At 61.7% G+C, this 110,824-nt stretch carries 114 protein-coding genes and 1 other RNA gene (1 of these 115 running past the window's edge); 72 read left to right on the top strand and 43 right to left on the bottom strand.

Features of this window, described 5'->3' with window-relative positions; translation table 11 throughout:
• The 5 genes from tolB to ybgC form a co-directional block, all read right to left on the bottom strand.
• A protein-coding gene (gene tolB, locus HJB84_RS16415; protein ID WP_207581665.1) for a Tol-Pal system beta propeller repeat protein TolB crosses the window boundary here: on the bottom strand, positions 1–380 show its start. The gene continues 928 nt to the left of window position 1, outside the view; 380 of the gene's 1,308 nt are visible here — the first part of the coding sequence; it begins with the start codon at positions 378–380; the stop codon falls past the left edge of the window.
• A 109-nt stretch (positions 381–489) separates the two neighbouring features.
• Positions 490–1,635 (bottom strand): hypothetical protein, encoded by a 1,146-nt coding sequence (locus HJB84_RS16420; RefSeq protein ID WP_221116381.1) that lies wholly within the window; start codon positions 1,633–1,635, stop codon positions 490–492.
• An 8-nt stretch (positions 1,636–1,643) separates the two neighbouring features.
• Positions 1,644–2,099, bottom strand: a complete 456-nt coding sequence (gene tolR / locus HJB84_RS16425; protein ID WP_207581667.1) for a protein TolR — start codon at positions 2,097–2,099, stop codon at positions 1,644–1,646.
• 18 nt (positions 2,100–2,117) lie between these two features.
• Positions 2,118–2,837 (bottom strand): protein TolQ, encoded by a 720-nt coding sequence (gene tolQ / locus HJB84_RS16430; RefSeq protein ID WP_221116382.1) that lies wholly within the window; start codon positions 2,835–2,837, stop codon positions 2,118–2,120.
• A 376-nt stretch (positions 2,838–3,213) separates the two neighbouring features.
• Positions 3,214–3,669 (bottom strand): tol-pal system-associated acyl-CoA thioesterase, encoded by a 456-nt coding sequence (gene ybgC, locus HJB84_RS16435; RefSeq protein WP_012758853.1) that lies wholly within the window; start codon positions 3,667–3,669, stop codon positions 3,214–3,216.
• A 119-nt stretch (positions 3,670–3,788) separates the two neighbouring features.
• Between ybgC and HJB84_RS16440 the strand changes: the two genes are divergently transcribed.
• The 7 genes from HJB84_RS16440 (at position 3,789) to HJB84_RS16470 (ending at position 10,120) form a co-directional block, all read left to right on the top strand.
• On the top strand, positions 3,789–5,009 hold the full coding sequence (locus tag HJB84_RS16440; RefSeq protein ID WP_221116383.1) for an NAD-dependent epimerase/dehydratase family protein: 1,221 nt from the start codon (positions 3,789–3,791) through the stop codon (positions 5,007–5,009).
• An 8-nt stretch (positions 5,010–5,017) separates the two neighbouring features.
• Positions 5,018–5,854: a glycosyltransferase gene (locus HJB84_RS16445; RefSeq protein WP_221116384.1), complete on the top strand. Its 837-nt coding sequence runs from the start codon at positions 5,018–5,020 to the stop codon at positions 5,852–5,854.
• Entirely contained in the window at positions 5,851–6,768 is a 918-nt protein-coding gene (locus HJB84_RS16450; protein WP_221116385.1) for an NAD(P)-dependent oxidoreductase, read from the top strand. The genes HJB84_RS16445 and HJB84_RS16450 overlap by 4 nt, the downstream gene beginning before the upstream one ends.
• Before the next feature lie 46 nt (positions 6,769–6,814).
• Positions 6,815–7,513, top strand: a complete 699-nt coding sequence (locus tag HJB84_RS16455) for a hypothetical protein (RefSeq protein WP_207581671.1) — start codon at positions 6,815–6,817, stop codon at positions 7,511–7,513.
• A 116-nt stretch (positions 7,514–7,629) separates the two neighbouring features.
• On the top strand, positions 7,630–8,217 hold the full coding sequence (locus HJB84_RS16460; protein WP_221116386.1) for a 5-formyltetrahydrofolate cyclo-ligase: 588 nt from the start codon (positions 7,630–7,632) through the stop codon (positions 8,215–8,217).
• Positions 8,218–8,220: 3 nt separating this feature from the next.
• Entirely contained in the window at positions 8,221–9,045 is an 825-nt protein-coding gene (locus tag HJB84_RS16465; RefSeq protein ID WP_164008083.1) for a TIGR00282 family metallophosphoesterase, read from the top strand.
• 229 nt (positions 9,046–9,274) lie between these two features.
• A complete protein-coding gene (locus tag HJB84_RS16470) occupies positions 9,275–10,120 on the top strand; it encodes an MBL fold metallo-hydrolase (protein ID WP_207581673.1) in 846 nt (281 codons plus the stop codon).
• Positions 10,121–10,168: 48 nt separating this feature from the next.
• On the opposite strand, the gene HJB84_RS16475 is transcribed toward HJB84_RS16470, so the two are convergent.
• Complete coding sequence (locus tag HJB84_RS16475) at positions 10,169–10,672, bottom strand: pyridoxamine 5'-phosphate oxidase family protein (protein ID WP_207581674.1); 504 nt, start codon at positions 10,670–10,672, stop codon at positions 10,169–10,171.
• A 139-nt stretch (positions 10,673–10,811) separates the two neighbouring features.
• Between HJB84_RS16475 and HJB84_RS16480 the strand changes: the two genes are divergently transcribed.
• A complete protein-coding gene (locus HJB84_RS16480) occupies positions 10,812–11,558 on the top strand; it encodes a YebC/PmpR family DNA-binding transcriptional regulator (RefSeq protein WP_207581675.1) in 747 nt (248 codons plus the stop codon).
• A gap of 111 nt (positions 11,559–11,669) precedes the next feature.
• Here HJB84_RS16480 and HJB84_RS16485 read toward each other — a convergent pair whose 3' ends face one another.
• Together HJB84_RS16485 and HJB84_RS16490 are read right to left on the bottom strand one after the other, a co-directional pair.
• Positions 11,670–12,671 (bottom strand): LLM class flavin-dependent oxidoreductase, encoded by a 1,002-nt coding sequence (locus HJB84_RS16485; protein WP_221116437.1) that lies wholly within the window; start codon positions 12,669–12,671, stop codon positions 11,670–11,672.
• Positions 12,672–12,797: 126 nt separating this feature from the next.
• Positions 12,798–15,113 (bottom strand): methyl-accepting chemotaxis protein, encoded by a 2,316-nt coding sequence (locus HJB84_RS16490; protein ID WP_221116387.1) that lies wholly within the window; start codon positions 15,111–15,113, stop codon positions 12,798–12,800.
• A 244-nt stretch (positions 15,114–15,357) separates the two neighbouring features.
• Between HJB84_RS16490 and ruvC the strand changes: the two genes are divergently transcribed.
• From ruvC to HJB84_RS16540, 10 genes are all read left to right on the top strand, one after another.
• A complete protein-coding gene (gene ruvC, locus HJB84_RS16495) occupies positions 15,358–15,867 on the top strand; it encodes a crossover junction endodeoxyribonuclease RuvC (protein WP_209881823.1) in 510 nt (169 codons plus the stop codon).
• A 57-nt stretch (positions 15,868–15,924) separates the two neighbouring features.
• The gene (locus HJB84_RS16500; protein WP_221116388.1) at positions 15,925–16,176 is read left to right on the top strand and encodes an AbrB/MazE/SpoVT family DNA-binding domain-containing protein; all 252 of its coding nucleotides are present in this window, start codon (positions 15,925–15,927) and stop codon (positions 16,174–16,176) included.
• The gene (locus tag HJB84_RS16505; protein ID WP_207581679.1) at positions 16,176–16,589 is read left to right on the top strand and encodes a type II toxin-antitoxin system VapC family toxin; all 414 of its coding nucleotides are present in this window, start codon (positions 16,176–16,178) and stop codon (positions 16,587–16,589) included. The genes HJB84_RS16500 and HJB84_RS16505 overlap by 1 nt, the downstream gene beginning before the upstream one ends.
• A 13-nt stretch (positions 16,590–16,602) precedes the next feature.
• The gene (gene ruvA / locus HJB84_RS16510; RefSeq protein WP_221116389.1) at positions 16,603–17,217 is read left to right on the top strand and encodes a Holliday junction branch migration protein RuvA; all 615 of its coding nucleotides are present in this window, start codon (positions 16,603–16,605) and stop codon (positions 17,215–17,217) included.
• Positions 17,218–17,291: 74 nt separating this feature from the next.
• Positions 17,292–17,576, top strand: a complete 285-nt coding sequence (locus tag HJB84_RS16515) for an AbrB/MazE/SpoVT family DNA-binding domain-containing protein (protein ID WP_221116390.1) — start codon at positions 17,292–17,294, stop codon at positions 17,574–17,576.
• Entirely contained in the window at positions 17,573–17,977 is a 405-nt protein-coding gene (locus tag HJB84_RS16520; RefSeq protein ID WP_221116391.1) for a PIN domain-containing protein, read from the top strand. The genes HJB84_RS16515 and HJB84_RS16520 overlap by 4 nt, the downstream gene beginning before the upstream one ends.
• Positions 17,974–19,014, top strand: a complete 1,041-nt coding sequence (gene ruvB / locus HJB84_RS16525; protein ID WP_130678301.1) for a Holliday junction branch migration DNA helicase RuvB — start codon at positions 17,974–17,976, stop codon at positions 19,012–19,014. The genes HJB84_RS16520 and ruvB overlap by 4 nt, the downstream gene beginning before the upstream one ends.
• Positions 19,015–19,917 carry a metallophosphoesterase gene (locus HJB84_RS16530; RefSeq protein WP_221116393.1) on the top strand — a complete coding sequence of 301 codons (903 nt, stop codon included), beginning with the start codon at positions 19,015–19,017 and terminating at the stop codon, positions 19,915–19,917.
• Between the two features lie 6 nt (positions 19,918–19,923).
• Positions 19,924–20,430: an NUDIX hydrolase gene (locus HJB84_RS16535; protein ID WP_221116394.1), complete on the top strand. Its 507-nt coding sequence runs from the start codon at positions 19,924–19,926 to the stop codon at positions 20,428–20,430.
• Between the two features lie 155 nt (positions 20,431–20,585).
• The gene (locus HJB84_RS16540) at positions 20,586–21,149 is read left to right on the top strand and encodes a DinB family protein (protein WP_221116395.1); all 564 of its coding nucleotides are present in this window, start codon (positions 20,586–20,588) and stop codon (positions 21,147–21,149) included.
• Here the strand turns inward: HJB84_RS16540 and HJB84_RS16545 are convergent.
• Positions 21,146–22,528, bottom strand: a complete 1,383-nt coding sequence (locus HJB84_RS16545) for a virulence factor family protein (RefSeq protein ID WP_207581686.1) — start codon at positions 22,526–22,528, stop codon at positions 21,146–21,148. The genes HJB84_RS16540 and HJB84_RS16545 overlap by 4 nt on opposite strands.
• Complete coding sequence (mprF, locus tag HJB84_RS16550; RefSeq protein WP_207581687.1) at positions 22,525–25,128, bottom strand: bifunctional lysylphosphatidylglycerol flippase/synthetase MprF; 2,604 nt, start codon at positions 25,126–25,128, stop codon at positions 22,525–22,527. The genes HJB84_RS16545 and mprF overlap by 4 nt, the downstream gene beginning before the upstream one ends.
• A gap of 237 nt (positions 25,129–25,365) precedes the next feature.
• On the opposite strand from mprF, the gene HJB84_RS16555 reads away from it, so the two are divergent.
• On the top strand, positions 25,366–25,743 hold the full coding sequence (locus HJB84_RS16555) for a DoxX family protein (RefSeq protein ID WP_221116396.1): 378 nt from the start codon (positions 25,366–25,368) through the stop codon (positions 25,741–25,743).
• Positions 25,744–25,748: 5 nt separating this feature from the next.
• On the opposite strand, the gene HJB84_RS16560 is transcribed toward HJB84_RS16555, so the two are convergent.
• From HJB84_RS16560 to HJB84_RS16570, 3 genes are all read right to left on the bottom strand, one after another.
• On the bottom strand, positions 25,749–27,860 hold the full coding sequence (locus HJB84_RS16560; protein WP_207581689.1) for a mechanosensitive ion channel family protein: 2,112 nt from the start codon (positions 27,858–27,860) through the stop codon (positions 25,749–25,751).
• A gap of 196 nt (positions 27,861–28,056) precedes the next feature.
• The gene (gene gnd, locus HJB84_RS16565) at positions 28,057–29,088 is read right to left on the bottom strand and encodes a phosphogluconate dehydrogenase (NAD(+)-dependent, decarboxylating) (RefSeq protein ID WP_207581690.1); all 1,032 of its coding nucleotides are present in this window, start codon (positions 29,086–29,088) and stop codon (positions 28,057–28,059) included.
• Positions 29,089–29,217: 129 nt separating this feature from the next.
• Positions 29,218–29,700: an SRPBCC domain-containing protein gene (locus tag HJB84_RS16570; protein WP_221116397.1), complete on the bottom strand. Its 483-nt coding sequence runs from the start codon at positions 29,698–29,700 to the stop codon at positions 29,218–29,220.
• Between the two features lie 71 nt (positions 29,701–29,771).
• On the opposite strand from HJB84_RS16570, the gene HJB84_RS16575 reads away from it, so the two are divergent.
• From HJB84_RS16575 to HJB84_RS16585, 3 genes are all read left to right on the top strand, one after another.
• Positions 29,772–30,104 carry a helix-turn-helix transcriptional regulator gene (locus tag HJB84_RS16575; protein ID WP_207581692.1) on the top strand — a complete coding sequence of 111 codons (333 nt, stop codon included), beginning with the start codon at positions 29,772–29,774 and terminating at the stop codon, positions 30,102–30,104.
• A gap of 145 nt (positions 30,105–30,249) precedes the next feature.
• Complete coding sequence (locus tag HJB84_RS16580) at positions 30,250–31,233, top strand: NAD(P)-dependent oxidoreductase (protein WP_221116398.1); 984 nt, start codon at positions 30,250–30,252, stop codon at positions 31,231–31,233.
• A gap of 166 nt (positions 31,234–31,399) precedes the next feature.
• Positions 31,400–32,887, top strand: coding sequence for an esterase-like activity of phytase family protein (locus HJB84_RS16585; RefSeq protein WP_207581694.1), 1,488 nt, complete (start codon positions 31,400–31,402; stop codon positions 32,885–32,887).
• 80 nt (positions 32,888–32,967) lie between these two features.
• Here HJB84_RS16585 and ssrS read toward each other — a convergent pair.
• The 3 genes from ssrS to HJB84_RS16600 all read right to left on the bottom strand — a co-directional run bounded on the left by ssrS (position 32,968) and on the right by HJB84_RS16600 (position 33,974).
• Positions 32,968–33,126, bottom strand: a non-coding RNA gene (gene ssrS / locus HJB84_RS16590) — 6S RNA.
• Positions 33,127–33,185: 59 nt separating this feature from the next.
• Entirely contained in the window at positions 33,186–33,572 is a 387-nt protein-coding gene (locus HJB84_RS16595) for a cell division protein ZapA (RefSeq protein WP_221116399.1), read from the bottom strand.
• Between the two features lie 126 nt (positions 33,573–33,698).
• The gene (locus tag HJB84_RS16600; protein WP_037078920.1) at positions 33,699–33,974 is read right to left on the bottom strand and encodes a DUF4164 domain-containing protein; all 276 of its coding nucleotides are present in this window, start codon (positions 33,972–33,974) and stop codon (positions 33,699–33,701) included.
• A 332-nt stretch (positions 33,975–34,306) separates the two neighbouring features.
• Here HJB84_RS16600 and tkt point away from each other — a divergent pair, with 332 nt between their 5' ends.
• The 8 genes from tkt (at position 34,307) to HJB84_RS16640 (ending at position 44,148) form a co-directional block, all read left to right on the top strand.
• A complete protein-coding gene (gene tkt, locus HJB84_RS16605) occupies positions 34,307–36,280 on the top strand; it encodes a transketolase (protein WP_221116400.1) in 1,974 nt (657 codons plus the stop codon).
• A gap of 82 nt (positions 36,281–36,362) precedes the next feature.
• The gene (gene gap / locus HJB84_RS16610; protein ID WP_207581697.1) at positions 36,363–37,373 is read left to right on the top strand and encodes a type I glyceraldehyde-3-phosphate dehydrogenase; all 1,011 of its coding nucleotides are present in this window, start codon (positions 36,363–36,365) and stop codon (positions 37,371–37,373) included.
• Between the two features lie 242 nt (positions 37,374–37,615).
• The gene (locus HJB84_RS16615) at positions 37,616–37,930 is read left to right on the top strand and encodes a hypothetical protein (protein WP_207581698.1); all 315 of its coding nucleotides are present in this window, start codon (positions 37,616–37,618) and stop codon (positions 37,928–37,930) included.
• Positions 37,931–38,106: 176 nt separating this feature from the next.
• On the top strand, positions 38,107–38,286 hold the full coding sequence (locus HJB84_RS16620) for a hypothetical protein (protein WP_221116401.1): 180 nt from the start codon (positions 38,107–38,109) through the stop codon (positions 38,284–38,286).
• 396 nt (positions 38,287–38,682) lie between these two features.
• Positions 38,683–40,557, top strand: coding sequence for a potassium/proton antiporter (locus HJB84_RS16625; protein ID WP_207581700.1), 1,875 nt, complete (start codon positions 38,683–38,685; stop codon positions 40,555–40,557).
• Positions 40,558–40,626: 69 nt separating this feature from the next.
• The gene (locus HJB84_RS16630) at positions 40,627–41,829 is read left to right on the top strand and encodes a phosphoglycerate kinase (protein WP_207581701.1); all 1,203 of its coding nucleotides are present in this window, start codon (positions 40,627–40,629) and stop codon (positions 41,827–41,829) included.
• 224 nt (positions 41,830–42,053) lie between these two features.
• Positions 42,054–43,079: a class I fructose-bisphosphate aldolase gene (locus HJB84_RS16635; RefSeq protein WP_207581702.1), complete on the top strand. Its 1,026-nt coding sequence runs from the start codon at positions 42,054–42,056 to the stop codon at positions 43,077–43,079.
• 145 nt (positions 43,080–43,224) lie between these two features.
• Complete coding sequence (locus HJB84_RS16640) at positions 43,225–44,148, top strand: PhzF family phenazine biosynthesis protein (RefSeq protein WP_207581703.1); 924 nt, start codon at positions 43,225–43,227, stop codon at positions 44,146–44,148.
• A 44-nt stretch (positions 44,149–44,192) separates the two neighbouring features.
• Here HJB84_RS16640 and HJB84_RS16645 read toward each other — a convergent pair whose 3' ends face one another.
• Complete coding sequence (locus HJB84_RS16645; RefSeq protein ID WP_207581704.1) at positions 44,193–44,357, bottom strand: hypothetical protein; 165 nt, start codon at positions 44,355–44,357, stop codon at positions 44,193–44,195.
• 172 nt (positions 44,358–44,529) lie between these two features.
• Between HJB84_RS16645 and HJB84_RS16650 the strand changes: the two genes are divergently transcribed.
• The 3 genes from HJB84_RS16650 to HJB84_RS16660 all read left to right on the top strand — a co-directional run bounded on the left by HJB84_RS16650 (position 44,530) and on the right by HJB84_RS16660 (position 47,070).
• Positions 44,530–45,828 (top strand): MFS transporter, encoded by a 1,299-nt coding sequence (locus HJB84_RS16650; protein WP_207581705.1) that lies wholly within the window; start codon positions 44,530–44,532, stop codon positions 45,826–45,828.
• Between the two features lie 145 nt (positions 45,829–45,973).
• Positions 45,974–46,165 carry a DUF1192 domain-containing protein gene (locus tag HJB84_RS16655; RefSeq protein WP_221116403.1) on the top strand — a complete coding sequence of 64 codons (192 nt, stop codon included), beginning with the start codon at positions 45,974–45,976 and terminating at the stop codon, positions 46,163–46,165.
• Between the two features lie 389 nt (positions 46,166–46,554).
• Positions 46,555–47,070: a DUF1465 family protein gene (locus HJB84_RS16660; protein ID WP_003542804.1), complete on the top strand. Its 516-nt coding sequence runs from the start codon at positions 46,555–46,557 to the stop codon at positions 47,068–47,070.
• Positions 47,071–47,213: 143 nt separating this feature from the next.
• On the opposite strand, the gene rpmE is transcribed toward HJB84_RS16660, so the two are convergent.
• A complete protein-coding gene (gene rpmE / locus HJB84_RS16665) occupies positions 47,214–47,435 on the bottom strand; it encodes a 50S ribosomal protein L31 (protein ID WP_003542805.1) in 222 nt (73 codons plus the stop codon).
• Positions 47,436–47,628: 193 nt separating this feature from the next.
• Here rpmE and HJB84_RS16670 point away from each other — a divergent pair, with 193 nt between their 5' ends.
• The gene (locus HJB84_RS16670) at positions 47,629–49,431 is read left to right on the top strand and encodes an ABC transporter transmembrane domain-containing protein (protein WP_221116404.1); all 1,803 of its coding nucleotides are present in this window, start codon (positions 47,629–47,631) and stop codon (positions 49,429–49,431) included.
• Between the two features lie 37 nt (positions 49,432–49,468).
• Here the strand turns inward: HJB84_RS16670 and HJB84_RS16675 are convergent, their stop codons facing one another.
• Positions 49,469–50,371, bottom strand: coding sequence for a LysR family transcriptional regulator (locus HJB84_RS16675; protein WP_221116405.1), 903 nt, complete (start codon positions 50,369–50,371; stop codon positions 49,469–49,471).
• Between the two features lie 228 nt (positions 50,372–50,599).
• Between HJB84_RS16675 and HJB84_RS16680 the strand changes: the two genes are divergently transcribed.
• The 5 genes from HJB84_RS16680 to HJB84_RS16705 all read left to right on the top strand — a co-directional run bounded on the left by HJB84_RS16680 (position 50,600) and on the right by HJB84_RS16705 (position 54,987).
• The gene (locus tag HJB84_RS16680; RefSeq protein WP_207581709.1) at positions 50,600–51,481 is read left to right on the top strand and encodes an NmrA family NAD(P)-binding protein; all 882 of its coding nucleotides are present in this window, start codon (positions 50,600–50,602) and stop codon (positions 51,479–51,481) included.
• Between the two features lie 304 nt (positions 51,482–51,785).
• The gene (locus HJB84_RS16690) at positions 51,786–52,778 is read left to right on the top strand and encodes a tripartite tricarboxylate transporter substrate binding protein (RefSeq protein ID WP_207581710.1); all 993 of its coding nucleotides are present in this window, start codon (positions 51,786–51,788) and stop codon (positions 52,776–52,778) included.
• A gap of 155 nt (positions 52,779–52,933) precedes the next feature.
• On the top strand, positions 52,934–53,122 hold the full coding sequence (locus HJB84_RS16695; RefSeq protein WP_007631484.1) for a YegP family protein: 189 nt from the start codon (positions 52,934–52,936) through the stop codon (positions 53,120–53,122).
• A 268-nt stretch (positions 53,123–53,390) separates the two neighbouring features.
• Complete coding sequence (locus HJB84_RS16700) at positions 53,391–53,729, top strand: YciI family protein (RefSeq protein WP_207581711.1); 339 nt, start codon at positions 53,391–53,393, stop codon at positions 53,727–53,729.
• Positions 53,730–53,736: 7 nt separating this feature from the next.
• Positions 53,737–54,987 carry an RNA polymerase sigma factor gene (locus HJB84_RS16705; protein ID WP_207581712.1) on the top strand — a complete coding sequence of 417 codons (1,251 nt, stop codon included), beginning with the start codon at positions 53,737–53,739 and terminating at the stop codon, positions 54,985–54,987.
• Here HJB84_RS16705 and HJB84_RS16710 read toward each other — a convergent pair whose 3' ends face one another.
• The 3 genes from HJB84_RS16710 to HJB84_RS16720 form a co-directional block, all read right to left on the bottom strand.
• Entirely contained in the window at positions 54,988–56,019 is a 1,032-nt protein-coding gene (locus HJB84_RS16710; RefSeq protein ID WP_207581713.1) for a peptidoglycan -binding protein, read from the bottom strand.
• A gap of 3 nt (positions 56,020–56,022) precedes the next feature.
• The gene (locus HJB84_RS16715) at positions 56,023–57,120 is read right to left on the bottom strand and encodes a flagellar motor protein MotA (protein ID WP_207581714.1); all 1,098 of its coding nucleotides are present in this window, start codon (positions 57,118–57,120) and stop codon (positions 56,023–56,025) included.
• 112 nt (positions 57,121–57,232) lie between these two features.
• Positions 57,233–58,033, bottom strand: a complete 801-nt coding sequence (locus HJB84_RS16720) for an inositol monophosphatase family protein (RefSeq protein WP_207581715.1) — start codon at positions 58,031–58,033, stop codon at positions 57,233–57,235.
• Between the two features lie 214 nt (positions 58,034–58,247).
• Here HJB84_RS16720 and HJB84_RS16725 point away from each other — a divergent pair, with 214 nt between their 5' ends.
• Positions 58,248–58,826, top strand: a complete 579-nt coding sequence (locus HJB84_RS16725; RefSeq protein ID WP_207581716.1) for a TetR/AcrR family transcriptional regulator — start codon at positions 58,248–58,250, stop codon at positions 58,824–58,826.
• A gap of 74 nt (positions 58,827–58,900) precedes the next feature.
• The gene (locus HJB84_RS16730) at positions 58,901–59,641 is read left to right on the top strand and encodes a 3-oxoacyl-ACP reductase family protein (protein WP_207581717.1); all 741 of its coding nucleotides are present in this window, start codon (positions 58,901–58,903) and stop codon (positions 59,639–59,641) included.
• 72 nt (positions 59,642–59,713) lie between these two features.
• Here the strand turns inward: HJB84_RS16730 and HJB84_RS16735 are convergent, their stop codons facing one another.
• The 9 genes from HJB84_RS16735 to HJB84_RS16775 form a co-directional block, all read right to left on the bottom strand.
• On the bottom strand, positions 59,714–60,811 hold the full coding sequence (locus tag HJB84_RS16735; RefSeq protein ID WP_207581718.1) for a chemotaxis response regulator protein-glutamate methylesterase: 1,098 nt from the start codon (positions 60,809–60,811) through the stop codon (positions 59,714–59,716).
• Positions 60,812–60,818: 7 nt separating this feature from the next.
• Positions 60,819–61,676: a protein-glutamate O-methyltransferase CheR gene (locus HJB84_RS16740; RefSeq protein ID WP_207581719.1), complete on the bottom strand. Its 858-nt coding sequence runs from the start codon at positions 61,674–61,676 to the stop codon at positions 60,819–60,821.
• 30 nt (positions 61,677–61,706) lie between these two features.
• Complete coding sequence (locus HJB84_RS16745; RefSeq protein WP_018072866.1) at positions 61,707–62,189, bottom strand: chemotaxis protein CheW; 483 nt, start codon at positions 62,187–62,189, stop codon at positions 61,707–61,709.
• Positions 62,186–63,994 (bottom strand): methyl-accepting chemotaxis protein, encoded by a 1,809-nt coding sequence (locus tag HJB84_RS16750; protein ID WP_221116406.1) that lies wholly within the window; start codon positions 63,992–63,994, stop codon positions 62,186–62,188. The genes HJB84_RS16745 and HJB84_RS16750 overlap by 4 nt, the downstream gene beginning before the upstream one ends.
• A 211-nt stretch (positions 63,995–64,205) precedes the next feature.
• A complete protein-coding gene (locus tag HJB84_RS16755; protein WP_221116407.1) occupies positions 64,206–65,894 on the bottom strand; it encodes a methyl-accepting chemotaxis protein in 1,689 nt (562 codons plus the stop codon).
• A 31-nt stretch (positions 65,895–65,925) separates the two neighbouring features.
• On the bottom strand, positions 65,926–66,438 hold the full coding sequence (locus tag HJB84_RS16760) for a chemotaxis protein CheW (RefSeq protein WP_207581723.1): 513 nt from the start codon (positions 66,436–66,438) through the stop codon (positions 65,926–65,928).
• Positions 66,435–68,489: a chemotaxis protein CheA gene (locus tag HJB84_RS16765; RefSeq protein WP_221116408.1), complete on the bottom strand. Its 2,055-nt coding sequence runs from the start codon at positions 68,487–68,489 to the stop codon at positions 66,435–66,437. The genes HJB84_RS16760 and HJB84_RS16765 overlap by 4 nt, the downstream gene beginning before the upstream one ends.
• The gene (locus HJB84_RS16770) at positions 68,486–68,854 is read right to left on the bottom strand and encodes a response regulator (protein WP_003552634.1); all 369 of its coding nucleotides are present in this window, start codon (positions 68,852–68,854) and stop codon (positions 68,486–68,488) included. The genes HJB84_RS16765 and HJB84_RS16770 overlap by 4 nt, the downstream gene beginning before the upstream one ends.
• Complete coding sequence (locus tag HJB84_RS16775; RefSeq protein ID WP_221116438.1) at positions 68,851–69,180, bottom strand: STAS domain-containing protein; 330 nt, start codon at positions 69,178–69,180, stop codon at positions 68,851–68,853. Before HJB84_RS16775 ends, HJB84_RS16770 begins: the two co-directional genes overlap by 4 nt.
• A gap of 341 nt (positions 69,181–69,521) precedes the next feature.
• Between HJB84_RS16775 and HJB84_RS16780 the strand changes: the two genes are divergently transcribed.
• Positions 69,522–71,264: a chemotaxis protein gene (locus HJB84_RS16780; RefSeq protein WP_221116409.1), complete on the top strand. Its 1,743-nt coding sequence runs from the start codon at positions 69,522–69,524 to the stop codon at positions 71,262–71,264.
• A 118-nt stretch (positions 71,265–71,382) separates the two neighbouring features.
• Here the strand turns inward: HJB84_RS16780 and HJB84_RS16785 are convergent, their stop codons facing one another.
• Positions 71,383–72,465, bottom strand: coding sequence for a tetratricopeptide repeat protein (locus HJB84_RS16785; RefSeq protein WP_207581727.1), 1,083 nt, complete (start codon positions 72,463–72,465; stop codon positions 71,383–71,385).
• Positions 72,466–72,475: 10 nt separating this feature from the next.
• Positions 72,476–73,129 (bottom strand): thiamine phosphate synthase, encoded by a 654-nt coding sequence (locus HJB84_RS16790; protein WP_207581728.1) that lies wholly within the window; start codon positions 73,127–73,129, stop codon positions 72,476–72,478.
• Between the two features lie 107 nt (positions 73,130–73,236).
• Here HJB84_RS16790 and HJB84_RS16795 point away from each other — a divergent pair, with 107 nt between their 5' ends.
• Both HJB84_RS16795 and HJB84_RS16800 read left to right on the top strand, forming a co-directional pair.
• A complete protein-coding gene (locus tag HJB84_RS16795; protein WP_207581729.1) occupies positions 73,237–74,001 on the top strand; it encodes a sulfite exporter TauE/SafE family protein in 765 nt (254 codons plus the stop codon).
• A 93-nt stretch (positions 74,002–74,094) separates the two neighbouring features.
• Complete coding sequence (locus HJB84_RS16800; protein WP_164008189.1) at positions 74,095–74,355, top strand: helix-turn-helix transcriptional regulator; 261 nt, start codon at positions 74,095–74,097, stop codon at positions 74,353–74,355.
• A gap of 205 nt (positions 74,356–74,560) precedes the next feature.
• Here the strand turns inward: HJB84_RS16800 and HJB84_RS16805 are convergent, their stop codons facing one another.
• On the bottom strand, positions 74,561–74,734 hold the full coding sequence (locus tag HJB84_RS16805; RefSeq protein ID WP_007631579.1) for a YdcH family protein: 174 nt from the start codon (positions 74,732–74,734) through the stop codon (positions 74,561–74,563).
• Positions 74,735–74,962: 228 nt separating this feature from the next.
• On the opposite strand from HJB84_RS16805, the gene HJB84_RS16810 reads away from it, so the two are divergent.
• The 6 genes from HJB84_RS16810 to HJB84_RS16835 all read left to right on the top strand — a co-directional run bounded on the left by HJB84_RS16810 (position 74,963) and on the right by HJB84_RS16835 (position 78,937).
• A complete protein-coding gene (locus HJB84_RS16810; RefSeq protein ID WP_164008191.1) occupies positions 74,963–75,166 on the top strand; it encodes a YdcH family protein in 204 nt (67 codons plus the stop codon).
• A 16-nt stretch (positions 75,167–75,182) separates the two neighbouring features.
• On the top strand, positions 75,183–75,677 hold the full coding sequence (gene purE / locus HJB84_RS16815) for a 5-(carboxyamino)imidazole ribonucleotide mutase (RefSeq protein WP_164008565.1): 495 nt from the start codon (positions 75,183–75,185) through the stop codon (positions 75,675–75,677).
• Positions 75,674–76,750 carry a 5-(carboxyamino)imidazole ribonucleotide synthase gene (locus tag HJB84_RS16820; RefSeq protein ID WP_221116410.1) on the top strand — a complete coding sequence of 359 codons (1,077 nt, stop codon included), beginning with the start codon at positions 75,674–75,676 and terminating at the stop codon, positions 76,748–76,750. The genes purE and HJB84_RS16820 overlap by 4 nt, the downstream gene beginning before the upstream one ends.
• A gap of 164 nt (positions 76,751–76,914) precedes the next feature.
• Complete coding sequence (gene ykgO / locus HJB84_RS16825; protein WP_003566454.1) at positions 76,915–77,040, top strand: type B 50S ribosomal protein L36; 126 nt, start codon at positions 76,915–76,917, stop codon at positions 77,038–77,040.
• Between the two features lie 110 nt (positions 77,041–77,150).
• A complete protein-coding gene (locus tag HJB84_RS16830) occupies positions 77,151–77,765 on the top strand; it encodes a hypothetical protein (protein WP_207581731.1) in 615 nt (204 codons plus the stop codon).
• A gap of 116 nt (positions 77,766–77,881) precedes the next feature.
• On the top strand, positions 77,882–78,937 hold the full coding sequence (locus tag HJB84_RS16835) for an alpha/beta fold hydrolase (protein ID WP_221116411.1): 1,056 nt from the start codon (positions 77,882–77,884) through the stop codon (positions 78,935–78,937).
• Between the two features lie 108 nt (positions 78,938–79,045).
• On the opposite strand, the gene HJB84_RS16840 is transcribed toward HJB84_RS16835, so the two are convergent.
• Positions 79,046–79,762 carry an SDR family oxidoreductase gene (locus tag HJB84_RS16840; protein ID WP_207581733.1) on the bottom strand — a complete coding sequence of 239 codons (717 nt, stop codon included), beginning with the start codon at positions 79,760–79,762 and terminating at the stop codon, positions 79,046–79,048.
• 115 nt (positions 79,763–79,877) lie between these two features.
• On the opposite strand from HJB84_RS16840, the gene HJB84_RS16845 reads away from it, so the two are divergent.
• The 3 genes from HJB84_RS16845 (at position 79,878) to HJB84_RS16855 (ending at position 83,642) form a co-directional block, all read left to right on the top strand.
• On the top strand, positions 79,878–80,732 hold the full coding sequence (locus HJB84_RS16845; RefSeq protein ID WP_207581734.1) for a helix-turn-helix transcriptional regulator: 855 nt from the start codon (positions 79,878–79,880) through the stop codon (positions 80,730–80,732).
• Between the two features lie 73 nt (positions 80,733–80,805).
• Entirely contained in the window at positions 80,806–82,542 is a 1,737-nt protein-coding gene (ggt, locus tag HJB84_RS16850; RefSeq protein WP_221116412.1) for a gamma-glutamyltransferase, read from the top strand.
• A 125-nt stretch (positions 82,543–82,667) separates the two neighbouring features.
• Positions 82,668–83,642 (top strand): threonine/serine dehydratase, encoded by a 975-nt coding sequence (locus tag HJB84_RS16855; RefSeq protein WP_221116413.1) that lies wholly within the window; start codon positions 82,668–82,670, stop codon positions 83,640–83,642.
• A gap of 98 nt (positions 83,643–83,740) precedes the next feature.
• Here the strand turns inward: HJB84_RS16855 and HJB84_RS16860 are convergent, their stop codons facing one another.
• A complete protein-coding gene (locus tag HJB84_RS16860) occupies positions 83,741–84,538 on the bottom strand; it encodes an SDR family oxidoreductase (RefSeq protein ID WP_207581737.1) in 798 nt (265 codons plus the stop codon).
• A gap of 125 nt (positions 84,539–84,663) precedes the next feature.
• Between HJB84_RS16860 and HJB84_RS16865 the strand changes: the two genes are divergently transcribed.
• Entirely contained in the window at positions 84,664–85,608 is a 945-nt protein-coding gene (locus HJB84_RS16865) for a GlxA family transcriptional regulator (protein WP_405048983.1), read from the top strand.
• Positions 85,609–85,612: 4 nt separating this feature from the next.
• Here HJB84_RS16865 and HJB84_RS16870 read toward each other — a convergent pair whose 3' ends face one another.
• A complete protein-coding gene (locus tag HJB84_RS16870; RefSeq protein WP_207581739.1) occupies positions 85,613–86,509 on the bottom strand; it encodes a LysR substrate-binding domain-containing protein in 897 nt (298 codons plus the stop codon).
• 117 nt (positions 86,510–86,626) lie between these two features.
• On the opposite strand from HJB84_RS16870, the gene HJB84_RS16875 reads away from it, so the two are divergent.
• From HJB84_RS16875 to HJB84_RS16885, 3 genes are read left to right on the top strand one after another with little or no spacing between them, the layout of a single operon-like run.
• Entirely contained in the window at positions 86,627–87,046 is a 420-nt protein-coding gene (locus tag HJB84_RS16875; RefSeq protein WP_221116415.1) for a tautomerase family protein, read from the top strand.
• Positions 87,043–87,447, top strand: coding sequence for a cupin domain-containing protein (locus HJB84_RS16880; protein WP_221116416.1), 405 nt, complete (start codon positions 87,043–87,045; stop codon positions 87,445–87,447). Before HJB84_RS16875 ends, HJB84_RS16880 begins: the two co-directional genes overlap by 4 nt.
• The gene (locus HJB84_RS16885; protein WP_221116419.1) at positions 87,444–88,001 is read left to right on the top strand and encodes a DUF4865 family protein; all 558 of its coding nucleotides are present in this window, start codon (positions 87,444–87,446) and stop codon (positions 87,999–88,001) included. Before HJB84_RS16880 ends, HJB84_RS16885 begins: the two co-directional genes overlap by 4 nt.
• A 2-nt stretch (positions 88,002–88,003) precedes the next feature.
• On the opposite strand, the gene HJB84_RS16890 is transcribed toward HJB84_RS16885, so the two are convergent.
• The 3 genes from HJB84_RS16890 to HJB84_RS16900 form a co-directional block, all read right to left on the bottom strand.
• On the bottom strand, positions 88,004–88,639 hold the full coding sequence (locus tag HJB84_RS16890) for a LysE family translocator (protein ID WP_221116420.1): 636 nt from the start codon (positions 88,637–88,639) through the stop codon (positions 88,004–88,006).
• 122 nt (positions 88,640–88,761) lie between these two features.
• Positions 88,762–90,201, bottom strand: a complete 1,440-nt coding sequence (gene pyk / locus HJB84_RS16895; RefSeq protein ID WP_207581744.1) for a pyruvate kinase — start codon at positions 90,199–90,201, stop codon at positions 88,762–88,764.
• The gene (locus HJB84_RS16900) at positions 90,201–90,686 is read right to left on the bottom strand and encodes a DUF1036 domain-containing protein (RefSeq protein ID WP_089152718.1); all 486 of its coding nucleotides are present in this window, start codon (positions 90,684–90,686) and stop codon (positions 90,201–90,203) included. The genes pyk and HJB84_RS16900 overlap by 1 nt, the downstream gene beginning before the upstream one ends.
• Before the next feature lie 201 nt (positions 90,687–90,887).
• Here HJB84_RS16900 and HJB84_RS16905 point away from each other — a divergent pair, with 201 nt between their 5' ends.
• The 3 genes from HJB84_RS16905 (at position 90,888) to HJB84_RS16915 (ending at position 92,380) form a co-directional block, all read left to right on the top strand.
• Positions 90,888–91,676: an N-formylglutamate amidohydrolase gene (locus HJB84_RS16905; RefSeq protein ID WP_207581745.1), complete on the top strand. Its 789-nt coding sequence runs from the start codon at positions 90,888–90,890 to the stop codon at positions 91,674–91,676.
• Between the two features lie 43 nt (positions 91,677–91,719).
• The gene (locus HJB84_RS16910) at positions 91,720–92,025 is read left to right on the top strand and encodes a DUF1244 domain-containing protein (RefSeq protein ID WP_207581746.1); all 306 of its coding nucleotides are present in this window, start codon (positions 91,720–91,722) and stop codon (positions 92,023–92,025) included.
• Between the two features lie 91 nt (positions 92,026–92,116).
• The gene (locus HJB84_RS16915) at positions 92,117–92,380 is read left to right on the top strand and encodes a DUF2312 domain-containing protein (RefSeq protein ID WP_007631616.1); all 264 of its coding nucleotides are present in this window, start codon (positions 92,117–92,119) and stop codon (positions 92,378–92,380) included.
• Positions 92,381–92,695: 315 nt separating this feature from the next.
• On the opposite strand, the gene HJB84_RS16920 is transcribed toward HJB84_RS16915, so the two are convergent.
• Together HJB84_RS16920 and HJB84_RS16925 are read right to left on the bottom strand one after the other, a co-directional pair.
• Positions 92,696–94,531 carry a DUF882 domain-containing protein gene (locus HJB84_RS16920; protein WP_221116421.1) on the bottom strand — a complete coding sequence of 612 codons (1,836 nt, stop codon included), beginning with the start codon at positions 94,529–94,531 and terminating at the stop codon, positions 92,696–92,698.
• Positions 94,532–94,709: 178 nt separating this feature from the next.
• Positions 94,710–96,254 carry a sigma-54 dependent transcriptional regulator gene (locus tag HJB84_RS16925; RefSeq protein ID WP_207581748.1) on the bottom strand — a complete coding sequence of 515 codons (1,545 nt, stop codon included), beginning with the start codon at positions 96,252–96,254 and terminating at the stop codon, positions 94,710–94,712.
• A 207-nt stretch (positions 96,255–96,461) separates the two neighbouring features.
• Here HJB84_RS16925 and HJB84_RS16930 point away from each other — a divergent pair, with 207 nt between their 5' ends.
• From HJB84_RS16930 to HJB84_RS16980, 11 genes are all read left to right on the top strand, one after another.
• Positions 96,462–98,318 (top strand): M3 family oligoendopeptidase, encoded by a 1,857-nt coding sequence (locus HJB84_RS16930; RefSeq protein WP_207581749.1) that lies wholly within the window; start codon positions 96,462–96,464, stop codon positions 98,316–98,318.
• 90 nt (positions 98,319–98,408) lie between these two features.
• Positions 98,409–99,569, top strand: coding sequence for an aminodeoxychorismate synthase component I (locus HJB84_RS16935; RefSeq protein ID WP_207584374.1), 1,161 nt, complete (start codon positions 98,409–98,411; stop codon positions 99,567–99,569).
• On the top strand, positions 99,566–100,195 hold the full coding sequence (locus HJB84_RS16940; protein WP_207581750.1) for an aminotransferase class IV family protein: 630 nt from the start codon (positions 99,566–99,568) through the stop codon (positions 100,193–100,195). The genes HJB84_RS16935 and HJB84_RS16940 overlap by 4 nt, the downstream gene beginning before the upstream one ends.
• A gap of 2 nt (positions 100,196–100,197) precedes the next feature.
• Positions 100,198–100,482, top strand: coding sequence for a YciI family protein (locus tag HJB84_RS16945; protein ID WP_207581751.1), 285 nt, complete (start codon positions 100,198–100,200; stop codon positions 100,480–100,482).
• A gap of 183 nt (positions 100,483–100,665) precedes the next feature.
• Positions 100,666–102,117 carry a homospermidine synthase gene (locus tag HJB84_RS16950; protein ID WP_007631624.1) on the top strand — a complete coding sequence of 484 codons (1,452 nt, stop codon included), beginning with the start codon at positions 100,666–100,668 and terminating at the stop codon, positions 102,115–102,117.
• Positions 102,118–102,289: 172 nt separating this feature from the next.
• Entirely contained in the window at positions 102,290–102,658 is a 369-nt protein-coding gene (gene omp10, locus HJB84_RS16955; protein WP_207581752.1) for an outer membrane lipoprotein Omp10, read from the top strand.
• Between the two features lie 21 nt (positions 102,659–102,679).
• A complete protein-coding gene (locus HJB84_RS16960) occupies positions 102,680–103,000 on the top strand; it encodes a hypothetical protein (RefSeq protein ID WP_207581753.1) in 321 nt (106 codons plus the stop codon).
• 169 nt (positions 103,001–103,169) lie between these two features.
• Positions 103,170–105,104, top strand: coding sequence for a bifunctional UDP-sugar hydrolase/5'-nucleotidase (locus tag HJB84_RS16965; protein ID WP_221116422.1), 1,935 nt, complete (start codon positions 103,170–103,172; stop codon positions 105,102–105,104).
• 127 nt (positions 105,105–105,231) lie between these two features.
• Positions 105,232–106,266 (top strand): ferrochelatase, encoded by a 1,035-nt coding sequence (gene hemH, locus HJB84_RS16970; protein WP_221116423.1) that lies wholly within the window; start codon positions 105,232–105,234, stop codon positions 106,264–106,266.
• A 192-nt stretch (positions 106,267–106,458) separates the two neighbouring features.
• Positions 106,459–107,496, top strand: a complete 1,038-nt coding sequence (locus tag HJB84_RS16975) for an SPFH domain-containing protein (protein WP_207581756.1) — start codon at positions 106,459–106,461, stop codon at positions 107,494–107,496.
• Positions 107,497–107,499: 3 nt separating this feature from the next.
• Positions 107,500–107,955, top strand: coding sequence for an NfeD family protein (locus HJB84_RS16980; protein ID WP_207581757.1), 456 nt, complete (start codon positions 107,500–107,502; stop codon positions 107,953–107,955).
• A gap of 58 nt (positions 107,956–108,013) precedes the next feature.
• On the opposite strand, the gene HJB84_RS16985 is transcribed toward HJB84_RS16980, so the two are convergent.
• Entirely contained in the window at positions 108,014–109,009 is a 996-nt protein-coding gene (locus HJB84_RS16985; protein WP_207581758.1) for an SIS domain-containing protein, read from the bottom strand.
• Between the two features lie 143 nt (positions 109,010–109,152).
• On the opposite strand from HJB84_RS16985, the gene HJB84_RS16990 reads away from it, so the two are divergent.
• Positions 109,153–110,691, top strand: coding sequence for an outer membrane beta-barrel protein (locus tag HJB84_RS16990; protein ID WP_207581759.1), 1,539 nt, complete (start codon positions 109,153–109,155; stop codon positions 110,689–110,691).
• Positions 110,692–110,824: the final 133 nt, after the last annotated feature.

Genomic DNA, 110,824 nt, shown 5'->3' on the forward strand with positions numbered 1-110,824 from the left:
GCGAACGGGTCCCAGAGCCGGAATTCGGCGCGAAGACGGCCATCCGCTTCCTTGGTAACCCGGCCGGTGACCAGCGCCTGTGCATTGATGACCTTCCAGTCCTCGAAGCGCGGCGAAGCGTCGGGATTAGAAATCTTCTCGATGAAGGCGGTTTTGTTGATGGGTGCGAAGAGACCGGACCGCTGCAAGTCGGCGGCGATCACCTGCGATACCTGCGCGCCCATATCGCCCTGGAAGTCGGTCACCGCGATCGGCAACGGCTGAACGTTACCTTTTCGAAGATCGAGGGTAAGCACCGCGTTCGCCGGAGTCGTAAAGGCTGCGACCCCAAACAGGCCTGCAATGACCATCAGAGCGCGGATGAGGGAACACTTGACCATATCAAATAAGCCTTTCAGCACTTCAGGAATTCAGTTTGCTAGTAGGACAGTGCAAGATAACTTCCTTCCAAGCATTGTATTTATCTTTGGAAGCTCGGCTCCTAGGCATCTAGATTCCCAGGCTGCTCGCATCGAAGTTAAGAACGACCTCATTCCAAGCTTCATATTTGTCCATCGGAAGAGTCGAAGAAAACGAGGGAGCCGATTTCATCACGGCACGGTAAGCAGCGCTTTCCAGCGCACGACGCGTCGAATCGCTGCTGCTCCCACCAGACGATTCTATCTCCGGCTCACCAATGATGTTGCCGTCTCTGCCCAGCTTGAAATGCACCGTAACAACCAAGCCGGAAAGGCCTTCCATTCCGGGCGTGACAAGCCAATTGCCCTCGATCAAGCTGCGCATCGCATCTTCTTCGCTCTGGCTGAGTTTCGAGCCGCCGTTGCTCTTCTTCGCGCCCAGCGATGCTTCCTGCGTCGAGCGCTTGGCGCCCCCGGCAGAAGGATCGGTCTTGTTCAGCAAGATCGAAATCTGGTCGGCATTGAAGTCGCTCTTCATCGATGAAGCGGACTTCGCTGTTTCCTGTTTCTTGTCCGCCTTCTTCTTGTCGGTCGGCGTGTCGGCGGTTTTCGGCTGGTCCGGGGTCTTTTCCGGCGGCTTTTCGGCCGGCTTCTGCGGTTCCGGCGGCTTCACCTGCGGCTTGGCGACAGGTGTCGGCACATTGTCCGGCAGCGCCTCGGCATCGGGCTTCGGCGGCTCCTCCGGCTTGGCCTGCTCTTCCGGCGGTTTTTCCTCGGGCTTCGGCGGCGTCATTTCGACGGGCTTCGGCGGCGGAATGGAAGCGACCTCCTTCGGCTGTTCGACCTCCGTTTCCTCCTTGACGATATCCTTGACATCATTCGGCTTTGGATCGGTTTTCGGCATCGGCTTGTCGCTCGAATTCGCCGCGGCAGCCTCGCTATTGCTGGGCTTGGCGTTCGGAACGGGCGGCGTCTTCAGGTCGACATTGTTGTCGCCGGCGTTCTCGGCCGGCTGCGCGATCGGCGGACGTGTCGTCGGCACGGGTGCGGAAGTCTCCTTCTTCGGAGCCTTCTTGTCGCCTTGCTGCATCTGGGTAATGGATTCCACCGGCACCAGATCGACCGGCATCGCCTCGAAATCCTCCACCTTGAAGGATTCCGGCGCGCTGAGCGACACCATCGCCCAGGTAAGCACCAGGCAGTGCAGAACAGCAGATGTGACGACGCTGGTCTTCATCTTGAACGCTATTGGTCCTTCTTCTGCTGCGTCACGAGGCCGATATTCTTGAAGCCTGCGCCCTGAATACGGGCCATGACGTCGGCGATGACGCCGTAAGGCGCTGTCGCGTCGCCGCGCACGAAGATCCGTTCGTTGTAACCAGTGGTGGCGATCGCCTCGAGCTTGGCGGCGATCTCGGCGGCCGGAATCGCCGTTTCCTGCAGGAACACTTCGCCGTCGTTCTTGACGGAGATGGTGATCGGCTGCGTCTCGGAATTCAGCGCCTTGGCCTGCGTCTCCGGCAGGTCGATCGGCACGCCAACGGTCATCATCGGTGCCGCGACCATGAAGATGATCAAAAGCACGAGCATGACGTCGACGAGCGGCGTCACGTTGATCTCGGAGATTACGGCCCTGTTCCGACCGCCGCGACGGCGGCGTCTGCCGCCCCCGCCGTCATTGCCTCCAACAGCCATACCCATGTCAGTATACTCCGTTGGTTACTGAGCGGCAGCGCGCGGCTGTAGCTTCTCGTCGATCTGGCGCGAAAGTATGGCGGAGAATTCATCCGCGAAACCTTCCATGCGGCCCGAGAGCTTGCCGGCATCGGCAGAGAACTTGTTGTAGGCGATAACCGCCGGAATAGCGGCGACGAGACCGATCGCGGTGGCAAGCAGCGCTTCGGCGATACCGGGTGCGACAACCGCAAGGTTGGTCGACTTCGAACCTGCGATCGCCTGGAACGAGGTCATGATGCCGACGACCGTGCCGAAGAGACCGATGAACGGGCCGGCCGAACCGATCGTTGCCAGCGATCCAAGGCGGGCGCCGAGAAATTCGGTCTCACGGGCAAGCGTCACGTCCATCGCCCGGTCGATACGCATCTGCAGGCCGATCGGTGAGCGGGCGCCGCGTTCGAAGGATTTCTTCCATTCCCGCATGGCCGCAACGAAAATCGATGCCAGCCCGGTATTGTTGCGCTCCGACAGCGAGCGATAGAGTTCTTCCAGCGACTGGCCCGACCAGAACACCTGTTCGAATTTGTCGAACTGGCGCCGTGCGCGGCCATAGGCCAGGTATTTGTCGATAACGATCGCCCAGGTCCACACCGAGGCTGCGATAAGCCCGAGCATGACGAGCTTGACGACGATTCCGGCCTGCATGAAAAGCGACCAGAGGCTGACGTCCGTCGTTGCTGCTGCCAATCCTACTTGTTCCATTGATCCAAAATCCCCGAATCCAAACGCCCGGTGCTGGACCGGGCGGCACAAATTGATCTCGCAAGAAGTGTCCGGTGGCCGCCGCCCAAAGCCCTGGTCAAGCTTCCAAGCTCATCTTCCGCCTTCTTGCCGTCAAATTTGGTCAAAGGAAGGCGTGCACCGCACAAACTCCGACTTTCCCAGTAAGACACTATTATGGTTAATAGATCGTTAGTGCCGGACTGTGACAGCAAGCCTGTGTTTGGAAGATTTCATCCCATGGACTACTTGACCGGAGCAAGATCCGGCTGCCGAAAGAGCGCTCATCCTGCGGCGCGGGGAATTCCTTCACATAAAGATCAAGTTTTTACAAGCCCGAATTCCGGGCGATTCGCGGCTATAGCGGCGTGCTGCCTTCCAGGAATTTCACCGCCAGCGTTTCCGGCAGCCGCCGCGGCCGCCCTCTGGCGTTGATGACGGCGATGATCACCTTGGCGGCAATCAGCAGCGTCTCGCCGGATCGGATCTGCTGATTGAGCACCATCTTGGCGCCGCCGGCCTTTTCCGTGTGCGTCAGGATCGTCAGCACATCGTCCATGCGCGCCGGGCTCTTGAAGTCGATCTCCATGCGGTGGACGACGAAGACCAGGCCCTCCTCGTCGGCGCTGACGAGTTCGCGCTGCTCGACGCCGAGGCAACGCAGATAATCGGTGCGGCCACGCTCCAGGAAATGCAGATAGCGGGCGTGATAGACCAGGCCGGAGAAATCCGTATCTTCATAATAGACCCGCTGGACAAGGCGATGCCCGGCCTCGGTCAGCTCTCCCGAAATGGAAAAAGGGCGCTCCGTCATAATTTTCTCCAAACTGAGGTGCCCTCTTTGGCGCAACGCTTCCTGACAGGCAAGCATTGAATGATTGTCATAATTCCTAACTATTCCCGACATTGAGTGACCGATAAGGAGACGATGTGATGAAGATTGCGGTTATGGGCGGAGACGGTTTCATTGGCTGGCCAACGTCGCTGCATCTCTCCGATGCCGGACATGACATTCATATCCTCGACAATCTCTCACGCCGCTGGATCGACACGGAACTTGGCGTTCAGTCGCTGACACCGATGGATTCGATCCAGGAGCGCACCCGCATCTGGCATGTCGAAACCGGACGCCGCATCCACTTCAATCTGATCGATCTCGCCAAGGACTACGAACTGCTGAAGAACTGGCTTTCCGAACACCGTCCGGATGCCGTCATCCATTTTGCCGAGCAGCGGGCCGCACCCTATTCGATGAAGAGCGACCGCCATAAGAACTACACGGTCAACAACAATGTCAGCGCCACGCACAACCTGCTGAACGCGCTGACCGAGCTCAATCTCGATACCCATCTCATCCATCTCGGCACCATGGGCGTCTACGGCTACTCGACGGTCGGCGCTGCCATCCCAGAGGGCTACCTGCCGGTCGGCATCGAAACTCAAGGCGGCGAGACGGTGAGCCAGGAGATCCTCTATCCCTCCAACCCCGGCTCGATCTACCACATGACCAAGTGCCTGGATCAGCTTCTCTTCCAGTTCTATGCGAGGAATGATGGTCTCAGGATCACCGATCTGCACCAGGGCATCGTCTGGGGCACCCATACCGAACAGACGCGCCGCCACGCACAGCTCATCAACCGTTTCGACTACGACGGCGATTACGGCACGGTGCTGAACCGCTTCCTGATCCAGGCGGCGATCGGCTATCCGCTGACGGTACACGGCACCGGCGGCCAGACCCGCGCCTTCATCCACATCCAGGATTCGGTGCGCTGCATCGAGCTGGCGCTTGCGAACCCGCCGGCTCGCGGCGCGCGCGTTGAGATCTTCAACCAGATGACCGAAACCCACCGGGTGCGCGACCTCGCAGAGATGATCGCGGGGATCAGCGGCGCCGAGATCGCCTGGCTGCCCAACCCGCGCAAGGAAGCTGCCGAGAACGAGCTGATCGTCCGGAACGAAAAATTCCGCGATCTCGGCCTCGAACCGATCACGCTGGAAGCGGGCCTGCTCGGCGAGATCGTCGATGTCGCGAAGAAATTCGCCTATCGCGTCGACCGCTCGCGCGTGCCGGCCGTCTCCGCCTGGACCAAGGACATCGCCGCGACGATCAATCACGATCCCGAAGGCAAGCGGCTGAAGTCGGTATCATGAGCGGCGACATGACGAGCGCCAGCGAAAAACCAGCCCATTTCGCCTATATCACCCTCGTCACCAACGCCGACTACGCCATGGGCGCCACCGCCTTGGCGAATTCGCTGCGCCGCACCGACACCACCGCCGACATCGTCGTTCTCCACACCGGCGGCGTCGATGCCACCGCCCTCGTCCCGCTCAAAACCCTCGACTGCCGCCTGATCGAGGTCGAGCATTTGCCGCTGTCAGCTGCCTTCAACGAACGCCATGCCCGTGGCCAGCTCCATTCGGCGGCCCCCTTCACCAAGGGCCGCAAACCGGATTTTCATTCGCCGCTCGACAATTTCTGCAAGCTCAGGCTGTGGCAGCTTGTCGAATATGAGCGCTGCGTCTTCATCGATGCAGACGCCCTCGTACTGAAGAACGTCGACAGGCTCTTCCACTATCCGGAATTCTCCGCCGCCCCGAATGTCTATGAAAACCTCGCCGACTTTCGCCGCATGAATTCCGGCGTCTTCGTCGCCACGCCGTCGCACGACACATTCCGGCACATGCTCGAAAGGCTCGACACGGCAGACGTTTTCTGGCGGCGCACCGATCAGACGTTTCTCGAGACTTTCTTCCCGGATTGGCACGGCCTGCCTGTTTATTTCAACATGCTGCAATATGTATGGTTCACCATGCCCGAGCTTTGGGACTGGAAGAACATTTCGATCCTGCATTACCAATATGAAAAACCGTGGGAAAAGGATCATCCCAAGGCAGCGCGACTACAACCCTTGATCGATTTGTGGCACCGTTTCCACGATGACGGCGATGTGCCCGAGATCACGGCGCTGGATAATCCGGAAGGGGCAGCATGAAGGTACTGGTATCTGGCGGAACGGGTCTCGTCGGCCGGTATGTCGTCGAGGAGCTGCTGGCTGGCGGATATCAGGTGATCGTCGGAGGGCGCTGTGCGCCGCTGCCCCGCCTCTTCTCGCGCCCGGTCGATTTCGCACCGCTTTCGCTCGATCCCGACAAGGATCAGATCGGTGTTTTCGACGATGCCTATTTCTTCGTCCACGCCGCCTTGAGCCATGTTCCGGGCAAATATCGCGGCGGCGAGGGCGACGATCCGAAGAATTTCCACAGGCTGAACCTCGACGGCACCGTCCGGCTTTTCGAAGCCGCCAAACGCGCCGGCACACGCCGCTGCGTCTTCCTGTCCAGCCGCGCCGCCTATGGCGAACATCCCGAGGGAACCGAGCTGGCGGAAACCATGCTGGCCAAGCCCGAAACGCTCTACGGCCAGGTCAAGCTCGATGCCGAACGCGCGCTTGCCCACCTCTCCACGCCGGGTTTTGCCGGCGTGAGCCTGAGGGCGACCGGGATCTACGGCGATCTCTCGCCGAACAAATGGGACGGGCTTACCGCCGATTATCTCGCCGGCCGGGCGGTTGTTTCGCGTGTAGGAACGGAAGTTCACGGCCGCGACCTCGGGCGTGCGGTACGGCTGATGCTGGAGACGGAAAGCACCCGCATCTCCGGCGAGGTCTTCAACGTCTCGGACATATCAGTCGACACGCGCGATATTCTTTCGCCTATCCGGCGCGAGACCGGCTGTCGGCACGTGCTGCCGCCCCCCGCCGACAGGGTGGCGCTCAATCGCATGAGCACGGCGAAAATCCGCGCGCTCGGCTGGTTGCCGGGCGGAGCAACGCTGTTTGAAGAAACGATGCAACGGCTCGCCGCGGCCCTACGGGCGGCCCCAGAACACAGGTCCACGCAAGTCTGACGTTGCAGGATGCGCCGAATTGCAATCGGGCTGTCGGGGATTGTTCATGCAGGTCGCAACTACGTCTGCCTCCATCATCTTGCGCGGCACGCCTTCTGCTGCAGCAATGTCTGCCGCCGGAAACGAGACCGATCAGGGTGTGCTGAAGCTGCAGCGCAGCACCCAGACGCTGCAGCAGATGCGGCAGACCTTGGCGAATTCCGGGGACGAAGCCAAGACAAAGGCACAACGCAAGCTCGACGAGGCAAAGCAACAGCTGGAGATGCTGCGCAGCTCCAATATGCCGCCCGAGGTGGTCGCCCGTCTGGCCGCCGAACTGGCGCGCAAGGTCGGCACCGCCGCTTCAGAATTCGCATCGGCCGCCGCGACCGGCAGCCCTGCAGCAGTCGCTCCGGTGGACGCAACCACGGATGCAACAGCCGCCGCGACGAGCGGGACTGAGGCTGCACTGACGGATGTCTCAGAAAAAACCGCGACCGGATCGCAGGAACCGGTCGACGCCGCCCAGGCCCGCGAGGCCTATGAGAGCACCGCCGAGGACGCGCCAAAATCCTCGGGCATCTCGTCCGATGACCGAGAAACGATGGAAGCGTTCAAGGCGGTCGTGCGCGAACTCAGGCAATTGCTCGAAAAGGCGATGCACGACCTGCGGCAGCAGGACTGGCAGGGCGGGGCCAACGCCGTGCCTGATATGGCAGGCTTATCCACCGGCACCGCGACAATACCGACAAGCATCGTCATCTGACCTCCGGCCGCATCCCGCCGACAGGGCGTGAAACGGGCGCAGCACTGTCGCATCCGGCATTTGCATCGGACATCCAGGCGTCTATGCTCGGTCAATCTCTCATACCGGTAGATCGAATGACCGCTCAACAACTGAAAGCACAGCTGCGCAACGAACGGCTGTCCGCACGCGACGCCATCCCGGGCGAGAAACGCGCCTCCAAGAGTCTCGCAATGGCTGAACATGCAGGCGAAGCGGTTGGTTTTGCGCTGGGCACAATTGTCTCCGGCTTCCTGCCGATCCGTTCGGAAGCTGATCTCAGGCCGCTGATGGCGCGCTTTGCCGTGCGCGGTGCGCGGCTCTGCGTGCCGGCGATCCTCGATCGACAGACCATCGTCTTTCGCGAGTTGGCGGAGGGTGCGCCGCTTGTCGATACCGGTTTCGGCACGGTCGGCCCTGGCGCGGATGCCGCCATTCTTAATCCGGAAATCATGCTCGTGCCGCTTTCGGCCTTCGATGCCCGCGGCCACCGCATCGGTTACGGCGCCGGCCACTACGACCGCGCCATCAGCCGGCTGAGACAAAAAGGCCTGCATCCGAAGCTGATCGGCATTGCATTCGACTGCCAGGAAGTGGCACATGTGCCCGCTGAGCCGCACGACATAAGCCTGGATGCCATCCTGACAGAAAGCGGCCTTCGCTTTTTTGCCTCTTGGATTGGATAGGGAATGCGGCTGCTTTTTTTGGGTGACATGGTCGGCAAGACGGGACGCACGGCAGTCTGGGAGCGCCTTCCCGGCCTGATCTCCGACCTCAAGCTCGATTTCGTCGTCGTCAACGGCGAGAATGCCGCCGGCGGCTTCGGCATCACCGAGGACATCTTTCTGGAGACGATCAATGCCGGCGCCGATGTGGTGACGACGGGCAATCACGTTTGGGACCAGAAGGAAGCCGTGGCCTTTGCCGGGAGGCACGATCAATTTCTGCGGCCGGCCAACTATCCGCAAGGCACGCCCGGCCGCGGCTCCGGCCTGTTCTATGCCAGGAATGGCGCGCGCGTGCTCGTCGCCAACGTCATGGGCCGGGTCTTCATGCATCCGGAACTCGACGACCCGTTCAAATCGGCGGAAGTGATCCTCGCTGCCTGCCCGCTCAAGGAGCAGGCCGATGCGATCATCTTCGATTTTCATGCAGAGGCGACCAGCGAGAAGCAATGCTTCGGCCATTTCGTCGACGGCCGCGCCAGTTTCGTCGTCGGCACCCACACGCATGTGCCGACCGCCGACACACAGATCCTGAACGGCGGAACCGCCTATATGTCGGATGCCGGCATGTGCGGCGACTACGACTCTTCTCTCGGCATGGATAAGGAAGAGCCGCTCAACCGCTTCATCTCCAAGATGCCGAAGGGCCGCATGGAAGCCGCGAACGGCCCGGCGACGATCTGCGGCGTCGGCGTGGAGATTTCCGATAGAACCGGCCTGGCCGAAAAGATCGCGCCGCTTCGGCTCGGGCCGCGGCTGGCCGAGACGGTGCCGGAGTTCTGGCGCTAGAGCAATTCCAGCAAAAGTGAGCAACAGTTTTGCGTCCGGAACTGTGTTAAAACAAATAGATAGAGCATTTCCGTGGTTTGGAGAAAAACGGAAATGCTCTAAGCCCGCCGCCCCCGCGCCGATACGCAGACCCACACGCAATCGTGAGCATCCTAGTCTGGACCGCTGCGACCTCATGCCGCATCCTTCCGCCGCCAATTCAAAGTGATAGAGCGCCGGAGGGGGTGGCATGAAGCCGCAATATCTTGTCCTTGCTATCGCATGCCTTGCGGCCTTCGCCGCGCCAGGTCTTGCCGGGGCACAGGGTGAGCGACCGCCCGTCAGCCACTGCCAGGCGATCGCGCAGAACGTCCCGCAGGCAACCTTCGCAAGCTTTTCCGGCGCCACGCCGCTAACGCCTGCCGTCTCCGAGGGCGAAGACGTCAAATTCACCTTCCTCGGCCATTCCACCTTCGAGATAGACACGCCCGGCGGCATCGTCATCGCGACAGATTATAACGGCTGGTACAAGCCGGGAACGATGCCCGATGTCGTGACCATGAACAAGGCGCACACGAGCCACTTTACCTTGACGCCCGATCCTGAGATCAAGCATGTGCTGCATGGCTGGAGCGACGTTCCGGGCGAGAAGGCCAACATCAATCTCGTCATTGGCGATGCCTATATCCGCAATGTCCCGACGGATATCCGTTTCAGCTATGGCCTTGGCGGCTCGCAGGAAAACGGCAACTCCATCTTCATTTTCGAAATCGCCGGCCTTTGCATCGGCCATCTCGGCCACCTGCACTATGAACTGACGGATGCCCATTACACCGAGATCGGCCGCCTCGACATCGTCATGGTCCCGGTCGATGGTGGCCTGACCATGGGCGCCGACAGCATGAGCCGCGTCATCAAGCGGCTACGCTCGTCGTTGATTCTGCCGATGCACCGGCGCGGCCCGCCGGTCGAAGCCTTCGTGTCAATGTTCGGCAAGGATTTCGACGTCGTCAATGCGCCCGATGACAGTATCACCATCTCCATGCGCACCCTGCCGAAAAGGCCGCTGATCTATGTACTGAAGGGTGTGCAGTAAAAAGGCCCGGCGATTTTCCCCGGGCCTAAAGCGACACTCTTCAAATCATCAAGCGAACTGCAGGTGGCGCTTGATGCCGACATCCGGCATCTTGTCGTCGTCAAGATTGGCCTTGGCGATCTCCCAGCCGAATTTCAGCTTGTTGCCTGTGGAAACCCAGATCTCGGCATCGTCGACATGGAGGGAAAGCATGGTGAGCTTGGGGTCTTTCTTGCCGCCATCATACCAGGCCGCGACAATCGAAGTCCAATATTCCTCGATCTTGGAAGGGTCAGGGCGCACGTCGATCACACCGGCAAGGCAGGCGTGATAGTCGTGATCCTTGCCGATAACACAGAAATGCGCGCGGCTTCCCGGTTTTATGGCGCGCACGATGTCGGCATCGGTCTTGGTATAGAACCAGATCGTGTTGGTGGTGGGATCGGCATGCGGCGCCATCGGCTGCATGTGCATGTCCAGCCCGGAAATCCCGAGCATGCCGGCATGAACATCGTTGACCTGATCCCAGAGCTGACGTGCTGGCTGTTCCTGCGCATCGCTGAGACTTGCCATGACCGTTCCTTTCCGTTGGATGGAGTTCCTGAAACGTCATCCCCCCGCCTTTGTTCCAAACTGCTTTTTCCTTGAACGGGTACCGTTTCGCTCTTATAAGGCGGCCCATTCCGAACAATATGACGTGGACAGGGGTGCCATGGCTGGCCATTCACAGTTTAAAAACATCATGCACCGCAAGGGCCGTCAGGATTCCGTGCGGTCAAAAATGTTCTCCAAGCTTGCGCGCGAAATCACCGTTGCCGCCAAGGCCGGCCTGCCCGACCCGACGATGAACGCCCGCCTTCGCCTGGCGATCCAGAACGCTAAGGCCCAGTCCATGCCGAAGGACAATATCGACCGCGCCATCAAGAAGGCAGCTGGCGCCGACGGCGAAAACTACGATGAAGTCCGTTATGAGGGTTATGGCCCCGGCGGCACGGCGATCATCGTCGAAGCTCTGACCGACAACCGCAACCGCACCGCCTCCAACGTCCGTTCGATCTTCACCAAGGCTGGCGGAGCGCTTGGCGAAACCGGTTCCGTTTCCTTCTCCTTCGACCATGTCGGCGAAATCACCTACAAGCTGTCCGTCGGCGATGCCGACAAGGTGATGGAAGCCGCGATCGAAGCCGGCGCCGACGATGTCGAGACCGACGAAGACGGCCACTACATCACCTGCGGATTCGAAGCTCTCGGAGAGGTGGCAAAAGCGCTGGAAGCGAGCCTGGGCGACGCCGAGACTGTCAAAGCCGTCTGGCGCGCCCAGAACAACGTGCCGGTGGACGAAGAAAAGGCCCAGTCGCTGATGAAGCTCATCGACAGCCTAGAAGACGATGACGACGTGCAGAACGTCTACTCAAACTTCGAGGTCTCGGAAGAAGTGCTGGCGAAACTCTCGGCCTGAATTTCCTCAGAACGATCATCAATGGAAAACCCGGCCGCGATGCCGGGTTTCTGCTGCCGATGGACGGTCAGCGCTCGCGATGTTCCGCCCTCGAGGCGCAGCTTGGCAAGCCTACGCGGCCGCCCGCATGAAATTTCCCAAGCCCGCAAACAGTTCCACCGACGTCAACCGCGCTTCGATGTCGTGGATCGGCATCGAGATGATCACCTCGTCGGCCTGCGTTTCCTTGAGAAACTCCGTCAGTTTCGCCTCCGCCGTCGTCGGCGATCCGACCACGGCGTAACGCAGCGTGTGTTCGACGTTCATCTTCTCCATCGGCGACCAGAAATTTTCCATATCGGCCAACGGGCGCGGGAACGGGCCGCGGACATTGCGGCGCAGGTTGACGAACTGCTGCTCGGCGGAGGTGAAATGGTACCGCGCCTCTTCGTCGGTCGCAGCCACCGCGCCCATCACGCCGACCATCACATAAGGTTTGTCGAGCGTCGACGAGGGCTGGAAGCGGTCCCGGTAGATCGCGATCGCATCAAGCAGCATGTCGGGCGCAAAATGCGAAGCGAAGGCATAGGGAAGTCCTAGCATGGAAGCAAGCTGGGCACTGTAGAGGCTGGAGCCCAGCAGCCAGATCGGGATATGCGATGAATTGCCGGGAACCGCAAGGATCGTCTGGTTTTCGACTGGCGTATCGAGGAGTTGCTGCAGTTCCACCACGTCGTTCGGGAAACTGTTCGCACCGGCCTCGAGATTGCGCCGCAGCGCCTGTGCCGTGCGCATGTCCGTTCCCGGCGCGCGCCCGAGGCCGAGATCGATGCGGCCGGGGAAGAGCGCCTCGAGCGTGCCGAACTGCTCGGCAATGACGAGCGGCGAATGATTGGGCAGCATGATGCCGCCGGAGCCGATACGGATGCGCGTTGTTGCGGCGCCGACATGGCCGATGACGACGGCAGTGGCGGCGCTGGCGATCCCCGGCATGCCGTGATGCTCGGCGAGCCAAAAGCGCTTGTAGCCGAATTGCTCGGCCTTCCCGGCCATCCGCGCCGAGCTCTCGAGAGACTGGCGGATGCTGCTGCCTTCGGCAACGGGGGAAAGGTCGAGTATGGAGAAGGGAACCATGGGAAACCTACCGGGCAGTTGAACGATGCCGTCTATGTAGGTTGCCGCCCCAGCCATTCCAAACCATGCACCCAAACAAAAGGGCCGCGCGAGCGCGACCCAGTGTCAGCTCTCAGAAGCCACGGTTTACCGGTGACGGCGCAGCACATGCACTTCGGCGCTTGGGTGGTGGTTTCCGTGCGGCAGCGTGAAATTACCGAGCTGGCGATCCATTTCCAGGGCTTCCGTTGCCAGCCTGTGGATCGCCGCCGTCGTCTCCTCGACCATCGACGCGTTCTGCTGCGTCATCGCGTCGAGTTCGGCGACGGCACTGTTGATCTCGCGTAACGTATTGGCTTCCTCGCGGGTCGCACCCATGATCTCATTGATTTGTCCGTTGATCGCCTCGACATGGGCGCCGATGCCGGTCAACGCAACGCCAGCCTTTTCCACAAGCGCCACGCCGCTTTCGACTTCATATGTCGATTTCTGCAGCAGGCTGGAGATTTCCTTTGCCGCACTCGATGAGCGCTGTGCCAGCTCGCGCACTTCCATGGCGACGACGGCGAAGCCCTTGCCCGATTCACCGGCACGCGCCGCCTCGACGCCAGCATTGAGCGCCAAGAGGTTGGTCTGGAAAGCGATGTCGTCGATGACCGAGATGATCGTGTTGATCTGACGCGAAGACGTCTGGATTGCCTCCATCGCTGCAATCGTCTCGCGCATGATCTGGCCGGAGCCAGTCGTCTCCTTCTTGGCGTCGCGGGCGATGCGCTCGGCCTGTTCGGCTCGCTCGATCTGCCGGCGGACGGACTGGGTGATGGCGCTGATCGCATTCGCCGTCTCGGTGATCGAGCCGGCCTGACGCTCGGTGCGCCCTGCAAGCTCGTCGGCGCCGGTGCGCATCTCCTCTGAGCCGGCACGCACCGCCATCGAGTTGCCGCCGATAGCCGTCATTGTTTCACTCAGCGTCGCCAGCGCCTCGTTGAAATTGACGCGCAGGCTTTCAAGCTCATTCGGGAAACGGGTATCGATCTGGTAGGCGAGATCGCCAGTCGCCAGATGATGCAGACCCTCATCGATCGCTTCGACGACGTGCTGCAGGCTCTTCGCCTCGGCTTCGCGCTCAGCCAGGTTCTGCTGGCGGTCGTGATCGGCCTTCAGGCGCGTTTCTTCGCTGGCGGCTTCGAGTTCGCGGCTTTCGATCAGCGACTGGCGGAAGCGGGCGAGCGCATTCGCCATCGTGCCGATCTCGTCCTTGCGGTTCTGGCTGCCGATCTCGCTGTCGAGCTTGCCGTCGGCAACATCACGGGTGACGCCGGCAAGCCGCGCAAGCGGCGAAAACAGGAAATTGGTGACGAGGCCGGTCGCGACCGCCATGACGACGAGCACGCCGATGCCGATCATCGTCAGCAGCGTGGCGATCTCGATCGAGCCGGCATTAAGCTCGCTCAAAAGCACGCTCTCGACAACGAGGAAGCGGTCGCCACGATAGTCGATACCGCCGACATAGGCGCGGGCCGCGCCGTCCGCCCGGCTGAAGTCGGCCACCGTCATCGCCGAACTGGCAAGCGCGTTCTTGATGAAGGTGAAAGGAGCCGCATCGAGCGTCGCAAGCTTGCCGCTCGCGTCGAGACCGACGGCGGAGCCATCGCTGGAGACGATCGCTGCCTGCGCCGTGCTGCCCTGGACGATGCCCTTGCCAAGGATACCGGTGACGATGTCGTCGCGCACCTTGAAGAGGATGATGCCCTTGGCCGCACCGAGTTTGATGATCGGTACGGCATAGAAGATCGCCGATTTGCCGCTGGCGGTATCGACGCGAAGACCGGAAAAACCCGTCGGCGCGGCGTCATCGGTCGCCTTGGCGGTATTCTCGATCGCCTTGGCGAAGGCGATACCGGCGCCGGTGGTCTTCCACGCGTCCGACTTGAGGTTCTCGGCGAAATCGTCTTGCTTCTTGTAGGAATAGAGGACCGTGCCGTCGAGGTCGGCAATCAGCAGATCGCTGAAGGCGGTACCCTCGAGATCGCGGGCAACTTCGCCCTGCGTCTTCTCGTGGTTCGAATAATAAAAGCCGCTCGGTCCTTCCGGCTTCATCAGCTTCTCCCGCTGGTCGGCCGGGTTGGGATTGCCCGCAATGAAAACCCTCTTCAATTCGGCGCGGGCATCGCCCGAGGTCTTCTCGATCGTCTTCCAGCCGCTCTTCAGGCTGGTGATCGACATCTGCAACGATTCGATGCGCGCGATGGAATTTGCCTGGTTTTCAAGCTGCGTCAGCTGGTCCTGCAGCATGTCGCCGCGAAAGATCAGTACGCTCTCCTTAGCCTTCAGCGCTTGCTCGTCGGAGATCCGGCTGCTGGCGAAATAGGCAAGCACGTCGATCACGGCGATCGATAGCACGGTCAGCAGAATGAATGTGGCAATGACCTTGAAGGACAGGGACTGAAATCTCTGAGCCATGTACGACGAACCCCTTCTGACACGCCTGCCGGCGTGGGCACGCAGCGCATGCCTGATCGACCGATCTTTAAACAGAACATCGGGGGGCTTATCTCCTTGCGACACGAGACCCCCCTTCGTATTTGACACTAGAATTCAAGCATCTGTTTTAATTCGCGGTAAATGGAGCGGCTTAAATCCGAGAATGTTTTTGTTTTGTTCACATATCGATGGCAGTTATTTCGCAGTCGCTATAGGTTGAACCATGCAAAATACGATTCGCATCGTCGGCATCGATCCCGGGCTTCGCCGCACCGGCTGGGGAATCATCGACACGCTTGGCAATTCCCTGCGGTTTGTGGCCTCCGGAACCGTGACCTCCGATGGAGACATGGACCTCGCCTCTCGCCTCTGCCAGTTGCACGATGGCCTGGCGGAGGTCGTCCATAGCTACACGCCGGATGAAGCTGCCGTCGAACAGACCTTCGTCAACAAGGATGCTGTGGCGACCCTGAAACTTGGCCAGGCCCGCGGCATCGCCATGCTGGTGCCGGCCCGCGCCGGACTGCAGGTCTCCGAATATGCTCCGAATGCCGTGAAGAAGGCGGTCATCGGCGTCGGCCATGGCGAAAAGCGCCAGATCCATATGATGTTGAAAATCCTGATGCCGAAAGTTGAATTCAAGGGCGATGACGCGGCCGACGCCCTGGCGATCGCCATCTGCCATGCCCACAATCGCGGCAGCAACCGGATGCGGCAGGCACTGGCCGGCTAGTTTGTTCTTGACTTGTTCCGATGGTAAGGATAATTCTTACTTTGAAGGAGCAACAAGATGCGCGTCACGTCCAAAGGCCAGGTCACCATCCCTCGCGATCTCAGGGAGCTTGCCGGCATCGAGGCCAACAGCGAGGTCATCTTCTCGATCGAGAACGGCAAGCTGGTTGTCTCGCCGAAAAATGGCAGGCAGGAGATCGAGGATAGAGGTCGGCTCGACCGGTTCCTGCAGACGATCCGTCGTCTCGAAGGAACCGGTGATCAGAAGATCGATGCCGAAGACCTCATGTCGATGACCCGTGATCGCTGATGGCGACGCTTGTCGATACAAACATCCTCGTCGACCTGGCCGTGGTCAGTTCGGACTGGCATGGGTGGTCGCGTCGGAAATTGCTCGACGTCTTCAGAGATGGGCCAGTGCTCATAAATCCGATTATCTATTCCGAATTTTCCGTTCGCTACGACGATATGGATGAAGTTGAGCAACTGCTTCCGCAGGATGAATTCCGCCGCGAGAACCTGCCTTGGCCGGCTGTATTTGCCGCTGCTCAAGCTTTCCGGCTTTACCGTCGTGCCGGCGGAGGACGCGAACGGATATTGCCCGACTTCCTCATCGGCGCCCATGCGACGATCAGGGGTTACAAAATTTTGACCCGCGATCCCGGCGGATACCGGTCTTACTTTCCCTCCGTGGAACTTATCACACCCGAAACGCACCCTTGAAAGACCGCGACCCATGATCGGCAAGCTGAAAGGCACCATAGACGAGATCGGCGAAGACTATGTACTCGTCGATGTGCACGGCGTCTGCTACGTCGCCCATTGCTCCGCCCGCACCCTCTCCAAGCTTGGCTCGGCCGGCGAGGCCTGCATGCTGTTCATCGAGACCTATGTGCGCGAGGATCAATTGAAGCTCTTCGGCTTCATGACGGCGCTGGAGCGGGAATGGTTCAATTTGCTCCAGAGTGTCCAGGGCGTCGGCGCCAAGGTGGCGCTTGCCGTACTCTCGACCCTGACGCCGGGCGAACTCGCCAATGCAATAGCTCTGCAGGACCGCACCGCCGTCTCCCGCGCGCCGGGGGTCGGCCCGAAAGTGGCGATGCGCCTCGTCACCGAACTCAAGAACCGGGCGCCGGCCTTTGCCGGGGAAGGGATCAATATTGCCCTCAAGCAGGAACTCGGCGAAGGTGTCGCGGCCGCACCAGTTACCGATGCGGTTTCCGCACTGACGAACCTCGGCTATTCCCGCGACCAGGCGGCAAATGCCATTGCCGCGGCGATGAAGGTGGCGGGCGACGGCGCCGACAGCGCAAAGTTGATTAGGTTGGGATTGAAAGAATTGGCGCGATAAAGTAGGATAAACTGTCACTTTTCTGCCAGTTTGCAAGCATTCCAACTGCCGCACAAAAATGGGATTTCCGAACGATGTGGGGAGAATTTACGCTTTCGCCCAAAGGTCAGATCACGCTCCCCAAAGACTTGCGGGATGCTCTCGGCCTTCGACCTGGCGATCAACTGGTTTTCTCCGTCATCGACGGAGAAGTCGTGATGACACCGAAATCGATCAACTTCAACGACCTTGCAGGCCTTCTCGGAGCGCCTCCGAATGGTCGTGGCTCGCTGGAGGAGATCGACGTGGCCGTCACCGATGCTGCGGGCAGCGACGTGGTCGATGAAGCCAGACGATCGAAATCGGATATCGCAGCATGATCGCCTATGGCGTAGATACCAACGTCCTGCTGAGACTCATCGTCGACGATGATCCGGAGCAAAGGGCGGCTGCACTGAAATTCGGCGGGGGTATCGGCAGGGATTATCGTGGATTTCTCTCCCTGCTGAACCTTTTGGAACTGGATTGGGCATTGCGCGCGCGGTTCGGCTTCAAGAAAAAGGACGTCGTCGATGCAATCGGCAAATTGACACGCGTCAGAGGTTTGGACATCGAAAACCAAACCCTCGTTATCATGGTGCTAAGAGCCGTGGAAACGCGCAATGCCGATTTTGCCGATGCCTTGATTGGTTATCGCGCCGCGGCTGAGGGATGCCAGGCGACTAAGACATTTGACCGGCACGCATTCAAGACCGTGCCAGGCATGGAGCTTCTTTCATGAGCGAACCCGCCCGCCTGATATCGCCGGAAAAGCGGGGCGAAGATCTCGATATCACCCTGCGCCCGCAATCGCTGGACGAATTCACCGGCCAGGCCGAAGCGCGCGCCAATCTGAAAGTTTTCATCGAGGCGGCGAAGAACCGCGGCGAGGCGCTGGACCATGTGCTCTTCGTCGGCCCGCCCGGCCTCGGCAAGACGACGCTGGCGCAGATCATGGCGAAGGAGCTCGGCGTCAATTTCCGCTCGACATCCGGTCCAGTGATCGCCAAGGCCGGCGATCTCGCGGCCCTGCTTACCAATCTCGAGGAGCGCGACGTGCTCTTCATCGACGAGATCCATCGCCTCAATCCCGCCGTCGAGGAAATCCTCTATCCGGCCATGGAAGACTTCCAGCTCGACCTTATCATCGGCGAAGGCCCTGCCGCTCGTTCGGTGAAAATTGATCTCTCGAAATTCACCCTGGTGGCGGCCACCACCCGCCTCGGCCTGTTGACGACGCCGTTGCGCGACCGCTTTGGCATTCCGGTGCGCCTGAGCTTCTACACCGTCGAGGAGCTGGAACTGATCGTGCGCCGCGGCGCCCGGCTGATGAACCTGCCGATTACCGAGGAAGGCGCCCGCGAAATTGCAAGACGCGCCCGCGGCACGCCGCGCATCGCCGGCCGGCTGCTGCGGCGTGTGCGCGACTTCGCCGAGGTGGCAAGGGCCGAATCCGTCACCCGCGAGATTGCCGACGAGGCGTTGACCCGCCTGCTGGTCGACAATGTCGGCTTCGACCAGCTCGACAAACGCTATCTCAACATGATCGCCGTCAATTTCGGCGGCGGCCCGGTCGGCATCGAGACCATCGCCGCCGGGCTTTCCGAGCCGCGCGACGCGATCGAAGACATCATCGAGCCCTACATGATCCAGCAGGGTTTCATTCAGCGCACGCCGCGCGGCCGTGTTCTGACCGCAATCGCGTGGAAACATCTGGGAATGCAACCGCCCAAGGATATGGAGGCTGCGCAGTTCCGGCTGTTCCAGGAGGACAACTGAGTGATCACCCGCCGCGGATTCTTCAAGGTTCTTGGCGGCGGTGTCGCAGGCGTCATGTCCCTCGGCGGTTACGCCTTTGCCTATGAACCGTTGGCAAGGCTCGCCATCACCCGCTACCGGCTGACCCCGCCCGGATGGACGCCAGGGCTCAAGCTCCGCATCGTCGCGCTCGCCGATCTTCATGCCTGCGAACCGTGGATGTCGGCAAGCCGCATCACCGCGATCTGCCACAGAGCCAATGAACTCGAAGGCGATGTCACCGTTCTCCTCGGCGATTATGCTGCCGGCATGAACATGGTGACGCAATATGTGCATTCGAGCCAATGGTCGAAGGCGCTCGCCACCTTGCGGGCCCCTCTCGGCGTCCATGCGATCATGGGCAACCACGATTGGTGGGAAGACAGGTCGGCCCAGAAAAACGGCGGCATGGAAACGTTCGGGCACCGGGCGCTTGCCGACGTCGGAATCCCGGTCTACGGCAACCGCGCCGTTCGGGTCGAAAAGGATGGCCGCGGCTTCTGGCTGGCAGGCCTCGAAGATCAGCTGGCGCTGCTGCCCGGCAAAAAGTGGGGCCGCACCCATATGCTCGGCCTCGACGATCTCGATGGAACGATGGCTCAGGTGACCGACGATGCACCCGTCATCCTGCTCGCCCATGAGCCCGATATCTTTCCGCGGGTGCCCGAGCGCGTCTCGCTGACGCTATCGGGCCACACACATGGCGGACAGATCCGTTTCCTCGGCCGTTCGCCGATCGTCCCCTCGCGTTACGGCAATCGTTACGCATATGGCCATATGGTCGAGGAGGGTCGTAATATCATCGTGTCCGGCGGCCTCGGCTGCTCCATCGCACCGGTGCGCTTCGGCGTCCCGCCGGAAATTGTCGTGATCGATCTCGGATAGAATAGCATGACCAAGCGCACTCTCATCCGCCTGAATGCGGGCGCCGAGCGATTCAATTATCGCATCGCCGGTCTCGGCTTCCGCGATGGCCACGTGCTCGTCCATCGCGCCGTGCATGAACCCTTCTGGACCTTTCCGGGCGGCAGGGCGGAAATCGGCGAGACCTCGGAAGAAACGCTGAAACGCGAGATGGTGGAGGAGCTGGGCGTCGAAGTCTCAATTTCCCGCCTGCTCTGGATCGTCGAGAACTTCTTCCGCTACGAACACCGCAACTGGCATGAACTCGGCTTCTATTACCTGATGGACATCCCGCCGGAATTCCCGTTTCAGCCACACCAAATCATTCATCGCGTCGAAGACGGCAACAATCATCTCGAATTCAAATGGGTGGCGGCAACGCGCACGGCCCTGACAGCGCTCGACATTCCGCCCTATTTCATCGCCAATGAAATCGAGAACCTGCCCCTAGCACCCCGTCATCTCGTCTGGCGCGACGGCAACCTCGATGACTGAGACTGAGGCAACCGTTCCAGAGCGTGATGCAGAAAAGTGTGAGCGGTTTTCTTATCACATCACGCTCTAACTCTTTAATGCAGAACAGGATCATTTTAGGCCGACCGGGCCTATAACCATCCTGTTCTAGAAGCACTTGAAGAGGAAAGCTGCCGATGCCGACCTTCGATCCCGTCAGGGCATTCCGCAAACTTGGCTATAACAACGCCCTTGCCAACCACCGTCTGCTTCAGACCTGCGCGGCACTGAAGCCCGGCGAATTCGAAGCGCCGCGCACAAGCTTCTTCCCCTCGATCAAGGAAACCTTGAACCACAATATCACGGTCGACTGGTTCTATGTCGACGGACTGGAAGGCGGCACGCTCGGCTACCAGGCCTTCGAGGTCGATGAACCCTTCGATGACGTTTCATCGTTCACCGAAGCGCAGGCCAAGGTTGATCAGCGCCTCACCGCACTTTGCGAGGCTCTGACGCCGGAGAGGCTCACCTCGACCATCAGCCTCCATCGCAGCGCCCGCATCCAGGAAGAGCGGATGGAAGACGTGCTCGCTCACCTCTTCCAGCACCAGACGCATCATCGCGGCCAGGTGCATGCGATGCTCTCCGGCACCAGCGTTGCTCCGCCACAGCTCGACGAATTCATCGTCGCCGACGATGCGCGGTTTCGCGGCGAGGAACTCGCCGAACTTGGCTGGAGCGAAGCGAAGCTGATGCGTTAATCCTGCAGGCGTCTTTTCAGACCGTCGATGATCGTCTTGGTAAGAAGGTCGTAATTCTCGTCGAAATGGTGGTCGCCGGGCAGTTCGATGACCTCGGCGCCGCTATCCTTCAATGCCGGACAGGCGACATCGTCATCGTCGTCCTTGCCGTAGATGCATTGCACGAGCTTTGGATCGACGTTCTTCAGATCGCTGACGGGATCGCCTCCGGCACCATCCGTTTTCTGGCCAAGCCAGCCGAGAACGGAGATGACGTAGTCGACCTGGTGCGAGAGCGACAGCAGCGATAATTGCGCCACCGCCGATTTTTCAGCTGGCTTGAGAAGCTGGTAGGTCGCCGGCACGACATCGGCGCCGAAGGAATATCCGACGAGCAGCACATGCTTCACCTTCCACTGCTTGCGGTAGAAATCGATGATCTTCGAAAGATCGGCGGCGGTCTCATCCGGCTTGCGTTCCGACCAGAAATAGTGAAGCGAATCGACGCCGACGACCGGAATGCCTTCCTTCTGCAGCGTGCCGCCGACCTCCTTGTCGATGTCGCGCCAGCCGCCGTCGCCCGAATAGATCACCGCCATCGTATCGAGGGCGGGGGTCGCCTCAAGGACCGCAAGCGGCAGGCCGAGCGGATTACCGAAGGCGCCGGAAGCGGTGACGAGATCGTCGAGCGTATCGGCAAACACCGTCTGCGCATCGTCGGTGGAATCGCGGATCTCGATCGCGGCATGGACCCTCTTCAGCGCTTCGGCATGCGCCTTGCCATCCTTGGCGGCATTGGGCGTGAAGACGGTGACGATCGGATCCGGCAGGGCACCGTCGCTGAGGCCATACATGATACGCTGGCCGACGACCTTCTTGGAAGCCGGCGTGCAAAGCTCTTTGGCAAGCGGAATGCCGGCGACCGGATCGACGGCAAGTGTCTGGCCGATCGTCGCATCCGGTGTCTGCGCGGCAATCGCCAGCGCTAAGGCCCCGCCCTCGCCGATGCCGGCGACGATCGGCAGGTGATAGGCATTGTTGCCGGTCGCGCGCTGGACCTGCTGGCTCAGAGATTCGATGTCCGAAACCATGTAGACGCAGCCATCGTTGAGGCTGACGTCATATTGGCTGAGCGCCTGGATATAGGAGGGAAAGTCGACGCCGATGACGACGGCGCCTTCGGCGACCAGCCTGTCGGCCTCCGCCTTCTCATAGTCGCCCCAACCGGCGGCATCCGAGATCAGCATCACCGTGCCCTTTACCTCCCCTTCCGGAAGGAAGATGTGCGGTGACGGGATGAGCCCGGTTTCAAAGCTCTGCGTGGTCTCCTCGGCGGCGTCAGCTGGTGCGGCCGCGAGCATGCAGGCGCATGCTGCGGCAAGAAGGAATGTCCTGATCATTTTCTCACTACCCCTTTCAATCCGCCCCCGATCAGAAATGTCGCGTCCATCAACGCGATCATCGGATTGCCCCCTCCAGAGACCGCAAGATAGCGCGGTTGCCAGTGCGGATGAAACTTTGATTTGAATGCCCGAAGGCCTTTGAAGTTGTAGAAGCGCTCGCCATGTTCGAAGACGGTGCTGCCGATGCGGTCCCAGACAGGCGCCGCCTCGCGTTTCGACATGCCCGAAAGGGGCGCCATGCCAAGATTGAAGTGGGTGAAACCCTCGCCGCGCAGATATTCCATGATCTGCACGAAGAGAAAGTCCATCGAGCCCTTCGGCGCATCCGGCGAGAAGCGCATGAGATCGATCGTGCCTTCCTGCCTGGATTCGGTCACGAGGATATTGGCGAAAGCGACGATCATGCCGTCCTTTTTCAGGATGCCGACCGGTTGGGAGGAGACGTAGTCAGGATCGAAGGCGCCGAGCGAAAAGCCCTTTTCCTTGGCGTTGTGATGCTCGAGCCAGGCCGTGGAAACGGCGGAGAGGTCATCGATGACCGAGGGCACATCCTCAGGGACGACGACGGCAAATTCCAGCCCGTCGCGCTGGGCACGACTTGCCGTCTGGCGAAGGTTCGCCCATTTGCCGCCCTTCATCTCGAAGGCCCTCAGATCGGTCACTGCCAGTTCGCCGAGCTTGAAGGCGCGAAGGCCGGCATCGGCGCAAGGAGAAAGCAGCGACGGCGAAATCTGATAGAACACGGCCCGGCAGCCGGCGGCGCGCGCCGCTTCGACGAAACGCCAGACGAGCTCCTGCACGGCGCGATGTTCGCCGACCGGGTCGAACAGCGCGATCCAGGACCGGCCCTGCCGACCATACATGATGAAGGCGTCACCCTTTTCCGAGAACATGATGCTCTTGTCGCCCATGCGCACCAGATTGGCGTCGGCATTGCCCTGCTTGGCGACAATCTCGACGGCACGCTCTAGCGCCTCCTCCGTCGCCGGTTCCGGCCGGAAGGTCGCCGGCCGAAGCAGGCTGAAGACGGCGATCGCCGACGAGATGATGGTGATGCCGAGAACAGCGCGCAGTCCGCGCGGCGCTTCGGCAGTGAATTCGAACTGCCACCAGAGCTGGTTGCTGTATTCGACATCGCGATAGACGAAGAGCAGAATGACGACGGCGCCGACGACAATGACGGCAATCGCCATCAGCCAGGACGCCGTCAGCGCCTGGTTGAGCAGCGAGGCATGGCGGGTAAAAAGCCGCCGGCTGACGAAGAGCCCGAAGATGAGGAAGGCGAGAAACGCGGCTTCGACCAGCGCGATCGCCTTCAGCAGCGACAAGGTCAGTGCGGCAAGGGCGGAGAACACCGCGACCCACCAGGCGCCGTCGAGCCGCTGGCCGAGGCCGCGCGCCGCAACGACGAGCGCAAGCCCCAGCAGGCTGGAAAGGAAATGCGCCCCTTCCACCATCGGCAGCGGCAGATAGTTGGAGAGGAATTCGAGGTTCTGGTCCGGTGTCGGCGTGACGCTCGAAAAGATCAGCATGACGCCGAGCAGCAGGGCGAGAGCCGACAGCAGCTGCGGCATCAGCCTTCCGCCGATGCGCCGCACGCTGGAAGCGGCCGGATGATCGACGAAACGGCGTAGCTCCGTCGCCGACACCGCGAGCACGGCGATCAGCAGCGGCAGCACATGGTACACCAGCCGGTAAAGTACCAGCGATCCGAGCACGGCATCGATGTTCACGGCGCTGCCGAGTGACGCGATAATCACGGTCTCGAACACGCCGAGCCCGGCCGGAACGTGGCTGAGCACCCCGAGACCGACCGCGATCGCATAGACGGCAAGGAAGACCGGCCAGCCGATTGCCGTCTGCGGCAGCAGCACGTAGAGCACCGACGCCGAAGCGGCGATATCGAAGGCGGTGACGAGGAACTGCCGCGACCAGGTGCGCGAATCCGGCAGGCGGATTGCCACGGGACCGAGGTCGAGCACGCGCCCGTCACGGCCGATGATCATCACTGCGCCCAGAATGGCGACGATCGAACCGGCGGCCAACCGCAACAGGAAGGGGCTGACGCCGATGAGCGGACCGATCTCATCGGCGATGATGATGAGGGCGATCGCCCCGACCCCCGCAAGCCCGAGACCGAAGGAGAGTGTGACGAAGGCGATGATGCGGCCGATATCTTCGGGCGAAAGCCCCAGGCGCGTATAGGCGCGATAGCGGATCGCGCCGCCGGAAAGCGCGCCGAAGCCCGCGGTATTGCCGACGGCATAGGCACTGAACGCCGTCAGCGCCACATGCGGGAAAGGCAGCTTTTTGCCGATATATTCTATCGCGTTGAGATCGTAGAAGATCAGCGAGAGGAAGCTTAGGGCCGTGAAGAACAACGCAAGCAGGATAGCGCTCGGTCTGGTCGCCGCCAGCGCATCGACAACGTCGTCATAGCGCACCTCGTTGGTGAGCTGCATGATCGCATAACCGACGAGGCAGAAGACCACGAGTGTCGCCGCTGCCGTCAGCGGCGTTCTGTAACGCCTGAACAATCCGCGAAAAGAAAATCCGTCCGCGTCTTCCATCTCTTTCAAATTGTCGTGACCCGACATCTCTTATCCTGCTGCAATTGCCAGCTCGGCGGGAATCATTTTTGAAAGACGTAACATGACAGGCATATAAGCTCCATGAAGCCGTGCCGCCGCTACCCCAGCCCCGCCGCCTTGGCCTCCATCACCCTCAATTGGGGCGAATTTGCGCAGGCGAGCGTGACGGCACATTGCATTTTCGTAAGCTTCGGGCGAGCTTGACCCTTGCCGGAGATTTGAGATGCGGGAGAACAGTTCGATATGCATGATGGCCCGGCGCTGATGATGATCGTCCTCGGCCGTCTGTTGCTGGGCGGCATCTATGTCGCTGGCGGCATTCATCATTTTTTCGTCATCGTGCCGCTGACCGACGCGATCGAGGCCCGCGGCGTCCCTCTTGCGAAATCGGTGCTGCTCTCGGGCAGCATGTTCCAGATCGTTGCCGGCCTCCTGCTGATGCTGGGCCTCTTCGTCACGGCGGCGGCATTCGGTCTCATCCTCTTCACTCTTGCCGCCACGATCATGCTGCTGAATTTCTGGGATATGCACGGAACGGCCCGCGATAGCGCGATCAACACCTGGAAAACCAACATGGCGATCATCGGCGGCCTGTTGATTACAGCCGCCGGTGCAATGTGAGGCGGCTATGCCGCCGGCTCGCCATTCGCCCGCGCATGGGCGGCGTAGCGGGCGACGGCAGCATCGACCTCCGCATCGCGATCACCCGCCACCTGCACCGTCGGCACGGCGAATTCGATGCCGTTCTCCTTGAAGGCATTGCGGATCATCGCCAGCGCATTGCGGCGGATGACGAATTGCTCGCCGGGTTTCGTCATCATCGACAGCCGGATTTCGATCGCGAATTCGCCGAACTGCTCGACACCCTTCATCTTCAGCGTCTCGATGATATGAGGGCCGAATTCCGGATTTTCGAGCAGCGTCTGGCCGATCTGCTTGATCACCTTCTTCGCCTTGACCAGATCGGTGTCGTATTTGACGTTGAGGCTGATCTTGTCGATCGTCCAGTCGCGGTTGAGGTTCTTCACCGCGCCGAGTTCGCCGAATGGCACCGTCGTCAGCGGCCCGCGATGATGTCTGAGCTTCACCGAGCGCAGGCTGAAAGCCTCGACCACGCCCTTGTGGCTGCCGCTTTCGATATATTCGCCGATACGGAAGGCATCGTCCCAGAGATAGAACATGCCGCTGATGACGTCCTTGACGATCGTCTGCGCACCGAAGCCGACCGCGACGCCGACGACGCCCGCGCCGGCTATCAACGGCCCGATCTCGATGCCGAGGCCGGAGAGCACCATCAAAGCGGCGATGACGGCGATGACGACGGCAAGGATATTGCGGAAGATCGGCAGCAGCGTCAGGATCCGTGCGCGTTTGGCCTTCTCTTCGTCCGTTGCTCCGCCATCCACGGATGAATCGAGCAGCTTGCCGTCGATATAGGCCTTTATGACATGCCAGAGAAGATCGGCGGCAAGCAGGATGACGATGCCGCCGATGACGCCGCGCGCGATCTTGTCGACCATGGTGTCGCCGGCGGCCATCGTATCGGCGCCGACGCCGAGCATGCGCCCGAGCCAGATGGCGGCAATGGCAATGATCAGCGCCCGCACACCGCGGTCGAGCAACACGGCCGCAATGCGGCGCGTGGCCAGGAAGCTTGCTTCGGTCTGCTGCAGCGATTTTACCGCAATCGTCGAGACGGCAAGCACGCGCGGCAGCAGCAGCACATAGATGCCGAGCCAGAGCAGCCAATTGAAGCCTGCGACCCAGAGGCTCCAGAGCAACAGGAAATAAACGATGAGCGCCCAGGAGGTCCCGTGACCGCGCTTCTCATCCTTGTGCGGCCGCGACCAGACCGCTTCGATCGCAATCAACAGCAGGCCGATGCCGAGGATATAACCGACGAGGAGCCGCACACTCGCGGAATAGCCAAGCGGCTCCATCGACTGGATCACCGCCCAGCCAAGCATGAAATAGATGACGAAGGTCGCGCAACGGCGGTACCAGAAGAGCGCAACGGCACGCCCCGGCATCGTCGGGGCGGTGATGCCCTGTCGTTCTTCTTCGGCCCGCGCCAGCCCGATGAGATCGACCAGCACGCCGCCGAGGCAGATCGTGAAGCGTTGCACGATGAGCGCGACGACGCAGACGATCGCGATGCTCTGGCTAAGCGGTGGCCAGCCGAGGCTGAGAAGCGCAAGCACCGTTGCCGCCGCGAAGATCAACGCCGGGATGACGCGCGGCGCCAAATGCATGCCGGCCATCTCAGCCAGGCGACGCCGGCGACGGCGGAAGGCATAACGGGCAATGCTCTCGACAATAGCGCCGAGCAGGAAGATCGCCAGGAACTGCGCCACCATGCGCGACCAGCCGTTCGCGGCGATCTCACCGAAGAACAGCGAGGATGCATTGCCGATCTGAAAGGGTAGCGTCATCGCTGCATCGGAGACCATCGAGACGTGCCGGCGGGCATGCTGCAATAGGCCTGACAGCACCGACATCTGATCCGCAGCCGCGGAACCGCCCGCAGGTGCTGTCGCCATCTGGTTCGACATCCACTGCTTGACTTCAGGTTTCTGCATGAGCTCCATCATCTCACGCACTTCGGCCGGCGGACCTGCTGCGGCAGGAACCGAAGATGGGCTCTGCGCCGCTCCTGGGGAAACTGCCGCAGCAAGCGTCGACAGCGCCATTGTCCAGAATAGGGCGACCCTGAATATCCCTGCCATGTCACGCTTCATTGCCGCCCTCCGATGGAGCGCCGGCCGCCGACACAAGGCGAGGCGGACGTCTCCCGATAGCAATGGAATAGCCGCGACCGATGCCGGCAGCAAGGAGGGCGAAAGCGAAGACCGTGAGGAAAGGCCGGCAGTTTTATGGCCGCCGCCCTCGCCACACCAGGTCACAATGCGAAACGGGCGCGCACGACGCCTGACTTCACGATTTGGCGGCCGGCTTTTCCACGTGGCCACCAAAGCCCGCCCGCATCGCCGACAGCACCTTGTTGGCGAATTCGTCGTTGTCGCGCGAGGAGAAGCGGCCGTAGAGCGCAGCACTCAGCACCGGTGTCGGCACGCTTTCGTCGATTGCCGCCATGATCGTCCAGCGGCCCTCGCCGCTGTCGGAGACGCGGCCGGCATATTTCGACAGCGAGGGGTCGGCATGCAGCGCATCGGCTGTCAGATCGAGCAGCCAGGAGGTGATGACGCTGCCGCGGCGCCAGACTTCGGCGACATCCTGCAGGTTGAAGTCGTATTGGAAATGTTCGGGATGGGCAAGCGGCGCGGTTTCCGCGTCGGCCACATGCGAGGCAGCGCCGATATTGGCGTGTTGCAGGATATTGAGACCCTCGGCATAGGCGGCCATCAGGCCATATTCGATGCCGTTATGCACCATCTTGACGAAATGACCGGCTCCATGCGGGCCGCAATGCAGGTAGCCCTGTTCCGCGGTGCTGGCCGCAGCCGCTTCGGCGGTGCGGTTCGGCGAGGCTTCCGTCGTGCCGGCGCCGGGCGCCAGCGTCGCGAAGATTGGGGATAGATGCTGGACGGTGCCCTTTTCGCCACCGATCATCAGGCAATAACCGCGCTCCAGGCCGAAGACGCCACCGCTGGTGCCGACATCGACATAGTGGATGCCCTTGGTGATAAGTTCGGCGCCGCGGCGGATATCGTCGTGGTAATACGAGTTGCCGCCGTCGATGACGATGTCGCCGTTCTGCAGCAGCGGCATCAGGCTCGCCAGCACCTTGTCGACGATCGCCGCCGGCAGCATCAGCCAGATTGCCCTGGGATGGGTGAGCTTCGAGACGAACTCTTCGAGCGAAGCGCTGCCGGTCGCACCGAGGCCCGCGAGTTCGGCAACGCTTTCCGGCCTGGCGTCGTAGACGACGCATTCGTGACCGCCCCGCATCAACCGCTGGACCATGTAGTTGCCCATGCGGCCCAAACCAACCATGCCAAGCTGCATAATAAAATCTCCTGGAAATCGAGATGAAGTATCGAATCCGGAAATTAGCACCCGCAGTGTGACAGGCAAGCGAAGTCTGGCCCCTATGGGCGAATGCGACGATTGCGCCGCCGATCTCCTTGAGGTTCGTCAGGCATCCGGCGCGCTGGCCGGCTCTCCCTTCATTTCGCTGAGGAACATGCCCTCGCGCAGATTGATGCCATATTCGATAAAAGCCTTCATGCAGCAGAGCATCTGAGTCCAGCCCTCGCAGTTTAGATAGCTGCCGCGCCGGCCGGCATCGTCCTCGCGCCAGCCGGTCTCGGCGATGGTCACCAAGGTGCCGCCATCCTCCAGCGGCTTGAAATTCATCTCCACCGACGTCTTATAGGTCGTCTTGTCGTCGTCGGTGCCGCCATCCCAGCGGAGCACGATGCGGCTTTCCGGCACGAGTTCGACCACCTCCACTTGGGCGTCCTTCCACCAGGTCACCGTCGTGCCCTTGACGAGCGGTGCGCTCGCCCCGCCGATCGTGGTGAAATAGCTGCTGAGCTTCTTTGGGTTAACGACGGCGTCAAATACCTCTGCGACGGGACGGCCGATGCGGCCGGAAACACGGATTCCGAGAGACATGGCACTTCTCCTCTTCTCCATTATGCTCGTATTCCATTGTACTCGGATCCATTATGTTATAAAACCATAACATGTCAAGCGAATCGACCGACGACCCCGTTTTCAAGGCGCTGGCGCATCATCGCCGCCGCGAAATCCTCGACCTGCTCAAGGATGCCCCCCGCACCACAGGGACGCTCTGCGAGATGTTTCCGCAAATGGACCGCTGCACGGTGATGCAGCATCTGAAAGTGCTGGAGGAAGCCGATCTGGTCATCGCCCGGAAGGAAGGCCGCGAACGCTGGAACCACCTGAACAGCCTGCCGATCAAGCACATCCATGACCGCTGGATCAGCGCTTACGCCGGCCACGCTCTATCGATCCTCGACCGGTTGAGGAGCGATCTCGAAGGCCAGACGGAATAATGATCCGGCGGTCGAACAGCTCGCTTCCCGGCCCCTTGTCAGAGCATCGGCTGAGCCTGCAGCTTTCCTGCATGCTCATGCATAAATCATGCGTTGTCCGCAAACGTCAGTCTTTATAGCCTCCGCCGCCGAAGGAGAGGATGCAATGACGATACTGGTGACGGGAAGCGCCGGCCATCTCGGCGAGGCGCTGATGCGCAGCCTGCGAGCGCAAGACCGGACGGCGCGCGGAATCGATATCAAACCCTCAGCGTCCACCGACGTGGTCGGCTCGATCGCTGATCGCGCTTTCATCCGGCAGGCGATGTCGGACATCCGCCACGTCGTCCATGCCGCCACACTGCACAAGCCGCATGTGGCGACCCACGGCAATCGCGATTTCCTCGACACCAATGTCGGCGGCACGCTGAACCTGCTCGAAGAGGCGGTCGCCGCGGGCGTTGCAAGCTTCGTCTTCACCAGCACCACCAGCGCCTTCGGTGCGGCATTGACGCCGGCCGCCGGCGAACCGGCGGCATGGGTGACCGAGGACATGCTTCCAGTCGCGAAAAACATCTACGGCGTGACGAAACTCGCCGCCGAAGGTCTGTGCGAATTCTTCGCCCGCAACTCCGGCCTGCCGGTCGTCATTCTCAGGACATCGCGCTTCTTTCCCGAAATCGACGACGATCCTCACATTCGCGGCGGCTATTCGGCAGAGAATGCCCATGCCAACGAGCTTCTTCACCGCCGCGTCGATATCGCCGATGTGGTCCGCGCCCATCTGCTGGCGCTCGACAAGGCGCCGGCAATCGGCTTCGGCCGCTACATCGTCTCCGCCACGACGCCGTTTTCGGCGACCGATCTCGTCGCGATCCGGCACGACGCGTCTCTTGTCGTCGAACGACTGTTTCCGGGTGCAGGCGCTCTCTATGCATCACGCGGGTGGACGATGTCCCCGACGCTCGACCGTGTCTATGTCAACGCTCGCGCAAGGCGGGAACTGGGCTGGCAGCCCCGATATGATTTCCAACTCGTACTCGATTGCCTGCGCGACAACAGGGAATGGCGCAGCCCCTTGGCGCTGGACGTCGGCTCGAAATTCTACCACGACGAGGTCTTTGCCGAAGGGCCTTATCCGGCCGGGTAAGCAGCAAACTGGAATGCGGACACGCGGATGCCCGACATTCTCTCGGCATGGCCTTTTCGCTGCAAAGCGTCATCCAGATATCATGATCCCGTCATAGACCGTCTGCGGTGTCCGGCCTGCCGGCGGAAGCCGTTTCGAGAGCGCTTTTGACCGAGAGGGTATTTTCATGAAAAACGTCAGACCATATGCATCGCGGCTGTTCGCCGCGGTTCTTGCCGCATCCGCCGCCGTTCCGGCCGTCGCAATGGCCGAGAATTCCGCCACCGCCGGCGGCCTCACCTTCATCAACAAAGGCCTGGTCAGCATCGGCCGCATCCCGGCCAACCAACGCGACAAATTCGGTGAGACCTTCGGTTCCGGCTCTGGCATGGCGATCGATCCAACCGCCTGGAGCCGCGACGGCGCCAGCTACAAGGGCATGCTCTACCTGCTGCCCGACCGGGGTTACAATGTCACCGGCACAGTCGACTACCGCCCGCGCCTGAACACCATCGCGATCAGCCTCACGCCGGTTGCTCCGGGCGCAACACCCGAGGCCGGCAAGGAGCAGTCCGGCGTCGACGCAAAGCTTGTCGATTCCATGCTCTTTGTCGATGACAAGGGCGCTGACATGACCGGTCTCGATCCGGAATCCGGCGTGCGCGTCGCTGCCGGCAATTTTCCGCCGCTGCCGCAGGCTGTAAACGGCAAGATCGCGCTCGACAATGAAGCCATCATCCGCATGGCCGACGGCACCATGTTCGTCAGCGACGAATACGGCCCTTATATCTACCGCTTCGTAGCCGACGGCCACCTGCTCTCGGCGACCCAGCCGCCGAAGGCGCTTTTGCCGATGCGCAAGGGCGCGCTGAGCTTCGCCTCCAACAATCCCGGCCCCGGCGCCTCCGCTCCTGATCCGAAGGATCCGGAGACCGGACGCCAGAACAACCAGGGGCTCGAAGGCATGGCAATGACGCCGGACGGCAAGTTCATCATATCAGTGCTGCAGTCGGCCACCCGCCAGGACGGCGGCGATTCCAGCTCGACCCGTCAGAATACCCGCGCCATGATCTATGACGCCGCCGATCCCGATCATCTGAAGCTGGTGCATGAATATGTTGTGCCGCTGCCGGTCTTCAAAGATGCCAAGGACAAGACGGTGATCGCCGCCGAGAGCGAAATCGTCGCCCTGTCCGACAAGACCTTCCTGATGCTCGCCCGCGACAGCGGCAACGGCCAGGGCCTGAAGGGCGACACCTCGCTCTACCGCAAGATCAACATCGTCGACCTCTCCGATGCGACCGATATCGCCGGCAGCGATTTCGATGCCGACAAGCCGATCGCGCCGAAGGGCGTCGTCGATCCCTCGCTGACGACGGCGACGCTGACGCCCTTCATCGACATCAACAACAAGGCCGACCTTGCTCGCTTCGGCCTGCACAACGGTGCGCCGAACGACAAGAACAACCTGTCGGAAAAATGGGAAGCCATGGGTCTTGCAAGCGTTCTCGACCCGAACCTGCCGGACGACTACTTCCTGTTCCTCGCCAATGACAACGACTTCTTGACACAGGATGGTTTCCAGGTCGGTGCGGCTTACAAAGCGGACGGCGGTGCCGATGTCGACACGTTGTTCCAGGTCTTCCAGATCACCCTTCCAGGTCTGAAAAAATAGCGGACGCGCTGAACCGGGCGGACGCGTAAACCGCGTTCGCCCTGTCGGTCCGGCGCCGTCGAAGGGGATGGAAGGGAAAGGTGCGATCCACGACAACCGATGGATGTTTACGATCCTGGGTGCCTACAAACGTAGGTGGGCGCCGTGTGTCCAGGCCCACGGGCCTAGCCAGGGACAGCTCCCTTTGGATCGAGTATGGCCCCAGGGATTGTGGTTCCTGTCGAGAGGCGCAGACCGCATCGCGATATATAAGGTCGTTTGCGCCAGCGCGCCAGTGGCGGCGGCACGTCGTCGTTATTTAATTCAGATCCATTGAGTTCGGGGCGGGCCGTCCGTTCAGCTTGTCGGTGATTCCGCGAATCCGACTTGAAACCTCGCTGAGCGCCGCCGCGAGATTTTCTTCGGTGCGGGCGGTGGCCGCAAGCACCGTGTCGCGGTTGCCGCGCAGCGACTCGAGCTCGGATTCGAGCCCGGCGACGCGGCGCGTCAACTCGGAAATCTCGTCCATGATCATGATACCGGCCATGACGGTGATCCTGAGATCGCCGATTTCCCCGAACTGCCCCTTGAGATGGCCGACATAGCGGTCGAAACTGGTCGCCAGATCGGTCAGGTGGTCCTCCTGCCCTTCCTCGCAGGCCATGCGATAGGCCTTGCCGTCGATCGTTACCGTCACCTGCGCCATGCCAAACTCTTTCTACGAGAGCATGATGCCGAAAGGTATGAGCGGTTTTCGGACGACATCATGCTTAACGCTTAAATGAGAACAGGATTCAGATTTTGGGCCAACTTGGCCTAAAATCATCCTGTTCTAGCGATCCAGAACCGCGCGGATCGTTTCCATGGCCGTCACCAGCCGCCGCGATACCTCGCGGTTGACTTCCTCAAGCCGGTTTGCGCGGAATTCGGCCTGGTCGAGCTCCTGCGCCAGCCGCGAACGGTCGGCGTGCACGCGCCGCACCTCGCCCTCGATCTCGCCCTGCTCGCGCTGCCGCTCGACGCGCATGTCGACGGCATTTTCGAGGCCCGAAATCGCCTGTCTCAATTCGTTGAGCGCTGCTTCCATGGTTTTGCCTGTGGGCATCATGCCTTCCCGATTCCCGCGCAGGATCCGCGAATCGGCACGCCGCGCCGATCCTGCGATTTAAAAAAGATATGCAGCTCGCCGACGGCCCGTCAATAAATCCTGTCACCTGCCTACCGGCCTATCCTGTGGATGAGCGTTTTACACATGCCGACAATAGGTGATTTGTCATTTGTACAACCGCGCGATCAAATGTCAAAATTGCCATTGCCCGCCCGGATTTGGCTTGCCATTTATTGACTTGCCCGCCCCAACTGCTATGTCTCTGCCGCTTTCACTCGATGGTCTTGGAGGCTCGAGGCCATCCCCCGACACCCGGAACTTGCGGAAAAGCCATGACCTCTCCCGAACAACACGACCGGATGGCGAATGCAATCCGTTTTCTCGCCATGGACGCCGTTGAAAAGGCGAACTCAGGCCACCCCGGCATGCCGATGGGCATGGCTGATGTGGCAACGGTCCTGTTCACCAAATATCTGAAGTTCGATCCGAAGAAGCCGCGCTGGCCGAACCGCGATCGCTTCGTACTCTCGGCCGGCCACGGCTCGATGCTGCTCTATTCGCTGCTGTATTTGACCGGTTATCCTGACATGACGATCGAAGATCTGAAGCAGTTCCGTCAGCTCGGCTCGAAGACTGCCGGTCATCCGGAATACGGTCACGCGACCGGCATCGAAACGACGACCGGTCCGCTCGGCCAGGGTATTGCCAATTCCGTCGGCATGGCGATCGCCGAACGCAAGCTGCGCGAGGAATTCGGCGCCGATCTTCAGGATCACTATACCTATGCGATCTGCGGCGACGGCTGCCTGATGGAGGGCATCAGCCACGAAGCCATCGCGCTCGCCGGCCACCTGAAGCTCAACAAGCTCGTTCTGTTCTGGGACAACAACTCGATCACCATCGACGGCGCCGTGTCTCTCTCGGATTCCACCGATCAGGTCGCCCGTTTCAAGGCCGTTCATTGGAACACGATCGAGATCGACGGTCACGATCAGGCTGCCGTCGCCGAAGCGATCGAGGCTGCCCACAAGTCCGACCGGCCGACCTTCATCGCCTGCAAGACGATCATCGGCTTCGGCGCCCCGAACAAGCAAGGCACCCATAAGGTCCACGGCAACCCGCTTGGTGCCGAGGAAATCGCCGCCACGCGCAAGGCGCTGAACTGGGAATCTGAGCCCTTCGTCATCCCGTCGGACGTCTTGGATACCTGGCGTGCAGCCGGCGCCCGCTCCGTCGATCTCGTCAACGCCTGGGAACAGGGTCTGGCCAAGGCTCCGGCCAAGGCCGAATTCACCCGCCGCATGGCAGGCGAGCTGCCGGAAGGCTTCGATGCCGCAATCAGCGCCTTCAAGAAGAAGCTTGCCGAGACCAAGCCGACCGTTGCCACTCGCAAGGCTTCGGAAGACGCGCTCGAGGTCATCAACGGCTTCCTGCCGGAAACGCTCGGCGGCTCCGCCGACCTGACGCCGTCGAACAACACCAAAACCAGCCAGATGCACTCGATCACGCCGACGGATTTCGCCGGCCGTTACATGCATTGGGGCATCCGCGAGCACGGCATGGCCTCTGCGATGAACGGCATTGCGCTGCACGGCGGACTGATCCCGTATAGCGGCGGCTTCCTGATCTTCACGGATTATTGCCGCCCGCCGATCCGCCTTGCTTCGCTGATGGGCATCCGTGTCATCCATGTCCTGACGCATGACTCGATCGGCGTCGGCGAAGACGGCCCGACGCACCAGCCGGTCGAACAGCTCGCCGGTCTGCGTGCCATCCCGAACCTGATGATCTTCCGTCCGGCCGACGCCACGGAAACGGCGGAATGCTGGCAGATCGCCATCAAGACGCACAACCGTCCTTCGGGCCTTGCTCTGACGCGCCAGAACCTCACTGCGTCTCGCACCGAATACAGCGAAAAGAACCTCTGCGAACAGGGCGCTTATACGCTGGCCGGCAATGCCGACGCCAAAGTGACGATCTTCGCCTCCGGTTCAGAAGTCGAAATCGCCGTCGCCGCCCGCGCAGCCCTTGAAGCCAAGGGTGTCACGGTGCGCGTCGTATCGGTTCCCTGCACGGAACTGTTCTTCGAGCAGCCGGACGCCTATCGCAAGGAAATCCTCGGCAACTCACCGGTAAAGATTGCCGTCGAAGCCGCCGTCCGCGAAGGCTGGGATGCCTTTATCGGACCGGAAGGCACTTTCGTCGGTATGAAGGGCTTCGGCGCTTCCGGCCCGGTGAAGGACGTTTACAAGCATTTCGGCATCACCACCGACGCCGTCGTTGCGGCCGCGGAAGCAAAGCTTTAATGAGGGCGCCTTGAGGCGCTCTCCATCTCCTCAATTCCAGGCCCGGCTGTATCGGGCCCTACTCTATCGGGAGTGAATGAACATGACAGTCAAGGTTGCCATCAACGGCTTCGGCCGCATTGGCCGCAACGTCCTTCGCGCCATCGTCGAATCCGGCCGCACCGACATCGAAGTCGTCGCCATCAACGACCTCGGCCCCGTCGAAACCAATGCCCACCTGCTACGCTACGACTCGATCCACGGTCGCTTCCCGGCCACCGTGAAAGTCGAGGGTGACTCGATCATCGTCGGCAACGGCAAGCCGATCAAGGTCACCGCCATCAAGGATCCGGCGACACTTCCGCACCGCGAACTCGGCGTCGACATCGCGATGGAATGCACCGGCATCTTCACCTCCCGTGACAAGGCTGCCGCCCACCTGACGGCCGGCGCCAAGCGCGTCATCGTTTCGGCACCTGCAGACGGCGCCGATCTGACTGTCGTCTTCGGCGTCAATCATGACCAGCTCACCAAGGAGCACATGGTCATCTCCAACGCGTCCTGCACGACAAACTGCCTGGTGCCGGTTGTAAAGATCCTCGACGACGCCGTCGGCATCGACCACGGCTTCATGACGACGATCCACTCCTACACCGGCGACCAGCCGACGCTCGACACGATGCACAAGGACCTGTATCGCGCCCGCGCCGCCGCTCTTTCGATGATCCCGACCTCGACAGGCGCTGCCAAGGCAGTCGGCCTCGTTCTGCCGCATCTGAAGGGCAAGCTCGACGGCACCTCGATCCGCGTTCCGACCCCTAACGTTTCCGTCGTCGACTTCAAGTTCGTCGCCAAGAAGGCCACCAGCGTTGGCGAAATCAACGAAGCCATCATGGCTGCCGCAAATGGCAAGCTGAAGGGCGTCCTCGGCTACACCGACGAGCCGCTCGTCTCCCGTGACTTCAACCACGACAGCCACTCCTCGATCTTAGCAACCGATCAGACTAAAGTCATGGAAGGTAATTTCGTGCGCGTCCTGTCCTGGTACGACAATGAATGGGGCTTCTCCAGCCGCATGTCCGACACGGCTGTTGCGTTTGCCAAGCTCATCTGAGCGCTCTTAAGGCATCGACATGCAAGCGGCCCGGGAAACCGGGCCGCTTTTTGTTGCCATGCCGCAAACGAAACCAACCTTTCCGCACTGGTATCTTTTCGTCCATTGCAGAGATGAGATCTGTTAGGATAACTCGCCTGGACATTCCAAAATGCCCAGTTTCCTCGCGCCGCATCGGCCACCGGCCAGGCGCGGAACACCAATACCGTGCGGCAGCAGTGTCGCTGATATGAGAGAGATGGATGGATTACTTTACCGTAGAAATCGCCGGCCGTGCCGTTGCCAGCTTTCGCTCCGAAAATCACGAGGAAGCGACCCATTTCTTCGAGGCGGAAGACTTTCGTGACGATCTGACCATCCTGGAATCCGAAGGCAAACCCCTGTGGGACCGTAAAGCGGTGCTCAGCCTGCGCAAGGCAACCGCCGAGGAGGCCAGCGAAGTCGAGCACGCCTATGAATTCGACGATGATCCGGAACGGACCATCGAGGACGAGTTCGTCGTTTTCCTGGTCCCGGTCGCGGATCTGACCGACGTGGGCGAGGACTCAGAAGACTGACCGACGATCTGCATCGTTTTCCGATTTCGAAAGCCACACCGAAGCGACGGGTTCGGTGTGGCGTTGCCGTCCGCAGGCAAGGATTGATCACTTGGCAATCCGCTGGCAAAGCGTGATAGATTGCCGAGATGCATAGCGCCGCGCAATGGCGAAGATAATCCAAGTGGAGGCGATTAATGGCAGAGGCACAAAAACGCTTGTCCCACACCGCGCTCAAGCGGCGGCAGCGGTTTCACCGCAAGCGGGACGTCCGACCTGCGGTGCTTGCAAAGGCCAATCGCCTGGTTATCTGGGTCGCCGCGTTCATCGGTCTCTCGTTTCTCGCCATCGTCATTTTTCAGGCGGTGTTGGGATAGCAGAGCAGCGGCCCCGCTCTCTGCATGCGCGCCTGCAATCCCTTTTCCCATCATTGAGAAGGCAGACGCACCGCGTGAACGCAAAAACGTGGCTTGGCCTGTTGTCGTTCGCAGATACCGGCAGGAAAAATCCGTGCCTGTCTCTTTTGCCCTGCTCTCGCCTGAATTTCCGATACATTCCTTATAGACAATTTCTCCCGTAGCATTCCGTGTCGGTTGGCCGTCCGGCAGCCGTTCAGTAGCATGATGCAGCGTCGCGACGAGGTTAAGCCGCAAGGCCTACCCTTCTCTGACGTTTTGCCGTTTACTGGACCGCCGCGGGTGAGGAGGGGTTGGAGTAAGGCGGATCGGCCGGGGCGGCTGTATTCGTCAAGCAGTCGATGGAAAGGGGTGGGCATGGAAGCGTTTTATATCGTGGTGCTGGTCTCGACGGCGCTCGTGCTTCTTGCCGCTTTTTCGAGCCTGCTTGCCTTCCGCTTCGGCGCCCCCCTGCTGCTGCTTTTCCTCATGATCGGCCTTGCCGCCGGCGTCGACGGGCTCGGCATTGAGTTCAGCAACAATTACCTCGCCTATATTCTCGGCTCTATCGCGCTGGCCGTCATCCTGTTTGATTCCGGCTTTGGCACGCCGATGCAGGCCTTCCGCCTGGCGGCCGTTCCCTCGCTGGCACTCGCGTCGGTCGGCGTGCTGATTACCGCCTCGCTCTTTGCCTTCGCGGCGATGTGGCTTTTGAACTTCACCTGGCTGGAAGGTCTGCTGCTCGGCTCGATCGTCGCATCGACGGATGCCGCCGCCGTCTTCTTCCTGCTGCGCATTGGCGGCATCAACATCCGCGACAAGGTGCGCTCAACGCTGGAGGTCGAATCCGGCACCAACGACCCGATGGCGATCTTCCTCACCATCGCCCTTGTCGAGGTGCTGGCGAGCGGCGAGCGTTCCGCCGGCATCAATATCGGCATGCTCGCCATGTTCGTGCAGCAGATGGGCCTCGGCGTCATCCTCGGCCTGCTCGGCGGCATGATGATCGTGCTGATCGTCAGTAAGCTGGACACCGATCGCGGCCTGACGCCGATCTTCGTGCTGGCGCTTGCCCTTCTCGTCTTCTCCTTCACCGGCGCGGTCGGCGGCAGCGGCTTCCTCGCCGTCTATGTCGCCGGCATTTACGCCGGAAACCGCAAGATGCAGGCGATCGGCACCATCAAACGCTTCCAGGACGGCATGACCTGGCTGGCGCAGATCATCATGTTCCTGGTGCTCGGCCTGCTTGCGACGCCGTCGCAATTCCCGGTCATCATCGTGCCCGCCATTCTGCTTGCCCTCTTCCTGACCTTTGTCGCCCGGCCGTTGGCGGTCTGGCTGTCGCTGCTCCCGTTTGATTACACGCAGCAGGAAATCGGCTTCGTTGCCTGGGTCGGCCTGCGTGGCGCCGTCTCCATTCTGCTTGCCATCATGCCCATCCTCGGCGGGCTTGAGAACGGACAAATCTATTTCAACACGGCCTTCATTATTGTGCTGGTCTCGCTGCTCCTCCAGGGCTGGACGATCAAGCCCGTCGCCAAGAAGCTCGGCCTGATCATTCCGCCGCGCATCGGTGCCGTCGATAAGGTCGAGGTCGACCTGCCGGGCGCGGCCAACCACGAACTGCTCTCCTACCGCGTCATCAAGGATAGTCCAGTGCTGCGTGGCGAACGCATCCCGCGTTGGGCGACGCCTTCGCTGGTGATCCGCGACGGCAAGTCGATGCGCTACCAATATGCCGGGCGGCTGCGCGAGAACGATCTCGTCTACCTCTTCATCGTGCCGAGCTACTCCCGCCTGCTCGACCGGCTCTTCGCCAGCCGTGCGCCAGTGGATGAGGACGATGCCGATTTTTTCGGAGCCTTCGCGCTCTCACCTGCCCGCCCCGCCGCCGATCTCGACGCCGCCTATGGCCCCGGCCTGCTCAACGAAACGGAAAAGGGCCTGACGATCGCCGAATTGATGCGTCAGCGCCTCGGCGGTAAGGCCGATTATGCCGACCGCGTCCGTCTCGGCTCCATCATTCTCATCGTCCGCGATCTCGACGAGCACGACCACATCACCTCCGTCGGAATGTCGCTCGAAGCGGTCGAACCAGCGATCACGCTGCCAATCTTCATCAATCTCAAGGACATCATCCAACGCATCCGCGACCGGCTGAAAGGGCGCCGAAGCCGCGAAACCGCCGCCTCCGAAATCGCGGCGAAAGCACCGCCCCGACGTGACGAAGGCACACGCGAAAACGGCCGTTGAACGCCTTGCGTCTCAAATGATCCTTGCTATGGTCGCCGCAACTTCCGCCAACCAAGACTGGATTTCCCCATGCCTTCTTTCAAGACCCTCGACGATCTTTCCGACATCCGCGGCAAGCGCGTTCTCGTCCGCGTCGATCTCAATGTCCCGGTCAAGGATGGCAAGGTCACCGATACGACGCGCATCGAGCGTGTGGCGCCGACGATCCTCGAACTGTCCGAGAAGGGCGCCAAGGTGATCCTGCTTGCTCATTTCGGCCGGCCGAAGGACGGCCCTTCGCCGGACCTGTCGCTGTCGCTGATCGCCCCTTCGGTCGAGGAAGTGCTCGATCATGCCGTGCTGACGGCGTCCGATTGCATCGGCGAGGCGGCCGCCTCCGCCGTCGCGGCGATGAATGACGGCGATATCCTGCTTCTGGAAAACACCCGCTTCCACAAGGGCGAAGAAAAGAACGACCCCGACTTCACCAAGTCGCTTGCTGCCAACGGCGACATCTATGTCAACGACGCCTTCTCCGCCGCCCACCGCGCCCATGCCTCGACCGAGGGCCTCGCCCACCACCTGCCGGCCTATGCCGGCCGCACCATGCAGGCCGAACTGGTGGCGCTGGAAAAGGGTCTGGGTGATCCCGCCCGCCCTGTCGTCGCGATCGTCGGCGGCGCCAAGGTCTCGACCAAGATCGACCTCCTGATGAACCTCGTGAAGAAGGTCGATGCGCTCGTCATCGGCGGCGGCATGGCCAATACTTTCATCGCCGCCCGCGGCACCAATGTCGGCAAGTCGCTCTGCGAACATGATCTCGCCGAAACCGCCAAGCAGATCATGATCGAGGCCGCGACCGCCGGCTGCGCCATCATCCTGCCGGAAGACGGCGTGATTGCCCGGGAGTTCAAGGCGGGTGCCGCCAATGAGACAGTCGATATCAACGCCATTCCCGCTGATGCCATGGTGCTCGATGTCGGGCCGAAATCCGTCGAGGCCATCAACGCCTGGATCGAGCGCGCTTCGACTCTCGTCTGGAACGGCCCCCTCGGCGCCTTCGAGATCGAGCCCTTCGATGCCGCCACGGTCGCTGCCGCGAAATACGCCGCGGAGCGCACTGCAGCCGGCAAGCTCACCTCCGTTGCCGGCGGCGGCGACACCGTCTCGGCGCTGAACCATGCCGGCGTTGCCGGCGCGTTCACCTATGTCTCCACAGCCGGTGGCGCTTTCCTCGAATGGATGGAGGGCAAGGAGCTTCCCGGCGTCGCCGTCCTCAACGCCGCCAGATAGTCACAAGCCGATTCGACTGGTTTTACATGTGGATAGACCGCGGCGGCGAGAGCGCCTTCCGCGGTCTTTTGCTCAGCCGGTGGAAAAAATCCCAGATATTCAAACGATTGAATTGATTTCAATCGTTTCAATGACTTAGCCTTCCATTTTCCTCACTATCAACTTCTGTTATCGCCGTCCTATATTCTTAAATCGCCGATGTTTAATGCTGTGGAGAGAACGAGATGAGCGAACGACTGGAAGACATTGCAGTGCAGATGGTTGCAGGCGGCCGGGGACTGCTTGCGGCAGATGAATCGACCTCCACCATCAAGAAGCGTTTCGACACCATCAACCTGGAATCGACCGAAACCAGCCGTCGTGACTACCGGGAGATGCTCTTCCGCTCCGACGAGGCGATGAAGAAATATATCTCCGGCGTCATCCTCTTCGAAGAGACCCTTTTCCAGAAGGCCGCGGACGGCACGCCTTTCGTCGACATCATTCGCGCTGCAGGTGCCATTCCCGGCATCAAGGTCGACACCGGCGCCAAGCCGATGGCGAAATATCCTGCGGAAACCATCACCGAAGGCCTCGATGGCCTCGGCGAACGCCTTGCCCGCTATTATGAAGCCGGCGCCCGCTTCGCCAAGTGGCGCGGTGTCATCGCCATCTCGTCGACATTGCCGACCCGCGGTTCCGTCCGCGCCAACGCTCAGGCGCTTGCTCGTTATGCCGCACTCTGCCAGGAGGCCGGGATCGTTCCGATCGTCGAGCCGGAATGCCTGATGGACGGGAAACCGGGCGACCACACGATCGACCGCTGCGCCGAAGTCACCGAATCGACGCTGCGCATCGTTTTTGAGGAACTGGCCGATGCCCGCGTCAACCTCGAAGGCATGATCCTGAAGCCAAACATGGTCATCGACGGCAAGAACGCCCGCAAGGCCTCGGTCGCGGAAGTTGCCGAGCGCACGGTCAAGGTTCTGAAGGCGACCGTTCCGCCCGCCGTCCCCGGCATCGCCTTCCTGTCGGGCGGCCAGACGACCGAAGAAGCGACGGCGCATCTTTCCGCCATCAATTCCAGTGCCGACCTGCCCTGGCTCGTCACCTTCTCCTACGGCCGCGCCCTGCAGGACAGCGCCCTCAAGGCCTGGAACGGCAAGCCTGAGAACGTCGCCGCCGGCCAGCGCGAATTCACCCACCGTGCCGAGATGAACAGCCTCGCGGCCAAGGGCAGCTGGAAGAAGGACCTCGAAAAGGCAGCTTGATTTTTTCAGCAGCCTTAACTCCGATAAAGAAGGGGCGACAACACCATGTTGCCGCCCCTTCCTGCATTGTCACGGCGACAAGAAAGCGGCTCGCCTCGCCGCAAGATCGTGCTTATCCATAGCGGCAACTGCAGCAGGAGCCGCCATGGACACCCTCTCCTACGTCACCGTCGATGTCTTCACCTCCACCCGCTTCGAGGGCAATCCGCTTGCCGTCATCTCCGATGCGCGCGGCCTGACCGACGCGGCGATGCAGAAGATCGCCACCGAGTTCAACTATTCCGAAGTCACCTTCGTCCTGCCGCCCGAAGACCCTGAGAATTCCGCCCGCGTGCGCATCTTCACCCCGACGATGGAAGTGCCTTTCGCCGGCCATCCGAATGTCGGCACCGCTTATGTGCTCGGCCAGCGGACGGAGATCTTCGGCAAGCCGGTCGGCGAGAAGCTGCGCTTCGAGGAAAAGGCCGGCATCGTCGAAGTCAGCCTGAAACGCAACAACGGACGGATCGAGGCCACCGCCATCCGCGCGCCGCAGCCGTTGGCGATCGGCGAGACCATTGCCGAAGAAACCATCGCCGGCTGCGTCTCGCTCGAACCCGGCGTCGTCGTCAGCACCGTCCACGCCCCGGTCTTTGCGTCCGTCGGGCTGAACTTCGCCGTCGCCGAGTTGGATGGGCTCGAAGCGCTGGCCGCCGCCCGCCCGAACCTTACCGGTTTCCAGGCGGCTGCCGGCCGGCAGACGACGAGCGGCCACGACTTCTCGCTCTTCCTCTATGTCCGCGCATCCGACGATCCGTGGACTATCCGCGCCCGCATGTTCGCACCGCTCGACAATGTGCCCGAAGATCCGGCAACCGGCAGCGCTTCGGCCGCACTCGGCGCCTATCTCGTTTCGCTTGCGCCGGCCGCCGATATGAACGTCCGCATCACCGTCGAACAGGGCGTCGAAATGGGCCGCCGCAGCGTCATCACCCTCGATGTCGTGAAATCGGGCGGCATCGTCACCGATGTCGTCATCTCGGGACGCTGCGTTTCCGTCATGCGTGGAGAAATTATTCTGCAGGACTAGTGACCGCAGTTTGGGCCGTGCCTCCGGTTCATGTGATCGAGGGGTTACATCAGGAAGTCGCGCGAAAGCAATGCCAATGCCCAGACGGCGAAAGCGATCAGCGCGATCTTCCAGAAATCCATCCGCCGCCTGAGGCCGGGAAACCCGAGCGGCTTGATCACCTGTATCGCCATGGCAAGGATGAGCAGCAAGGCTATCAGCTTTGTCATGCTTTATTTTTTCCATTTTTCGGAATGTCACAGGACGGACATTTTTCCGCGCGAACACAGGATCTCCACACGCCGTAAAGACATTCCGGGGCACAATCAATCATCTTGAGGCTGGCTGACGCAGGTCCTGCCTTATGTCTATTTCAAAATCACTGAGACCGAGTCTGGGGAAATGAAGAGAAACCTTCTGTCCGTCGCCGCGCTGCTTTTTGGCACGCTCTTCCTTTTCATGGGCAACGGCCTGCAGGGCATCCTGCTTCCCGTGCGCGGCAATCTCGAAGGCTATGCCACGACGACACTTGGCCTGCTCGGCACCTCATGGGCCGGAGGCTTCGTCATCGGCTGCCTAGTGGCGCCGAAGCTGGTGCGCCGCGTCGGCCATGTGCGCGCCTTCTCCGGCTTTATCTCGATCATCGCCATCATCGCCCTGGTCAGCGGTATCCTCATCCATCCGGTCTGGTGGGTCGTCTTGCGCGCCGTCACCGGCTTCTCCACGGCGGGCACCTCGATGATCATCGAAAGCTGGCTGAACGAGCGCGCCAGCAACGAAAGCCGCGGCGCGATCTTCTCGCTCTATATCGGCATCACGCTGCTCGGCGTCGTCGGCGGCCAGATGATGATCCCGCTCGAGGATGTGCGCACGCCGGTGCTGTTCATGATCTGCGGCATCTTCTATTGCATTGCCATGCTGCCGACGACGCTTTCGACCGCCGCTTCGCCGCAGCCGCTGAAGGCGGTGCGCCTCGACCTGCCGGCGCTCTATCGCAATTCGCCGGTCTCCTGCCTCGGCATTCTGCTCGTCGGCATCGCCAACGGCGCCTACGGTACGCTCGGCGCCGTCTTCGGCGCAGGCGCCGGGCTCTCCGACACCAGCATCGCCATCATGATGAGCTCCACCATCTTCGCCGGCGCCGTGATGCAACTGCCGGCCGGCCGGCTTTCCGATCGCATCGACCGGCGCTATGTGCTCGCTGCCATGTCCGGGGTCGCCGCCCTTGCCGGCTTGCTGATCTTTTTGCTCCACCCGACGTCGCCCGCCTTGCTGATTGGGCTCGTGGTCCTTTACGGCGCGGTGGCCAATACGCTCTATCCGATCGCCGTCGCCCACGCGAACGACTTCGCGGCATCGGAGGATTTCGTCAAGGTCTCCGGTGGACTGCTGCTGCTCTACGGCATCGGCACGGTAATCGGCCCGACGATCGGCGGTCCCGTCATGTCGGTGATCACTCCGCATGCGCTTTTCCTCGTCACCGCCATCGCCCACGTGCTGATCACCGTTTACGCGATCATCCGGAGCCGCATCCGCGCCGCCGTCCCGGCCAGCGATCGTGACGCCTACACGACGATCCCGACCGGCACCTCGCCGATGCTGACACCGCAAAGCATGTCGCTTGCCGATCGCGGCGCTGGCAAACCGCCTGAAACCGGGAAGTCTCCCGAAAGCGGTGATCCCGCTGTAAAGTTCGGCTAATGCAGGTCGCCCGAAAGGGTGCAGCGGTTCCGGCATAGCGACACGCATAAAAACAGAGTTGAGGATGAATTCAGGCCGGATCGGCCTAAATTCCGATTCCGTAACTTTTCGGCAGGATGCTTCAGGCAGCAACGGAGGAGAACCCATGAGCTTCATCGATGACGACCGGCCGCAGAAGAAGACCGCCCACGAGATCGGCGCCGATCTCTCCATGCTTTCGGTGGACGAACTGAACGCGCGGGTGGATTTGCTGAAGGCGGAGATCGCCCGTCTCGAGGCCGAAGCCGCCCGCAAGGCTTCCGGGCGGCAGGCGGCGGAAAGCTTTTTCCGCTCGTAGTCCGATAAAACTCCGAAAATCAAGGCTGTAGGCGGATAAACGAGTTCGCCTCAAGTCTTACTTCGGCACAATGTTAATAAATTATTAAGCTTTATAAGGTATTACTGTACTCATCCGGATTTTCTCTGGATCTCAGACAGTTTTCCAAGCGGTGAATTGGTCTGATTTTTCTCCCTGTTTTACCTTGAGAGCCGCTTTTGCGGCTCTTCTTTTTCCTCTGGCCTGCGCTTCTCCACGAAACTGTGGAGATTAACCCTTTCTTAAGAAACGGCTTGCGCATTTGGGCTAATGATACCATCTTAAAGTCATAAAGACCGGGCTCGGAAACTTTTCCGTCGGTGCCCGCGTTACCTGAATATATGTAGCTGCGTGCAACAGGGACTATTGCGATGTCGGAAGTTGGATTGAACACGATCAGTTTTGCAGGTCGCGCCGCTGCATCCTCGCAGTTCAAGGCACTTTATGCGGAAGGCATGTCGCTGGTCGAAGAGACTGCCGCCTATCTGGATGGCCAGGGCCGCGCCGCTTCCAAGGTTCTGCCGCGGATGGCTTCAGTTCTCTACGCCGCAGAATCGATGCGTCTCACCACCCGCCTCATGCAGATGGCCTCCTGGCTGCTGTTGCAGCGCGCCGTCAACAATGGCGAAATGTCTCGCGACCAGGTGCTGGCCGAAAAGAACAAGGTTCGTCTCGATGGCTTCAACGTCGACCGCGCCGCGCCGGGCTGGGGCGACCTGCCGGAATCCTTCCGCGACCTCGTTGAGCGCTCGCTGCGTCTGCAGAACCGTATCGCCTTGCTCGACCGCGAGATCTACCGCCCGTCCGAAGCTGTGATCGTTCATGACAATCAGAACAGCGTCCAGGCCCAGCTTTCCCTACTCCAGACCGCCTTCGGCAACAACTGACCGTATCTGCGAGAATTCGATAAAAACCGGCCGCGTCTGCGGCCGGTTTTTATTTGCTTGCTAACTCAGCTATTTCCGAACATCGAGAACGCAAAAAAGCCCGGCAAAACCGGGCTCTCTTCAATTCCATCGAGCAAAAGCGATTAGAGGCCGAGGCCGCCGAAACGCTTGTTGAACTTGGAGACGCGGCCACCGCGGTCCATGAGCTGCTGGTTGCCGCCGGTCCAGGCCGGATGCGACTTGGAATCGATTTCGAGGTTCATGACAGCACCCTCCGAACCCCAGGTCGAGCGGGTTTCGTATTCGGTGCCATCGGTCATGACCACCTTGATCATGTGATATTCGGGATGGATGCCTGCCTTCATAACAATCTTCCTGCGCTACCGGAGTTCAATTTGCCGCATGCAGTTGCGGCCAAAGAACCGATTGAATAAATGAAGCCGCAGTCATGATGGCTACGGCTTCCCATTAGGATGCGGTGCCTATACATGAAGGACGCCTAGATAACAAGAGCCAGCAGGCCGCATTGAGCGGGTCCTGCGGGCGATCGGAGACGAGTTGGCAGAGCAGGCACGGGCTGAGGAAAACAAGAGGCGGTCGCTACGGCCGCTCGGCAGGCTGACGCCCTACGTCATACGGTATCGCGGCCTGGTGGCTGGCGCGTTGATGTCCTTGGCGCTTGCCGCCATCACCTCGCTGGCGCTGCCGCTCGCCGTGCGTCGCATGATCGACCATGGCTTCACCCAGTCCGACGGTCGGTTCATCAACAGCTACTTCGCCATGCTGATGATCATGGCTGTCGTGCTCGCGGTCGCAAGCGCGTTGCGCTATTATTTCGTTATCACCATCGGCGAGCGCATTGTCGCCGATCTTCGCCGCGATGTCTTTTCCCATGTGACGAGGCTGTCGCCCTCTTTCTTCGACGTCAACCAGTCCGGCGAAATCGTTTCGCGCCTGACCGCCGATACGACGCAGATCAAATCCGCCGTCGGCGCCACAGCCTCGGTGGCGCTCAGAAATCTCATCCTTTGTCTCGGCGCGATGGGCATGATGATCGTCACTTCGCCGAAGCTTTCCAGCCTTGTCATCGGAGCGATCCCGCTGATCGTCTTCCCGCTCGTCGCCTTCGGCCGCTCGGTGCGCAAGCGCTCACGCGCTGCCCAGGATACGCTTGCCGGTGCCTCCGCCTTCGCCAACGAGACGATCGCCGCGACCCGCACTGTCCAGGCCTTCAACGGCGAAGATGCCGCAGCGACGCGTTACGGCACCGCCGTCGAATCCGCCTACGAGGCTGCCCGCGCCGCCATCCGCTCGCGCGCGTTGCTGACCGGGATCGCCATCACGCTGATCTTCGGCAGCGTCGTCGCCGTGCTCTGGGTCGGCGCCCACAGCGTGCTCGCCGGGACGCTTTCGGCCGGCACGCTCGGCCAGTTCCTGCTCTATGCCGTCATCTCCGCCGGTTCGCTGGGCGCGCTGTCGGAGGTTTGGGGCGAACTCTCGCAGGCAGCCGGTGCTGCCGACCGGCTGACCGAGCTTCTCGACGAAGTCTCGCCGATCGCCGCCCCCGCCAGCCCTCAGGCTCTTCCTTCGCCCGGCCGTGGCCGCGTCGAATTTGCCGATGTGCACTTTGCCTATCCCTCGCGCCCCGGCAAATCGGCGCTGCATGGGTTGAGCTTCGCCATCACGCCGGGCGAGACGGTCGCCATCGTCGGCCCTTCCGGCGCCGGCAAGAGCACTGTCTTCTCGCTGCTGCTGCGCTTCTACGATCCGCAGCTGGGCAGCGTGAAAATCGACGATGTCGACGCTCAGCTTACGACGCCGGACGAGCTGCGCCAGCGCATTGCCATCGTACCCCAGGATGTCACCATCTTTGCCGCCTCGATCCATGATAACATCGCCTTCGGCCGTCCCGGAGCCTCGCATGACGAGATCCGCGCAGCAGCCCTTGCGGCCCAGGCCGATGAATTCATCACGCGGCTGGATCAGGGTTACCAGACCGAGGTCGGCGAACGTGGCATTACCCTCTCCGGCGGCCAGCGCCAGCGCATCGCCATCGCTCGCGCCATCCTGAAGAACGCGCCGGTGCTGCTGCTCGACGAGGCGACCTCCGCGCTAGACGCCGAAAGCGAGACGCTGGTGCAAAAGGCACTCGACGGCCTGGTGGACGGCCGCACGACGCTCGTCATCGCCCATCGCTTAGCAACCGTATTGAAGGCCGACCGCATCCTCGTCATGGATCAGGGCCGCATCGTCGAGGAGGGCACCCACCAGAGCCTGATCCGCCATGGCGGCATCTATGCGCGGCTGGCGCGGCTGCAATTCGACGCCGCCAACGAGGATGTGCTCGCTGCCACGAAATAGCCACTCGCGTTTTCCGGGCGCATGAACGACTAGCGCCTCACAATCCGGCCGCAATCTCTTGGATGAAGTCCAGAAACGCTCTGACCTTTGCCGGAGGGAGATGGCGCGAGGGCTGATAAGCATAGAGCGGATAAAGCTCCTCCGACCAGTCCGGAAGGATCCGCACCAGTTCACCACGTGCCAGGAAGGGTGCAAGACCCACGGCGAGGCTCTGGAACACCCCCTGGCCCGCCACACAGGCGGACACCGCGACGGAAGGATCATCCAACACCAGCCGGCTGGACATCTTGACCTCGACGAGCTCGCCGCCTCGGTGGAACTCCCACGGAAACGGCAATCCCGTCTGTGGATCGCGGAAGCGGAGCGCCTCGTGGTGGGCGAGATCATAGGGCGACCGCGGTTGGCCATGGCGTTTGAGATAAGCCGGCGCGGCAACCGTCAGGATCGGTGTTTCGAGGAGCTTGCGCACGATGAGCGATGACCCATCCGGTGGCCCGAAGCGCACCGCCACATCGACGCCCGCCATCATCTCCTCCCGGTAGTTGCTGGTGAACAAATCGACCGACAGAAGCGGATAACGCACCAGAAACTGCTGGAGCGTCGCCGCGAGGACCATTCGGGCGAACCAGGGGTCAACGGATACGCGCAGTCGGCCACGCACGACCGCCGCAGCGCCCGCCGCCTCTGCCGCCGCCTCGTCGAGACCGGCAAGGAGCGGCATCACCTGCGCGTGGAAGCGCCGTCCTTCCTCGGTGAGGCTGACCTCGCGCGGGTTGCGGTCGAAGAGGCGGACGCCGACCCGCGCCTCCAGACGCGCCACCGCCCGGCTCACCCCCGACGGCGTGAGGCCGAGCATCTCGGCCGCCCGCGCGAAATTTCCAGCCTCCGTGACAGCCGCAAGGACGCCGACGCCGGTTAGAAGCCGCGTGTCGAAAGCCATTCTATCCCTCCTTGCCAGCGTCGATGTCGGAAGGACGCTTCCCGATATGATGGTGATTTTTAATCACTATAACATTGATATTAATGCGCGTGAATCACTCCATGATGCGGCGTACAAAAGCGGGACCACAACGCCATCGTGGGCAAGCGGCTACCAGCCGGCTTTCCTGCGATCCCCGCGCCGGGCTCGCCTGATCACCGCGCGAGCCCCAACTTCAGGAGAACCGACATGTACGCAATCACCGGAATCACCGGCAAGGTCGGCGGCGCCCTCGCTAGCGCCCTGCTTGCCGACACGCTGCCCGTCCGCGCCGTCCTGCGTGACCGGGCCAAGGCGGCCGAATGGTCGGCGATGAACTGCGAGGTCGCACTCGCCGAGATGGACGATGCGGTGAGTCTCGCCGCCGCCTTCCGCGGTGCCGAGGGCGTCTTCATCCTGCCGCCATCGGAATTCGATCCCAAACCCTGCTTTCCCGAAGCGCGGAGCGTGGTCGAGGCGCTGGTGGCCGCTCTGACCGAGGCGCGTCCCGCCAAGATCGTCTGCCTGTCGGCCATTGGGGCGGACGCGCCGCATGAGAACCTTTTGACCCAGCGCACGCTGCTGGAGCAGGCTCTCGGCGAACTCGGTTTGCCGATTACCTTCCTGCGGCCCAGTTGGTTCATGGAGAATGCCCTGTGGGACATCCCAGCCGCGCGTGACGAAGGCGTCCTGCGCAGCTTCCTGCAGCCGGCCGACAAAACCTTTCCGATGGTCGCGACGCAAGATGTCGGGCGCACGGCGGCCGCACTCTTGCGCGAGAACTGGAGCGGGACGCGGGTCGTCGAATTGGAAGGGCCGGCCCGCGTATCGCCGCAAGACATCGCTTTCGCCTTCACGAGAGCCCTCGGACATCCCGTCGGGGTCGAGATTCTGGCGCGCGACAGCTGGGAGCAGATCTTCCGCGCTCAGGGCGCTCGGAACCCGCAGTCCCGTATCCGCATGCTCGACGGCTTCAACGAGGGCTGGATCGCCTTCCAAGACCAGGGCAAGTCGGCGGTCAAGGGCACCGTGACACTCGCAAGCGTCATCGCGGAACTGGTCGGCCAGAGCCGCCCCGAGGCGGCCGACTGACAGCGGCCAGCCTCGCCGGAGAAGCATCGGTGGGGCTGCGCAAGCTCGGATTCGACGACGAGGATCGCGCAGCCGTCGCGGCGCTGCTGAAGGATCAACGCTTCGTTCGGCCACCGTTTGCCCCGGACTGGGATGCTCTCGGCTGAGCGTCCGACGATGCGCGAGCGGGAAACGTGTCGCCGAATACCCATAAAGTCTGGCTCCCCCGCACCTCCCTGCGGTTGTCTTTCGTGCCTCCTGCCCTAAGCTCTACATTCCCCGGGGTGGGGAATATCGCTATCGAAATTCTTGGGAGGAGATAGGAATGGCGCCTTTCGATATGACGCGACGTGCGGGCCTTGCGCTCGGTTTCGGCGTGCTTGCGGCCCTTGCCGCCGGCACATCAGCCGCTGCCGCGGATTTTCCCGATCGTGCGATCACCATGGTCGTGCCCTTCGCGGCCGGCGGCTCGACCGATGTCGTTGCCCGCATCGTCGCGCAGAAGATGTCGGAGGATCTCGGCCAGCAGGTGATCGTCCAAAACGTCGCTGGCGCCGGCGGCAATCTCGGCGCGGATAACGTCGCCCGTGCTGAACCTGACGGCTACACCATTCTGATGGGCACCGTCGCGACCCACGCGCTCAATCCGCTGATCCTCAAGTCGACCCCCTATGATCCCGAGAAGGATTTCGCGCCGGTCTCACTGCTTGTCGTCGTGCCGAACGTGCTGGTCGTTAATCCGGAATTGCCGGCAAAGACCGTGCAGGGACTGGTCGCGCTGCTGAAGGCCGAGCCCGACAAATACAGCTATGCCTCGTCGGGCAACGGCACGCCGCTGCATCTTTCCGGCGAGCTCTTCAAAGCCATGGCTGGCGTCAGCATGCAGCACATTCCCTATAAGGGCGCCGGACCGGCATTGAACGACGTCATCGGCAATCAGGTGCCGATTATGTTCGACAACCTGCCCTCTTCGTCGAGCCACATCAAGGCCGGCACTTTGCGGGCGCTGGCAGTGACCACGGCCGAGCGCGCGCCCTCCTTTCCCGACGTGCCGACGATCGCCGAGTCAGGCATAGCAGGTTACGAGACCTATACCTGGAATGCGCTTTTCGCCCCGGCTAAGACGCCGAGCGAGGTCGTGATGCGCCTCAACGCCTCGGCCAATAAGGCGCTTAAAGACCCCGCCGTTGCCGAAAGGATGAAGGAATTCAGCGCCACCATCGTCGGCTCGACGCCGGAGCAACTCGGCGCCCATGTGAAGGCCGAGCTCGCCAAATGGGGACCGGTGGTCAAGGGCGCGAACATCCAGATGGAGTGACGGCGGCGGCGCAGACGCTTTCGCTTGCGTCCGATGGAAATCGTGGCAATTGGACGCTGAGCAGCCAATTCTAATTAAGGCAGTGGAAAAGCTCGCCATTTTGATCTAGCCTCCCTGACGCTGATGGTTGCAATTCAGCGTTTCGGGAGACATCCATGTATAAATTCGAAGTTTATAAGGATAAGGCCGGCGAGTTCCGCTTCCGCTTCAAGGCATCGAACGGGGAAGCCATGTTCTCGTCCGAAGGCTACAAGGCGAAGGCGTCCGCCATGAGTGCTATCGAATCGATCAAGAAGAACACGCCAGGTGCCGACGTCATCGACCAGACGAAGGCCGAAGCCTGAACAGGATGGCAGCGGCGGCGTGAAACGCCGCCCTGCCTCTCCGCGCGGCCGATAAGCAGCGCTGGCGCCTCGAGCCCGGCCTATTTGCTTGTGATCTCCGCGCCACTTCTCTTTTTTACAGATTTCTTGAAAACCATGTCGAAATGGCCGTTGGCCGCGCCTCATTGTCTCGGAACGGCTGAACCGCTCCTCCGGGAGTCACGGCTGTCGGGATGTTCCCGATATCGCGATGCCCGGATCAACGCCACAACGAGATCAGGAGTTTTTCATGCAATATGCTCTTATCATTCGCGAAGCCGCCGAGGATTTCGCCAGTCGCAGCGATCCCGCCTATCGCGACGGCTGGGTCGCCTACAGCAAGGCGCTCGCCCAGGCTGGGATCATGACCGGAGGCGCCGGGCTGACAGGCCCGGAGACCGGCACGATCGTGCGTCGCAAAGGTCAGGAACACGATGTTCAAGACGGACCCTATCCGGAAGGCAAGGAACAACTCGGCGGCTTCTATCTGATCGACGTTCCCGACATCGACACCGCACTCGAATGGGCGACCCGCGTGCCGATCTCCGACAAGGGGTCGGTCGAGGTGCGCCCGCGCCTGCAGATGTGAGGCGGTAATGCCGTCCGATGCCGGTCGCGCTGCCGAAAAGGTAGCGCGACAGTCCTACGGCAAGCTGATCGCCTTCCTCGCCGCCCGCTCGCGCGACATGCCGGCGGCGGAAGACGCATTGTCGGAAGCGCTGGCTTCGGCCCTTCGTGTCTGGCCGGAGCGCGGCGTTCCCGGCAACCCGGAAGCCTGGCTGCTGGTGGCCGCGCGCCGCAACCTCATGCAGGCGGCCCGCCACCGTACCGTCGAGACCAATGCGCAAACGACGATATCGCTCGCCTTCGAGGAGGCGGAGGAACGTATGAATGATGCTGGCCACGCCGTCTTTCCCGATGAGCGGCTGAAGCTGCTCTTCGCCTGCACCCATCCCGCCATCGACAGCTCCGTGCATACGGCGCTGATGCTGCAGACCGTTCTCGGCATCGAGGCGAGAACCATCGCACGGACCTTCGTCGTTTCGCCGGAGACGATGAGCCAGCGGCTGGTGCGGGCCAAGGTGAAGATCCGCGATGCCGGCATTCCCTTCGCCATCCCGCCTCGCCCGGCTCTAGCAGGGCGGCTCGCCGCCGTGCTTTCGGCGATCTACGCCGCCTACGGCCTCGGATGGGACGGTCTCGACGGCGTAGAAGAACACCATTCGCTTGCCGGCGAAGCGATCTGGCTCGGCCGGGCGCTTCTGACGGTGCTGCCGGACGAGCCGGAGGCGATCGGCCTCCTGTCGCTGATGCTTCAGTGCGAGGCCCGCCACAAGGCCCGGCGCGACAGCGATGGCCGATATGTGCCGCTGGACGAGCAAGATACGGCTGCATGGAACGCGATCATGATAGCCGAAGCGGATGCCCTGCTGCGCAAGGCCGGAGGTTTCGACCATTTCGGCCCCTTTCAGTGCCAGGCGGCGATCCAATCCGTGCATGCGGCGCGCCGGCTTTCGGGAACGACCGACTGGCAGGCGCTGACGACACTCTACGCGGCACTGGTGATGATGAAACCGACGCTCGGCGCACGCGTCAGCCAGGCTGCGGTGATCGGCAGAGCCTCGAACGCCGCCGCCGGCCTGGAACAGCTCGACAAGCTCGACCCGCGCGACGTTGCGGCATATCAGCCCTATTGGGCCGTGCGAGCCTTTCTTCTGGCACGGACCGGCGACGATGCCGCCGCAGCCGACGCTTACATGGCGGCGATCGGCCTCAGCGACAGCCCCGCGGTGCGCGATTTTCTCGCCGACCGGCTGAAGGAGGCGCGGCAGTCCATGCCAAGCTGATCACTTTTCGGTCAGCTTCAGCTCGATGCGGCGGTTGGTGGCGCGTGCATCCGGTGTTTCGCCCGGCGCGATCGGCTGGAACTCGCCGAAGCCGGCGGCAACAAGCCGGTCGGCCGGCACACCCTGTGCGATCAGAAACTTGACAACCGAAATCGCGCGAGCCGAAGAGAGTTCCCAATTGTCGCGATAGCGGCCGGTTCCGCCAAGCGGCACATTGTCAGTATGGCCGTCGACGCGCAGCACCCAGTTGATCTCCGGCGGAATTTCCTTGGCAAGGTCGAGAAGGGCGGCGGCAAGTTTTGCCATTTCGGCCTGCCCCTCCGGGTTGAGATCGGCGCCGCCCGAGGGAAACAGCACTTCCGATTGGAAGACGAACCGATCGCCGACGATGCGGATATTCTCGCGGTCGGAAAGGATCTCGCGCAGACGGCCGAAGAAGTCGGAGCGGTAGCGGTTCAGCTCCTGGACGCGCGCGGCGAGCGCAACATTGAGGCGGCTGCCCAGATCAGCGATCTTGGTCTGCGACACCCGGTCTTTCTGCTCCGACGCCTGAAGGGCGGCTTCGACGGCGGCGATCTGGCTGCGAAGCGCGGCGATCTGCTGATTCAGCAGTTCGACCTGGCTGAGCGCCCGCTCGCTCACCTGCTTCTGCTCGTCGAGCTCCTGCGTCATCGAGCCGATCCGCTTCTGCGCCGCATCTTGGCCACCCGATCCGGCACTCAGCAATGCTTGCAGCCGCGAACGATCGCCCTCGGCACTGGCAAGCGAGGCCTGCAGATTGGCGACCGAATCCTGGAGGTCCTGGTTGCTGCCCTTTTCGAGCGCAAGAAGCTGCGTCAGCTCGTTGATCTGGCTGTTGAGGCGACTGAGCACCTCATCGCGTCCGGTAATCTCGCGGCTGAGGATGAACTGTCCGACGACGAACACCGTCAGCAGGAACATGATTGAGATGAGCAGCGTCGACAGCGCGTCGACGAAGCCCGGCCAGTAATCCACCGTGCGTTCACGGCGCCGGTTGCGGGCAAGAGCCATGGCTTACTTGCCCTCGCTCTTTTCTGTCTGGCTGGCGCGGTCGCGCATGCGCTCGCCCCGGTCGCCCGCACGCTCCTGCACGCCAATGCGTTCGGCCAGTCGGTCGAGCGTGCGGCGCATCGCCTTCGCCTCGTCCTGCTGTGCCTCGATCCAGTCGCGCAGCATCTGCTGCTCGTTGCGCATGTTCTTGACGAGACCCTGAATGCCTTCAGCAAGGCTCGCCATGGCAGCGACGGAGCGCTGGCTGCCGGCGCCGCCCTCTTCGGAGACCTTGCGCAGATAATCGGAGAGCTCACGCATGTCCTCCGAGGAAGCCCCGGAAACGGCCTCGAGGGCGGGTGCCAGATCGGAACCGACATCGGTGACCGATGAGAGCCAGTTTTCCAGCTCCATGTAGAACCGATTCTGCGCGCGGCCGGCCTGCAGGTCGAGGAAGCCGAGAATGAGAGAACCGGAGAGGCCGAGCAGCGAGGAGGAGAAGGCCTGGCCCATGCCCGAAAGCGGCGTGGAAAGCCCTTCCTTCAGCGCCGAGAGCACGTCCCCCGTCCCGTTCGAGCCGGCATCGAGCGACTGAATGACGATGCTGATCGAACCGATCGTGCCGATGAGGCCCCAGAAGGTGCCGAGCAGGCCGAGGAAGACAAGCAGGCCGATCAGGTAGCGCGAGACATCGCGCGATTCGTCGAGGCGGGTGGCGATCGAATCGAGGATCGAGCGCAGCGTCGTCGTAGACAGCGCAGACTTGCGGCTGCCGATGAGCGCCCGCATCGGCGCAAGCAGCCGCGGATTGCGGTTGACCTTGTCGGCGCTGCCGGCGGCGCGGAACGAGTTGAACCAGCGCACTTCGGGGCGAAGCGCCAGTACATGGTTGAAAACAAGAATGATTCCGACCGCGAGAACGCCGACGATCAGGCCGTTGAGGCCCGGATTGTGCATGAAGGCGGTCTGCGTCTGGCGGAAAAGGATGGCGGCGATAAAGCCGACGATGACGAGGAAAAGCAGCATCGTCCAGAGAAACGGCATGGGGCTCGAAAGCCTGTAGGCATAACCGCCGGCCGTCTTTTCGGTGGAGCCGATCTCCGCCACATTCACATTTTCCATAGGGTCCGCTGCCTCCGGAGTCATTGCTGGCGGAGACTAGAGCAACATTGCGCCGAATTGAAGTATGCCGGGGCGAAAACCGTGACTTTACAACAGCCAGATTTTCGTTCGCCTACTTGGCGGGAATTGGTCGCTTGACGACTTCGATCAACGCCTTGTGGATAGCTTCGTTGCCGGCGACGATCGCTCCGCTCTCCAGAATGGCCGTCCCACCGTCCCAATCGGTGGCAAACCCACCGGCTTCGCGGATGAGCAGGATGCCGGCTGCCACGTCCCAGGGCGCAAGCTCCACCTCCCAGAAACCGTCGAAACGCCCCGCCGCGACATAGGCGAGGTCGAGCGTCGGCGAACCGAGGCGGCGGATGCCCGCCACTTCGCCCATCACGTGGCGAAGCTCGACCAGAAACTTGCCGTGATTGCGCTTGCCGAGCGCCGGCACGCCGCAGCCGATGACGCAATCCGACAGCGCGCGGCGCGCGGCGACGCGCAGGCGCCGGTCGTTGAGGAAGGCGCCGCCGCCGCGCTCGGCGGTGTAGAGCTCGTCGGTCGCCGGATTGAAGACGACGGCGGCAACGATCTCGCCGTTGCGTTCGAGCGCAATCGAGACAGCGAAGGCCGGGATGCCGTGCAGGAAGTTGGTCGTCCCGTCGAGCGGGTCGACGATCCAGCGATGCGCCCCGTCCGTGCCCTTGATCTCCTCACTTTCCTCACCGAGGAAACCATAGGTCGGACGCGCCTTGAGCAGCTCTTCTCTGACGATCTTTTCGGCCTTGCGGTCGGCGGTGGAAACAAAGTCGCCCGGTCCCTTCACGGAAACCTGCAGGTTCTGCACTTCGCCGAAATCACGTCCCAGCGATTTTCCTGCCTTGAGGGCAGCCTGAACCATGACATTGAGAAGAGCTGAACGGGCCATTGGCGCATTTCCTTGGGACTGATACGGGGTGCGCGCTGCCAGGGGCGGGAAGTGTCCCTGAACATGCATGACAGGCAGCGCTGCAAAGATTGGCGGCCTCAAGACCACAAAATCAGGGAAATTTCAAGGGGACACACGCATGGCTGCCCTGCGGCGCCAGAAACCATCAATTTTATTCTGGACAGATCAGTCCAATAACGGTAAAAGCTTTGACATGGCACGACACAAGGAATTCGATCGCAACATCGCACTTCACGCCGCAATCGGCGTATTTTCCGAGCACGGCTATGAAGGCACCTCAACCGAGAAACTGCTGACGGCGATGAAGATCAGCCGGCAAAGCATGTACGACACATTCGGCGACAAGCGCGGTCTCTATCTGGAAGCGCTGACACGCTACAATACCGAAAGCACCGGCAAGATCATGGCCGATCTTCACCGCGAAGGCCGGCCAATCGAGGCACTGGAAGGCGCGCTCGTCGCCTTCGCCTCGCGCCCCGCCGCCGAGGCGCGGCGCGGCTGCCTCGGCGTCAGCGCCATCTGCGAATTCGGCCGCACCGATGCCAAGATTGCAGCTCTTACCGACAGCGCCGGCCACGCGCTTCACTCGGCGATCGAGAGCCTTCTCGACGAGGCTCAAAGGGCCGGAGAACTCGGAACCGATATCGATATCGCCGACGCCATTCAATTTCTCGGCTCTGCTCTGTCGGGCATGAAAATCAGCGCCCGAAACGGCGCCTCACCCGATATACTTCGCGGCATCGCACGCATGGCAATCAGAAGCCTCCGCTGACGAAAGGGCACCACCGAGGTGACTTTTCCATGATCAATTCTAGACTGATCGATCTAAAAACAAAGGAAACCTGCATGTCTCAATCTCTTTCAACCAAGATCGCCCTCGTTACCGGCGGCGCACGCGGCATCGGTGCCGCCATCGTCCGAAGGCTCGCCGCTGATGGCGCAGCCGTCGCCTTCACCTATTCGAGTTCCGAGCACAAGGCGAAGGCGATCGTCGCCGAGCTGGAGGCTGCCGGCAGCAGGGCGCTGTCGATCCGGGCCGACAGTGCCGATGTGAAAGCCGTGCAGGACGCAGTCGCACTGACAGCCGAGCATTTTGGCGGGCTCGACATTTTCGTCAGCAATGCCGGCATCCTCATCCTCAACCCGCTCGACCAATATTCGCTCGAGGATTTCGACCGCATGTTCGCCGTCAATGTCCGGGCCGCTTTCGTCGGCATCCAGGCAGCGGCTAAGCACATGAAGGAGGGCGGCCGCATCATCACCATCGGCAGCGTCACCGCCGATCGCAGCGGCTTTCCGACATCTTCGGTCTACAGCATGACGAAGGGCGCGATCGCCTCGATGACCCGCGGCCTTGCCCGCGATCTGGGCCCGCGCAGCATCACCGTCAACAATATCCAGCCCGGCCCAACCGCAACCGATATGAACCCCCACGAGGATGATCACGAGCGCCTCAAACCGCTGATGGCGCTCGGCAGACTGGGCGAAGACCGCGAGATCGCCGGTCTTGCCGCCTATCTCGCAAGCGCGGAAGCCGGCTTCGTCACTGGCGCTAGCCTGACGATCGATGGAGGATATCTCGCCTGATCCGGACGGAGCACATAAAAGCCGGCGGCATGGCGATATCGCCGGCTTTTTCGCGTTCGGTCGAAACGGACCTCAGAACTTCTGCTGCGTCATCAGCACTTCGCGAGCGATCTGATCGAGCGGCAGGATACGGTCGACGCCGCCCTTGGCGATCGCCTCCTTCGGCATGCCGAAAACAATGGAGCTCGCCTCGTCCTGCGCCACCGTGTAGGCGCCGGCCTGATGCATTTCCAGCATGCCGCGCGCACCGTCATCGCCCATACCGGTCATGATGATCCCCATGGCATTCGAACCGGCCGAGCGCGCTGCCGAACGGAAGAGCACGTCGACGGAAGGCCGGTGCCGCGACACCAGCGGCCCGGTCTTCACGCTCACATAATAACGCGCACCCTGGCGTTCGAGCAGCATGTGCTTGTCACCAGGTGCGATCAGCACATGGCCGCGCAGCACGGGATCGCCGTCGACGGCTTCCTTGACCTCGACCTCGCAGAGACCGTTCAGCCGTTTGGCGAAGGCCGCGGTGAATTTCTCCGGCATATGCTGGACGATTACCATGCCAGGCGCATTTGCCGGCAGTTCTTCCAGGAACTCGCGCAGCGCTTCGGTGCCGCCGGTGGAAGCGCCGACGCAGACCACCATCTCCGTCGTCTTCGCCATGGCCCGCCCCGTCGGCGGCGGCAGCATCACATCCGCCGTCAGCTTCTTGGCCGGCCCCTCCGCGGCAGCCGAGCGGATGGTTCCGGCGGCCCTCCGCGCGTTGGAAAGCCGCGCATGCGAGGCGCTCTTGACGACTTCGCGAATGCGCATGGCATCTTCGGCGAGGCCGTCGGCGGCCCCGATCTTCGATTTCAGAATGACGTCGACGGCACCGGCCTCCAGCGCCTGGATCAGCGTTTCCGAGCCCGCTTCCGTCAGCGACGAGCACATCACGACCGGGATCGGCCGCTGCGCCATCAGTTTGCGCAGGAAAGTGATGCCGTCCATGCGCGGCATCTCCACATCGAGCGTGATGACATCGGGGATCTCCTCCTGCAGCTTCCGCGCCGCCATGAACGGGTCGGATGCCACCGCCATGATCTCGATATCGGGATCCTGCTCCAGCACATGCGCCAGCGTCTGGCGGATGCTGGCGGAATCGTCGATAATCAGTACGCGGATTTTCTTAGCCATGAAGCCTCTAGATACGCTGAAACACCGTGTTCGAGACCTGCTTCAACGGCAGGTCGAAGCCGGTGATCGATTCGGAATGACCGATGAACATGTAGCCGCCCTTCGCCAGGCAGTTGCAGAGGCGGTTGAGCACGCCGGCCTGGGTCTGCTTGTCGAAATAGATTAGCACGTTGCGGCAGAAGATAATGTTCATCGCCTCGCCAATCGGGTATTTCTCGTCCATCAGGTTCATGCGGGCAAAACCCACCCTGCTGCGCAGTTTCGGCGTGATGCGCACCTCCCGCCGACCCGGCTGTTTGGCTGTCAGCACGTATTTGCGCTGCAGGTCGCGCGGCACGGGCGCGATCAAATCCTCCGGATAAATGCCTCGGCGCGCCGTCTGCAGCACGTCGGTGGAAAGGTCGGTGGCAAGCACGTTGTAGGAGACGTCGCTGCGGCTTTCGGCGAATTCGGCCAACACCATCGCCATCGTATAGGGCTCCGCCCCCGTCGAACAGGCAGAACTCCAGGTGCGGATGGTTCGCACGCCGCTATTGGCGATCGCCGGCAACGCCACTGTCTGCAGATAGTTGAAATGCTTGGCTTCGCGGAAGAAGTCGGTCTTGTTGGTTGTGACCACATCGATCAGGTAAACGGCTTCCTGGGCGAGGCCGTCATGATCGAACAGGAAGTCGCAATAATCATCGAAGGTCGAATGGTTGGTCGCACGAAGGCGGCGCCTCAGCCGCCCTTCGAGCATCGTCAGCTTGGTCGGCGGCATCTTGATGCCGCTATAGTCGTAAATGAACCGGGCAAGCTTGTCGAAATTGCGCTTGCTGATCCGGTCGCCCGGCAATTGGGTTTCCACCGCTGCTGCCATACTCATAGAACGCCGTACTCCAAGTTGATAACGCGGTCAGGCGGCCGATTGCAGCGCCGAGGCGTCCTCGCGCGACAGCAACCGGGCAAGATCGATGATGACGACGAAGCCGTTTTCGCGGCGAACGACGCCGGCAATATAATCCGAGCGCCAGCGCACGCCGATGTCGGGGGCCGCCTCGATCTGCTCGCGCCGGAACGGCGTGACCTCGAAGACGCGGTCGGCGACAAGGCCGAGCGTCAGCAGCCGGCTTTCCATTGGCACGTCGAGCACGAGCACCCGTGTGTGCGGCGTCGGCACGGTCTTGGTCATGCCGAGCTTCAATCGAAGATCGATCGTCGGCACGCCCTGCCCGCGCACATCGCGCAGGCCGAGCAGATAGTCGGGACCATTCGGAATCTTGAAAGCTTCCGCATAGTCGAGGATTTCCCGTACCACCTCTACCGGCACGGCGAAGATCTCCTCGCCGAGGCTGAAGGTCACGAATTGCGCTTCCAGAGATGTCGTGGCCATGATCATGCGCTTTCCTTGAATTCGGCGTCCCCATCATCGGGACCGCCCATGGAGAGATCGAGAGCGAAACCTTTCAGCCGCGCCTGCTGGCCAGAGATGCTGTTGGCGGCCGACTTCTTAGCGCTGGGCTTGCGGCGGGCGACGGGAGCCGGGCTGCGGACCGTCATACGGGCAGCCGGCATGCGGGACGGACGGTTGCCAGCGGCATCGACCTTGAAGAAGGCGATCGACGCCTGCAGTTCTTCGGCCTGGGAGGCGAGCTCCTCGGAGGTTGCCGACATCTGCTCTGAGGCGCCGGCATTCTGCTGCGTGACCTTGTCGAGCTGCTGGATCGCTTCGTTGATTTGCGAGGCGCCGATATCCTGTTCGCGGCAGGCGGCACTGATCTCGGAGACCAGCTCGGCCGTCTTGCGGATGTCGGGGACCAGCCGACCGAGCATGTCGCCGGCTTCCTGAGCGGCCTTGACCGTATCGCCCGACATCGAGCTGATTTCGGCGGCCGCCGATTGGCTGCGTTCGGCAAGCTTGCGCACCTCTGAGGCGACCACCGCAAAACCCTTGCCATGTTCGCCGGCACGCGCTGCTTCGACGGCGGCATTCAGAGCCAGCAGATCGGTCTGGCGGGCGATCTCCTGGACGATGCCGATCTTCTGGGCGATGGTGCGCATGGCGTCGACCGCACGCGTCACCGCTTCGCCGCTCATCTCGGCATCCTTGGCCGACTGGCGGGCGATCTTTTCGGTCTGCGCCGCGTTGTCAGCGTTCTGCTTGATGTTGGCGGCCATCTCCTCCATCGAAGCGGAAGCCTCTTCGGCCGAAGCGGCCTGTTCGCTCGCGCCCTGCGAAACCTGCTCGGAGCTCGAAGACAGTTCCTGGCTGCCGGCCGAAACATTTTCCGCGGCCGCGGCCGCATCGGAGACCACGCCGCGCAGGCGCTCGACCATCTGCTCGAGCGCTATGCCGAGCATATCCTTGTCGGAAAGCGGTTCGGGCGACACCGTCAGGTCGCCGTTCGAAATCTGGTTGGCGATCTCTGCGGTGTTGCGAAGATTACCCGTCATGACGTTGATCGTGTTGACGAGATCCTTGATCTCGTCGTTGCTCTTGATCTCGGCCTTCTGGTTCAGGTCGCCTATGGCGACCGCGTTGGCAACGTTCATGATCTTGCGCAGGCCGCTGTTGATTCCGAGCGCGATCCACAATGCGGCGGCAAAGGCGATGACGGAAGCGGCGATAGCGATGCCGATCAGCAGGTTCTTGGTGGAGCCATAAAGGCTTTCGGTGTCGTCATCGGCCTGCGTCATCGCCTTCTGCTGCTGCGTAACGAGCGCCGCGAAGACGTCTTCCAGTTCCGCGACGAGGGCGCGAACCTCTCCTGACGACAGGGCATTGGCCGCTGCTCTGTCACCACTTTCCTGGATGGAGGCGACTTGGTGGGAGCCTTCGGTGAAGCGCTTGGCCAGTTCGATCAGCCTATCCCACATCGGCTTGCCGTCAGCAGTTGCAAGCTGTTGGCCGCTCGCCGCGAAGGCGAGCATTTCATCCATGCTCCTCGCCGAGTTCTGATAATTCTTCCTGGCCACCTCGGGATTCATTTCCAGAAGGGCATTCTTCTGCCAGCGAATGCCATTGAGCTCCGCGGCTTTTGCTTCCAGGGCCAGTTCCAGGTTCTTTGCGGGACCCGAGATGAGGTTGCCGACGGCATCGTTGAGTGAACTGAGACTGATGATTCCATATACCGCGCTGCCCACCAGCAACAGTATGACAAAGCCGAATGCGGCTGCGAGCTTAAGTTTAATCGTAATACGCATCTCAATGTTCCTCTCTGAGAGCGAGGCAATAAATATGGACCAAGGGGCGCGGCATCATGCAGCAAAGAAATTCTGGTAGGCGAAGACATGCCACGGAAGGAAGTTGACAGACTTCCATGCCGGCATGCGCGTGCCGGAAGCGTGTGTCGCGGGCGAGCTGACTGGCCCACGACAATTCGCACGGGAGCGCATAGCGCTTCCCCAGGGAGCGCTATGCGCTCTCCCTGAACTCGTCATCGGCCGTGTCGGGACCACCCATCGACATGTCGAGGGCAAATCCCTTCACGCGGGCCTGCTGACCGGCGACCGTATTGGCGGGTGACTTGGTGCCCGGCTTGCGCGGTACGGGCTGAGGCCGGCTGCGGACCGCGGCTTTTGCAGCTGGCGCACGCTCACGGCGCCTGCCCACCATATCGACCTTGAAGAAGGCGATCGACGTCTGCAGCTCTTCGGCCTGCGAGGCTAGTTCCTCGGAAGTTGCCGACATCTGCTCAGAGGCACCGGCATTCTGCTGCGTCACCTTGTCGAGCTGCTGAATCGCCTCGTTGATCTGGGCAGCCCCGATATCCTGTTCGCGGCAGGCGGCACTGATCTCGGAGACCAGCTCGGCCGTCTTGCGGATGTCGGGCACCAGCCGACCGAGCATGTCGCCGGCTTCCTGAGCGGCCTTGACCGTATCGCCCGACATCGAGCTGATTTCGGCGGCGGCCGATTGGCTGCGTTCGGCAAGCTTGCGCACCTCTGAGGCGACCACCGCAAAACCCTTGCCGTGTTCGCCGGCACGCGCTGCTTCGACCGCGGCATTCAGAGCCAGCAGGTCGGTCTGGCGGGCGATCTCCTGGACGATGCCGATCTTCTGGGCGATGGTGCGCATGGCGTCGACCGCACGCGTCACCGCTTCGCCGCTCATCTCCGCATCCTTGGCCGACTGGCGGGCGATCTTTTCGGTCTGCGCCGCGTTGTCGGCGTTCTGCTTGATGTTGGCGGCCATCTCCTCCATCGAAGCGGAAGCCTCTTCGGCCGAAGCGGCCTGTTCGCTCGCGCCCTGCGAAACCTGCTCGGAGCTCGAAGACAGTTCCTGGCTGCCTGAAGAGACGTTGTCGGCGGCCGACAGGGCATCGGCAACGACGCCGCGCAGGCGTTCGATCATAATGTTGACGTTGCCGAGAAGCTCGCCGATTTCGTCGCGGCTGGTGATATCGGCCATCTTCGTCAGATCGCCTTCCGACACTTCGCGAACCACGGTATTGGCCCGGCTAAGGCCCTTGCTGATCGCGCTGGCGATCCAGAAGGCGGTAATGGCCGCAATCAACAGGGCAAAGGCAGCCACCGCCATCATCATCGTGCGTGTGGTCGCATACTGCGCGTCGGCGCTATCGTCCGCAGCCTTCATGCGCTGCTTTTCGAGTGCCAGGATTTCGCCGAGCGTCGAGTCGATATCGTTGGCGGCGGCCCGGGCTGCCGTGACAGAGATGGTATTTGCGCCTTCGGCGTTACCGGCCTTCACATAGTCGCGGATCTGGTCGTCGGCTGCATTGAATGTCTTGGAAAGTTCGGCGATGCGCGCCCAGCGAACCTTGCCTTCTTCCGTTGCCAGCGCCAGCACCTGGCTGAAGGCATCGGTGAATTCCTTGCGGGCCTGATTGCCCTTTGCGATCGCACCGGCCGTCTCGTCGGCAGTGCGGGCGGTGAGCAAGTTTTTCTGCTGACGAATGGCCTCGAGCTGGGCGATGTTGATTTGCTGCGCCAGGTCGAGACGGGCTGCCGGACCGGCGATGAGATTGCCGATCGTATCGTTCAGCGATCCAAGGCTGACGATGCCGTAGGCAGCGGTGCCCATCAGCATGAGGATGATGAAGGTGAACGCGGTCACCAGTTTTGTCTTGATGGTCAATCGCATCGGTTTAACCCCAACCTGAACTCAGCCGACATCAGCTGGCGGCTCCCGCCGCATTGCGCCTCGATGAAAAAATCGCCTGCAGATTCGGGAGAATGATGAATTCTCCGCCCCTCTTCACCAGGCAGTTGATATAGTCGGCGCGCCAGCGCATGCCGATGCTCGGCGGCGCTTCGCTCGCGGTCTTTGCAAGCGTCGTCACCTCGTTCACCTTGTCGGTCCTGAGGCCGACGAGCGTGTGCTCGCCTTGCAGATCGATCTCGATGACGATGATGCGGCTGTCGATCGTCGCCTCTGCGGCTTCCATCCCGAAGGCGAGACGCAGATCAGCGAGCGGAATGACCTTGCCTCGAAAGTTGATGACGCTGGCAACGAAGGGCTGGCTGCCTGGCACCGCAGTCTCGGGAAGCAGATCCAGGATCTCCTGGACGATGACCGCTTCCAGCGCGAAGGTTTCGCCGTTGAGATCGAAGGTTAGAACCTCGACTTCCTCGGCATAGCTCCAGTGATTGTCAAATCGTTCGGCTGTCGTTGCTGTTGCGCTCATCCTGCTACACGCAATTGCGCCTCCTGTTGCTGACCCGCGGCAACCAGGTGCCCGACGTCGAGAATGAGGGCGACGCTGCCGTCGCCGAGAATGGTGGCGCCCGAGAATGTCGCGACGTTATTGTGCAGTTTCGACATCGACTTGATGACCGTCTGGTGGTCGCCGATGATCTGGTCGACGACGAGGCCGACACGCTCCGTGCCGGTCGAGATGACGACGACCTTTTGATGTACGTCGGGCTTGGTGCCAGTGCGGAAGAGATCGCGCAGGCGCAAGAACGGCACCAGGCTGTCCCGCAGCGAGATGAAGCTGCGGCCGCGCGAGCGGAGATCTTCCTCGAGCGACAGTTCGAGGCATTCCTCGACCGCCGAGAGCGGGATGACGTAGCGGCCGGAACCGACGCGCACCAACAGGCCATCGATAATGGCGAGCGTCAGCGGGATGCGTAGCGACACTTCCGAACCCTGCCCCGGCACGCTGACGATGTCGATCGCGCCGCGAAGCGCTTCGACCGTCTTCTTGACCACGTCCATGCCGACCCCGCGGCCGGACAGATTGGTGATCGCCGCGGCCGTCGAGAAGCCGGGAGCGAAGATCAGCTGCAACAGCTCAGAGTCGGAAAGCGGTTGGCCGGGCTGGATGAGGCCGGAGGATTCCGCCTTGGCGCGAACCCTTTCACGATTGATGCCGCGACCGTCATCCTTAATCGAGATGATCACTTCGCCGCCGGCCTGACGGGCCAAAAGCGTCACCGTGCCGGCTTCGGACTTGCCGGCGGCAAGGCGATCGGCGGGCGTTTCGAGGCCGTGATCGATCGAGTTGCGCACAAGATGCACCAAAGGATCGGCCAGACGTTCGATGACCGTTTTATCGACCTCGGTGCTCTCGCCCTCGGTCACCAGCTCGATCACCTTGCCGGTCTCGCGGGCGAGATCGTGGACGAGGCGGCGGAAACGGGAGAAGAGGGTGGCGACGGGCACCATGCGCAGCATCATCATCGTGTCGCGCAATTCACCGGAGAGACGTTCGATTTCTTCCGAGACGGAGCGCAGCGCGATATCGCTACTGGCGCTGGCGAGCTGGCTGAGACGCGATTGCGCGATGACGAGCTCGCCGACGCGATCCATCAACTCGTCGAGACGTTCGGCCGGAACGCGGACATTCTCGGTCGCCTTCGCCTGGCTGACGGCGGCGGGCGCCTCGCGCTTGGCCGAAACCGCCTCGACAGGACGGAATACCGGGACGGGTGCTGCAGGAACGGCCGGCGCCGATGCTGCAGCGCCATGTGCGGCTGCCTTTTCCGCGGCCGGGGCGGCGGTTGCCGCTGCCGCGCCATCGATATCCTCGACGCTGAGCTCCATATCGTCGAGCACGAAGATGAAGACGTCGTCGATCGCCGAGCGGTCCTGCTCACTGGTCAGCGTCACGTCCCAGGAAATGTGGAGTTCCGTCGGAGTGAGCTCGTCGAGCGGCGGAATGGCCGAGGTGTTGGCGCGCACGGTGCATTCGCCGAGATCGCGCAGCTCGTCCAACAGGCCGAGCGGGTTGGTGCCGTTGGCCATCGAATTGGCGGGCAGGCTGAAGTGGATGCGCCAGCTGTTTTTCTTCTTCGCCGGTGCCTCGCGGATGGCAGCGACTACAGCAGCAGCGGCCGGCGCTGCAGCAGTCGGCGTCTCCTTGCCGCCGACGGCAGCCTGCAGCTGCGCCAGAAGCGTGCTGCCGGTATCGCCGTGATCGGCGTCCGGCTGGTCGACGAGGGCACGCATATGGTCCTGGGCGGCAAGAACGGCGGCGACGAGTTCACTGGTCGCCGCGACCTCGCCCTTGCGGACGCGGTCGAAGGCGGTTTCGCAATGATGAGTGAAGGCGGCGAGCGCCTCGAAGCCGAACATCGCGCCGGAGCCCTTGAGCGTGTGCAGCCCGCGAAAGACGGCGTCGACGAGATCCTTGTTGTCGAGCTGGTGGGTCAGGTCGAGAAGACCAGCCTCGATCGCTTCGAGGCATTCGGCGGCCTCTGTGCGGAAGACGGCGACAGGATCGAGCGTACTCATCGTCCGAGAACCTTCTTCACGATCTTCACCAGACTTTCCGGGTCGAACGGCTTGGTCAGCCAGCCCGTCGCGCCGGCAGCCTTGGCGCGCGCCTTGAGATCGGCGTCCGATTCCGTCGTCAGGAAGATGATCGGAACCCCGGCCTGTGCCGGCAGTTTGCGCAGTTCCTCGATCATCGTCAGCCCGTCCATGACAGGCATATTCAGATCGGTGACGATCAGATCGAAGCTGCTGCCCTTGGCCGTCGCCAGGCCCTCGGCCCCATTGACCGCCTCGGTGACGCTATAGCCGGCATTGGTCAGCGTGACTTTGGTCGTCAGACGAATGCTGGCGGAATCGTCGACAGTCAGGATATTTGCACTCATAACGACACCTCTTTATGCAACCAGAAATTTGCGTCTTCTTGATCGAAGGATTCGATGAAACCTGAGCGCTCAAGTACGTTCAGGACAGAGCCGCTAGCCGGGGAAGAAAGCCTGAAGGTTTTTCCATGAGATTTTGCTTGTCGCCGCGAGGATTCGATGAGTTGAACGAAGCTCAGATCTGCTTCAGCGCCTTCCGGAATGCTAACGATGATTGTATCGTGGCTATGAAATTCGTTGAAAATCTTGGAGAGTAGTTCGGACACGTTGCGAATGCTGAGCACGCCCGGCAAATTTATAGATTCGTAATATTGTTTCGGAGTATCCAATGCAGCCTCCTGGGCCAGGGAAATACTTGAGGACCCTAAAAGGACTCTCATGGCAGCGTTAACGCAGGGTAAACAGCGGTTGTAGAAAACCGCCGTATAGCGCGCCACGCGACTCTCAATTCTCATCCGGGAAAAGTTGTATTTTTCTCTCAAAATTTAGAAAAAAATAAAGCAAAAACAGCATGTTGAATTGATCTCTCGGCCGTGACGCTTCGTGCCGAAGCGCCATCCACATCTTTCGTTAATCACAACGCTGGCGAGTCCGGCGCGTTTACCGGACGTTTCCATCCTGCCCGTAAAAATAGAGTCAAATCGCCTGTGTTCTAAGAAAAGGTATAAAAGTGGCACACGCCCTGGTAACATCGAACGCTGCAACCTACACGTCAGGGCGGGACATCAGCCAGACCCTGGAATCCGCCCGCAGCCAGGTCGAGGAACGCTTCCTCGAAGGCGGCACCGTGCTGCTGTCGGTGATGGATGTCCTCAACCGCTTGCTGAATTCGCTCGAGAGCGTCACCACGACGCTCGACAACAAGGAAGCGAGCGACACCAGCGCCGATCTCAGCGCCACCGTGGAGAGCCTGACAGCGCTGCCGGTCACCGAAGAAAACCGTCAGCAGGCGCTCGTCTCGCTGGCGCATACCGGCAGGGAGCTACGCAAGCATGTCTCCGACATGCAGGAGACGATGCGTTATCTCAGAACCTTCGCCGTGACCGTGAAGATCACCGGTGCCGGCCTTGCCGAATTCGCCGGCTTCGCCCAGGAGATCCTGGAGCGCATTTATTCCGGCACCGATGAGGTCAACCGCTTCGCCACCCATCTCGACAGCCTCGACAAGGAGGTGAAGCTCGCAGCCTCTTTCGGCGCCAGCGTTTCCAAGGGATATGCCGATACCGTTCCGGCGGTTGCCGGAGCCCTGCGCGATGATGCAGCCAAGATCGCCGGGCACCGCAAAGATCTCGGCGTCATCGCCCGCGACGTCGGCGCAATTGCACGCGCCGTCCAGAGTAAAGTCGCCTCGACTCTATCGGCCCTGCAGATCGGCGACATCACCCGCCAGCGCATCGAGCATGTGCAGGCCACCTTTTCGCTGCTTGACGATTTCTTTGCCGGCGAGGATGGCGCAAGCCTCGACGCCGGCGCGCGCCAGCGCCTCCAGAACATCATTCACCATTTGACCGCAGCGCAGATGAGCGACATGTGCGCAAATTTCCAGCGGGATTCGGAGAACGTCGTCAAGACGATAGCAAGTTTCGACCACGATATGCGGGAGATCCTCAAGCTGCGCGATCAGATGAGCGGCGAGAGCGGCGAAGCCGGCGGCAACTTCATGCGCGCGCTGGAATCCAGCGTTTCGGCCGCCCACGAAATCGTCAAGCAGGTCGATACGGCAAGCCGCCAGGCCGACCAGGTGAGCCAGTCGACGATCGGCACGGCCGCCAAGCTCTTCGAGGCGATCGGCAACATCCGCGCCGTCAAGACCGACATTCACTATATGGCTTTGAATACCAACCTGCGCTGCAGCCGCCTCGGCGAGGAAGGCAAGTCGATCAACGTTGTCACCGCCGAACTACGCATCTTTGCCGGCAAGCTCGATGATTCCGCCGACGCCATCGTCAACGGCCTGCCGGCGCTCGAAGCCGCGGCCGGGCGGGTCGCCCCCGCCACGGACGCCGAGCCTGGCGGCCTGGGAGAAAGCCTGACGTCGGCCGTCGGCAACATCCGCTCTGCGGCCAACGCGATGGAAAACGAGCTGAAGGTACTCGCCGAGAACGGCCGCGAGGTCGCCACCAAAATCAGCCTGCTGATTGGCAAGCTCGATTTCCAGCATGATCTCGGCGAAGTCCTTGCCCGCTGCGCCGATCTGCTCGAAGGCGTTGCCGGCACCGATATCGCCGATATCTCCGACCTCGCTGAGGTGATCGCGCCGCTCGATCGCAAAATCTTCAAGCACTATACGATGGCCCAGGAGCGAAACATTCATCGCGACATCATCCCGGCGAGCGAAGACAGCACCCCCGCTCCAGCCGAGATCGGCAAAGCCGAAAACGACGAGGATCTGTTCGCCGACGCGCTTTTCTAGAGCAAATTCAAACAAAGTGCCCGGTGGTTCTGGGATAACGACATCCGTAAAAACAATAAGCTAAAGCGCGACAAGCGAATCTGAAGATCGCGACGCGCTTCAGTTGGACGTGCGCCTGCTATCGCCGCCGGAACTTGTTGGCCGCCTCGATCGCCGCTTTCTGCTGATCGTCCTCGATGCCGAGATAGAAATCCTCAAGCGACGGATCGGCGAGCCCAGCCCGGCGCGACAGGACGTACCACTTCGCCGCCTCGACCGGATCGGGCGCCGTGCCGATGGCGTTGATATAAAGGTGGGCGAGCTTGTTCTGTGCGGCGACGTTGCCGCCATTGGCGGCAAGTTTCAGCCATTCGAAGCCCTTGACGTAATCCTTCGGTCCGCCGACGCCGTTGACGAGCCAGATCCCGAGATCGAGCTGGGCCGTGTCAAAGCCGGCGCGCGCCGCACGTGCCATCCACTCTCGGGCGAGCTGTTTCTTTTCCTCCGGCAAGTCCTTCAGCGTCGAATAGATCTGCGCCACGGCATATTGCGAATCGGCAATGCCCTGCTCGGCCGATTTCTCGTAGAACGGCAGCGCAAGCCTCAGCCCCTTCTCGCCGGGATTGTCGGCGATGAGAAGCTGCGCCCAGTTGAATTCCGCCGAAGGATTGCCGGCTTCGGCCGCCTTGCGCATGTAGTCGTCGGCCTTGACCTTGTCGCGCGGCACGCCTTCGCCTTCCATCAGGATCAGCGCATACTTGAACATTGCCGCCGCATCGCCGCCTTCGGCCGCCTTGCCGTACCAGAAGGCAGCATTCTTCACGTCCTTCTTGACACCGAGGCCCTGCGAGAGGATTTCGCCAATCAGCGTCTGCGCCGCCGCATCGCCGAGCTGGGCGCGCGGCAGCGCCTTGTCCATAGCCGTCAGATAATAGCCGCGCTGGAAGGCGCCGTAAGCCTCGTCGACCGGCCCCTTGTAATCCTTCTCCGGCGGCAGGTCAGGCAGCTTCGCACCCATGCGGTCGAACACGCCGACACCATCGGAAGGCCTCACCACCGGACCGGAGGGCCGGTCGGTGCGGAAAGTCGAAGCCGGCGCCGAGCCCGGCTGGCTGATGACGCTGTCGGTGGCCTGCGCCAGGACGACATCCGGCCCGGCCGCAACGAGGGCGGCCATGCTGGCAAGGATAAATTTCAACAGGGGGGCGGTCGGGATCGGCATGAGCGCGATTTCAATCCTCAAACCGTGGCGCTTTTTCGTCAAGCAGCGCGTTGACTTCGGCGACGATCGATGGCGCTCGGGTGGGTTCGCCGAAGACTGCCAGCCGCAGTGCCACGAACTCCGCTCCGGTCTCGGCGACGGCAAGCGCCGAAGCAGGATCGGTGCCGCCCATGACAATGCAAGGAATCTCGATCATCGAGGCCCACCATTCGCCAAGCGCAAGGTTCTTCGGATGGGCCTCCGGCTTGATATCGCCGTCGAGCTTGCCAAAAAAGATATAGTCGGGCCTGACTTCGCCGATCTGCAGTGCATTGTGGCGGTCGGCTGCGTTACCGCCGCCGACGATCAGCTTCGGCGCATGTTTTTCGATCGCTTCCGAAAGCGCCTCGGCATTGCCGGAAAGGTGCAGGCCATCGGCCTTTGCCCGTCCCGCCACACGGCTGTCGCCTGAAATTAGCGCGGCCGCTCCGGCACTCTGGATCAGCGGCACCAGTTTTTCCGCATGTTTCTGGAAGGTGCCATCGTCAAGCCCGTATTGCGGCACGATCACCGAGGCGACATCGCCGCCCCTCAGCGCGTCGGCAACGATCCTTGCCTGTTCATCGGCATCGGCGATATCAGGTGTGATGAGCACAAGGCGGCAGCGGTTTTCCGGTTCGGTCATGGGGTCTTTCCGTTTCCTGCGAATTCCCCTTCGAAAGGAGGGATCCGCACTCGTTTTGTGTGAGTAGTTCCGTTAGACGAGGCTTGCAAGAGGAGGACGTCGAAAGCATGCCGCAGGATTTGTCATTCTACTACGCCGCCGTGCCCGCCGTTCTGCTGGTAGGCCTCGCAAAGGGCGGTATGGGCGACGCTTTGTCGCTGATCGGCCTGCCATTCCTCGCCCTCGTCGTCTCGCCGGTCGAGGCGGCGGCGATCCTGCTGCCGATCCTGGTCTTCATGGACATGATCTCGCTCGTCATCTGGCGCAGACATGGCGACTGGGCGACGCTGAAGATCATGCTGCCGGGGGCAATCTTCGGCATCGCGCTCGGCTGGGCGACTTCGGCGCTCGTTCCGGGCAATATTCTGCGCATCGTCATCGGCGCGGTGACCATTCTCTTCTGCCTGCGCTATTTCTGGAACAATTACGGCCCGGGCGCCGGCAAGATAATCCCGCCGCGCGGCCAGCGACCGGTGGCCGCCGGCCTCTGGGGCACATTTTCTGGTTACGGCAGCTTTGTCGCCCATGCCGGCGGTGCGCCCTTCCAGATCTATGCCCTGCCGCTCAAGCTACAGCCGCGCGAATATACCGGCACAAGCGTGCGCTTCTTCGCGATCCTCAACGCCATCAAGCTGATCCCCTATTTCGCGCTCGGCCAGCTCGACACCCAAAATCTTGCGACCTCCGCGACGCTTCTGCCCTTCGCTCCGCTCGCCACCATTGCCGGCGCCTGGTGCGTGCGCCGTATGAAGCCGGCGATCTTTTATCCGTTCATGTATGCGATGGCCCTGATCGCCGCCTTCCTGATCGTGCGCGAGGGTCTTGGCTGGTAGAGTCGGCAATTCTAAGTGTAACAGCGGCGCTGTAGTACGCTGCAATGCACAATTTCCTTGCTGGACCGGCCGGTTTGCCGTAGCGTTCCCGCCATGTCGAACACGGACCCTTTCTCTGCGATTGCCGATCCGAACCGGCGGTTTCTGCTGGAGGAACTGCGCCGCGCGCCACGGACAGTCAACGAGCTCGCCGAGGGTCTGCCGATCAGCCGCCCGGCCGTGTCGCAACATTTGAAGGCGCTGCTCGAAAGCAATCTCGTCTCAGTGACCTCTGAAGGCACGAAGCGCATTTACACTGTCAATAACCGCGGATTCGACAAGCTTAATTTGTGGCTCGATCAGTTCTGGGCTTGATGCCTGCTCCCGCGAGACTGTGGGACATGATGCTTATGATGCACCGCTGCTCAAAGCCTACGACCCAAAAGCGCCAGCCGCGATGCTGCAGGCATCGGGCTGGCGCAAATCTGGTGTAAAATCACCGGTTCTTGCTGATTTCAGGCGGAATGGATGGATTTACCTTTTCGTTCGCAAGATGGTCGACCGGCGACCCTTGGGAAGATCAGTGGACGGATGACTTGAGACGCATAATCTCGTCCTTGATGCGCAACTTGCGGCGCTTGCATTCGGCAATTTCCGTATCGGAGATAGAGGGAGCTGTTCTGAGCGTATGCAACTCCTCCTCAAGAGCGACATGCTTTTTCTGGAGTGATTCAAGATGAGCTTGAACTGTCATTTGACCCTTCCTTCCTCTTACCCTCCCCGGCCATCATCGTCGGGGATCAAGGTGTCAACGCGGCGGACTGTGACATATTTTTGAATGCTTGTCGAAGGCCAAAAGATGGAGACTGGATGGCAATTTCATGATCAAGACTAACTAGCCGTTACCTGTATTTGGTGATAGGAGCTTGCGGAAATCATCGGCAGATCGGACAAGGTCCGAGGACGATAACGGGGAATGCATATGGCCGATCAGGAACAGGCGGAAATCAGGCTCATTGTGGCGCGTCTGCGCCAGGAGCACGAGGATTTCGACGCCGCGATCAACGCCATGATCCAGATAGGATGCGATGCTCTGCGGGTCCAGCGCATGAAGAAGAAGAAGCTTGTCATCAAGGACAGGCTCTCCAAGCTGGAAGATCAGATCATCCCTGACATCATCGCCTGAGGGGATAGCAGCAATGATGACAGACAGACCGTCCGTCGCCATCATCATGGGCAGCCAGTCCGACTGGGAGACCATGAAAAACGCCGCCGACACACTGGAGGCGCTGGAAATCCCTTATGACGCGCGCATCATTTCGGCGCACCGCACACCCGACCGGCTGTTCAATTTTGCCAAGGGCGCCCGCACGGAGGGCTTCAAGGTCATCATCGCCGGCGCCGGCGGCGCCGCCCACCTGCCGGGCATGGCCGCATCGATGACGCCGCTGCCGGTTTTCGGCGTGCCGGTCCAGTCCAAAACCATGTCGGGCCAGGACAGCCTTCTTTCCATCGTGCAGATGCCGGCCGGCATCCCTGTGGGGACGCTCGCCATCGGCAAGGCCGGCGCGGTCAACGCTGCCCTCCTCGCCGCCGCCGTACTTGCCCTTTCCGACGAAGAAATCGCCGACCGGCTCGACGAGTGGCGCGAGCGCCAAAGTGCTGCAGTCGCCGAATACCCGATGGACGACCTATGACGGCAAGAACGATCGGCATCATCGGCGGCGGCCAGCTCGGCCGCATGCTGGCCATTGCCGCCGCCCGGTTGAATTTTCGCACGGTCATTCTCGAGCCGCAGACGGACTGCCCGGCCGCCCAGCTCGCCAACCGGCAAATTACCGCCGCCTATGACGATCCGGCGGCACTCGCCGAACTCGCCGATGTCTGCGATGTCGTTACCTACGAATTCGAGAACGTGCCCGTTAAAGCCGCCGAAACGCTCTCGGCCAGCGTGGCCGTCTATCCGCCGCCGAAGGCGCTGGAGGCCGCCCAGGACCGCCTCGTCGAAAAGCGTTTTCTCAACGGCTGCGGCATAACCACCGCCCGCTTCCACGCGATCGACAGCCAGACCGATCTCGAAATGGCGCTTGAGGATTTCGGCGGCCAGGGCGTGCTGAAGACCCGCCGTCTCGGTTATGACGGCAAGGGCCAGAAGGTTTTTCGCTCAGTGGCCGACAGCCCGGATGGCGCCTATGCCGCGCTCGGGGCCGTGCCGCTCATCCTGGAAAGCTTCGTCGCCTTCGAGCGCGAGATCTCGATTATCGCTGCGCGCGCCACGGACGGTACGGTCGTCTGCTTCGATCCCGCCGAGAATGTCCATCGCAGCGGCATTCTCCACACCTCGACGGTTCCCGCTACGATCTCGCCGACGACGGCGGACGCCGCGCGCCGATCGGCCGAAAAGATCCTCGCAGCATTGAACTATGTCGGCGTCATCGGCATCGAATTCTTCGTGCTTGCCGATGGCGGCCTGATTGCCAACGAGATGGCGCCGCGTGTCCACAACTCCGGTCACTGGACGGAGACCGCCTGCGTCGTCAGCCAGTTCGAGCAGCATATCCGCGCCGTTGCCGGAATGCCTTTGGGAGACGCTGGACGTCATTCCGACTGCATCATGCAGAACCTGATCGGCGACGATATCCTGGCCGTTCCCAACTGGCTGCAGCGTCCGGATACGCTGGTTCATCTCTACGGCAAGACCGAGTGGCGCCCCGGCCGCAAGATGGGGCATGTCACCACCTTGACGCCGAAATCGCCGGTTTTGGGCTGAGAAAACACCCTTGCGCCTTGGGAAAAACACCGTCATGCGGTTGACACGGAAAAGGTGACGGGGTATCTGCTCCCCCACCTAAACAGCGCGCCCGATGGCGCGCTTTTGATTGTTAAAGATACGGGCGAATGTGAATTCCCCCATAGAGATCGCGGATCAGAAAAATGAAGATCAAGAATTCGCTCAAGTCGCTCAAGGCTCGTCACCGTGACAACCGTCTGGTTCGCCGCAAGGGACGCATCTATATCATCAACAAACTGAATCCGCGCTTCAAGGCTCGTCAGGGCTGATTTCGCGCGCCCGGATCGCCTTGCCGCGCAGTTGCCTCGGCAGATATATCCGGTGGGTCGCTGCGGTGATCACGTCAAATTTGTTTGATCTTCGGCGTTGGCGGGCTAATATGTCCGCCATGCGCTTTTTTGCTTTGACGTCAGCGGCGCTGCCGCTCGCCCTCATCCTCCTCACTTCCGCCTTTCCGGCCGCTGCGGCGGAGAAGAACGTCATCGTCGAGCAGACGGACGTCACCAATTCGCCGAAGCAACACCTCGACCAACTCTTCAGCCAGTTGAAACGCGAGCGCGACCCTGACAAGGCCAACGGCATCGCCAATGAAATCCGCATGGAATGGAACGATTCCGGCAGCGCCACTGTCAATCTGCTGATGCAGTGGGCCGACAAGGCAATCGAGGAAAAGCGCAATCCCGCCGCCCTCGATTTCCTCGACGAGGCGATCGCGCTGAAGCCCGATTATGCTGAAAGCTGGAACCGCCGCGCCACGCTGAACTTCGTCATGGGCAATTATCGCAAATCCATGTCGGATATCGAACACGTGCTCGATCTCGAGCCGCGCCATTTCGGCGCGCTCTCCGGCATGGCGGCAATCCTCAGCAACTCCGGCAACGACCAGCTGACCTTGAAGGCTTGGGAGCGTTTCCTCGATGTCTATCCCGCCGAGCGCACCGCCCAGGAACAGGTCAACACGCTTGCGGAAAAACTCGCCGGCAACCGCACCTGATCTCGGCTCGCCGATCTTGACCTCCAGCCAAGCCGCGCAATTTAGAACTGTAGACGGGAAACGACGCAGCGCGTCCGCTCTCGGCAAAACCGCCGCAACTATCGGCCGTTAAGATCATGTTTGCAGAAGTTTCCGCTCTTCTCGCCCCGCTCGCCGCCGCCATCGGTTTCTCCTCCTACAAGGCGCGGCAATTCGAATATGCCTATCCGAATATCGGCGAACTGACGGATGTCGGCGGCTACCGAATGAACGCCGTCCATATCGAGCGTCCCGAAAATGCGGATCTGCCGGCGCTCGTCTTCATTCACGGCGCCAGCGGCAATCTGCTCGACCAAATCGTTGCCTTCCGCGCCGATCTCGAAGGCCGGGCGGAAATGCTGTTCGTCGATCGTCCCGGCCACGGTTATTCCGAACGCGGCGGTCCTGAAAACGCGGTTCCTTCCGGTCAGGCCGATGCGATCGCCAGGCTGATGGAAAAGCGCGGCATCGAAAGGGCTGTTATCGTCGGCCATTCCTTCGGCGGTGCGATCGTAGCCGCCTTCGGCCTGCGCCATCCCGATAAGACATCAGGCCTGCTCTTCCTCGCACCCGCCACCCACCCTTGGCCCGGCGGCATCGACTGGTATTATCACGTCGCAACCGTGCCGGTCCTCGGCTGGCTCTTCAACCACGCGATCGTCGTGCCCCTCGGGCTGAGCCGGGTGGAACGCGGCACACTGAATATTTTCCGCCCCAATCCACGCCCGGCCGATTACATCGAAAAGACCGGTCCGTCGCTGGTGCTGCGACCCAACGCTTTCCACAGCAACGCGGCCGATTTTAAAAGACTGCTTGCCTATGTGAAGGAACAGTCGCCGCTCTATGCGCGGATCACCGCGCCGACCGTGATCATAACAGGCGACAGCGACGAGATCGTGTGGGAGCACCTGCATTCGCGCGGCCTGGCCCGCGACATAACAGGCTCCGAGCTCATTACCGTTCGCGGTGTCGGCCACAAGCCGGATTATCTCGCAACCGATGTCGCCATTGCCGCCATCGAAAAAATCGCCGGCAAGCCACGCGACCTGCAGGCAATCGCCCGCAGAGCCGAAGAGAGACTTGCCGCCGCATTACGCGATCAAACGCTTGGAACCGTACCCTCGTTGGGGCCTGGCGCCCTGCACGGCGTATGACCTCTCCGGCTCGCGTTTCTCGGCGGCAACGCTGCAGTCCTTTGTTTTTATACATGTCGTTATCCCGGAACCGCTGCACACTTCCGGGCAACATGCATTAAACCTGCATCAGGCGCTGAGACGCACACCGCCGTCGCAGGTGATGACGTGGCCGCTCATGAAGCCGTTTCCGATCAGGAAGGCGATCGCCTCCGCGATGTCCTCGGGCCTGCCGACGCGGCCGACCGGCGTGCGGCTGGCAAAGTCAGCAAACACGCCGCCACGCTGCTCGGGCGGCAGGAAACCCCACCACGGCGTATCGACGACCCCAGGTGAAACGCCGTTGACGCGCAGCGGCTTCAATTCGGCGGCCAGCACCGGCACCATCGCCTCGATGCCGGCATTGACGGCCGCAAGGCCAGCCGTGCCGGGCATCGCGGCTTGCGCGCTGACCGCCGAAACGAAAGTGATGCTGCCGCCCGGCTCAAGCACTGGCAATGCCGCCTGCGCCGCCGCGGCATGCGGAATGAGCTTGCTCTGGAACCCGGCAAGCAGATCCGCCATGTCGAGCGTCGCAAAAGGTCCGGCGCCGTGACCACTGCCCATCGCCAGCACCAGATGACCGAACGCGCCAATTCCGGCGAAGGCCTGCCCGAGTGTGGAAAAATCCGTCGCATCAAGCACGAGGCTGCGCAGATCGCCGTCGAGCGATGCTTTTGCTGCGGCAAGCTTTTCGCCGTCGCGGCCCGCAATGGTGACCGTATATCCCTGTTTCAGAAGTAATTTCGCCGTGGCGAGGCCGATGCCGGAAGAACCGCCGATGACGACGACATGCTGTAAAGACATGATGCTGCTCCTAAATTAATCGAGCCGCAGGCGCTTCGACCACCAGCGACGCCTGCATCATGCGCCGCCTGGAAACGTCAAACAGTTCTGTTTTTATCCTGGTATCGATACTGATATGATCCCTGGCATGGACCAGAGAGCCGACACATTCGAAGCCCGCCGCCGTGAATTCGCGGCCTTCCTGCGCTCTCGTCGCGAGCGGCTGACGCCATTCGAGGTCGGCTTGCCAGAGGGTTTTCGGCGACGCACGCCGGGTTTGAGGCGTGAGGAGCTCGCCATGCTCGCCGGCGTCGGCACTACCTGGTACACATGGCTGGAACAGGGCCGCGACGTCCGCCCCTCCGCACAGGTGCTCAATGCCCTTGCCGATGCGCTGCGTCTCGACGAGGCCGAACGCCAACATCTCTTCACCCTCAATGACCGCCAGGCGTCGCAGACAGTATCCAGCATACCCGAATGCGTCGACGAACCGCTACAGCGCATACTCGCCAACCTCACGCACCAACCGGCCTATGTGCTTGGCCGCCGCTGGGATGTGCTCGCCTGGAACCGCGCCGCCGAAGTACTCTTCGGCGGTTATGACACGCTCGACCGTGACGAGCGCAACATCATGCATCGCCTCTTCGCCGACCCGACGCATTGTCGGCTCCTCGTCGATTGGGAGGCGGTTGCCCGCGTCTCGCTGGCGATGTTTCGCGCCGACAGCGCGCGTTATGCCGGTGATCCGGATTTCGAGCGACTGATCGCCCTGCTGAAACAGGCAAGCTCTGAATTTCGTGACTGGTGGCAGCGCCACGAAGTCGTCAGCCCGCTGTCGGGTATCAAGCGCATCGACCATCCGGTAAAAGGCCGCATGTGCTTCGAGCATACAGCGCTGACGCTGACGAGCCGGCCGGAGATGAAGCTCGTTGTCTATACCCCGCTGGATGATGAGGACACCAACCGGAAACTCGCCGAGCTTCTCGCCTAAAGCCAAACCTTGCATTGCCTCGGGCCGCCGCAGCCCCATATGCTTCCCATCATTGTCCACTAGAGGGGAAGTCATGGGCCGCCTGCATATCGGGACGATCTCCGTCATATCAGCCCTGTCGCTGTGCCTGACTCCGGCGCTCGCCGCCTCGCCTGCCCCTGTCGAAGCCGAGCACGGCATGGTCGTCACTGCCCAGCACCTGGCGACCAATGTCGGCGTCGAGGTGCTGAAGGGCGGCGGCAATGCCGTCGATGCAGCCGTCGCCGTCGGTTATGCGCTGGCGGTCGTCTATCCCTCGGCCGGCAACCTCGGCGGCGGCGGCTTCATGACCATCCGCCTGAAGGACGGCACGAAGACCTTCCTCGATTTTCGCGAACGTGCGCCGCTCGCCGCCACGAAGACCATGTATCTCGATGCCAAGGGCGATATCGTGCCGCGCGCCAGCCTCGACGGTTATCTTGCCGTTGGCGTTCCAGGCTCCGTCATGGGCTTCGAAACCGCCCGCGAGAAATACGGTACAAAGTCGCGCCAGGATTTGATCGCACCGGCACTGCGCTTCGCCACGGAGGGCTTCACGCTGGAACAGGGCGACGCCGCGAGCCTCGCCGGCAGCGCCAAGCGGCTCGCCAAAGACGAGGCGGCGGCGAAGATCTTCCTGAAACCCGACGGCAAACCTTATGCATCGGGCGAAAAGCTCGAGCAGCCCGACCTTGCCGCGGTCCTGGCAGGCATCTCCCAAAAAGGTCCGGACGCCTTCTATAAGGCAGCACCCGCCGAGGCGATCGTCAAGGCAAGCCAGGCCAAGGGCGGCATCCTCGCCAAGGAGGATTTCGAGCAATATGCCGTGCGCGAGTTGAAGCCGGTCGAGTGCAATTATCGCGGCTACGACATCATCTCCTCACCGCCGCCTTCCTCCGGCGGCGTCATCATCTGCGAGATCCTCAACGTTCTCGAAAATTATCCACTTTCCTACCTGGGCTACGGTTCAGCCGACACCGTCCATGTCATGGTCGAGGCCATGCGCTATGCTTATGTCGATCGCAATGCTGCGCTCGGCGACCCCGATTTCGTCGAGAATCGGGTCGAAAAACTCATCGACAAGGCCTATGCCAAGGAAATCGACGCCAAGATCGATCCTTACAAGGCTGGCACTTCCGCCAACCTCAAACCGCTCGGCGGCAAGGAAAGTACCGAGACGACGCATTATTCGATCATCGACGACGAGGGCAATGCCGTTGCCGTCACCTATACGCTGAACGGCTCCTTTGGCGCCGCCGTCGTGGCACCGGGCACCGGCGTCCTGCTCAACAACGAGATGGACGATTTCACCTCCAAGCCCGGCGTGCCGAACCTCTACGGCCTGGTGCAGGGCGAAGCGAATGCCATCGCTCCGAAGAAGACACCGCTCTCCTCGATGAGCCCGACGATCGTCACCAAGGACGGCAAGCCCTTCATGGTGATCGGCAGCCCCGGCGGTTCGCGTATCATCACCATTACGCTGGAGGCGATCCTCAACGTCGTCGATTTCGGCATGGATATCAGCCAGGCGGTGAACGCGCCGCGTATCCACCATCAATGGCAGCCCGACAAGGTCTATCTCGAACCCTATGCGCTGTCGCCCGATACGGAAAAGACCCTCGCCGCCATGGGCTACAGCTTCGATGGCGGCAATGACGCGCCGCTCTGGGGCCAGGCCGCCGGCATCCTCGTCGGCGGCAAAAGCCTCGCCGCCATCGAAAAGGGCGGCGGTGCGCGGTATAATGGGGCCATGGACAGCCGCGCGGCGGAGGGTTCGGCCAACGGCTACTGACGTCGGCAGCTTGCAGCGAGCGGCAAACGCGATGCACCATTTATGTCACGGTGACAAAGTCGCCGTTCACAAGTCGCTTGCCGCACCCTAAGCAAGAGCGAACCCGCAAGCAGGACGATTCCCGAATGGTCAGCATTGAAATGATTGTCGCCGCCCGCGCCCGTCTGCGCGGTCACATCAGGCGTACGCCGCTTCTCTCCTCCCCCTTCCTCAACGAAATCGCCGGCCGGCGCCTGTTCGTGAAGGCGGAATGCCTGCAGCATTCCGGCTCGTTCAAGTTTCGCGGCGGCTGGTCGGCCGTCTCCGGCCTCGATCCGGCCGTGCGCGCCAAGGGCGTCATCGCCTTCTCCTCCGGCAACCATGCCCAGGGCGTCGCGCTTGCCGCAAAGCTGCACAATGTGCCCTCGGTCATCATCATGCCGAGCGATGCGCCGAAGCTGAAGATCGCCAACACCCGCGCCTTCGGCGCCGACGTCGTCCTCTACGACCGTGTCAATGAGGATCGCGACGAGATCGGCGCGAGGCTTTCGGCCGAGCGCGGCCTGACACTGATCAAGCCTTTCGACGAACCGCTGGTAATCGCCGGTCAGGGCACGACCGGTCTGGAGATTTCAGAGCAGGCGGAAGAGGAAGGCGTGACGTCAGCTGAAGTCCTCGTTCCCTGCGGCGGCGGCGGATTGACCTCCGGCATCGCGCTCGCACTCGAAGCCAGCGCCCCCGGCTTTCGCGTCCGCCCCTGCGAGCCCAAGGATTTCGACGACACCACCCGCTCGCTCGCCTCCGGCAGGATCGAACGTAATGCGTCGACAGCAGGCTCGATCTGCGATGCGATCCTCACGCCGCAGCCTGGCAATATCACCTTCCCGATCCTCAAGCGTCTCGCCGGCGCCGGCATCGTCGTCACCGACGATGAGGCGCTGCGCGCCATGGCGCTCGCCTTCGTCAGGCTGAAGATCGTCGTCGAGCCCGGCGGGGCGGTGGCGCTTGCTGCCGCCCTCTTCCATGGCGAGGCGCTGGAAAGCGACACCGTCGTCGCCGTTACCTCAGGCGGCAATGTCGATGCCGATATCTTCGCCATGGCGCTGGGACGCTTCGGCTGAGATACCGTGTCGGCGCAGGCTGTAAACGGCCTCGGATTTCAGGAACGCCCGTGACCCGTCCGCAGCAGCAGCGGCGGACGGTCTTTCATCGGCGACCGTCATGCGATCTTGTAGCGTTCCGCCGGCACGGTGCGAGACAGGTTCGGCATCAACGCCTGACGCGCCTCCTCGTAGGCGGCAAGCAGGCCTGCATCCTCGAGTGACGGGATCGTTGCGAACTCGCCCTGCCCGAGGCCCGAGAGCGACGCATCGACCATGTTTTCTGCAGACATCACGATCTCATTCGGCAGATACTCGACCGGCGTGCCGGCGATGCCCCAGAATTCCGTCGCAGTGGCGCCGGGCAGCACGACCTGAATGCGGATGTTCTTTTCCGCCAGCTCATGCTTCAGCGACTGGCTGAAGGCGAGTACGAAGGCTTTCGTGCCGCCATAGACGCCATTTAGCATCTCTGGGGAGATCGCGACGATGGAAGAAATATTGATGATCGTACCGCCGCCGCGGGCGACGAAACCCGGCACGACGGCATAGGTCAGCCGTGTCAGCGCCGTCACATTGAGCTCGATCATCGCCTGCATCTTGTCGACATCGGAGGAAAGCAGCGGCGCCGTTCCGCCGACGCCGGCGTTGTTGACGAGAAGCGTAATGCTCCGGTCTTCCTTCAGTACGCCTTCGATGCGGGCGAGGCCTGTCTTGTCGCCGAGATCGGCCACGACAGTCTCGACCGTCCGGCCGGTTTCCGCCGTCAACCGGCTTGCCAGCGACTTCAGCCGTTCGCCGTTGCGGGCGACGATGATGAGGTCGTAACCCTGCTTCGCCAGCCTATGGGCGTAGACTGCGCCGATGCCCGAGGATGCACCGGTCACCAGCGCCGTGCCCTTCAGTTCCTGTGTCATGATCCGTCTCCTTGAATACGCCCTGGCCTGATGCCCTGCGCTTGAGGAGAGTCTTACGCCCGATTGCGCATGTCCTGAATGTCATATATACCACCTTTCAGGACATCATTTGGGATCTGATGATCGTGCAACGAATTGGCTTTCTGCTCTATCCCGGCTTCCAGATTATGAGCTTGGCGGCCGTTTCCGCCTTCGAGTTCACCAATATCGAACTTGAGGAAAAGGCTTACGACATCCATTATCTCTCTGAACATGGTGGGTCGATTGCCAACTCGCTTGGCATGGTGATGGAGACGGAGGCCTTTGGCGACCCGGCCCTCGACACGCTGATCGTGGCGGGAGCGCCTGGCGTCAGGCTGCCGAGCGCAGCAGAAGCCGACTTCATCCGCGCCGCCCTGCCCGCTACCCGTCGCTTGGCCTCGATCTGCACCGGCGCCTTCTTTCTTGCCGAAGCCGGCATTCTCGACGGCCGTCGGGCGACGACGCATTGGTATGTCTCGCGCCAACTGCAAAGCCGATATCCAAAAATAAAAATGGAAGAAGACCGGATCTTCATCATCGACGGTTCCGTCTGGACCTCGGCCGGTATGACGGCCGGTCTCGATCTGGCTTTGGCGATGGTTGAGAAGGATCACGGTTTCGAGGTGGCCCGTGCCATTTCCCGCAAGCTCGTCGTCTATCATCGCCGGGCCGGCGGCCAGTCGCAATTTTCCGCCCTTCTGGAACTGGAGCCCAAATCGGACCGCATCCAGAAGGCACTCGCCTACGCCCGCAGCAATCTGAAATCGGCGCTGCCAGTTGAGGAACTGGCGGAAGCGGCCCACCTTAGCCTCCGCCAGTTTAGCCGCGCCTTTCGCGCCGAGACCGGACAATCACCGGCCAAGGCAGTTGAGAACCTGCGGTTGGAAGCCGCCCGCCTGATGATGGAGCAGGGCCGCCACCCGATCGACGTCGTTGCCCGCGAAACCGGCTTTGGGGATCACGAGCGCATGCGCCGTGCCTTCCTGCGCGCTTTCGGCCAGCCGCCGCAGGCAATTCGGCGCACCGCCCTACAGCAACGGCAGATGTGATGTGTCAGGCCGCCGTCCCGCGCAGGGCGCCATGCACCGATTGCAGCACGAGTTCGGCAAGCCGGGCCGCAGCCGGTTGCGGTTCGGCTTCGGCCCGATGCAGGACCAAACCGAGCTTTGGCAAATCAGGCAGGCCAATCGTCTCCGGCGCCAGCGGTCGGACCTTTGCCGGCAGGCCGATCGGTGTACGGATGGTGATGCCGAGGCCCGCCGCCGCCGCTGCCCAGAGACCGCCGAGGCTGGGGCTGACAAAGGCGAGACGCCAGGAAATGCCCGCCTCGTCAAGTGCCCGGGTCGCAGCACTTCGCAATAGGCATGGCGCCTCCAGCGAAGCGAGCGGCATCGGCTCACCGCTTGCCGCATGCCAGCCCGGGGCTCCCTCGACAGGTCCAATCCAACGCATCGGCACCTCGCCAATCTGCTCGCAATGCGAAGTCCGTGTGCCATCGCTCCAGGCAAGCGCCAGATCGAGCTTGCCTGAGGTGACGCGCTCGAGCAGTTCGGCATTGCGCACCACCCGCGCTTCGATGCGGACCTTCGGATGGGCACGCGCGAAGCGGCCGAGCACCTCCGGCAGCAGGTTTTCGCCAAAATCCTCCTGCAGGCCGAGCCGCACCCAGCCCTCCAGCTCGACGCTGTGCACGGCCGCAGCCGCCTCGTCGTTGAGTTCCAGCAGCCGCCTGGCATAACCGAGCATCGTCTCGCCGGCGTCGGTCAGCGCCAGGCCGCGCCCCACCTTGCGGAAGATCGGCGTGCCGGCCTGCTCCTCCAGCTTCTTCAGCTGCGCGCTGACCGCCGAGGTGGAACGCCCGAGCCTTTCGGCCGCCTTGGCGAAATTGCCGAGCTCCATACCGGTCGAAAAGGTACGGAGCACATCGAGATCGAAAATTGTCCGCCGCATTCTATAATCCCATTTTTCAGGATCATCGATCCATAACTTTCTGATTTTCAGCATCATTGTGCTGTGCGATGGTTCTGCTGTCAAGGCCGACGAACGGCCTGAACCATGGAGATCCAGATGCCCTTCGTTCGAATTTCGCTTCGCAAAGGCAAGTCGTCGGACTATCTCGCCGCACTGGCCGACAACATCCAGCGTGCCTTGGTCGAGACCTTCGACGTGCCCGAAAACGACCGCTTCCAGGCCATCCATCAGCATGATTATAACGAGCTGATCTTCGACCGCAGCTACCTCGCCGGTCCCCGCTCCGACGATTTCGTCTACATCTCGATCACGATCGGCAGGCCCCGGACAGCCGAGATGAAGGCTGCGCTCTATCGGCGGCTCGGCGAACTTCTGGCGCAATCGCCGGGCCTCCGGCCCGAGGATGTGATGATCGTCATCAGCACCAGCGCACCGGATGATTGGTCTTTCGGCAACGGCATCGCCCAGATGACCGATCCCGACTGGCGGCTGCGGACGGTCGGAGGCCGGCAATGACCACGTTGAACCCGAAGACGATGACCATCAGGCGCCCCGGCAGGGCGGTGCGCTCGCCGGAAGGCGTTGCAACGGCGCCTTTCTGGGTCGAAATGTTGCTCGAAGGCGGGGCCGACGGTGAGAACACCGCAATGCGCGCGACACTCGATCCCGGCACTATCACACGCTGGCATACGCACCCCAGGGGCCAGTTGCTCTACGTGCTTTCGGGTCATGGGCTGGCACAGAGCAAGGGTGGTCCCGTCGAGAAACTGCGCGCCGGCGACGCCGTCTGGTTTGCCCCCGGCGAGCGCCACTGGCATGGCGCAGCCGATGACAGCCCTTTCAGCTATATCAGCATCCAGCCGGCCGAAAACGGAAGCATCGTCGAATGGCTGCAGCCGGTGGAGGCCCGGTCATGATCGCCATGCAGTACAGCTTTACCCTGCCCGCCGATTACGACATGTCGGTCATCGACCGCCGCATCCGCGACAAAGGTCCGCTGCTCGACGGCTTTCCCAATCTCGGCTTCAAGGCCTATCTCAGTGCCCTTAAGGGCGAATTCGGCAGCCGCGACAATCTCTATGCGCCCTTCTATCTCTGGCAAGAGCCGGAAGGGGCAAGCGACTTCCTCTGCGGCCCGGCTTTCCAAACGCTCACCGGCGCCTTCGGCTGGCCGCAGGTGAGGACCTGGATCGTCTGGCAGGCAGAAATCTCGCCGGACGTCGCCGCGGCCAGATTTGCCACGCGCGATGTACTGCGTATCGAGCCCTACGCGCCGCTCACCGAAATCCGCCGTGCCGACAGCGCGGAGGCTGCGGCCGACGTCGCGACCGGCGGCGCACTCGCCTCGGCCTCCGGCTTCGAGCCGACGACATGGACGCGGGTGCGCTTCAGGCTGTGGCGAGAAATTCCTGAAATTGACGCGCACACGCAGGCCTATCGCGTCGGCCATCTATCCCTGGCTCGACCCTGAGCTCAAGCAATTGCCCGGCGATAAAAGGCGAGCGAGCCGGCAAGCGCCAACAGCGCGCCGCCGCAAGCCCGTTCCAACCATAGGGCGCCCGAGGTTTTCAGGAAACGCACCGCCCGCGAGCCGAAAAAGGCGTAGCCGAACATGATGAGAAAATCGAGTGCGGCAAAGGTGAGCGCGAGCAGCGCATACTGCGTTGCCTGTGGCAGGGTGGGATCAATGAACTGCGGCAGGAAGGCCGAGAAGAACAAATAGCCCTTCGGATTGGTCGCCGCGACCATGAAGCTCTTCAGTCCGATCGAGAAGGGAGATATCGCCCTCGAAGACGCCCCGGATTTCAGCGCCGCATCGATCGTGCCCTTCGAGCGCAGCAGCATAATGCCGAGAAAGGCGAGATAGGCAGCACCCGCCCATTTCAGCATTGAAAACCAGAATTCCGATGCCGCCAGCAAGGCGCCGAGGCCGATCGCGACGGCGCCGATCAACACGAAATCGGAAAGCACCGCGCCGATCATGCCGGCAATCGCCCGGCGCAGGCCATGCCTCGAACCATTGGTCAGCGCCAGCAGCACCGTCGGCCCCGGTGTGGCGATACCGACAAAAGAAACGGCTGCAAAAGCCAGAAGCGTGACGATATCCATGATGATCCCTCCCAATCCAGGGATCGAAACTTGCACGCACAGCAGCGCTTAGCAATGCTGTCCTGTCAAAGAAAAAGCCCGCCGCCTCTTGAGGCAGCGGGCTTTCAAACGGACCGATCGGATCAGATGCCGCTTTGGCCGTCGGAGCCGATATAGGCAATGCGGATCATATTGGTGGCGCCGGGCGTGCCGAGCGGCACGCCGGCCGAGATGATGATGCGGTCGCCCGGCTTGCCGAAGCCTTCGTCGGCGACGATGCGGCAGGCGCGGTTGACCATGTCGTCGAGATCGGTCGCGTCATGGGTGACGACGCAATGCAGGCCCCAGACGACGGCAAGGCGGCGTGCCGTCTTGATGATCGGCGACAGCGCCAGGATCGGCACCTGCGGCCGCTCGCGCGAGGCGCGAAGGCCCGTCGTGCCCGACGAGGTGTAACAGACAATCGCCGACAGCTTCAGCGTCTCGGCGATCTGACGGGCAGCAAGCGAGATCGCATCGGCGCCGGTCGCTTCGGGCTGGGCACGCTGGGCGTAGATGATGCCGGGATAATGCGGCTCGCGCTCGATGGCGGTGGCAATCGACGCCATGGTCGAGACGGCCTCGACCGGATAATCGCCGGAAGCGGATTCGGCCGAGAGCATGACGGCATCCGCACCTTCGAAGACGGCGGTTGCGACGTCGGAAACTTCGGCGCGCGTCGGCACCGGCGAGGAGATCATCGATTCCAGCATCTGCGTGGCGACGACCACCGGCTTACCCGAACGGCGGCAGGCGCGGATCAGCTGCTTCTGGATACCGGGAACCGATTCGAGCGGCATTTCGACCCCGAGATCGCCGCGGGCGACCATCAACGCGTCGGAAAGCTCGATGATTTCCTCGATACGCTCGAGCGCCTGCGGCTTTTCGATCTTTGACATCAGGCCGACACGGCCACGGGCGATCTTGCGCACTTCGGCAAGGTCATCGGGACGCTGGACGAAGGACAGCGCCACCCAATCGACATCGTCGGTGGCGAGCACGGCGTCGAGGTCGGCGCGGTCCTTGTCTGTCAGTGCGCCGACGCCGAGCAGCGTGTCGGGAAGGCTGACGCCCTTGCGGTCGGAGATGCGCGTGCCCGAAATAACAGTGGTGACGATGCTCTTGCCGTCGCATTTTTCGGCGCGGAGCGCGAGCTTGCCGTCATCGATCAACAGGCGGTGGCCGGGCTGCACCGATTCCAGGATCTCGGGATGCGGCAGAAAGACGCGGTTCTGATCACCGAGCGCTTCGTTGTTGTCGAGCGTGAAGGTTTGGCCGGGCTTCAGGTCGACCTTGCTGTCGACGAACTTGCCGACACGCAGTTTCGGTCCCTGCAGGTCAGCGAGAATGCCGATCGGCCGGCCGCAGCGCGCTTCAACCGAGCGGATGCGCTGGATCAGCGTACGCATCAGGTCGTGGCTTGCATGGCTCATGTTGATGCGGAAGACATCGGCACCGGCCTGGTGCAGCTTCTCGATCATCGATTCCTCGGCGGAGGCAGGCCCGAGGGTGGCGAGGATTTTAATTTTGCGATTACGCTTCATCAATTCTGGCTTTCTTGCGTCCCTGGGGTGTCGGAGAGTTGGACCATCCAGCTACCCTGGCGGCCCGTATCATATTCCTTGAATCCCATCTTCTGGTAACCGCGGGCATAACAATCCTGCACACCCGTAATCTTGAACTCGTTTTCCGCCACGCACATCTGCACGTCGCCCGTCCATCGTCCTCCCCGGGCGGCGTCCTCTGCGTAGAGGTAATAATAACGCGACTGCAATTCTCCCTCGATCAACGTGGCGCAGGTCGTTGCCGGCACCTGCCACCAGCCCTCGGTCATCCAGCCATCCTTGGCCCGGTAGCCGATCGCGACGCCGACGAGATTTTGCGTTCCGTTGCAGACGCGAAAATCGGCGCGTGCGGCATCTGCGATGAAAAACGGCATGATGGCTGCAAGAGCGAACAGAGCGAGACGGACCAGCGGTCCGGACCGCGTGAGGAAACTTGGCGCGGCTTGGATCAACACGGCTCCCAAATAGCTCCACGGTTATTCGTATCGGTGTCTTCTTGCGCCGCCGTCAAGCGAAAGTCAACGCAATGCTAATCGATTATATTTCCTTTCACAAACCACCCGTCGAGGGTCCGGCTCAACCGCTGTCCGCCTGCGGCGCTTGAACGTGGCGCAGACGCATGCGATCACTGCCACCGACTGCGCAATGACAAACGGCAATTCCTGATGGACGACTTCCAATCCTTCGAAATCCTACCCGGCAAACATGACAAAGGCATGGTGATCCTCGCAGATCACGCGATGAACCGCCTTCCGGCGCGATATGGCCGGCTCGGCCTGCCCGACGCCGCCTTCGGCCGCCACATCGCCTATGACATCGGCATTGAGGGGCTGACGCGGCAGCTTTCGGCGAGGCTCGGCGTGCCCGCGGTACTCGGCGGCTTTTCGCGCCTGCTGATCGACCCGAACCGCGGCGAAGACGATCCCACCTTGATCATGAAGATCTCCGACGGCGCCGTCATAACAGGCAATCATCCGATCACGCCGCAGGAGTGGAATGCCCGCATCGAAACCTTTCATCGCCCCTATCACGGCGCCGTGGCCGCAACGATCGACAAGGTGGCGAATGCCACCGGCAGGGCGCCGCTGGTGCTGTCGCTGCACTCCTTCACCCCGGCCTGGAAGGGCATTCCCCGCCCCTGGCACGCCGCCGTGCTTTGGGATAGCGACCACCGCGCCGTCGGCCCGCTGCTCCAGAGGTTGCGCGCCGATCCCGATCTTGTCGTCGGCGATAACGAACCCTATGACGGCGCGCTGAAGGGCGATACCATGTACCAGCATTGCATGATCACCGGCATTCCGCACGCGCTGCTCGAGGTGCGCCAGGACCTGATCGCAGACGAGGCCGGAATATCGGCATGGGCCGAACGCCTGGCGCCGATCTTTGCGGCGATGAATGCCGATCCGGCCCTGCACGAATACGACGTCCACCTGTCGCGCACAGGTCCCTATTGAGTGAAAGGCCCCCGAAGGCCCCTGGTGAAGAAAGGAAAGCGAGATGACCGCGCTCAGCAAAACACAGCAGACCGAATTCGAGGCCGCAGCCTTCCGCCGCCTCCTCGCACATCTTCGCGAGCGCAACGACGTTCAGAACATCGACCTGATGAACCTGGCCGGCTTTTGCCGCAACTGCCTGTCGAACTGGTATCGCGAAGCCGCCGAGGCTGAGGGTGTCCCAATTACCCGGGACGAATCGCGCGAGATGGTCTATGGCATGCCGTATGAAGACTGGAAGAATCTTCACCAGAACGAGGCCTCGCCTGTGCAAAAGGCTGCTTTTGAACTGAACAACCCACACAAATAGCTTGGCTTGCCGACAACAGGCTTGACCGTGACGCCGCTTCGCGGCAGTCACGTGCATCCAAATTGATCACCCGAAAAATCAGGAGAACACGATGTCTGATGCTCATGGCGTCGCCCGCGATCAGCTTCGCGCTTTCATCGAGCGCATTGAACGGCTGGAAGAAGAAAAGAAGACCATCGCCGACGATATCAAGGACGTCTATGGCGAAGCCAAGGGAACCGGCTTCGATACCAAGATCCTGAAGAAGGTCGTGGCGCTGCGCAAGAAGGACGAGCAGGAGCGCATGGAGGAGGAAGCCATCCTCGACACCTACCTGCTCGCGCTCGGTATGATCGAGTCGCCGCCGGAAGGCTGATCCGCCGCGCATCGCGGATGCCGACAAGCCGCCGGGCCTTCCGGCGGCTTTTCTTTTGCCCAATGCAGGTCGCCCGGAAGTGTGCAGCGGTTCCGGGATAACGACATGCATAAAACAAAGGACTAAAGCGCGTCGCATGAATCAAGCTTGATGCGACGCGCTTTAGAACAGGATGTCATAAGAAAACCGCTCACACTTTCGGCATCACGCCCTGAAACACACTTGGCTAAACGGTCACCTCGCCTCGGTCGAAGCGGACAAAGAAAAACCGCCGGAATCGCTCCGACGGTTTTCGATATTTCATGATCGGCCGGCTCAGTTCGTGTTGAACTTGCGCACTTGCATGAAGTTCACCGCCGTGCCGCTGAAGCGGGCGGGGTCGACCGAAGCGGTCTTGACATTGAAGCCCTCGGCATAGACGGCGGTTGGTTGGGCACGCATCGTCTGGCTGACGAAACGCGGCGCCTTGACCTGCTTGGAGGCCATTTCGAGGCGGGCATTGGTCAGCGCCCACTGCGAGATCATCTTTTCCGTCAGCTTCGGCTCGGTGCGCACTGCCGCGCGGCTGGCATCGGCTGCGGCGGCTTCCTTGTGTGTCGGGCGGCCGCCCTTGGCAGGAAGTCCCTGAGCCACAGCGCTTTCGGTGGCCGGTTCGTCGAAGCCGTCACCAAAGCTTGCCGATTTGGACATCGGCGCCAAGGCGGCGAGTTCGAGCGGCGGCTTTGCGGCAGGCGCCTTTTGCGTCATCGCGGCGTTGATCGCCTGCTCTACTGTGATTGGCGGCGCCTTCGACGCGATCTGACTTTCCGCACCCTCGTTTCGCTGCTGGTCGAGCGCATCGGCGACGGCGGGAGACAACGCGTCCTGATCGGCTTCGTCGGCCTCCGCTTCGGGATCGGCATCGGCCGCGGCAAGAAGGTTCTCGGCAACGGCAGGGCGTTCGACCGGCGTCGGAACCGGCAGCGCATTGGCGCCCGTCAGCGACGCAAGCTCGGCGTCGCCAGGCGCACGGCGCGGGCCGAGAAGCGAGGGGACCGGAATACTATAGGCGCTGAGATCGGCAAACTGCTGCGGTTGGGCCTGATCGGCAGGAAGGGCCGCTGCAAGAGCCTGTTGCGCCGCATTACCCGAAGACGGTGCGACGAGCGCGCTCGCCACGTCGCTGCCGGCCGGCTGGTTGCTGAATGCCGGGCGAACCTGCGGCACCGGCGCGTTCAGATCGGCGACCTCGGTCTGTTGCGGCTCGGCAGGGGCTGGCTCGGACTTCGGCGGCGTCGCCTTGGCGACGGCAACAGGGGTCGAATCGTCCGTATCGTCTTCCTGCTCATCCGCTCCGCCGCCGAACAGCGCTGCAAACAGCGTCTTGTGCTTCGGCGCCGATTCGGAGGCGCTGGCGATCTCCATCTGCGTGCCGCTGACGCGGCGCTTGTAGTCGACCATCGCCTGCTGGTAGCCCGGCAGCGGCTTGCCGTCAGCCGGAATATGAATGGTGTTGCCGTTCGGGAAAAGCCGGACAAGCTCGTCACGGCTCATGCGCGGCCAGGCGCGAACGCCGCCGACGTCCATATGCACGAAGGGCGATCCCGATTTCGGATAGAAGCCGACGCCGCCGACCTGCATCTTCATGCCGATCCCGCGCAATGTCGCGAGTTTGACGTCCGGAATGAAGAAGTCCATCGCCTTGCCGAGCATATGCTGGCTCTTTTCGGCGACGCCTGAGTTGCGCGAGCGGCCGCGCAGCATCTCGTTGGTTCCCGGCGAACGGAAACCGCAGACGACGTTGATGTAGTCCCTCGAACCGCTCTGGCGATAGACGTCCCAGATCAGGTCGAACAGGCGCGGATCCATCTTCGTCGGCTGATTCTTGCGCCAGTCGCGCAGGAAGCGGTTCAGCTGCTCCAGACCCTTCGGGTCGAACTTGCCGTTGCGCTTGTAGGTGATGACGGCTTTTTCGCCGGTATGGATGAAATAGAGCTTGAGGCTGCGGGTGTCGCCCGCGGCCTGCGAAGGTGTACCAACGAATACCGGTGAGGAAACCGCGAGCGCAAGAAGGGCGGCCGCTGCCGTCCTTATTGCCTTTCCGCAAATGTCGGCGCACAACAAACGCCAGCTCAAGCGCGAACGCTTGGAATTCCCATTCAGATTCGGCAACTCGATCCCCGTCAGACAGACAATGTCCCGTACTGTCTCAGATGACTGTCAAATGCGGTCACACGATGGCAAAAATGCCACACATGATCAACCTTTTCTTTACATAGTGAACGAGCCACTAACAAGTGGTTTATGACCAGTAACAAATCGTGGTTGCCTTAGTCTTAACAAAAAGCGCTTAAGCCGCATCTTTCTGGGGATTGTCGGGGTCTATACCGTAATCCTTGAGCTTGCGATAAAGTGTGGACCGGCCAATGCCAAGTTTGCGCGCCACTTGACTCATCTGCCCGCGATAGAATTTGAGCGCGAATCGAATGAGCTCTTCCTCGACATCGGCAAGCCTGCGTACGTCGCCGGCGGGATTGACGCTGGCGATCGCGTTTTCGGAGGCTTCGGACAGACGGTGATGCACCGCTCCCGAGATCGACGCCCTGAAATCCTCACCATAGGTGTCGTCGGGATCGAGGCCGGTATTGTCGGCAACGAGCGCCAGGTGATCCACGACTTCGTATTCCGGAAGCTGGGCGGCGATCTGCGGGAAGTCCCCCTCGGTCAGCTCCGGCCCTTCGGCGAGAACGACCGCGCGGAAGATAGCGTTTTCGAGCTGGCGGATATTGCCTGGCCAGTCATAGGCGGTCAGCAACGCCAGCGTGCCCGAGTTCACCGTCATGCGGCGACCATTTTTCTGCTCGCTGGAGAAGCGCTCGGCAAAGACACGCACCAGATTCGGAATATCCTCCTTGCGTTTGCGCAGCGCCGGAATGGTGATCGGGAAGACGTTGAGGCGATAGTAGAGATCCTCGCGGAAATGGCCGTTCTTGACCTCCTCGATCAGATCCTTGTTGGTCGCCGAGATCAGCCGGACATTGACCTTATGGGCGGTGCGCGCACCGACGGTCTCGATCTCTCCCTGCTGCACGGCGCGCAACAGCTTCACCTGCACATCGAGCGGCAGGTCGCCGATCTCGTCCAGGAAAATGGTGCCGCCGTCGGCTTCCATGAATTTGCCGATATGGCGCTCGGTCGCGCCGGTAAACGCACCCTTCTCATGGCCGAAGAGAATGCTCTCGACGAGATTATGCGGGATCGCCCCGCAATTGACCGTGACGAAGGGCTTGTTCGAGCGGTCGCCGCCGGATTGGATGGCACGCGCCACCAATTCCTTGCCGACGCCGGATTCGCCTTCGAGCACGACGGGAATATTGGACTGAGCCGCCCGCTGGGCGAGATCGATGACGCGGATCATCGCCGGGCTTGCCGATACGATGTCGTCGAAGCCGACCGAGCCTGAGCGCGACCGGCGGCCGGCCCGCGCCTTCACCTCGCGCTGGTCGAGCTTCATCGCGTTCGAGATCGAGGTGGCGATGCGCTCGGGCGAGACCGGCTTGACGACGAAGTCGAAGGCACCGGCCCGCATCGCTTGCACCACCGTTTCGATACCGCCCTGCCCCGTCTGAACGATGACCGGGATCTGCGTGCCGAATTCGTGAAGCGCGTCGAGGAACTCGAGGCCGGTCATCTCCGGCATCATCAGATCGAGCACGATGACGCTGAAAAGGCCGCTGTCGCGTTTGACCATTTCCAGGCCGATGCGACCGTTTTCCGCCTGGTGCACGACATGGCCGTGCCGCTCGATTGCATTCTTAAGCAGGCGGCGCTGCACGGGGTCGTCCTCGACCACGAGGATTTGCCCTGCTCCCTTGAGCTCATTGTAACCGGTCATTGTCGCCTCACTTCATGCGAAACCATTGAGCGCACTCTGACAGGAAGGCTTGAACATCCAGTTTTGAGAAATAATTGCATTTTAACGATTGGAACGGGTCATTTTCGTGCCGAACCGATGCCTTTCTTGCGCCGAAAGGCCCTTGATGCCGGGCCTTCTCGCGCTTATTCAAGCAGACCTGTTATGAAAGTGGAGAGGAATTGCCCCATGAAAATCAAGCTCCCGCACGCCAGCCTTCTTTTCTCGGCAGCAGCGCCAGCTGGGGCGACCGATCCGGCGCTCGGCGATCTGCCGGTCTGGAAGCTGCAGGATCTTTATCCCTCCGCCACCTCGACCGCCTTCGTCGCCGACATGGAAAAGGCCGGCAAGGCCGCGATCGCCTTTGAAGAAAAGTGGAAGGGCAAACTGGCCGCGGCGGCGACCAAGACCGGCACTGAGGGCATCGGCGCGGCGCTGAAGGAGTATGAGGCGCTGGACGACATCATCGGCCGCCTCGGCTCCTTTGCCGGCCTCACCTATTTCTCCGACACCACCAACCCGGCAAACGGCAAGCTCTATGGCGACGTGCAGACCAAGATCACCGAATTTTCCGGCCATCTCCTGTTCTTCGCGCTGGAACTGAACCGCATCGACGACGCGGTGATCGACGCCTCCATGGCTAGAGATACCGCCGCCGGACACTATCGCCCCTGGCTGATCGACCTTAGGAAGGACAAGCCCTACCAGCTCGACGACAGGCTGGAACAGCTCTTCCTCGAAAAATCGATGACATCGGCCGCTGCCTTCAACCGCCTCTTCGACGAAACCATGGCGGAACTTCGCTACGATATCGATGGCGAGAAAGTGCCGCTCGAAGTGGCGCTGAACAGGCTGCAGGAAAAGGACCCCGAAGCCCGCCGCAAGGCCGCCATGGCGCTCGGCGAAACATTCAAGGCGAATATCCGCACCTTCACGCTGATCACCAATACACTTGCCAAGGACAAGGAGATCGCCGACCGCTGGCGCGGCTTCGAGGACATTGCCGACAGCCGCCACTTGGCAAACCGCGTCGAGCGCGAGGTCGTCGATGCGTTGGCCGCCGCCGTCCGCGAAGCCTATCCCCGCCTTTCGCACCGCTATTACAAGATGAAGGCGAAATGGCTCGGCATGGAGCAGATGAATTTCTGGGACCGCAACGCGCCGCTTCCGGAAACCTCCACTGCCGTCATCTCCTGGCCCGAGGCGAAGGACACGGTACTTTCGGCCTACGGCAATTTCGCCCCCGAGATGGAGGCGATCGCCAGGCGGTTCTTCGACGAGCAGTGGATCGATGCCCCGGTCCGCCCCGGCAAGGCGCCCGGCGCCTTCGCCCATCCGACGGTTCCCTCGGCCCACCCCTATGTGCTGGTCAACTACATGGGCAAGCCGCGCGACGTGATGACGCTTGCCCATGAACTCGGGCACGGCGTGCACCAGGTTCTGGCCGGCGCGCAAGGGGCGCTGATGTGCCAGACGCCGCTGACGCTTGCCGAAACCGCCTCGGTCTTCGGCGAGATGCTGACTTTCCGCGCGCTCCTGGAAAAAACCAGCGACATGCGCGAGCGCAAGGCGATGCTCGCCCAGAAGGTCGAGGACATGATCAACACGGTCGTGCGCCAGATCGCCTTTTACGAATTCGAGCGCAAGCTCCACACCGCCCGCAAATCAGGTGAACTTACCGCCGACGACATCGGCGAACTTTGGCTCTCCGTCCAGTCGGAAAGCCTCGGGCCGGCGATCAACATTTCTGAAGGATACGAGACCTATTGGGCCTATATCCCTCATTTCATCCATTCGCCCTTCTATGTCTATGCCTATGCCTTCGGCGATTGCCTGGTGAATTCGCTCTATGCCGTCTACCAGAAAGCCGAAAAGGGCTTTCAGGAAAAGTATTTCGAACTGCTGAAGGCTGGCGGCACCAAGCACCACTCGGAACTTTTGAAGCCTTTCGGCCTCGACGCCACCGATCCGTCGTTCTGGAGCCAGGGCCTGTCGATGATCGAAGGGCTGATCGACGAATTGGAAGCTTTGGATAGAGCTGCCTGATCTGCCTCCCCACGGCCGACCTCTTCCCGCAGGCGGGGAGAGGCGCCGGCAGGCGGATAAGGGATCGTGCTCCAAGAAAAGACGCCGCTGATGGCCGAAACCCAACCCTCTATTCTCTACCGCGACGACACATCAGGACAGGTGATGCTTTTCGCCGAGCCGGCAGAGATCATTATTGCCAGGACGCGGGGCGAATTCTTTGCCGGCCTTGCCCGAATGGAAGAGGCCAAGGCCGAGGGCAAATGGCTCGCCGGGTACATGGCCTACGAGGCCGGATATCTCTTCGAAGAAAAACTCGCTCCCTTCGCCGGGGAAAACCGTGAAACGCCGCTACTCTGTTTCGGCGTCTTCGACGCCCCGCAGCCGGACACACACCCGCTTGCCCAACCAAAACAGCGCCTCGAAAACGAGGAATTCCTGACGGCCCCCAAGGCTGCCTGGGATTTCCCTCTCTATAAAGAGCGCTTCGACCGCCTGCACCAGCACCTGCGGCTTGGCGACGCCTATCAGGCGAACCTCACCATGCCGGTCGAGGCCCGCTGGAACGGCGATCCCCGTGCTGCCTTCTGGTCGCTGATCGAACGCCAGCCGGTCAAATACGGCGCGCTGGTTGATCTCGGCGGTCCGGTTATCCTTTCGCGCTCGCCGGAACTGTTCTTCCGCATTGATGAAGAGGGCTGGATCGAGACCCATCCGATGAAGGGCACTGCGAAACGCGGCGCTACCGCGGCCGAAGATGCCGAAATCATCGAGGCCATGCGCCGCGATATCAAGACGCAGGCGGAAAACCGCATGATCGTCGATCTGCTACGCAACGATATTTCCCGCATCACCGAGGTGGGCACGCTCGACGTCCCGAAGCTCTTCGACATCGAGACCTATCCGACCGTCCACCAGATGGTGAGCCATGTGCAGGCAAGGCTCCGTCCGGATCTTTCGATCCGCGACGTCTTCTCCGCGCTCTTTCCCTGCGGCTCGATCACCGGCGCGCCGAAGATGCGGTCGATGGAAATTCTGCATGCGCTCGAAGACACGCCCCGCGACGCCTATTGCGGCGCGATCGGCATGATTTCGCCGAGCGGCGCCATGCGCTTTTCCGTCGCCATCCGCACCATCACGCTTTTTGACGGCGGCAGAGCCGTCTTCAATGTCGGCGGCGGCATCGTCTTTGATTCCACAGCCGAGGCCGAATATGAGGAATGCCTGCTCAAGGCCCGCTTCGCCGTCGGCGACCAATGGATTGCACGATGATCGATTTTTCGCTGGTCGAGACGCTGCGCTGGCAGCCTGGTGAGGGTTTTATCCGCCTGCGGCTGCATCTCGCCCGGCTTTCCCGCTCCGCCCGTCGCCTTGGCTTCCCGCAACCGATCGACGCCATGGCAAGGCTTGACGAAGCCGTTGCCGGTGCTGCCGGTCGGCTGCGTGTCCGCCTGACTTTCGACGCCCAAGGCCACATCGAGGTGACAAGCGCCGCGTTCGTGCCGCTGGCGCCCGACACCACCTGGACCGTGCGCCTTGCCGAGACACGTCTGAACTCCACCGACAGGCTGCTGCGCGTCAAAACCACCCGCCGCGCCGTCTACGAAAGCGCACGCGCCGAATACAGGCTCGACGAGGCCGACGAAGTCATTCTTTTGAACGAACGCGGCGAAGTCTGCGAGGGCACCATCACCTCGATCTTCCTGGACGACGGAACCGGCATGCTGCGCACCCCGCCGATCTCCTGCGGCCTGCTCGCCGGCGTGCTGCGCACGGAGCTGATCTGCGCCCGCAAGGCGCATGTCGGCCGCCTCACGCTTGCCGATCTCGATGCCGGCGCGCTTTATATCGGCAACTCGCTGCGCGGCCTGATCCGCGCAAACCTCGTCAGGAACTGACCATGTTCATTCTCTCCCTCACCTACATCAAATCCAATGACGAAGCCGACCGGCATATGGAGCCGCACTTGGCCTGGGTGAAGGAGGGTTATGCGAAGGGCTGGTTCCTCGCCTCCGGCCGCAAGGTGCCGCGCACCGGCGGCGCGATCCTGGCAGTCGGCGACTGCGCCACAATCGAGGCCTATGTCGCCGCCGATCCCTTTACAATCCATGGTGTTGCCGAATACGACATCACCGAGCTTGCGGTGACGACGACGGCCGAAGGGCTGGAAATCCTGAAGCGCTGATTTTAGAGAGGCCGGTCGGATGATCCCGTCGTCCCTCGCCGACCCGATATTTGCCCTTTCCCCCTCAACGCTCTTTATTGTGACGCCGTTTTATGGTTAGAGCCGGTCACTTCGCATCTCTGCGGCAATTTCAAAAGAATTCTTCGGGCTGAACGCCTTCGTCCCCTTCCATAGGAGAAAAGAATGACGGAACAAAACTATCCGGTATATGCCGAAATCACCGGTCCGATCGTGATGATCGGCTTTGGCTCCATCGGCCGCGGCACCCTGCCCCTGATCGAGCGCCACTTCAAATTCGACAAGAGCCGGATGGTCGTCATCGACCCGCGCGAAGAGCCCTCCGACATGGAGATTCTGAAGAAGCACGGCGTTCGCCACATCAAGGAATATGTCACCAAGGAAAATTACAAGGAACTGCTGAAGCCGCTGCTGACCGAAGGCGAAGGCCAGGGTTTCTGCGTCAACCTCTCGGTCGACACCTCCTCGCTCGACATTATCAAGCTCTGCCGCAAGCATGACGTGCCCTATGTCGACACCGTCGTCGAACCCTGGCTCGGCTTCTATTTCGACAAGGGCATGAGCAATGCCGACCGCACCAACTATGCGCTGCGCGAAACCATGCGCAAGGAAAAGGCAAAGAACCCGGGTGGCGCCACCGCCGTCTCCACCTGCGGCGCCAATCCGGGCATGGTCTCCTGGTTCGTCAAGCAGGCGCTTGTCAATCTCGCCAACGACACCGGCCTCAAATTCGAGGAACCGGACCAGCACGATCGCGAAGGCTGGGCAAAGTTGATGAAGAAGCTCGGCGTCAAGGGCGTCCACATCGCCGAGCGCGACACCCAGCGCACCAAGCATCCGAAGCCGCTCAACGTCTTCTGGAACACCTGGTCCGTCGAAGGCTTCATCTCCGAAGGCCTGCAGCCGGCCGAACTTGGCTGGGGCACGCATGAAGAGTGGATGCCGAAGAACGCCAAGAAGCACAAGAAGGGCAACAAGGCGGCGATCTACCTGGAGCAGCCGGGCGCCAACACCCGCGTACGCACCTGGTGCCCGACGCCCGGCCCGCAATACGGCTTCCTCGTCACCCACAACGAGTCGATCTCGATCGCCGATTATTTCACCGTCCGTGACAAGGACGGCGAAGTGACCTTCCGCCCGACCTGCCACTATGCCTACCACCCGGCCAACGACGCCGTGCTCTCGCTGCATGAGATGTTCGGCAATGGCGGTACGGCGCAGCCGGTCCACCACGTTCTCGACGAGGACGAACTGGAGGACGGCATCGACGAACTCGGCGTCCTGCTCTACGGCCATGAGAAGAACGCCTACTGGTATGGCTCGCGCCTGTCGCTGGAAGAAACGCGCCGCATCGCGCCCTATCAGAACGCCACTGGCCTGCAGGTGACCTCCGCTGTTCTCGCCGGCATGGTCTGGGCGCTGGAAAACCCGAATGCCGGCATCGTCGAGGCCGACGAGATCGACTACAAGCGCTGCCTCGAAGTACAGATGCCCTATCTCGGCCCGGTCGAGGGACACTACACCGACTGGACCCCGCTCGATGGCCGCCCAGGCCTCTTCCCGGAAGATATCGACACCAAGGATCCGTGGCAGTTCAAGAACATTCTCGTTCGCTGAGATCGCTCGCGCGACCCTGAAGATGCCCGCCGCAAGGCGGGCATTTTTGTAACGCCGGCTGTCTAAATGCCGCCCGGCGCGCCGCCAAGGCTTGCCTTCACGGCGGGCGCGCGCCATGTTTTGCCCGAACTTGGCGGGTGTTCCGCCGCGCCGATTCGCCGGGAGAAGCTTTATGAAAATCAGAACTGGTCTCGTTCTTGTCGGTGCAGCGGCTGCTCTTGCCGCCTGCGTTTCATCAGAGCCGCGCCGCCTGCCAGTTGCAATGACGCCGTCAGCCACCGGCGTCGAAGGCAACTGGAGCGATCCGAACGGCATCGTTTCCACCTTCCAGGGCGGTAGTTTCACCACCCGCACGACCGACAGCAACCAGCTTCTTGCCTCGGGCACCTATATCAACACTTCGCCGACCTTGGTGGAGATCAACATGACCTCGCTGGTGCGTAAGACCCAGTCCAAGGTGAATTGCGCCCTTGTCAATCAGAGCCAGCTCAATTGCACCTCCGATTCCGGCGCACAATTCACGCTTTCCCGCCGAGGCTAAGGGGGATAGGCTAAGCACGCCATGCGCGCCCTCGCCGTTTATCTCGTCCTGCTGCTCGCGCTGCCGCTTGCAGCACTTGCCGTCGTTTTTCCGGCCAACGTCTATCGTGCCCAGGGCATCGCCGCTCCCGATTGCGACAGACCGGGCCAGGTGCTGATGTTGGCCGTGCCGGCAATATTGATCTACGGCGCCGGCGCACTCTTTGCCTATCGAGCCGGCCGGCGCTTTAATCGCCTCATTTTCCTTCTCTGTTTGAGCATCGCGCTCGCTACGGTTCCGAATATTGCGGAGGCCGTGCACGAACTCTATCGAAATGCCGCCGCCGGCGAATGCCGGGGATAGCAACCGGCTTTTTTGCCCTGCCCCCTTGGAAAGCGTCAGGCCTAGCCCAGCTTTCTCTTGCGGTCGCCCATCCTCTGATGGAACATCCGCAGGCCGGGACCGCCCCCGGCGGACTATGAAGGGATCGGCGAGGTTCAGGGGGATCTCTCGCCCAATCAGGAGAACAGGGATGACGAAGTCTTTCAGCTTCGGTCTTTTGACCGCGTCCATGCTGGCGCTGAGCGCGGGCGCTGCCTTTGCGGATTACGAACTCAATATTCTTCATATTAACGATTTCCATTCGCGCATCGAATCGATCAACAAGTTCGACTCCACCTGCTCGGCCGAGGAAGAAGGCAAGAACGAATGCTTCGGGGGTGCTGCCCGCCTGAAGGTCGCGATCGACCAGCGGCGTCAGGCGCTGTCGGGCAAGAACCTCGTCCTCCTGAATGCCGGGGACAATTTCCAGGGCTCGCTCTTCTACACGACCTATAAGGGCGCTGCCGAAGCCGAATTCCTGAACCTGATGAAGTTCGACGCCATGACCGTCGGCAACCATGAATTCGACGACAGCGAGGACGGGCTTGCGACCTTCCTCGACAAGGTGCAGTTCCCTGTCGTGACGGCGAACGTTAAGGCGACAGCCGCCTCCAAGCTCGGCGACCGCATCAAGCCGTCGCTGGTGCTCGATGTCGGCGGCCAGAAGATCGGTATTGTCGGCGCCGTCACCAATGATACGGCCGAACTTTCCTCCCCCGGCCCGAATGTCACGATCGCCGATGACGTCCAGGCGATAACCTCCGCCGTTCAGGATCTGAAGGGCCAGGGTGTCAACAAGATCATCGCGTTGACCCATGTTGGTTACCCCCGCGATCTCGCTTTGATCGCCAAGATCCCAGACGTCGATGTCGTTGTCGGCGGCCACTCCCATAGCCTGCTCTCCAATACCGATCCAAAGGCTGAAGGCCCCTACCCGACGATGGTCGACAATCCCGGTGGCTACAAGGTGCCGGTCGTTCAGGCTGCCTCTTACAGCAAATATCTCGGCGATCTCGTCGTCAATTTCGACGATAGCGGCGTCGTCAAGGATGCCAAGGGCGATCCGATCCTGATCGATTCAACCTTTACGCCCGATCCGGCCGTCGTTGCCCGCATCACCGAACTGGCCAAACCGATCGAAGAATTGCGCAAGAAGGTCATCGGTTCCTCCGAGGCCCCGATCGAGGGCGACCGCAAGGTCTGTCGCGTCAAGGAATGCTCGATGGGCAATCTGGTGGCCGACGCCATGCTCGACCGCACCAAAAACCAAGGCGTTACCATCGCCGTCCAGAATGGCGGCGGTCTGCGTGCTTCGATCGACGGCGGCGAGGTCACCCAGGGCGAAGTCATCACCGTCCTGCCTTTCCAGAACACGCTTGCCACGTTCGAGGCAACCGGCGCAGATGTCGTCAAGGCGCTTGAAAACGGCGTCAGCCAGATCGATCAGGGCGCCGGCCGCTTCCCGCAGGTCGCCGGCCTGAAATTCTCCTTCGACCAGTCCAAACCTGTCGGCAGCCGCGTCAGCGATGTCCAGGTGAAGGAGGGCGACAACTCCGCCCCGATCGACCCTGGTAAGACCTACAAGGTCGCCACCAACAATTTTATGCGGGCCGGCGGCGATGGCTATTCGATCTTTAAGGACGGCAAGAACGCCTATGATTTTGGCCCGGATCTCGCCGACGTGACCGCCGAATATCTGGCAGCCCACTCACCGTATAAACCCTATACCGACGGCCGCGTCACCGAAATCGCCGCGGTTGTGGCGCAGGCCCCCGCCGCCGAACCCGCTGCTCCGGCGACGCCGGCAGCACCTGCACCAACCACCGAACCTGCCCCCGCCCCTGCGGCAGCGCCAGCTCCGGCCACGCCGGCCGCACCCGCGCCTACTGCGGAACCGGTACCGGCGTCGGCACCCGCCGCAACGGCGCCGTCCACCTACGTGATCGCCGCGGGCGACACCTTCTGGGATCTCGCCGTGACCTTCTATGGCGACGGCACGCTATGGCGGAAGCTTTCGGAGGCCAACGGCAGTCCGAACCCACGCCACCTGACGGTCGGCAAAGAGATCGAAGTTCCGGCAAAATAAGACAATTTGTCCCGATTGCCATGACCGGTCCGGGGTTTCCCGGGCCGGTTTTTCTTTCTATAGGGTGAACCAAGATCTCCAGGCTGCGTATGAGCCGACGAGACAGAAAAGAGAGCGTTGGGGCCAAATGACAGCAGATCTTTCACACCGCCCGGCGGACCATCCGGCCGTCAAGTCAGGCAAGGTGGGTGTCCTTCTGGTCAATCTCGGCACGCCCGACGGCACCGATTATACCTCGATGCGCAGCTATCTCAGGGAATTCCTGACCGATCGCCGCGTCATCGAATGGTCGCCCTGGAAGTGGTATCCGATCCTGTTCGGCATCGTGCTCAACACCCGCCCGCAGAAAGTCGGCAAGGCCTATGAGCTGATCTGGAACAAGGAGAAGAACGAAAGCTATCTCCGCACCTACACGCGCAACCAGTCGGAGTTGATGACCGGGCGCCTGAGGGATCTTGATAACGTCAAGGTCGACTGGGCGATGCGCTACGGCACCCCGTCGATCGCTTCGCGCATCGAGGCGCTGAAGCAAGAGGGTTGCGACCGCATCGTGCTCTTCCCGCTCTATCCGCAATATGCGGCGGCAACGACCGCCACGGTCAACGACAAGGCCTTCCAGAAGCTGCTCTCGATGCGTTGGCAGCCGGCGCTGCGCACCGTGCCCGCCTATCACGACGACGAGACCTATATCGAGGCGCTCGCGAAGTCTGTCGAACGGCATCTTTCGACGCTCGACTGGAAGCCCGAAATGCTGCTCGCCTCCTTCCACGGCATTCCGATATCCTATTTCAAGCAGGGCGATCCCTATTACTGCCAATGCCAGAAGACCGGCCGGCTGCTGCGCGAGCGGCTCGGGCTCACCAAGGAAAACTTCATGGTCACCTTCCAGTCCCGATTCGGGCCGGAGGAATGGCTGCAGCCCTATACAGACAAGACAGTGGAGAAGCTTGCCAAGGACGGCGTCAAGCGCATCGCTGTCATCAATCCCGGCTTCGTCTCCGACTGTCTGGAGACGCTGGAGGAGATCGCCGAACAGGCTGCTCATTCCTTCCATGAGAACGGCGGCGAGACGTTCGCGCATATCCCCTGCCTCAACGACGGAGAGGACGGCATGACGGTGCTGGAAAAGGTCGTCCGCCGCGAATTGCAGGGCTGGGTCTGAGAAACCGTTTTCAGAAGGCAGCACTGCACGGTTAGCCGGCGACAGCCCGAATGGGCATTGCAAGACCAAACCTTCTTTCCACTTGGATGGGAGGTGGGCATGCGTGTGTCGTTTCCTCCTCGCAAAGAACATGCTAACTCACCACATCTATGGTGTGCACGCGCGCGCATGCGCGGATGAGAGGAATTTTTCATGCTGTTCGGCGGCTTCGATATCGTCGTGATCGTGCTGGTCATTTTCGTCATTCTGGTGCTCTTTGCCGGGATCAAAACCGTGCCGCAGGGCTACCGCTATACGATCGAGCGCTTCGGGCGTTATACCCGCACGCTGGAGCCCGGACTTAACCTGATCACTCCCTTCATCGAGCGTGTCGGCGCCCGGTTGAACGTGATGGAGCAGGTGCTGAGCGTGCCGACCCAGGAGGTGATTACCAAGGACAATGCCTCGGTCTCGGCCGATGCCGTCTCCTTCTATCAGGTGCTGAACGCCGCCCAGGCCGCCTATCAGGTCGCCAATCTCGAAAATGCCATCCTCAATCTGACCATGACCAACATCCGCTCGGTCATGGGCTCGATGGATCTCGACGAGCTGCTTTCCAACCGCGATGCAATCAACGACCGGCTGCTGCGCGTCGTCGACGAGGCCGTGCATCCCTGGGGCATCAAGGTCACTCGTGTCGAGATCAAGGACATCCAGCCGCCGCGCGACCTCGTCGATGCCATGGCTCGCCAGATGAAGGCCGAGCGCGAGAAGCGCGCCCAGGTGCTGGAAGCCGAGGGCTCGCGCAACGCGCAGATCCTCAGGGCCGAAGGCGCCAAGCAATCGGCCATTCTCCAGGCCGAAGGCCAGCGCGAGGCCGCCTTCCGCAATGCTGAAGCTCGCGAACGCCTGGCCGAGGCTGAAGCCAAAGCGACCAAGATGGTCTCCGAAGCGATCGCCGCCGGCGACATTCAGGCGATCAATTATTTCGTTGCGCAGAAATACACCGAGGCGCTCACCTCGATCGGCTCCGCATCCAATTCCAAGATCGTGATGATGCCGATGGAAGCCTCGTCCATCCTCAGCTCGCTCGGCGGCATCGGCGCCATTGCCCGCGAAGTCTTCGGCGATGCCGGCAACAACCCGGCAACGCTGCCACCCTTGTCGCGTCCGCGCCCCGCGCCGGCGCGCTCGACGCCGCCGATCAATCCGTCGACCCCCAATCCTTTCAATCCCGATCCGGAGCGATAAGCCATGCTGGCGAAGATCGTCGCCGAACTTGGTCCGTGGAGTTGGTGGGTCGCAGGCCTCGTGCTGCTCGCCGCGGAAATGATCGTACCCGGCTTCTTCCTGGTCTGGATCGGCCTGGCCGCCTTGATCGTCGGCGCGCTGTCGCTGCTCTTCTGGGACAGCGCCTTCTGGGTCTGGGAGCTGCAGGCGATCCTTTTTGCGCTGCTCGCGGTAGCCACGACGTTCGCCGGCCGTCGGCTGACGCTGCGCAATTCCACGACCGACGAGCCCTTCCTCAATCAGCGCGGCGCGAGCCTCGTCGGCCGCACCGCGACGCTGCACGAACCGATCAGCGAGGGCCGCGGCCGCATCCGCCTCGACGATACGCTATGGCAGGTGATGGGACCGGACCTGCCCGTCGGAACGCAGGTGAAGGTGGTTTCGAGCAACGGCCGCGACCTCACAGTCGAACCTGTCTGATCGAGCAAAAACAAAGACCTAAAGCGCAGGAAGTGAACCCGTTGGATCGCGGCGCGCCTCAGGCGACGCCAATCCGCAGTAGGTCATGGAAATGCACCAGTCCGACCGGCCTGCGGTCGTCGTCGGTGACGATCAGCGCGCCGATGTGATGCTGGTTGAGCAACGCCAGGGCGGCGGTCGCCAGCACCGTCGACTTCACGGTTTTCGGCGTCCGCGTCATGATGTCGTCGACGGCAAGTTCGGAGAGATTGCGGGTCAGGTTGCGCGCCATGTCGCCTTCGGTGACGATCCCGCAGAGCCGCCCATCCTCGTCAAGCACGCCGACGCAACCGAAATGCTTGCGCGACAGCACCGTGATCGCCTCCGGCATCGGTGTGCCCTTGGCAACGAGCGGCAGCCGCTCGCCGGTATGCATGATATCGGCGACGTGCATCAGGCTCGCCCCCAGCTTGCCGCCGGGATGGAACACGTGGAAGTCCGTCGCGGTAAAACCGCGCGCCTCCAACAGCGCCACCGCCAGCGCATCACCGATCGCAAGCTGCATCAGCGTCGAGGTCGTCGGCGCCAGCCCATTCGGGCAGGCCTCCTGCTCATTCGGCACGAGAAGGACGATATCGGCGGCGGTCGCAAGCGAGGAACGGTCGCTGCAAGTGATCGCGATCAGCGGAATGGAGAAGCGCCGCGTGAAGGAAATGATGCTCTTGAGCTCAGCACTCTCGCCGCCTTTGGAAATCGCCAACACGACGTCGTCGCGCGCGATCATGCCGAGGTCGCCGTGATTGGCCTCCGCCGCATGCACGAAAAAGGCAGGTGTCCCCGTTGAAGCGAACGTCGCCGCGAGCTTGGCGCCGATATGTCCGCTTTTGCCGACGCCGGTGACGATGACCCGCCCCGAGATGTCGCCGATCACTTCAATGGCGCGCGTGAAAGGACCGGCCAATCCATTGTCAAAGGCCTGTTCAAGCGCTTCAAGACCGCGTCTTTCGGTCTCTATCGTGCGTTTTGCCGATTCGAGCACGCTGTTTTCAACGAGGTTTATCGCTCTTCTGTTCATGAAATTGCGTTAGACCTTTTCACTTTCCAAGTCCACCCCGCACTCTTTCCGAAATGTGAACAGCGCCCGCCGCCGGCAACGAATGATTAACCACGAGGCTTTACCTTTGGGTAAGAACCGAAAGCATGTCAGGCGCGAATTGCATGGGCCAGCCAAAACAGACGAGCAGTGTGACGCCGCTCCGCGCCATGAGCCGTGCCGTCTCGTTTGTCGCGTTCTGCAGTCTGCTGCTCGGTCAGACAGCCTTTGCACAGTCCGCCTCGCCGCAGCCGGCAGGCACGGCAAACAGGCGCTCCACGGCCTCTCAGGACTATCGCACCACGAACAATGCTGCCGGTTTTGATGACGAGACCGACGATACCGCCACGCCCGCGACAAACGGCACATCCGCGAACGCGGACGATGCCCAGCAGAGGCCGGCGATACCGGATGCGCAAGCCAGCGACGACATTACCGGCTCCATCCTCGACGACGACATCCGCCGGCTGAACACACGCGAAACGCCGATCGACGAGACGCTGCCGCGCCGTAGGACTGCCGAAAGTGCCTCGGCGGCCGAAACGCCGGGCATTCCGATCGGCACGTTCGTGCTCCGCCCGAGCGTCACCCAGAGCATCAACACCGAGACCACCAAGGACGGCAACACCAGGCAACGGCGCGCCTTCCTCGAAACGGACGCAGCCGCGACCCTGACCTCGGACTGGGGCCGGCATCAGCTGACCGTAACTTCGGAAGGCGCCTGGCAGAGGAATATCAGCGGCGAGGGCGAGGAGCAGCCGTCCTTCAAAGTCAACGGCGACCTCCGGCTGGATCTTTCCGACGATACGGTCGCGCATCTCACCGCCGGGTACAATTTCTACCGCGAGGATACGGACGATCCCGAGGCCATCGCCAACGCAGCACAGCAGTCTGATGTGCAGGAGTTTAGCGCGGGCGCCTCAGTCCAACGCGATTTCGGCATCCTGCGCGGCACGACGGCACTGGCACTGACCCGCTCGATCTATTCGGATGCCACGCTTGCGAACGGCACGACCGTTGAGCTGAGCGACCGCAACCAGACGGCTGGCACGCTGCGCGGCCGCGTCGGTTACGAGCTGTCCCCCGCGCTCATCCCCTTCATCGAGGCGACGATCGGCCGGAGTGTCTATGACGAGACGCGCGATTCCGCCGGCTATGAGCGTTCTGGCCACGCCTATGGCGCCAAGGCAGGCGTCGAGGTCGACCTCGGCGAAAAGCTGAAGGGTGAAGTCGGTGTCGGCTACGAGATGGCGAATTTCGAAGACAGCCGCCTGTCCTCGATCGATACCGCCACGCTCGATGCGAGCCTGCTCTGGTCGCCGATCCGCGGCACCGACGTCAATCTCGACCTGCAGACGAGCATCCAGCCCTCGACCACGGCGGGCGAAAGCGGCTACGTCTCGCACGCGCTGACGACGACGGTCACCCACCAGCTGCGCGACAATCTGGTCGGGACGATGATCGGCGGGGTAACGTGGCGCGATTATCCCACAGATAGCACCATCAATGACGAACTCGTCTATACCGCCGCGACCGGTCTGACCTGGAACATCAACCGCTATCTCGATTTGACCAGCACGCTCGGTTACGAGCTGACAACGCGCAAGGAAGGCACCGATTCGCAGCAATTGCGAGCCGGCGTTGGTCTCAAGTTGAAGCGCTAATGCATGTCGCCGGGAAGTGTGCGGCGGTTCCCGGATAACGACATACACAAAAACAAAGAGCTAAAGCGCGTCGCATGAATCAAGCTAAGTGCGACGCGCTTTAATTTAGGGATGCAAAAACGCCACGCATCTG

The sequence above is a fragment of the Rhizobium sp. NZLR1b genome, from assembly GCF_019685155.1.
GTDB lineage: Bacteria > Pseudomonadota > Alphaproteobacteria > Rhizobiales > Rhizobiaceae > Rhizobium.

What these genes read in the sequence shown, in the direction of transcription:
- tolR (WP_207581667.1), bottom strand. Translation starts at nt 2,099, where the DNA reads ATGGGTATGGCTGTTGGAGGCAATGACGGCGGGGGCGGCAGACGCCGC.
- HJB84_RS16745 (WP_018072866.1), bottom strand. Translation starts at nt 62,189, where the DNA reads ATGATCATGGCCACGACATCTCTGGAAGCGCAATTCGTGACCTTCAGC.
- HJB84_RS16450 (WP_221116385.1), top strand. Translation starts at nt 5,851, where the DNA reads ATGAAGGTACTGGTATCTGGCGGAACGGGTCTCGTCGGCCGGTATGTC.
- HJB84_RS16445 (WP_221116384.1), top strand. Translation starts at nt 5,018, where the DNA reads ATGACGAGCGCCAGCGAAAAACCAGCCCATTTCGCCTATATCACCCTC.
- ykgO (WP_003566454.1), top strand. Translation starts at nt 76,915, where the DNA reads ATGAAGATCAAGAATTCGCTCAAGTCGCTCAAGGCTCGTCACCGTGAC.
- HJB84_RS16420 (WP_221116381.1), bottom strand. Translation starts at nt 1,635, where the DNA reads ATGAAGACCAGCGTCGTCACATCTGCTGTTCTGCACTGCCTGGTGCTT.
- HJB84_RS16840 (WP_207581733.1), bottom strand. Translation starts at nt 79,762, where the DNA reads ATGTCTTTACAGCATGTCGTCGTCATCGGCGGTTCTTCCGGCATCGGC.
- HJB84_RS16485 (WP_221116437.1), bottom strand. Translation starts at nt 12,671, where the DNA reads ATGGTTCCCTTCTCCATACTCGACCTTTCCCCCGTTGCCGAAGGCAGC.
- HJB84_RS16795 (WP_207581729.1), top strand. Translation starts at nt 73,237, where the DNA reads ATGCCGCAGGATTTGTCATTCTACTACGCCGCCGTGCCCGCCGTTCTG.
- HJB84_RS16690 (WP_207581710.1), top strand. Translation starts at nt 51,786, where the DNA reads ATGGCGCCTTTCGATATGACGCGACGTGCGGGCCTTGCGCTCGGTTTC.
- HJB84_RS16875 (WP_221116415.1), top strand. Translation starts at nt 86,627, where the DNA reads ATGCCCTTCGTTCGAATTTCGCTTCGCAAAGGCAAGTCGTCGGACTAT.
- HJB84_RS16470 (WP_207581673.1), top strand. Translation starts at nt 9,275, where the DNA reads ATGAAGCCGCAATATCTTGTCCTTGCTATCGCATGCCTTGCGGCCTTC.
- HJB84_RS16635 (WP_207581702.1), top strand. Translation starts at nt 42,054, where the DNA reads ATGAGCGAACGACTGGAAGACATTGCAGTGCAGATGGTTGCAGGCGGC.
- HJB84_RS16990 (WP_207581759.1), top strand. Translation starts at nt 109,153, where the DNA reads ATGGGCCAGCCAAAACAGACGAGCAGTGTGACGCCGCTCCGCGCCATG.
- HJB84_RS16620 (WP_221116401.1), top strand. Translation starts at nt 38,107, where the DNA reads ATGGCAGAGGCACAAAAACGCTTGTCCCACACCGCGCTCAAGCGGCGG.
- HJB84_RS16645 (WP_207581704.1), bottom strand. Translation starts at nt 44,357, where the DNA reads ATGACAAAGCTGATAGCCTTGCTGCTCATCCTTGCCATGGCGATACAG.
- ruvC (WP_209881823.1), top strand. Translation starts at nt 15,358, where the DNA reads ATGCAAAATACGATTCGCATCGTCGGCATCGATCCCGGGCTTCGCCGC.
- tkt (WP_221116400.1), top strand. Translation starts at nt 34,307, where the DNA reads ATGACCTCTCCCGAACAACACGACCGGATGGCGAATGCAATCCGTTTT.
- HJB84_RS16800 (WP_164008189.1), top strand. Translation starts at nt 74,095, where the DNA reads ATGTCGAACACGGACCCTTTCTCTGCGATTGCCGATCCGAACCGGCGG.
- HJB84_RS16915 (WP_007631616.1), top strand. Translation starts at nt 92,117, where the DNA reads ATGTCTGATGCTCATGGCGTCGCCCGCGATCAGCTTCGCGCTTTCATC.
- HJB84_RS16755 (WP_221116407.1), bottom strand. Translation starts at nt 65,894, where the DNA reads ATGCGATTGACCATCAAGACAAAACTGGTGACCGCGTTCACCTTCATC.
- HJB84_RS16655 (WP_221116403.1), top strand. Translation starts at nt 45,974, where the DNA reads ATGAGCTTCATCGATGACGACCGGCCGCAGAAGAAGACCGCCCACGAG.
- HJB84_RS16770 (WP_003552634.1), bottom strand. Translation starts at nt 68,854, where the DNA reads ATGAGTGCAAATATCCTGACTGTCGACGATTCCGCCAGCATTCGTCTG.
- ruvA (WP_221116389.1), top strand. Translation starts at nt 16,603, where the DNA reads ATGATCGGCAAGCTGAAAGGCACCATAGACGAGATCGGCGAAGACTAT.
- HJB84_RS16765 (WP_221116408.1), bottom strand. Translation starts at nt 68,489, where the DNA reads ATGAGTACGCTCGATCCTGTCGCCGTCTTCCGCACAGAGGCCGCCGAA.
- HJB84_RS16595 (WP_221116399.1), bottom strand. Translation starts at nt 33,572, where the DNA reads ATGGCGCAGGTGACGGTAACGATCGACGGCAAGGCCTATCGCATGGCC.
- HJB84_RS16735 (WP_207581718.1), bottom strand. Translation starts at nt 60,811, where the DNA reads ATGGCTAAGAAAATCCGCGTACTGATTATCGACGATTCCGCCAGCATC.
- HJB84_RS16845 (WP_207581734.1), top strand. Translation starts at nt 79,878, where the DNA reads ATGATCCCTGGCATGGACCAGAGAGCCGACACATTCGAAGCCCGCCGC.
- HJB84_RS16545 (WP_207581686.1), bottom strand. Translation starts at nt 22,528, where the DNA reads ATGATCAGGACATTCCTTCTTGCCGCAGCATGCGCCTGCATGCTCGCG.
- HJB84_RS16440 (WP_221116383.1), top strand. Translation starts at nt 3,789, where the DNA reads ATGAAGATTGCGGTTATGGGCGGAGACGGTTTCATTGGCTGGCCAACG.
- HJB84_RS16835 (WP_221116411.1), top strand. Translation starts at nt 77,882, where the DNA reads ATGTTTGCAGAAGTTTCCGCTCTTCTCGCCCCGCTCGCCGCCGCCATC.
- HJB84_RS16600 (WP_037078920.1), bottom strand. Translation starts at nt 33,974, where the DNA reads ATGATGCCCACAGGCAAAACCATGGAAGCAGCGCTCAACGAATTGAGA.
- HJB84_RS16975 (WP_207581756.1), top strand. Translation starts at nt 106,459, where the DNA reads ATGCTGTTCGGCGGCTTCGATATCGTCGTGATCGTGCTGGTCATTTTC.
- HJB84_RS16640 (WP_207581703.1), top strand. Translation starts at nt 43,225, where the DNA reads ATGGACACCCTCTCCTACGTCACCGTCGATGTCTTCACCTCCACCCGC.
- HJB84_RS16985 (WP_207581758.1), bottom strand. Translation starts at nt 109,009, where the DNA reads ATGAACAGAAGAGCGATAAACCTCGTTGAAAACAGCGTGCTCGAATCG.
- HJB84_RS16730 (WP_207581717.1), top strand. Translation starts at nt 58,901, where the DNA reads ATGTCTCAATCTCTTTCAACCAAGATCGCCCTCGTTACCGGCGGCGCA.
- HJB84_RS16885 (WP_221116419.1), top strand. Translation starts at nt 87,444, where the DNA reads ATGATCGCCATGCAGTACAGCTTTACCCTGCCCGCCGATTACGACATG.
- ggt (WP_221116412.1), top strand. Translation starts at nt 80,806, where the DNA reads ATGGGCCGCCTGCATATCGGGACGATCTCCGTCATATCAGCCCTGTCG.
- HJB84_RS16715 (WP_207581714.1), bottom strand. Translation starts at nt 57,120, where the DNA reads ATGGAAAATGTGAATGTGGCGGAGATCGGCTCCACCGAAAAGACGGCC.
- HJB84_RS16660 (WP_003542804.1), top strand. Translation starts at nt 46,555, where the DNA reads ATGTCGGAAGTTGGATTGAACACGATCAGTTTTGCAGGTCGCGCCGCT.
- HJB84_RS16540 (WP_221116395.1), top strand. Translation starts at nt 20,586, where the DNA reads ATGCCGACCTTCGATCCCGTCAGGGCATTCCGCAAACTTGGCTATAAC.
- mprF (WP_207581687.1), bottom strand. Translation starts at nt 25,128, where the DNA reads ATGTCGGGTCACGACAATTTGAAAGAGATGGAAGACGCGGACGGATTT.
- purE (WP_164008565.1), top strand. Translation starts at nt 75,183, where the DNA reads ATGACAGACAGACCGTCCGTCGCCATCATCATGGGCAGCCAGTCCGAC.
- HJB84_RS16810 (WP_164008191.1), top strand. Translation starts at nt 74,963, where the DNA reads ATGGCCGATCAGGAACAGGCGGAAATCAGGCTCATTGTGGCGCGTCTG.
- HJB84_RS16700 (WP_207581711.1), top strand. Translation starts at nt 53,391, where the DNA reads ATGCAATATGCTCTTATCATTCGCGAAGCCGCCGAGGATTTCGCCAGT.
- HJB84_RS16585 (WP_207581694.1), top strand. Translation starts at nt 31,400, where the DNA reads ATGAAAAACGTCAGACCATATGCATCGCGGCTGTTCGCCGCGGTTCTT.
- HJB84_RS16790 (WP_207581728.1), bottom strand. Translation starts at nt 73,129, where the DNA reads ATGACCGAACCGGAAAACCGCTGCCGCCTTGTGCTCATCACACCTGAT.
- HJB84_RS16820 (WP_221116410.1), top strand. Translation starts at nt 75,674, where the DNA reads ATGACGGCAAGAACGATCGGCATCATCGGCGGCGGCCAGCTCGGCCGC.
- gnd (WP_207581690.1), bottom strand. Translation starts at nt 29,088, where the DNA reads ATGCAGCTTGGCATGGTTGGTTTGGGCCGCATGGGCAACTACATGGTC.
- HJB84_RS16570 (WP_221116397.1), bottom strand. Translation starts at nt 29,700, where the DNA reads ATGTCTCTCGGAATCCGTGTTTCCGGCCGCATCGGCCGTCCCGTCGCA.
- HJB84_RS16785 (WP_207581727.1), bottom strand. Translation starts at nt 72,465, where the DNA reads ATGCCGATCCCGACCGCCCCCCTGTTGAAATTTATCCTTGCCAGCATG.
- HJB84_RS16750 (WP_221116406.1), bottom strand. Translation starts at nt 63,994, where the DNA reads ATGCGTATTACGATTAAACTTAAGCTCGCAGCCGCATTCGGCTTTGTC.
- hemH (WP_221116423.1), top strand. Translation starts at nt 105,232, where the DNA reads ATGACAGCAGATCTTTCACACCGCCCGGCGGACCATCCGGCCGTCAAG.
- HJB84_RS16855 (WP_221116413.1), top strand. Translation starts at nt 82,668, where the DNA reads ATGGTCAGCATTGAAATGATTGTCGCCGCCCGCGCCCGTCTGCGCGGT.
- HJB84_RS16960 (WP_207581753.1), top strand. Translation starts at nt 102,680, where the DNA reads ATGCGCGCCCTCGCCGTTTATCTCGTCCTGCTGCTCGCGCTGCCGCTT.
- HJB84_RS16680 (WP_207581709.1), top strand. Translation starts at nt 50,600, where the DNA reads ATGTACGCAATCACCGGAATCACCGGCAAGGTCGGCGGCGCCCTCGCT.
- HJB84_RS16910 (WP_207581746.1), top strand. Translation starts at nt 91,720, where the DNA reads ATGACCGCGCTCAGCAAAACACAGCAGACCGAATTCGAGGCCGCAGCC.
- HJB84_RS16935 (WP_207584374.1), top strand. Translation starts at nt 98,409, where the DNA reads ATGGCCGAAACCCAACCCTCTATTCTCTACCGCGACGACACATCAGGA.
- HJB84_RS16705 (WP_207581712.1), top strand. Translation starts at nt 53,737, where the DNA reads ATGCCGTCCGATGCCGGTCGCGCTGCCGAAAAGGTAGCGCGACAGTCC.
- HJB84_RS16950 (WP_007631624.1), top strand. Translation starts at nt 100,666, where the DNA reads ATGACGGAACAAAACTATCCGGTATATGCCGAAATCACCGGTCCGATC.
- HJB84_RS16465 (WP_164008083.1), top strand. Translation starts at nt 8,221, where the DNA reads ATGCGGCTGCTTTTTTTGGGTGACATGGTCGGCAAGACGGGACGCACG.
- HJB84_RS16890 (WP_221116420.1), bottom strand. Translation starts at nt 88,639, where the DNA reads ATGGATATCGTCACGCTTCTGGCTTTTGCAGCCGTTTCTTTTGTCGGT.
- HJB84_RS16945 (WP_207581751.1), top strand. Translation starts at nt 100,198, where the DNA reads ATGTTCATTCTCTCCCTCACCTACATCAAATCCAATGACGAAGCCGAC.
- HJB84_RS16965 (WP_221116422.1), top strand. Translation starts at nt 103,170, where the DNA reads ATGACGAAGTCTTTCAGCTTCGGTCTTTTGACCGCGTCCATGCTGGCG.
- HJB84_RS16500 (WP_221116388.1), top strand. Translation starts at nt 15,925, where the DNA reads ATGCGCGTCACGTCCAAAGGCCAGGTCACCATCCCTCGCGATCTCAGG.
- HJB84_RS16940 (WP_207581750.1), top strand. Translation starts at nt 99,566, where the DNA reads ATGATCGATTTTTCGCTGGTCGAGACGCTGCGCTGGCAGCCTGGTGAG.
- HJB84_RS16475 (WP_207581674.1), bottom strand. Translation starts at nt 10,672, where the DNA reads ATGGCAAGTCTCAGCGATGCGCAGGAACAGCCAGCACGTCAGCTCTGG.
- HJB84_RS16630 (WP_207581701.1), top strand. Translation starts at nt 40,627, where the DNA reads ATGCCTTCTTTCAAGACCCTCGACGATCTTTCCGACATCCGCGGCAAG.
- HJB84_RS16695 (WP_007631484.1), top strand. Translation starts at nt 52,934, where the DNA reads ATGTATAAATTCGAAGTTTATAAGGATAAGGCCGGCGAGTTCCGCTTC.
- HJB84_RS16520 (WP_221116391.1), top strand. Translation starts at nt 17,573, where the DNA reads ATGATCGCCTATGGCGTAGATACCAACGTCCTGCTGAGACTCATCGTC.
- HJB84_RS16480 (WP_207581675.1), top strand. Translation starts at nt 10,812, where the DNA reads ATGGCTGGCCATTCACAGTTTAAAAACATCATGCACCGCAAGGGCCGT.
- HJB84_RS16860 (WP_207581737.1), bottom strand. Translation starts at nt 84,538, where the DNA reads ATGACACAGGAACTGAAGGGCACGGCGCTGGTGACCGGTGCATCCTCG.
- rpmE (WP_003542805.1), bottom strand. Translation starts at nt 47,435, where the DNA reads ATGAAGGCAGGCATCCATCCCGAATATCACATGATCAAGGTGGTCATG.
- HJB84_RS16880 (WP_221116416.1), top strand. Translation starts at nt 87,043, where the DNA reads ATGACCACGTTGAACCCGAAGACGATGACCATCAGGCGCCCCGGCAGG.
- HJB84_RS16455 (WP_207581671.1), top strand. Translation starts at nt 6,815, where the DNA reads ATGCAGGTCGCAACTACGTCTGCCTCCATCATCTTGCGCGGCACGCCT.
- HJB84_RS16515 (WP_221116390.1), top strand. Translation starts at nt 17,292, where the DNA reads ATGTGGGGAGAATTTACGCTTTCGCCCAAAGGTCAGATCACGCTCCCC.
- HJB84_RS16625 (WP_207581700.1), top strand. Translation starts at nt 38,683, where the DNA reads ATGGAAGCGTTTTATATCGTGGTGCTGGTCTCGACGGCGCTCGTGCTT.
- ruvB (WP_130678301.1), top strand. Translation starts at nt 17,974, where the DNA reads ATGAGCGAACCCGCCCGCCTGATATCGCCGGAAAAGCGGGGCGAAGAT.
- HJB84_RS16980 (WP_207581757.1), top strand. Translation starts at nt 107,500, where the DNA reads ATGCTGGCGAAGATCGTCGCCGAACTTGGTCCGTGGAGTTGGTGGGTC.
- HJB84_RS16580 (WP_221116398.1), top strand. Translation starts at nt 30,250, where the DNA reads ATGACGATACTGGTGACGGGAAGCGCCGGCCATCTCGGCGAGGCGCTG.
- HJB84_RS16720 (WP_207581715.1), bottom strand. Translation starts at nt 58,033, where the DNA reads ATGGCCCGTTCAGCTCTTCTCAATGTCATGGTTCAGGCTGCCCTCAAG.
- HJB84_RS16930 (WP_207581749.1), top strand. Translation starts at nt 96,462, where the DNA reads ATGAAAATCAAGCTCCCGCACGCCAGCCTTCTTTTCTCGGCAGCAGCG.
- HJB84_RS16650 (WP_207581705.1), top strand. Translation starts at nt 44,530, where the DNA reads ATGAAGAGAAACCTTCTGTCCGTCGCCGCGCTGCTTTTTGGCACGCTC.
- HJB84_RS16555 (WP_221116396.1), top strand. Translation starts at nt 25,366, where the DNA reads ATGCATGATGGCCCGGCGCTGATGATGATCGTCCTCGGCCGTCTGTTG.
- HJB84_RS16575 (WP_207581692.1), top strand. Translation starts at nt 29,772, where the DNA reads ATGTCAAGCGAATCGACCGACGACCCCGTTTTCAAGGCGCTGGCGCAT.
- HJB84_RS16535 (WP_221116394.1), top strand. Translation starts at nt 19,924, where the DNA reads ATGACCAAGCGCACTCTCATCCGCCTGAATGCGGGCGCCGAGCGATTC.
- HJB84_RS16740 (WP_207581719.1), bottom strand. Translation starts at nt 61,676, where the DNA reads ATGAGTATGGCAGCAGCGGTGGAAACCCAATTGCCGGGCGACCGGATC.
- HJB84_RS16925 (WP_207581748.1), bottom strand. Translation starts at nt 96,254, where the DNA reads ATGACCGGTTACAATGAGCTCAAGGGAGCAGGGCAAATCCTCGTGGTC.
- HJB84_RS16870 (WP_207581739.1), bottom strand. Translation starts at nt 86,509, where the DNA reads ATGCGGCGGACAATTTTCGATCTCGATGTGCTCCGTACCTTTTCGACC.
- HJB84_RS16490 (WP_221116387.1), bottom strand. Translation starts at nt 15,113, where the DNA reads ATGGCTCAGAGATTTCAGTCCCTGTCCTTCAAGGTCATTGCCACATTC.
- HJB84_RS16615 (WP_207581698.1), top strand. Translation starts at nt 37,616, where the DNA reads ATGGATTACTTTACCGTAGAAATCGCCGGCCGTGCCGTTGCCAGCTTT.
- HJB84_RS16675 (WP_221116405.1), bottom strand. Translation starts at nt 50,371, where the DNA reads ATGGCTTTCGACACGCGGCTTCTAACCGGCGTCGGCGTCCTTGCGGCT.
- gap (WP_207581697.1), top strand. Translation starts at nt 36,363, where the DNA reads ATGACAGTCAAGGTTGCCATCAACGGCTTCGGCCGCATTGGCCGCAAC.
- omp10 (WP_207581752.1), top strand. Translation starts at nt 102,290, where the DNA reads ATGAAAATCAGAACTGGTCTCGTTCTTGTCGGTGCAGCGGCTGCTCTT.
- ybgC (WP_012758853.1), bottom strand. Translation starts at nt 3,669, where the DNA reads ATGACGGAGCGCCCTTTTTCCATTTCGGGAGAGCTGACCGAGGCCGGG.
- pyk (WP_207581744.1), bottom strand. Translation starts at nt 90,201, where the DNA reads ATGAAGCGTAATCGCAAAATTAAAATCCTCGCCACCCTCGGGCCTGCC.
- HJB84_RS16760 (WP_207581723.1), bottom strand. Translation starts at nt 66,438, where the DNA reads ATGAGCGCAACAGCAACGACAGCCGAACGATTTGACAATCACTGGAGC.
- HJB84_RS16710 (WP_207581713.1), bottom strand. Translation starts at nt 56,019, where the DNA reads ATGGCTCTTGCCCGCAACCGGCGCCGTGAACGCACGGTGGATTACTGG.
- HJB84_RS16560 (WP_207581689.1), bottom strand. Translation starts at nt 27,860, where the DNA reads ATGAAGCGTGACATGGCAGGGATATTCAGGGTCGCCCTATTCTGGACA.
- tolQ (WP_221116382.1), bottom strand. Translation starts at nt 2,837, where the DNA reads ATGGAACAAGTAGGATTGGCAGCAGCAACGACGGACGTCAGCCTCTGG.
- HJB84_RS16805 (WP_007631579.1), bottom strand. Translation starts at nt 74,734, where the DNA reads ATGACAGTTCAAGCTCATCTTGAATCACTCCAGAAAAAGCATGTCGCT.
- HJB84_RS16905 (WP_207581745.1), top strand. Translation starts at nt 90,888, where the DNA reads ATGGACGACTTCCAATCCTTCGAAATCCTACCCGGCAAACATGACAAA.
- HJB84_RS16725 (WP_207581716.1), top strand. Translation starts at nt 58,248, where the DNA reads ATGGCACGACACAAGGAATTCGATCGCAACATCGCACTTCACGCCGCA.
- HJB84_RS16460 (WP_221116386.1), top strand. Translation starts at nt 7,630, where the DNA reads ATGACCGCTCAACAACTGAAAGCACAGCTGCGCAACGAACGGCTGTCC.
- HJB84_RS16830 (WP_207581731.1), top strand. Translation starts at nt 77,151, where the DNA reads ATGTCCGCCATGCGCTTTTTTGCTTTGACGTCAGCGGCGCTGCCGCTC.
- HJB84_RS16505 (WP_207581679.1), top strand. Translation starts at nt 16,176, where the DNA reads ATGGCGACGCTTGTCGATACAAACATCCTCGTCGACCTGGCCGTGGTC.